The following is a 115343-nucleotide window of genomic DNA, read 5'->3' on the forward strand; positions in this document are numbered from 1 at the left end:
AATGCGTCTGCTAAGGCGAAATAATCAGCGATATCTGCATCAATCCATTGCACAAGGGATGAAGCTATTAATGACTCAGGAATCGACGATGTTGGTCTTTTAGTAGCCAAGACCGCTAAACCCTCGTCAATTAAGAATTTGATTAATGTTGATCCCAGAAATCCTGTGCCGCCTGTTACTAATATCACTTGTTAACTTGTTGTTGAAAACTTATTGTTTCCAAAAATAGCTTAATAAATGCATATTTGCGAAATACTCAGTACATTGTTTCTTATTTTATAATATCATTTTCACAATCATATGTCGTTAGTCGATTTTTTTACGCCGGTATCCGTTCAATCTTTTTACCCCGAAGAAGGTTATTATAGCTCCCAATTCGGGAAGTTTATTTCCGTATATGAACAGGAATTCCCGGAGTTAGAAGATGAACAAACCCGTCCGCAGATAGCACTTTTTGGTGTTGAGGAAGAGCGTGGTGCGGTGGATAATGCCGGCACGAAAAAATCACCTGATGCTATACGGAAACATTTTTATAAATTATATCAAGGAGACTATGCTGTTCGGGTGGCCGATTTAGGCAATATTAAAGCCGGAAATACAATTAACGACACCTATTTTGCGGTGAAGACGGTCACCGAGGAGTTGCTGAAAAAGAATATCATTCCTGTTATTATGGGCGGGGGGCATGATATCACTTACGGACAATATTTAGGTTATCAGGGACTTGAGCAGCGTGTGGAGGTTGCTGTTATCGATTCCAAGTTCGACGTCGACCAAGAGGGAATAGAGGATGCAAGGTTAACCTCCAATACATTTTTGAATAAGATAATTTTGCACGAACCGGATTACTTATTTAACTTAAGCAATATCGCCTATCAAACGTATCTTGTCAGTAAAGAGTCTATTAACATGTATGATAAGATCTACTTTAATACGATGCGCATTGGTGCTATTTCCGGCAAATTGGATCAAGCCGAACCACTCATTCGCGCTGCTGATATGGTGAGTTTCGATATTGGTGCAATTCGTGCGTCTGAAGCGCCAGGAAATGTGAATGCATACCCGAATGGGCTCTACGGTGATGAAGCATGTCAGCTTGCTCGGTATGCTGGTATGTCCGATAAGTGCTCTTCGGTTGGGTTCTATGAACTGAACCCTACTTTTGATCCTATGGGACTAACAGCGAGTTTAGTGGCGCAAATGATTTGGTGTTTTGTTGATGGGTTTTACAACCGGAAACATGATGCCCCCGTTGTTCCCAAATCCGATTATATGATTTATCGTACAACGCTTGTTAATGATGATTATGAGCTTGTTTTTGTAAAAAGCAGGAAATCCGACAGGTGGTGGATGCAAGTGCCCTATTTCGGGTCGAAATCTGTAAATGAGCGCTACTATCTGGTTCCCTGTCGATATGAAGATTATCAACAAGCCGTTGATGGAGATATGCCGGACTTGTGGTGGAAGACACATCAGAAGTTGCAGTAGTCAGCGTCGTTTTCCTTGTAGTTGTTTACCCTTCTCCTATAGATTATACAGTATATGGATGTTTTTCTCTTTATTATCATCGCTATTCTTGTTGTGTTACTTATTGTGACCGTGTGGCTCAATGCCAAAAAAGTCAGTCAGCGGCAATATCAGACACTACTCGAACAGCGCAATTCGACCATGCTAAATTTGGCGAAAATAGAAGAGCGGGAGCAGTTATTAGCGCAGACCAATACGCAGCTTGAGGCCGCCTTGGAGAAGGAACGTCAAGAACGCTCTTCAGTTGAACGTACATTGGAAGCGACCAATGCATTCCTTCAGGCACAGCAGGAGAAGTTTTCTGCCCAACAAGATGATATTAATAAGACAAGAGAGAAGTTTCAGCTAGAGTTTCAACAGATAGCCAACACAATTTTAGAAGAGAAGACTCAGAAATTTACTTCTGTTAATCAACTGCAAATGGATCAAATCCTGAACCCATTGAAGGAGCGAATCAAAACTTTTGAGGAAAAAGTGGAACGTACCTACCAGCACGAATCTGCTGAACGGAATGTGCTTAAAGGAGTTGTAGAGCAAATGATGCAGCAAAGTCTGTTAATTAAAAATGAAGCAAACAGCTTGACGCGTGCGCTGCGTGGGGACAGTAAGAAACAGGGAAATTGGGGAGAGGTGATTCTTGAACGGGTCTTGGAGAGATCCGGATTAGTGAAAAATCAAGAGTACCAATTACAATCCGTTTTTAAAGATGATGAAAGTCGGAAAATTCCAGACGCCATTATTATGCTACCAGAAGATAAGCACCTGATCGTCGATTCTAAAGTTTCGCTCACAGCGTATGAGCGCTGGGTTGATTCCGAGGTGCTAGAAGAACAGCAGCAGTATTTGAAAAAGCACGTACAGTCGATTGAGAATCATGTACGCGAGCTTTCGAGCAAAAACTATCAAGATTTGTACGATGTGCATTCGCCGGATTTTGTTTTATTATTCATGCCTATTGAGTCCGCCCTGAGTGTTGCTGTGAAAGAGAAAGCGGATCTATTTTCAGACGCATGGGATCGAAGGGTCGTTATTGTTAGCCCTTCAACGCTATTAGCAACGCTACGGACCATCGCTAGTATATGGGTGCAAGAGCGTCAAAATAGAAATGTGTTAGAAATAGCTAAAGAAGCCGGGGCGTTATATGATAAATTTGTAGGCTTTCTCGCGGATATGCAGCAGATTGATACTCACCTTCAAAAAGCTGCTGAGAAGCACAATGATGCGATGAAAAAACTCAGCACAGGATCAGGGAATGTAATCCGGAAAGTTGAAAATTTAAAAACTTTAGGAGCTAAAGCAAACAAGCAAATTGACAACCGATTTCTGGATTAACGACGTAGATATTTTCGCGAGAGCCACAATTTGATGGATAATATTTCTATCTCATAGGTTTTACAGCCCTTTCTAATTTTAAAAAGTTTTCGACTTATCGATGCTTTTTGTCGGAGCGGAGCTAGTTAACTCGACCCCTGAGGAAAAATACTTAAACAATAATCCAACAAGAAAAACTACATGGTGCTTACCGCACGTTTTAGCTCGACCTCTTCAAGTATAAATCCTCTGGCTCTTAGCTGTTCAAGAATGCCGCATTTTCGTTTCAAATGAAAATATCCGACAGCAATAAAAATATTTTTCTCTCTCAACAAATCGGGAATAGTCTCCATCCACTTATTATTTCGTTGAAAAAGTAGTACATCACTTTCACATTCTTTTTCAAACTCATATTCTATATCAAATACTCGATACCTATTAGCGCGATCACAAGCATCCAAATCTGGTTTGTCACTTGTCATTTGCCTAATCCAATAACGGATATGTTTCTTTTCTTTTTTCCAGTCTGTATCTTTATATTCTTTCTGAATTAATGTTAACTGTAAACTATCTGTTTCCAGCCCATAAGTCTCTACATTATTTTCTTCCGCCATATGTATTAGATAATTGTCGAGATGATCAAATGTATCCGTTGGTTTGGTCGTTTTACATATAGTCCTTTGAAATTGCTGTTGAAGCTTCCATCGAATCTCTATAGGTTTTAGTTTATGTAAATCTACACGCCAATTTCTGGTAATTTCCTTAAGTTTCTCTAACTCTTTTTTCTTTAACTTCTTTTCAATTTCGAGCGATGATTGTCGCCGTTCAATCATTTGTCTTGTATCGTCCACTTTATCGATCGATTCAAAAACCGCAAGTTCAGAGTTCAATAGAGCCTTTTTAATTTCTGGGATTGAATCAACGAAAGAATTTCCAAATTGATGAAACGTTCCAAGAATGTACGATTCCGTATTATTTGTCGTGTCAGATACCTTCCATAAAATAGTTTCTTGGGCGAATGCGGATTGTTGAACCAAAAAGAATATTATTAAATATAGTCTGTATTTCATTATGTCCAGTTTGTTTGATAGCGAGCCAATTATTCGATTAAAATATAGTAACGGAAAAATATAAACTTAAATCCGAAATGCCTCCCGAACTGTTTAGAATCGGTGGGCTTTCTACAAGTATTACTCTCAATGGTCCTGTGTCGTGGATTTGGTACACATTTAGCTAATTGAATTCAATAATTCCTTAATCCCATTTTTAGCAATTCGGCTATCTGCTCCAAGGCATCCAAACTAAGTTACACCTCATTGCTAGTCCAAGGGCAAATAGTGGTTTCGTTTCTTTGTCCAGTTGTTCAGCAACCTGCGTATTGTTTTTGCCCTGTTCTATGACTGCAACTTTTAATTTATTTTAAAAGGCATACATGGGCTCAGCATTTGTAAATACAATCCTAAAAGTTTCGGCCTTTAGGGCTGAGATATAAGGGGTATTTTAATTTTGGTCGATTTAATTTTTTATATCTAAAATATGACCGGCACGCTTATGATTACAATTTTTAGTCAATGATATTTGTTACCTAGAGTTAAATTTAGGAATTTTTTTTCTCAGCATATTGTAAATGCTCCTTTTAATATACCTAAAGATCTAACGTTTTTCGTGCGCAGCGGCAGTGATCGTGTTTTTAATAACAAAGGAGTCCATTTGGACTCCTTTGTTATTAAAAACCAGCGGCAGTATCGTCGCCGCGAGGATCGGCTCCAGCTTGCCGTTTGCCGTTAGGTAATATAATTATATTTTCCATCCGGCCGATTGATCCGCGTTTATGTATAGTGTATCCATCTTCTATTAAGCTTTTTCGAATATCGTCTGAGAGTGCCCCCGTTTCCACGTCAATGCGATCGGGTTGCCATTGGTGATGAAAACGCGGAGCGCTAACGGACTCCTGTGCGGACATACCGAATTCAAGTGTATTTAGAATACCTTGGAAGACCGATGTAATGATTGTTGACCCGCCCGGAGTTCCAATTACCATTTTGAGTTTTCCGTCCTCTTCGATTATAGTTGGCGTCATTGCGCTGAGCATTCTTTTTCCGGGTTGTATGGAATTAGCTTTTCCTCCTAAAAGGCCGTAAATGTTGGGTGATCCCGGTTTTGCGGAAAAGTCATCCATCTCATTGTTTAAGAGGAATCCGGCACCATCAACCCATACACCTGACCCATAAGATCCATTTAAGGTTGTTGTTAATGATACGGCGTTGCCATCTTTGTCGACAATACTGAAATGCGTAGTTTCCTCAGATTCATAACCGGGGAATTTTGCCGCGCTGACCGCTGAACTTGGGGTTGCTTTTTCTAGGCTTACCTTCGACATGCGCTCCTGGTTAAGCTTCTTGTTGGTTAAATACTCTATTGGGACATCATAAAAATCTGGATCACCAAGATGTGTAGCCCGGTCAGCGTAAATACGGCGTTCTGCTTCCACCATCGCACGTATCGTGCTGTCCGACTGGAAGCCCCATTGGGACAAAGGGTATTGTTCTACGGATTGCAGTAGCGCTAAGAGGGCGGCACCGCCGCTTGAAGAAGGGGGCATGGAGATGATTGTGTAGTTTTTGTAATCACCGACAATCGGTTTACGCCATATGGCTTGGTAGTTTTCGAGATCATCATGCGAAATCAGTCCTTTTCCTCGTTTCATTTCTGCGACAATATCATCGGCAACCGATCCTTTGTAGAAGCCGTCTCGGCCATTCTTAGCAATTAAACCTAACGTATTAGCGAGATGTGTTTGCGTAAACAAATCGCCTTCTTTCCATGGTTGATCGCGGATGATTGCTGCTCCAGGCGTGCTAAATTGCTTGAATCTTTTTTGATAGTTGTTGAATTCTTTTGCTTGGAGTGCAGTGATCTTAAAACCGGTATTTGCTAGTTCGATCGCCGGAGCAAGAAGCTCTTGCCAGCTGAGCGACCCATACTTTTTATGCGCCTCTTGCATTCCGGCAACTGTTCCGGGAACGCCGGTAGCCAGGTGTCCATCTAAACTTAATCTAGTAATAGCATTGCCCGCAGAATCCAGGTACATGTCGCGATGGGCAAGTGCTGGTGCCTTTTCGCGGAAATCTAATGCCGCTTTCTCTCCATCTTTACCGCGATAAATCAAAAAACCTCCACCACCGATATTTCCTGCATTGGGGTAGACGACGGCAAGAGCAAATTTAACGGCGATGGCCGCATCAATAGCATTACCACCCTTTTTTAAAATATCTACCCCTACACTCGAGGCCAGCGGATGCGCCGTTATGACGGCAGCATTATCATACTCCTTGGATGCTTCTGTCTTCTGCACGCGCTGCGTTTGGCAGGAAACGAGCAGAAAAAATACAATTATAATGGATGAGAACCTTTTCATGTGGGTAAATATAAGTTAAATGTTAGTTTTTTCCATTTTGTTAGCCTAAATTTAAGGAATATCAAATATTGGATGGTCGGTGCAGAAATAGCATCGTCAAACCACTTGCGAACATTAAACTTTTTCATAAATGCCTAAGCGGATATTCATAATTTTCAGCCTATTGATTTCAACCTTAACAGCCGCGCTCGCGCAGGAGCGTATACGTGTGCTGTCCTATAACATTCATCACGGTAATCCACCAGGAAAACCGGGGGAAATCGATCTGGAAGCGGTTGCTAAACTCATTTTGGAAACTAACGCGGACATTATTGGTATTCAAGAAGTTGATGTGAAATTGTCTAGATCAAATATGATCGATCAAGCTAAAGCATTGGCTGAATTAACAGGGATGGACTATTTTTTCTCCAAAGGTATTGACATGGAAAATGGTCAATATGGAACCTTAATCCTTTCAAAACATAAGATTGTTGGTCGGCGGCGTTACGACCTACCTATGCCGGTTGCTAGTGAGCAGCGGTCATTAGCGATAGTAGATGTCCAACTTTCCTCAGGGAAAATTATTTCATTTGCGAATACGCATCTGGATCTAAAAAATGAAAATAAACTTGCTCAAGTCGATCATATTCTGGAATTGGCCGATTGGTATAAGCGTCCGCTAATATTGGTAGGTGATTTGAATGCGACGCCCGATAGTGCCCCAATTAAAAAACTTGAAGGATCCTTTGTTCGCAATACATCCAGTAATGGACCCACACATCCAAATGTAGAGCCCAAAAACGAGATCGACTATATTATGGTTGCCGGTCATACTAAATTTACGTGGAAGGATTATAAGCGTCATTCAGAATCGAACCTTTCAGACCATTTGGCTGTAAATGCCGATCTTATTGTCCAGTTTGATTGATAAGAGTAACGTGCGCGTTATATTGCGTCGTATATTCATGAAAAAAGGCAATAACGAGTAATGCTCGCTATTGCCTTTTAATAAAATTACTGTAAATTAATTTAACGGGTTTTGTACTACAACACCCAACGTCCGATCTATCTCACCTTGCGGAATTAGGAATTGCCATCGAGAATCACCAGCTGGAACTTCCATGACTAAAGCAAGGGTCGTGTTATGGTTAGCACCTAATCGAGAGAGAGGGAGGTTGAGGCGTTTTAAATCGTAAAAACGGAAACCTTCTCCCCATAGTTCCAATCGACGTTGTATTAAAATTTCGTCAATTAGACTTTCCCCTCTCAAGTTTGTTTCATATTCAGAGTCTCGAGTTGTAATTAGCTCATTTAAAATTTCTCTCGCTTGTAGGTCTTGACCTAATCTTGCTTTGGACTCTGCTTCGATTAGGTACATTTCTGCTACACGCATAAAACCGAGATCTCCTGCACTATTCGAGGCATCAGCGAGCACGAATTTTTGTGTCATGTAAGGATAGCGAGCCCCACCCGAGGCGATCTTGAAATCGGGATCTTTTCCTGTCGGGTCCCACAAAGTAGCGCGGATGTCTGTCTCGGAAAGATGGCTATATAACAATGAATTTATCGCTTTAGGATTTCCTCTGGTGTTCGTGGAGCTAAAGTTGCCTAAGTAAGCAAAAAAGCCATAAAAATAAGTCGTCTGATCTGCCCGGTGCTGAATTCCCCATATCCACTCTGGATTCTCAATATTTGAAAAACCGGCCGCATATTGTACTTTGTCCATCAAAGAAAATCCTGTACGGGCTTCTTTGGCCAATTGGTCCGCGAGTTCATAGTTTTGCTGTGTTAGAGCAACTCGAGCTTTTATTCCTTTTGCAACATTAATATTTAAATGAGACTTGTGCGGCCGTTCGGTACTCGATGATAAAAGACGAATTGCCTCGTCAATATCTTGATTTATTTGTGTATAGGTTTCTTCAACTGTTGATCGTGGTACGGCAATCTCGCTAGGTTCGACTATTAAAGAAATTCCTAGTCCCGAATTGTTTCCTCCTTTTTCATATCGTTTCCCATACAATTGTACCATTTGATAGTATGCCCACGCACGGTAAGCATATGCCTGTCCCTTTATGAAGTTTCTTTCTTCGTCGGTACCGACAGCATTATCAATATTAGCAATAATTAAATTTGCATTACCTATTACAGCATAATACATACCGTAGTTATCCCTTACTATGTTTGCAGATGCACTTACATGGCTTTGCCATTTATATTCTGAGTTGAACCACCCGTTACCCGCGGCCGTCATCACCAAATCTTCACCTAAGACTTCCATCCAGATCATATTTCCACTTTGACCACCATTGGCTTGGTTTCCGTACCATTGACTGTATAATAGTTTGTGAATTCCATCTACCGCGGCCATAGCATTAGATGTTGTTGCAAAGACCGTCTCTGGAGAAATGATTGACGTTGGTGTAAGTTCTAGCTTTTTATTACAACCAGTTATTCCACTGCTTATTAATGCAGCTCCCAATAGGTAGGTGGATATTTTTTTATTTATAATTTTCATTTTGAATCGCTTTTAATTTATAAACCGAAATTAATACCAAAGTTAATTACACGCGCCGGAGAGTAAGACGACGTGCCTTGAACCCCCGTGATGCTAGAGAATGTATTCATTCCTTTTCTCGCTGTAACAAAAAACACATTTTCTGCACTAGCAAAAATACGCGCACGCTTGATACCTGTGCTCCCTAAGAAAGTCGAAGGTAGGGTGTAGCTCATGTTTATTGAGCTAAGTCCGAAATAATCTGCTCGTGTAAGAAATCTACTTGATGTGGCTCCGTGTTGACTAGTACGACTTAAATCCATACGAGGGACGTCAGTAATATCGCCAGGTTGTTGCCACGCATTTAATAGATCTTTGTGAAGATTGCTGCCGTTAGTGCTTCCAGAGGACATGAATGAAGCGTATTGGCTGTCGTACGCCCAACCGCCGACACTGTAAGTCATCACAAAACCTAAATTAAAACCTTTATACGAAAATTGGTTCACAATGCTACCATAGACTGTGGGAAGAGCAGATTTGCCAATCCAACCTTGTTTTGCATAGTTTTGATTATACGTTAATGTGTCGGTACCAATTATTTTGAAATTATCTGCATAATTGTCTGCATTAGGATCAATGGTTACGCCCTCGTCGATACCACGATAAAGTGCCATTCCGTTTTCCGGATCTACTCCGTAAAAATCGCGCGTATAATAATCATACATGGAGTGCCCGACAGCTCTTTTATACGGACTAGATACGATTTCTGGGCTCTCTTCCGGCATTTTCGTTATTTTGTTTTTTATGGTACTAGCATTTAAAGTCAAATTCCAATTGAAGTTTTCCTTACGGATTATATTACCCGTTATTGAGAATTCAAAGCCTGAATTCCGCATATTACCCACATTTTTATAAATAGAATAGGATCCATCAGTCGTCCCTCCATTGTGATAAGGCTGATTTACTTCATATAGTAAATCTGATCCTAACTTGGTGTAATATTCAAAAGTACCTGTGATACGATTGTTTAAAAAACCAAAATCGACGCCCACATCAAATGGTTTTTGAACTTCCCATTTTAGGTCCGCACTCCCTATATTAGATAAAACAGCTCCTGAATAAGATCCATTATTCGAAATTGAATATCCCTGTTGATACGGATAGTATACGGCATCCCCATCGCTATCTAAAAAGGCATTATTCCCAAGTGCGCCATATGAAGCTCTTAATTTGAATAGGTCGACCCAAGCTAAATCTTTTACGAAATCTTCTTGGTCCAGCCTCCATGCGCCGCCGACAGACCAGAACATACCCCATCGATTGTGTGCAGGTATTTTGGAATCACCATCGTAGCGTAATGAACCGCTAAAGTAATATTTCTTTTGGTAGTCATAGTTTGCACGAACGAAGTAACTTTCTAAGGTTTTTTCAAATAAACTCTCGCCTAAGCCCGTAATGTCAGTAAAGTTTGAGAAAACATAGAAATTTTCAAATCCTTCACCTTGTCTCCGCCCCCAGATGCCCGAGTATTTGTAATAGTTGTATTCGTGCCCTGCTGTTGCTTCGATGCTATGATCACCTATTACTTTGTTTGCCTGTAGCAACTGGTTAAACAAATAATTGTAGGTACGATAAGCGTTGCGATACATTCTACCTGCTGGTGCACCGTCGCCGACAATTGTATTTTCATACTCTGTCGATGTTGTATTATATATGTCGGCGCTTAGGTTAGTCGTGAACGTCAGCCACGGTAATAATTTAACATCGAAAAATGTTCTAGCGGTAATTAAATCACCGCTACTTTTGTCTATGTTCCATAGGTTCTCAGCAATCGAGTGGCGTCCGCTATTAAAAGGTCGAGAAATGCCATACTGTGCAGAAAGATTTCCGTAGTCGAAAACTCTATCTCCTAGTTCATCCAAAATAAATTCTCCTGTTGTTTGATCATGGACATATACCGGATAAATCGGTGCAATTGACCGTGAGAAGTAAAATGGGTTTACTATTCCGGTTCCTGTGTTGGCTGAGTTGCCAGAGTAATGAGATCCTGTCATATTTAGGCCGCCTCGTAACCAGCTGTTAATTTCGGTATTGGCATTTAACCTAGCTCTGTATGTCTGCCTGTCTGAACGCAGCGCCCAGCCTTCTTCATCAAGGAAATTGAATGAGGTGTAAATGTCTGAGTTCTTAAATCCGGTATTATAGGTGATTCCGTATTCGTTCCGCCGACCTGTTTTTGAGCTCTGTTCCAACCAATCTAAATCGTCTCCGTATTTTAAAGTGGCGTTTGGATTTAAACGGCCATCAAGGCCTATTAACTCACTGTTCGGAGTATTGAAAGCGTTATAGTTTCCCGTAAATTCGATCAAATCATCAAAAGTCTGGTCATCATAAATTTGTTTGCCATCTGCATTGCGCCCGTATACTCCAGAAGCCAGTTGCGCAGCTACATCGGAAGGAACTCCATTATTATAATGGTATGAGTTTTTCATTGCTTGCCACATCAACTGATAGTACTCACCGGCATTTACAGTATTGTACCCAGGCAATACGTTCGTGTTAGTCCCTAGTTGTACTTTGACATCGAGACCTGCTTTACCTTCACTTCCTCGTTTGGTAGTTATCATGACAACCCCGTTTGCCCCTCGTGATCCAAACATTGTGGTCGTTGCAGCATCTTTTAGTACCGAAATATTTTCGATGTCATCGGGATTTATATTGGCCATTCCTCCATTGAACTCAATACCATCGACGACGATTAAAGGGCTGTTGCTCGAAGAGTACGAACCTATCCCACGAATACGAATTGTTGGGCTTGAGCCGGGTGTCCCACTCGGGGTACCTGTTTGCACCCCCGGTCCTGATCCCTGTAATGCCGATAAAGGGTTGGACAAAGGTCGTTTATCAAGGTCTTTAGATGATAATGTAACAGCAGAACCTGAAAAGTCCTCTTTTTTTACTGTTCCATAGGCGACAACGATGACCTCGTCTAATGAAGTCTCGGAGTTTACTAATGAGACGTCGATGGTTGTTTGGGAGCCTGAATTGATGTTTTGCTCCAGAAATCCAACCGCGGAAAAAACCAAAACATTTCCATTTTGACTAAGAACAATCGAATAATCTCCATTTTTGTCGGTTTGAGTGGCGAAACCATCTCCTTGAATTTTAATAGTCACTCCAGAGATTGGGCGACCATCGTCTTGGGCCGTTACGCGCCCTTTTACGACTCGATTTTGTGCAAATGATCCCCCAATAAAGAGGATACAAAGCAAAAGAGTACAGAGTAGCTTTTGTTTCATAAAAGTTGTTAGTTAAGTGAATTGTAATCTACAATCTACCCCTGGTGGGTTTAATTGTGATGTTAGTAAGTAGTTAATAATTCGGCGTACGAAATTTTTGTATTTTATACCCTGATAATTGCCCTAAATATATAAAACAAATTTAAAGAATTTAAATTGTGGGTTGGTTTTGAACAAAGTGGAGGTTCGATAGGCGCGCTTTCTGGATATTTTAAATCTCCTTTTGGATTCGTGCCTTAGACTGGCTGCGTAGTACTCTAAAGCGCTATTCCGTTAGTAGAACCACGTGAAAGCATACCGAAACTTATTCTGTAAATCGTCTCCTTTTAATAAAAAACCGCTTACTTTATTGAAAAATATGTTAATTATTTGATAAAATACGTTAACAATAATTTGTGTAACTGAGCGTTGTGAGAATTTGAGTGTATTTTTTTTAAAAAGATTCTCCAATAGGGGTAAAGAAGGGGAAGGTTTCCCCTTAAAGCGTTCACAAGGAAGACATTTTCACTAGTTAGTGCTATTCGGAAGTTTCGCTATACTACTTTAATTTTTCGTTGTTCTTATGACGATCGGAATCACGAATAGATTTCTTTTCTAAGTTTTTTTCAAGAGCCTCCGTTAAATCTATCCCAGTTTGATTTGCTAAGCACATTAAAACAAATAGCACATCAGCCATTTCATCAGCGAGATCGACCTCTTCATCAGATTTTTTAAACGATTGTTCGCCGTATTTTCGTGCCATAATTCGCGCTACTTCACCAACTTCTTCCATGAGGATTGCGGTATTGGTTAATTCATTGAAGTAACGGATCCCCGTCGTGTTGATCCATTTATCGATAAGCCTCTGGGCTTGTTTAATAGTCATGTTGGTAATTTTAAAAGTTGTCTTTGTCATTAGTATCCATGATGATTGTCACAGGCCCATCGTTCTCTAAATCGATCTTCATATCGGCTCCAAAACGGCCAAGCTGAATAGCTTTTTTAAGCAAATTGTTGAGTGTGGTCGCCATCATTTGATATTGTGTTTTAGCGAATTCGGGGTTTGCAGCGCGAATGAAGGAGGGGCGATTTCCTTTTTTCGTGTGGGCGAAAAGGGTGAACTGTGAGATAAGTAGTATTTCGCCATTCCTATCGAGAATCGACTTATTCATCAGTCCCTGCTCATCAGAGAATATTCGCATATTCACGATTTTATTCGCGAGCCAGCTAATGTCCGTATGATCGTCTCGGTCTTCAATCCCTAGAAATATCACAAGGCCATGCTTGATCGTTCCCGTGGCTATTCCCTCTACGGTACATGAAGCATGATTGACACGCTGGATTACTGCTCTCATGCCGCAAAATAGCAGATTTATCTTTGATTAAAAAACCTTGGGAGTTTAAATTACAGCTTGGCTGAAGAATTACCATTGCCCAACAAGGTGGTCGACTCGTTGGGCAACGGCGCTTTTGTATCCGCTTTTAAAACTGGATATTCAATCCTAATAGGAAATTTGTTCCCGCTTGCGGGTAATATGCATTAGCGTATAGGCGCTCGTTCGTGGGTGTAATGCCACCATACGTATATCCGTTCGATTCGTATTTTTCATCCAGAATGTTATTGATCGCAAGGTTTGCATCAATATTCTTGAAGCCCCACATGGAAAAACTATACCTAAGGCGCAAGTTATTAACGAAAAACGGATCGACGCTACGGGCGGTCTGGGCGGTGTTATCCAGATATTGCCGGGAAACGTACTTGCTCAACAAGCTAATATGGAACGGTGTATATGGATTGTACGAAAATTCATTGGATAATACCACAGATGGAGAGAATGATATCGTTGTAGAAGGATATTCTTTAACTACCTGCGGGTCGCCCGTTTCATTCCAATTTTCATCCATTACGGTGAGATATTCCTGATAGTTTTTGATTTTATTATCGCTAAGTCCCGCCGTTGCTTTCCACAAAAATTTAGGTTTAATTTGCCATGCGCCGTCAAATTCGAAACCCAATCGGTAACTCTCAGGGGCATTTTCGCGAATCGATCCGCCGACATCATTAATTTGACCAGTTAATATGAGTTGATCTTTATAAAACATGCCGTATAGGTTTGCACCTATTTGTATGGCGTCAGTTTGCCAACGATATCCCGCTTCGATGTCATGCATTTTCTCGGCCTTAGGACGTGCGTTTGCCACGGATTCTACATAGTCGTCGCGGACCGGCTCTTTGTTCGCAAAAGCATAAGAAAGATAGAGGTTGGAACGCGGCGAAAGAATAAATGTAGTTCCTACTTTAGGGTTGAAAAAATGATGTTTTATATTCACGTCCGTGAGTTCTCGATTGCGGTTGTACCCCTGAAAAGTGTAATCGACGAATCGATACTGTAAATCTGCGAACAGACGTAGCTTCCCAAAATTGCCGTTCCATTTACCATAAATGTTTGCGTCATTTTTTTCGGCGTCATTAAAATAATATTTGTCGTTAATTTTGCTGTCTGAGGCATATTGCGCCCAGATTATTTCACCATAGTGATCACCGCGATATTGATTGATAGCGCCACCGATTATGAGATTGTGTTGCGCATTGAACGTATGGTTCATGGAAAACACGGTCCCGTAGAAATGATTATCCAACCAACGTCTTCTGATCAAATCGGTTGTCGAGATTATTGTTCCATCTATATCGATTGGTTGGAGTCCATATGCCTCGAAGTTCTGCTCGGTTTTGTATTCTTCGTAATACCCGGCTCCTTTGGTGTAATGAAGTGCTGCATTGAATGTGGTATTTTCCGAAGCAAAATAACTGTAATGAAGATGGTGATGTGTTTGGGTGTAATTGTCGGTTTGATTTTCATATTCAAAACCGTTGTACCGGCGGTTTGTTTCGAGCATTTCTTCAGGAACACCGTCCCAAGCTTGGTAAGTTTTTTCCTTACCAGAAAAGATTGTTGCTTTCAATTGATGTTTTGCTCCGTAGTAGCCCGCGTCGACGTAGAATGATTTTAGGTCTGAACTTGCCCGATCGATATAGCCATCAGAGCTGATTCTCGAAAGCCGCGCATTGAGGGCGAATTTATTATTGATAAGTCCGGATCCCACCTTGACGGTGTTTTTCCACGTGTTGTAGGAGCCAAATGTATTGTTCAGTTCGGCATTTGGTAAGGAGTCGAGTTCATCAGACTGTATATTTAATGAAGCGCCGAATGCACCGGCACCATTGGTGGATGTCCCAATACCTCGCTGGATCTGTATGCTTTGTGTGCTTGAGGCAAAATCAGGAAGGTTCACAAAAAACGACCCCATACTCTCTGCATCATTTAGTGGAATGCCATTGAGTGTCACATTGATCCGCTGATTGTTAGAACCGCGCACTGTAATATTCGTGTATCCAATACCAGCTCCGGCATCCGAGCCCACGACGACCGATGGCGTTTGGTCGAGCAGGTAGGGCAGATCTTGTCCAAGGTTGTTTTTTTGTATCTCTTCCTTTGAAATATTTTTATAGGTGCTGGCTGCGTTCTCACCCACACGGGTCGCAAGTACATATACTTCGCCGGTGTGCCGGTTTTCTAATTGAAGCTCGATATCAATTGCTGATAGATTAGCGAGCGTTACTCGCTTGTGGTAGGGCGCGTACCCCAGAAAACGTACGCTGATAAGGCTTGCGATTGTGTCGATTTTATCAAAAATTGCTTTACCATTTGCATTAGTTGCTTTGGTTTGATTTTGTAATTCGACCGTGGCTCCTTGTAATGGTTTTCCATCGTAAGAATGAACGTTTACTTCGAATCGTTGTTGTGCCGAGGCGACGATGTTGATGAGCGCTAAACTAAGCGTCAGGATCCAATACTTAAACATAATTTGAAAAATACATGTGTTAAACTCGCTGGTATTAAGGGGTTCATACCAACTTTTGTGATTTAACTAACCTTCCCTACGCCAGCATTATCTGGATCAGGTGCGTCTCACGTTGTTGTGAAACTGGGTATATTCTCAGCCTTAATTCGTGTTAAAAAAACAAGGCACCCCTAATGATGAGGCAAAGCTAAGGAATTAAACTGGATTGACAAAAACTGGTTGGTTCTCGCATTGATTAAATTTATTAATATGTTATGTGTGGCGGTAGAGCTGTGGTTAAAAAAACAATATAGCCGGGATATTAACCTGGTTATTCGTTCGATATATTATCGTGGCTTAGTTTTTGATATCGTACGCTGTAATTCAGAAAAAATAAGTTTAGTATAACAAAATGAGGTATATATCCGCTAATATTGTCGTTCCCGTTACGGATAATTTTATAAAACGAGGTGTGGTGGCTATTGATGAATCAGGCGTAGTTGTCGGATTATATAAAGACGATGATTTAGCCGTGCAGAACGTCGAAATAGAATTTTACGAAGGTGTATTGATTCCCGGTTTTGTGAATGCACATTGCCATATCGAGTTGTCGCATATGTTAGGTAAAACAGTGCGCGGAGAGGGGCTGCCGAAGTTTTTAGCACAGGTGATGAAGTTCAGGGAAACTTCGCAAGACACGATTTTATCTGAAATTGAACTTGCCGATCAAAAAATGTTTTCCAATGGAATTCAGGCTGTAGGTGACCATGTTAATACCAGGTTATCGGCGGATGTTAAATCACGTAGTCCCATATATTATCATACTTTTGTCGAGGTGATGGCTATGCGTAAAGAGGACATTCAGACCCGCATCGACCTAGCACGAGATAATGAATTTTACTTTGATTCGGATCATACGTCAATAACACCTCATGCTCCTTATTCGTGCTCTAAAGATCTTTTTAAAGCCTTTCGCAATGCGATCCAGGAGGATAATATACTGAGTATTCATAACCAAGAAAGCGAAGAGGAGAATAAACTTTTCCGTTATCGGACTGGTGAGTTTTTAGATTTTTACGATGAAATGGGGTTTGACGCGTCCGCGTTTAAGGCCCAGGCTCGTAATTCTATCCAATCGTATCTGCCACATCTGCCCAAAAGCAATAAGGTTATTTTGGTCCATGACACTTATACATCGCTCAAAGATCTAGACTTTATTAACCGGCAAGGGCAAGATGTTTTTTATTGCATATGTCCGAAAGCGAACTTATATATCGAAGGTAAATTACCCAAGTTACTTAACTTTATTCCGGATCAAGCGCGCATGCTTGTGGGAACCGATAGCCTTGCTTCTAATGATAGCCTAGATGTTCTTAGTGAGCTTAAAGTACTTTTGGCGAATTTCGATCATCTTGATTTCTTGCAAGTTCTGCGCTGGGCAACTATCAACGGGGCGGAGGCATTAGGTTTTGCAGATACGATCGGGTCGATCGAAGTGGGTAAAAAACCCGGCCTAGTTCTCTTGGAGGGCATGAATAATCTCCGGCTCACTGAACGCGTTAGCTTGCGGCGAATCGTCTAATTTGTTCAATTATTCTTTATACATTTGTTTGTGATGAAGCATTATGTTATAACGGTAACGGGGAAGGTACAAGGCGTTTATTTTCGAGATACTTGCAAAGCAGTGGCCGATCAGCTCGGTGTAAAAGGGTTCGTGCGCAATAATACCGATGGAAGTGTTTATATTGAAGCCGAAGGCGATGACTTTGCGTTAGGATCTTTTTTAGAGTTTTGTCACGAAGGGACCGACCGGGCAGAAGTAACATCTGTTGACCACACCGAGAGTGTCCTTCAGCATTTTCAAAACTTCGCCGTCCTAAGAAAGAAAAAATAATAGAGCAACCGTGTCTGTAGTTAAGCGATTTCTGAATGATACTGCCATTTATGGGTTATCAACGATAGTCTCACGGCTATTGAATTTTATCCTCACCCCACTTTTCATAAGAAAGTTCGACACGACAATATATGGCATTTTTACAAATCTATATTCCTGGGCCGCGTTAATAAATGCCTTTTTGGCTTTTGGGATGGAGACGACCTATTTCAGGTACCTCCAAAAAGTAGACGCCAAGGACAAACCAAAAGTATTTAACCACACTTTTCTGATCACAATTTTTACTAGTGGCGTACTCCTTGTGACCCTGCTGGTTTTTCTTGATCCGATTGCCGATTGGTTTGGTCTCCAAGGGATACAGTCCGTGTCGGATTATCGCGTTTATATATTGTGCGTAGGGCTTACGCTAGCCGTGGATGCATTGGCTGTGGTGCCGTTTGCCAAACTACGCTCACAGAATAGACCGATTCGTTATGCGGCATTAAAGACCGTTAATATTTTACTGTTCGTGGGCTTTAATTTATTGTTCTTGGTGATCGTGCCTTGGTTTTTTACACATTTCCCCGAATACCAATCCTCATTCGCTTGGTTTAGACCCAACTGGCTGGGGTATGTTTTTCTATCTAATTTGGTCGCCAGTTTTATTACCCTACTGCTGCTTATTCCCGAGATGCGCTCCTTTACGCTTCAAATTGATAAAGTTCTAATGCAGAAAATGTTTAATTACAGCTTTCCTGTTTTTGTGGCCAATGTGTCGTTTATAGTCAACGAACATCTCGATAAAATATTAATGCCCTCGCTTTTACCCGAAGGGATCGGCGAACGTGATTTGGGGATTTATGGTGCGATCGCGAAAATTGCTGTGTTCTTGAGTATTTTTGTGCAAGCGTTCCGCTTAGGTGCAGAGCCATTCTTCTTTTCCTATGCGAAAAATGGGAATGCACGGGTTGTATATGCGATGATTATGGAGTATTTTGTTATTGCAATGATGCTGGTGATGGTAGGCCTGTCTATGAATATTGAATGGTTAAAATATTTTATAAAAGGGGCGGATGCTGTTGAATCGCAGAAATATTGGTCAGGTTTAAACTATATTCCCATCATTTTATTTAATTACGTGCTTCTGGGGATATACATGAACCTTTCTATTTGGTATAAGCTGACCGATCAAACCAAGTATGGGCTTTATATTTCCGGTATTGGGGCGGTGATAACGATTGTCTTATGTTGCCTATTTATTCCGTCGATGAGCTACGTTGGGGCTATATTGGTTACCAGTATCGCGTATCTCGTGATGGTCGGTCTTTCATATTTCTGGGGACAGCGCTATTATGCCATACCTTACAAGGTCAGCAAGATTGCAACACACATGTTATTAGGTAGTAGCATTATTGCGTTCAATTATATCGTGTTCGATCGAAATTTCTGGTCTGGGAATTTATTAATGCTGGGGTACATTGGATTTATCACGTTTCAAGAGTGGAAATTTCTGCGCAGGATATTGACTGCTCGAAGGAAATAGCTGCCGGGTTTAATAGGCAAAGACTTCCTCGGCGAATTTGTCTTGAATTTCATGCAACACGTCCATAATTTCTTCATAGCGCTGTAAGCTCACCAGCTGCGTTCTGTACTCTTTGAAGTTTGGTATACCTTTAAAGTAATTCGCGTAATGACGGCGCATCTCGAATATCCCAGTTTTGTCGCCTTTCCACTCAATTGATTTGCTTAGATGCGTTTTACAGACCTCTACACGCTCGGCGATTGATGGTCCAGCAAGCCGCTCTCCCGTGTTAAAGAAATGTTTGATTTCCCGAAAAATCCACGGATAGCCAATTGAAGCTCGTCCAATCATTATGCCATCCACCTCATATTCTCGTCTCCAAGCAACCGCCTTTTCTATTGAATCTACATCGCCGTTTCCAAAAATTGGAATCTGAATGCGAGGGTTGCGTTTGATATCACGGATTAGTGTCCAATCTGCGTGTCCTTTATACATCTGGGCGCGCGTTCGGCCATGTATCGATAGCGCCTTGATTCCTATATCTTGCAGCCGTTCCGCAACTTCGTAGACATTTTTCGTGCTGTCATCCCACCCTAAACGCGTCTTTACCGTTACTGGCAGACTAGTGGCATCGACGACTGCTTTGGTCATGGCGACCATTTTGTCGATATCTTGTAGCAAACTTGCCCCAGCACCGCGGCATGCAACGTTTTTTACCGGACAACCGTAGTTGATATCGATTAAATCGGGCTGCGCAGCCGTGCAAATCTCTGCCGATTGACGCATGCTTTCGATATCTGATCCGAAAATTTGGATCCCTATAGGGCGTTCATATGTGAATATATCAAGCTTTTGTCTGGACTTGGCTGCATCACGGATCAGGCCCTCCGAGGATATAAATTCGGTATACATCATGTCGACACCATTTTGTTTACATACGAAACGAAATGGGGGATCGCTAACATCTTCCATTGGAGCTAGCAATAAAGGAAAGTCTCCTAAGTCTATGTTCTCGCCAATTTTTACTGCCATCTTCTGATTTTTTTTACAAAGATACGAAAATTCGAAATGGTAATATATTTACATGAAACGGTGCTAATATCGTTTCGTAATATAAATTTATTGCTGCCGAATTACCCGAGCACCGGGCTAACGACGATGTAGCAATGAATTGCTCGACAAAGGATGCCCGGTTAAATACTTTGGTAAGGTTCTTGTTACCAAAGTAGGCATTGTTATATTTTATGTATTGCTAACAAGAATCTTTAAAAATGAAAAAAACTATTTTTTCTCTACTATTATTTGCAGTTTGTGGTTTGAAATCGGCACAAGCACAGTTTTCTAGACCTGTAAGCGTTGGCGTTGGAGCCGGAACAACAATTAACCTGACAGACTTAGCAAACGTAGAAGCTAATTTTGCTGGACATATAGACGTTGATGGATTAATAACACCTTATACTTCCGTGGGTATCCACGCAGAAAAAGGAAGACTTAGCGGAAATGGGTATGACAGTGATTTTAAGAATGACTATCTGGCTTTTAATTTGAATGCTAAGGTAAGGGTTGGTCAGTTTATGGATACGGGCGACAATCATAGCTACCACAATCTCAAAGCAAGTATGTTTACTAAAATTGTTTCCAATATATACGTTGGAGCGGGTGCCGGGATGATGAAAAATTCAATTACGAATTCAATCTCACCAATCTACGCCCCATCTGTTGAGGAATTCGCCGATGATTTGGATGGCTTTCATTTTGTCGTCCCGATTAATGTTGGGGTTGATATTCCTTTTGGGCGCACACTGTATGGGCCGCAATGGGCAATCAATGTCAATTATCAACACACCATTACTACGAATGACAACCTAGACGGTGTTATTAATAGTAAAAACGATCATTACGGGTATGTTTCTTTAGGAGTTAAATATGCATTATTTAACAGAAATTAAGAACAAACAGTCCAGATTCATAATTAAAACTCAAAAATTTACGCGAAAGATGAAAGGAATATTTCGAAATCGACTAGGTGTAGCAGCCTGTGTGGCATTATTAGTTAGTGTTGCAGGGTGTAATACGTCAAGTAATATGTATAATGCGCCCAAAGTGTCTGCTTTCAAAGATGGAAAATTGCCAGCGCCTCCAGGTATGGTTTATGTACCGTCTGGCACGATTTTATTTAAAGGGTCCCTAGACAGTGGTAATGTGGGGAAAAACATAAGTTTGAGTGCTTTTTTTATTGATGAAACAGAAGTAACCAATAAACAATATCGTGCATTTGTAAACTGGGTAGCAGACTCCGTAGCGGTTACCGATTATCTAAACGATGACCAGTATTTTCTTGATGTCGCCAGCGAAAATGGTGAAGGCAGACGGATTGATTGGAAAAAGGTTAAGAAAATTTCACCTATTTGGAGAAGTTCTGACCCGTCGATTGCCGAAAGGATTGCACCAATGTTGGACATGAAGGGAACGAGTCGTTCTTTGAATGGCGATGCGGTAAAATATCGTTATGCGTACTTAAAAAGCAAAGGAAATCGAAAGAAGGAATTTGTTACCGATACCGTTTCGGTAATTCCTGCAGAGGACATTTGGTCGAAGGACTTTCCCAATGCACAACTGACATCGTTAGATGCCAATTATTTCACGCACCAGTCGTTTGATTATTACCCCGTGATAGGTGTCTCTTGGCTGCAAGCTAGGGCATATGCAGACTGGCGCGGGAAAGAGATGATGGCCAACGTGATGAAAAATTCTTATTTGAGCGGATACCAACTAACATTCAGTCTTCCGACCGAAGCGCAGTGGCAATACGCTGCTGAAGGGAAATTGGATCCTAGAGATACCGTAGCCAGTACACGCTACACGGTTGAAGGTGAAGAAGGAAAAGAAAAACTTGCTGTTAACTATAAACAAGGAGAGGGGACCTATTCGCGAGATGGTGCAACTTTTACGCTGCCGGTAAAATCCTATACCCCTAATAAGTTTGGTTTATACAATATGGCAGGTAACGTGTCCGAGTGGACACTTGACGCGTATAGCCCGTCTGCTGTAGCCTTTGTAAACGATTTAAACCCCGTGCTCCTTTATGATGCTGATCATGATGATGCCGATGCGCTAAAACGCAAAGTGGTTCGTGGTGGATCGTGGAAGGATAATGGCGAGCAGCTGAATAGTGAAACTAGAAATTATTCGGTGGATTACGAACCACATTCCTATATAGGATTCCGGTGTGTAATGTCTGCGTTTGAGTTACCGACGACCCAGAGTAAAACCCGTAAATATTAGGAACTGATTTGTTAAAGAATTAAAGATATTAAAAATGAAAAATTGGATGATGGTAATGGGAATGACGTTTGGAACTCTTCCAATCATGGCCCAAAGTATTGATACAATACCAGCTGCCACAGCGATAGAACAAGACGTATATCAAACGAATTCGGATACCTCAGGAATTTCTCAGCAGATAACTCAGATTAACGCCGACAGCGTGCCTGGGGAAATGTTAATAGACACAATTCCTACTACGGATGGTTTTTACCAGGTTAATAACCTAGAGGATGCTGTTCCATTTGCCTATCCTGAGGTTAATTTGAAAAACATCCGCTTTTACAAGCGCGTTTGGCGGGATATTGACTTAAAGGACCAACGGAATTATATTTATGCAGTGCCTGGTAACTCCTTGATGGAGGTGATTATGAAAGCGATCGGAGAAGGTAAATTAACACCTTATAGTCCAGAAGATGATTCATTCAAAAGTAAACTTTCGGCAAGTGAAGGTATGGCTAGATTTGCAGACTCTGTTTTGATACCTATATTCGATGACGAAGGTAATCAGATTGATTCGCGGATGGCATTGAATGAATTCAATCCTGAAAAGGTTACTAAATTTAGAATCAAGGAAGATATCTTCTTCGATAAACAGCGCGGGCGCTTGGAAACTCGCATCATTGGAGTAGCACCATTAATGGATATCACTACGTCGGCGGAACTGGCACAATCGGTGGGATCTACTCCGGCGTTTTGGCTTTATTTCCCGCAGTTACGCTATGCATTAGTAAAAGTGGATATATCTGATCCTGACCGTGGTCTGTATGACATGACAATGGATGATTTATTTGTTCAACGTAAATTTGCAAGCAAGATTGTTCGGGAATCCTCACCAGGCATGTTGCAACAAGCACAATACGCAGGAGGGGATAGCCTTCAAACAGATAATTCTGCTTCACTTGCAGACAAACTAGATACCTATAAAAAGAAGCTTTGGAAAACGCCTAAAGGTGTCAATGCTGAAAACTTAGAAGGTTATGAACGTGATCAGAAGATTGAGCAAGAGGAGCAGCAGCGTCGAGAGCAGCTTGAACAACAGCATCAAGAAAGCCAGGCCCGTCAACAGCAGCAGTCTGAGGAGCAATTTGAAGAACTTCTCCAACAAACAGAACCGGTAGAAGAAGGTACCGAAGGTATTATTGAGGAAGAAGGAACAAGCGGAGAAGAACCGAGCGGATATTCCCAGGAGCAGTTGTAAAGCTTTTCGGTTCATTTCGATCGAAGAGAACGTTTCGGTCATAAAAATGCCCCCACATGTTTAGCGACATTTTGGGGGCATTTTTGTGCGGTAACGGCGGATGGTGCCACCTTATTAGCGTACGGTGAATCGGTATATAGCACATTAGATATCTTTTTTGCCGTTTACGATTGGATACTTTTTTAGATACAGCATTTGGTATTAGAATAACCGGTAAGTCGTTAGCTGCGGTCCGCATAATAGGCTGAAAATAGGCTCCTGCGTGTTTGAGGTAATAGGTCGAAATATAATGGAGAGATCGTTCTCGTACTTTCAGGATAGAAGGCCGCATGTGGCGTTGCAGCATATTGCGAAAAAAAGGGGGCTACGTCAAGTAGCCCCCTTAGCTTATCGAAAAGTCGTATTGTTTAGTTCGCTGACAACGCAACGGCATTTAACTGTCTCGAAGTTCCGTCTGGACCAACAGCGATGATGTTATCGAAAATTACGCGTGTTCCAGGGGTGATTTTACTAAGTGCGGTTCTCATTGATGCACTCAAATTGTTTCCCGAAGTGGATAGTACAATCGCGTCAGCTCGCGGTTTCGCAATTATCATCGAAAATTTGGTAACCCGAAAGGTGGCGTCGAAGTCGAAGTTGTCTAATTTTGCGAAAAGTGCCTTCTGCGCTTTAAGTGCTACCGTTGCCATCGAGCCGCCGGTTTTTCCCGCAAACTGTGCCACAGGATCCGGAATTCGCTTCACCCGAAATTCGGTGGTACTTAACGTTTGGGTCTTACCCGGGGCAACCTCCGCTGAAACGGATATTTTTGCGGTACCTGGCGAAGTTACTTTTACATTGTATTTACCATTCGACCCGCTGATACTACCGCCAGACATGCTGACTTTAATACCACTTGTAGGTGTTCCGGGGGCCGAAACCGATACAGGGTTATTCACCCCGATATAAAGTACATTCATTTTATCGGGTGAAACAACTGCCGATGGTCGTGCAACTTGATAAGTCTGTTGTGGCGTGCGGTATTCTTTGATTGTACCGTCTGTTTGTTTTACGTTAACGATGCCGGTCCATGTGAACTGGCCCTCTTTGTTTGTAGGGACGCTATAAACCCCTTTACCATCAACGACGTTTAGATTTGCTCCATTTACGCTGATTGCAGTTTCTGATTTCGAGTCATAAGCTGTCAAAAATACTTCAGCTGTATAGGGCTGACCCTGTACTAAGTATGAAGTAGGAGCAACGGCTACTGCAGCAAACTTATCTAAGTTTACCACTGCTTGATCCATTTTACCTAAAATTAGTTTCACCATATCAGATTCCGCATTTTGCGCATCAGTCTGGATCTTGGTAAGGATTGTCATTGCCGCTGTTAAGGGGGTGCCGCCACCGAAATTAATTTCTTCCCAACGGCGTTTGCCGTTTACCGGCTTGCTGGGATCGTTTGCCTCTAGAGAAAATGTTACTGATTTTTGTTCTTCGGGAGTCAAGAGTGCAAGAAGCTTCGCGCGTGTCTCACTAATTTTATTCTTCAGCTCTTCTCCTTTTTTTCCATTCATCATCACATTTTGAACGATGTCCTCATTCTCCCGGCGGACTAGGTCGCCCGTTTTTTCATCATAACCTCCACCTTGTTTTACAAACTCGTCTTTGATTGATCCGATATATTGATCGAGATCCTGAACTATTTTTTGGGCATTTTTTGCCTTGTCATAGATCGGTTTTGCGCGATCCGGTTCGTCTTTTAGTTTCGTGCTTTCAAAAGCAGCGAATAATTGTTGAACGGAATTGTTTACGTTGGATTTTGATGTTTCTAAACTGTTGTTGATATTTTTGAAGGCATCCAATATTGAATCGGGTACATTTAATGCGAGCATAGCAAGCAAAACGAGGTACAATATACCGATCATTCGCTGCCTTGGTGTCTCTCTTCCTAATGCCATAGTTTTTCTTTAAATTTTGTATTGGATGAATTACACTCTTGGCTGGTTCATTGCATTCAGCATATTGCCATATACGGCATTTAATGCATTAAGATTTTTCGCCAATTTATTAACTTCGTCTTTAAATGCTTTGGAATCATCTAAGGATTCATTGAAGTTTTTCATGGTGAAGCTTAGGTTTTCATAGAAATGGTTCATCGACTGAAGGTGCGTGGCCGACTCACGTAACTCGCGCTCGTACATATTGTTCAGTTGACCCAGGTTGCTTGTCAGCTGCTGTACCTGTTGGTGGTACCCAGCAGTGTCGGTATTTGTATTGGACATTTCGACGAGGTTTGCCGACGCTTTTTCGAAAGCTATACCTAAGTTATCAAATTTTGATGATGCAGCACGCAGTTTCTGCGTGAAATCATCTGTTGCCAACGAAATATCACTTATTTTGTTTATCGCTGAAACCTTATCACCGAAATCTTGAAGGCCGCGTCCCAACTTTTCGATAGCCAAGGTATCAATATTTGCATCATTAAACATCTTGTCCAATGCTGCCGTTGCCGACGGTCCACTAGGTACATTTGCCATCTGTACAGAGCGATTAGGTAATTCTCCTCCGTAATTGTCATCTAATTCAGGATAAACTTTTGCCCAGTTCGGTTCTTGTGGTGGTGGGGTAAAGCCCATTAAGAAGAATAACACCGCTTCTACAACCAGACCAAGACCGATCATGTAGTTTGCTGTAGAGCCTCCAATATGTAGGATCTTAAAAAGTACACCAATAATTACGATACTTGCTCCCCATGAAATGGCGACATGAAGCCATCTTGAATTGTCTTTCTTTTTACTCATAATCTCAATTTTGATAGACCCTAGAATAGGGCTTTTAAAAAAGTTTTTTAGTTGAATTACACCGTTTTTAATTAACGCGTACTCTCAATACAAAAATCGCTCCGAATTATTTGAGGGTATTTGATAAATGGAATAATATGATTTTCGTAGCGCAAATAGAATATCATTTTGAGGGAGTTTATCAGCTTTAGCAAAGTAAACATATATTCTGTTTCGCGCTAATTATAACGATATACTAACTATACCCGAAGAACCGGGAAATTATGTTGTTTGATTGTTCTTGAAGCTGCAGAAGTCAAAATGATCGTTAACCATACCAACCGCCTGCATGTAGGCATAACATATTGTGGTGCCAAAAAATTTAAGGCCTCGCTTTTTCAGATCTTTTGAGATTGCGTCCGATTCATCGCTGCGGGTTTTTGCATCCGTTGCTTTTTTTAACTTATTCGTAATTGGAATTGTATGGGGTAAAAATGAATACAAATAGTTGTAAAACGAACCAAATTCCTTTTGGATGTCGATAAATATCTTCGCATTGCTTATCGCGGCAGTTATTTTACCGCGATGTCTAATAATATTGGAATCATTGACAAGACTATTTATTTTTTCCTCGTCGTAAAGCGCAACTTTTTTATAGTCAAAATTTGCGAAAGCAGCCCGGTAGCCCTCTCTTCGCTTTAGTATGGTAATCCAACTTAAGCCTGCTTGCGCAGACTCTAAGACTAAAAATTCAAAAAGCTTGTACTCGTCGGTAACTTGTTGTCCCCATTCCTTGTCATGGTATTCCATATACAATTCGTCGTTTCCACACCACGGACAGCGTACAATTTTAGTGTCTGACATGTTTTCTTTTTTTGCTTGACAATATTATTATAACTTTACGCCAAAGTAATCATTATTATTTGGATGTATTTGTGGATACGAATCTTATTAATCGGCCTATTGTGCAGTATACTTTCTCATGCACAAAGTCAGGAATCTTTACCTCCAAATCGCGTATCGAATGATAGTGTGCAGGTGAGGCCTGTCGATTCATTTAATTATGTGTTTCCCAGTCCGGATCGTGATAACAAACTCTTAAGGCACTTTCTCGATAAAATACAACAAAACAGTATAGACCCAATAAAAGTTATTAATAGCCTTCAGGAATCTAACGGTGAGGTGCAATTATTTCAGGGTAAATTTAAGCACACACGCCCGGCATGGGTACTTGTTTTCGTGTTTTTTCTTTTCGTTGCCATCGGGGTAGTACGTTTGCTTTTTCCCGCAGATTTTGCAATGATTGTAATGGCTTTTTATAATGAGCGGACCTTGCAACACGTAAGTAAGGAGGATAACATGTTAACTTCCTGGCCCTATATATTTTTGTATTTGATATTTAGTTTAGCCCTCGGTTTATTTATACTTTTAATAGAATCTTCTTTTTCACACCTAGAAGTACTTAATGGGGAAAACTACTTACGGACTACGCTTTTAGTAGCAGTATTGTTTGTTTTCAAGATTTTGTTGATTCGTTTTATATCGCTGGTTTTTCAGCTCGAACGTTTGGTCAGAGAATACGTTGCGGTTTTATATCTAGTGTATTTTAATAGTATGCTGGTTCTAATGCCGCTGTTGTTGGTTGTAACTTTTGTACCGGCTAGTTACTTTAAATTTGTGTTAATTTTGTTTAGTGTTATTGCGTCTATCTTGTTTATATATAGGTTTTTAAGAACAGCATTTCGTTTGTTTGGTAATCTGCGGTTTTCAGTTTTTTATTTAATTCTGTATCTTTGCACACTTGAAGTAGCGCCGATCTTGATATTGGTTAAAACATTGAGCACTTAAAAAAACGACGAATATGCAAGTAGATGTAGCAAGAGCCAAGAAGGTAAAAAGCATTTTAGTTACCTTACCAAAACCAGAAAATGATAAGTCACCTTACTTTACTTTGGCCGAGAAGTACAATCTTAAACTAGATTTCAGAGGATTCATTCACGTCGAGGGCGTTGCTGCGAAAGACGTACGAAAGGATAAAATTAATTTCGCGGAATATACAGCAATCATTTTTACAAGTAAGAATGCTGTTGATCATTTTTTTAGAGTATGCGAGGAAATGCGTCATGAGGTGTCCGCAGATATGAAATATTTCTGCATATCGGAAACTATCGCTCTTTATCTGCAAAAATATATACAGTATAGAAAGCGTAAAATATTTTTCGGTAAACAATCCGCTAGAGATCTAGAAGAAGTGCTTAAAAAACATACAAACGAAAAATTTCTATTTCCTTGCTCTGATGTTGCGAATGAGGAAACCCAGAGATGGCTTCAAGATAATGGATATGACTTCACGCCGGCGGTATTGTTTAGGACGGTGATTAGTGATATTACAGATTTAGAGGATGTTTTTTATGATGTCATCGTATTTTTCAGCCCCTCTAGCGTACAATCATTATATGAAAATTTTCCTGATTATACACAAAAACACACCCGTATTGCTGCATTTGGTGCAACAACACAGCAAGAGTTATTGCGGCATGATCTCGTGCTCGATATTCCAGCCCCAACGCCTGAAGCGCCAAGTATGACCATGGCGGTCGAACAATATATAAAACAGGTGAATAAATAATCAACAATAACGGGGAATTTAAATAGTTTTCCCGTTTTTGCTTTCCTTAACCCCGCATATGAGCGGGATCTAAGTCAAATAGTTCTCACCGACCTCATTCTGGAATTTTAGAAAGCGCCTCGTCTCTTATGTTGCTTAATTACCGAGATCAGTCCAAGCTGCTATTAGAAATATTTTTCCGGTGTGTGTTTTGGCATCAATTTGGAATAGATGTAATAATTCTGATCGCTTATAGTAGAATTTCTGTTATATTGCACAAGCGACCAAAGTAAACTCAAAATAGTTTTTTTGTATCGAGTGAGTTGTATTTTTTTTTTAAGTTTGTATATAGTTGTAAAAGCGTAAAAACTTGTGAAGCTAAAACCAATAGATAGTATAACAGGAGTTTCTCCTAAAGAATTTATTCAAGAATATCTCCGGAATGGCCGGCCGGTAGTAATTAAAGATTTCATTAGTAAGGACAGCCCATGCTGGAAAAAATGGAGTTACGATTATTTTAAGGAAATTGCCGGTAATGAGCAGGTGGATATTTATGGACGAGAAGAGGATTCGCAGAATCATGCTGCAAGTCCTCCGGTCGGACGAATGAGCTTTGCCGAGTATTTGGATAAAATTAAATCTGAACCGACGGAGCTACGTTTGTTTCTTTTTAATTTGTTGAAGATTCGCCCTGAGCTAAAAAATGATGTTATTTATAATGATGTGACTGGTGGCAAAGTATTGCAGTGGCTGCCCTATATGTTTTTTGGCGGTGAGGGGTCTGCAACTCGCAATCACTTTGATATCGATATGTCACACGTATTTATATCGCAGTTTCAAGGAGCAAAGCGGATTTGGTTGTTTCCGAATGATCAGTCAGATTTGATGTATAAATTGCCGTATAATTTTCATAGTATAACTAATTTGAAAACCAGCGACCCAGAGGAGTATCCTGCGTTGAAGTTATTGGAAGGTTTTGAGGCTGTTATCCGTCCGGGAGACACATTGTACATGCCTGCAGGTTGGTGGCACTATATCCAGTATGAGACCGAAGGTTATTCGATTTCTGTTCGCGCATTAGCAAATTCATTTAGTGAAAAAGTTAAAGGAGCGCGAAATTTATTTGTTACGCGTTACTTTGACGATACGATGCGTAAGATTTTTAAAAATGGCTGGCTAGACTATAAAGTTGATGTCGCCAAGAAGCGTGCGAACCGGGCACTTAAAAGACGACTTAGAAAATAAACGAAAAATGGAGCATTGTGCTCCATTTTTCGTTTAGCGCATTTCGCGAATAAACTCTTGGATCGCTCGGACGGGGTTCTCGGTCTTCATAAAATTTTCTCCAATAAGGAACCCTTGAAAGCCGGCAGTACTTAGTGCTTTAATTGTTTTTGGGTCCGAAATCCCACTCTCGGAAACCTTAATAACATGCTCGGGTATTTTGTTTACCAAATCATACGAGTGGTTGAGGTCTACAGAAAAGTCCTTTAAATTACGATTATTGACCCCTACGGCATCAACATTTGCCTCGATATTATCGACAAGTTCTTGTTCATTGTGTACTTCTAGAAGCACGTTCAGGCCTAGTGATTTTGCAAATGAAGCGAAACTTTTGATTTCATGTACGGTAAGGCAAGCCGCAATTAAAAGAATAATATCTGCGCCATATGCTTTTGCTTCCGCTATTTGATAGGTGTCGACAATAAACTCTTTGCGTAGCAAGGGGATGTTTAGTGCCTGGCGAGCCGCAGCGAGGTCTTCTAAGTTTCCTTGAAAAAAATCATGATCTGTAAGTACCGAAACCGCAGAAGCTCCTGCTTCTTGATAGCCTTGAACTACGGTTTTCACATCTGCTTGCCCGTTTATGAGTCCTTTTGATGGGGAGGCACGTTTAAATTCCGCAATAACACCTGTTCTTTGTGGATTTAAAATAGATTCCTTCAGGTTGTAGCATGTCCTTAAATATAGCGGGGAGCTGGCGAGCTGCTCGATACTGACGTTCGCTTTAGCTCGCGCTACCTCGAGGTGTTTCTTTTCTATTATTTTATCTAGTATTGTCATAGTGTTTGTCCTGGTCTATGCTTTAATTATTTGATCTGTAACCAATTTTCAATTAAAATTTTTCCGTTTGGTGTGAGTACGGATTCTGGATGAAATTGCATTCCTCGGACGTTATAACTTTTATGCGTTATGGCCATGATTATTCCTGCTGAATCAACGGCCGTAATGCGTAAGTCCTCGGGTAATGTCTCTTTATTCACGGCCCAAGAGTGGTAGCGCCCAATTTTTGCGTCTATGGGGAAACTTTTAAACAAGGGTTCTTCATCGTCTGTAATTATGATGTCTGTTGCCACTCCATGCAGTGGTTTGGGCATATTGTATAGTGTGCCGCCGAAAACCTCGGCAATGGCTTGCTGACCTAAGCAAATTCCTAATATGCTTTTTGTGGCTGCGTATGTACGTATGATGTCCATCAATAGTCCGGCCTCTTCTGGGATACCCGGCCCAGGGGAGAGGAGTATTTTATCATATTCTTCGACTTCCTCCAGTTTGAACTTGTCATTCCTTAATACCGTGTATTTTTGATTCAGTTCTTGTAGCAGGTGAACTAAGTTGTATGTGAATGAATCGTAATTGTCAATTACTAAAATTTTTTCGTTGCCCATGGCCTTAATTATTCGTGTGTTTATTATTATAATACGGAAACCGCCGTTTTTACCTCACCTGATAGGATCATGACCTCTTGCTTGTGATCAGTGAGACTTACTGCATCTATTAAATTCAAAGAATCCTATCATTAGATAGTTTGCGCAATTTCAAGAGCCCGTCGCAATGCTGCTATTTTATTATTTACTTCTTGTAACTCTTTTTCTGGTTCCGAGTCCAGTACAATTCCGGCTCCGGCCTGGTAATGTAAAATGTTTTGCTTGCTTAGGAAGGATCGTATCATTATTGCGTGGTTAAAATCGCCATTGAAACCCATGAATCCTATTGCTCCGGAGTAAAATGAACGCTGTAGACCTTCGTAACGGTCAATTAGTGTTAAAGCCATATGCTTTGGTGCGCCCGATAGTGTGCCTGCAGGATAGGTGTCACCTACCACATCAAAAGGGTTTGTGTTTTTATTTAAGATTCCTGAAACCTTAGAAACTAGATGGATTATGTGCGAATAATACTGTGCTTGTTTGTACGATTTAATTTCCACGTTCGTACAATGACGACTTAAGTCATTACGTGCTAAATCGACTAACATGACATGTTCTGCAGATTCTTTTGGGTCATTCTTAAGGGCCTCGGCCACTTTCTCATCTTCAGCAAGGTCTCCTGTCCGTTTGAATGTTCCAGCGATGGGGTAAATGGTTGCAACATCTTCTTTTATTGTAAGCTGTGCCTCAGGGGAAGACCCGAATAGTTTGAAATCACCGTAATCGAAATAGAATAAGTAAGGAGAAGGGTTTATGGAACGTAACGCACGGTAGACATTGAATTCATCCCCCGAAAATGCGGTTTTAAAAGCTCTTGACGGTACAATCTGAAAGACATCACCGCGTTGAATATGTTCTTTCATCTTGCTTACGAGGGCTTTAAATGATTCATCGCTCATGCTTGATGATTCTTCTCCGCTTACGGCAAATTTATATTCTGGAAAATCCTTGTTTTGTATCAGGTATTCCATACGATCGAGATCGGATTCTTGGCCATCAAAAAGGTTTTCAAAAATAGACAATTGATTTCGAAAGTGGTCGATCGCTATTACATATCGGTATACATGATATTGCATTAGCGGAATATCCCGTTCGGAGTCGGTTGGGGTTACGAGTTTTATATCTTCAAAATGCTCAATCGACTCAAACGTGAAGTAGCCAAATAATCCGGAGGAGTTGACCGTTACATCAGGTAAAGCCTCTTGCGAAAAGCTGTTTCGGAAGGCTGAAACTTCTTGTCGAAGATTGATTGTCGCTGCATCTTTATAGATCACCCGGGAATCTGGGAGTGCAATGCGCAGTTGTTCCTTTGTTAACGAGATTCCTGCAATTGGCTCGCAACAAATATAACTTATGTTGTTGTCACGATTTTGATATTCGGAGCTTTCGAGTAACAAGCTGTTCGGGAAAGTATCTCTTAAACGAAGATAGATGCTCACAGGTGTTGTTGTGTCGGCAAGAATCTTCCTGTAATTTGTCTGAAGTTTATATTGCATATCTATTAATTTCAATGTTTAAAAACCTTTAATAAGTTTATTTAAAAAACCAGTATAAACGAAAGGCCCGGCGATAAAACGTCGGGCCTGCATTCACAAGGGTTTTGGTTGATTATGAATATTTTATAATACACAAAACTAGTTCCCGACGCTATTTGCTTCGAGCCACCACCAGCTTGTATGTAAGTTTGTTATTGTCATTTGTACACTACAAAATTATAATTATTTTTTGTTTATCAAATTGTTTTTGAGAAAAAAACAAAAAATAAGCAAAAGTGTTAGTCATTTAACAAATCTGGGCGCCTCTCTTGCGTGCGTTTTAGTTGCTGATCATCCCGCCAAGCATTTATCTTGGCTTCGTGTCCGCTTAGAAGTATTGGAGGAACAACGTGGCCCCGCCAAATAGCCGGTCTTGTATATATAGGCGCGTCTAGTAGACCATCTTGAAACGAGTCGGAAAGCGCTGAAGTCTCATCTGAAAGGACCCCCGGAAGTAACCGAGCAATAGCGTCAACCAAAATTGCTGCAGGAAGTTCTCCGCCGGAAAGTACATAATCCCCGATGGAAAGCTCTTTTGTAACAAACACGTCCCGAATTCGTTGATCGATTCCTTTATAATGCCCACAAAGAATAATGATGTTTTGGCTTGAGGAAAGTTCGTTGGCGATCTCTTGGTTTAAAGTTACACCGTCAGGGGTCATGTAGATAACCTCATCATACTGCCGCTCGTTCTGAAGTTTTTCGATGCAGCTGGCAAAAGGCTCGATCTGCATTACCATCCCAGATCCTCCGCCGTAAGGATAGTCGTCAACGGATTTATGCTTATTTGTCGAGTAGTCTCTAAGGTTATGCACGTGAACTTCTACTAACTCCTTTTTTTGAGCTCGCTGCAGAATAGAGTGTCCAAAAGGACTTTCTAATAATTGGGGTAATACCGTGATGATGTCGAAACGCATGAGGCAAAGATAGGAACTTGATCGATAAGTTAACATATTGTTGTTTGTAGCGAGGTCGAATAATTTTTTTACTGAAATGTTTAATTTTCCGATGATCGGCTAGATCGGCCCAAAGTTGAATTGTCGTATATCGACGCTTTCCCCTCAAATAATATTCTGTAAATAACCTTTTTAAAATATTAATTATCTTGATATTTAACTTTTGTTAATACAATGATGGTTTTTTGCTGAAATTTCAATTGGAACCAATATTATCTTGTAAAACTTGCAATAACAACTTTATCCCACTACCTTTGCATTCCTTATTCCAACAAGGAATAAAATACTACTACAAGTTATATTTTCTACTTTATCAAAAGTATGTTTGGTATTATCAGTATAATGATGCAGACGAACACGAATATTGTTATGATTAAAAATCGAAGATTGTGTCGTATCTGTCTTTGTACTTGAAGATAATTGAAATAATTAATCGAATTGAATGAATTTGACAATAGAATTTTATGTTATTGTGAACTGTAATCAACAAATTACAAACGGTAATATTTGCCCTGTAGGTATCAAGAAACAGAAAGGTTATTGGACATTATGAACATATAAGTAAAAAAAATGGATATTTATTTGGAGATAATGTGAAAAAATGTTAAAATTGCCTAAGCAATTATATGTGCGCATAGTAAAAGTACATTTTATAGGCTCAGCGAAAACATTAACTATATTAAATAAATTACCAAGAGCAACATGTTGCTCATTATTAATCTTAAATAGGCGTTTTTTATTAAATGTAACGGTTTAATAATTTTCGAAAAACCGTAGCGAAGTTTTAAATCTGATTTGCTGTAGTTATATTCAAATAAATTTTTCTACAGAATTCAAGGAAAAATCGACTCCAACATGTTGATATTGAAACGCCATTTTGTTAGCTTTTAACTAAACAATAATACAAATGAAACAAAAATTACTCAGTATTCTTTTTCTGCTGACGTGCCTAGTGGGGCATTCGTTTGCACAAAATCGGCAGGTGAGTGGTAAAGTTGTATCGCAAAGTGATGGAACACCGATATCGGGAGTTTCTGTTGCATTGGTTGGTACGTCAAACGGTACTCAAACTGACGTTTCTGGAAATTACTCTATCAATGTAAGCGGTAATGACGGTCAGCTCTCGTTCTCCTACATTGGTTACCAATCTCAGCGTATCGCGATCGGTAGTCAATCCGTAATCAACGTACAGCTCGTAATGGATGACGCAACGCTAGAAGAGGTTGTGGTCACAGCCATGGGGATTACCCGTGAGAAAAGAGCATTAGCAACTGCGACACAAGTGGTAAAAGGAGACGATCTAACTCAAGCTGCAAACAGTAATTTAGCAACTGCTATTCAGGGTAAAGTGTCTGGTGTTGAGGTTACTCCGTCGTCAGGCATGCCGGGTGCATCTGCAAAGATTACAATTCGCGGGGCACGCTCATTTACCGGAGATAATACGCCGCTTTATGTCGTTGACGGTATGCCTATTGCTTCTACTGCAGATGTATCAACAGGGAACTCAGTTTCCGGAGCTGATTATTCTTCGAGGGGGTTGGACATCAATCCTGATGATATTGAAAGTATTAATATCTTAAAAGGACAGGCAGCGTCGGCTCTATATGGAATGCGAGCCTCCAATGGTGCTATAATTATTACAACGAAGAGCGGAAAAAGTGCAGGAATCGGTGCCGCTAAGATCTCTTACAATTCAAATGTTTCCTTTGATAAGGTTTCCGTTTTACCGGATTTTCAAGAGAAATATTCGCAAGGTAGCGGAGGCGTATATAGCCCAACTGCATCTACTAGTTGGGGATCTGTGATAGACGAATTACACAAGGATCCAAATTATGGTGGCGAAACAGATAATAAATATACACAAGAGTATGGCCAACAGGAAGGAAAATATTATGTTAGCCAACGTGCTGCAGCCGGGTTGGATCCATGGGTAGTCCCTCAGGCATATAACAATGCGAAAGATTTTTTTGACGTTGGTAAGACCTTTAACAACTCTCTAAATGTGATGCAGGGTTTTGATAAAGGAAGTTACTCAATGACATTAGGTGCAACTAATGCCGAGGGGATCGTGCCGTCGACAGGACTAGATAGATATAACGCTAAGCTCTCGACACAGTTGAATCTCAACGATAAATGGTCGACAGGATTTAGCGGTAATTACGTTAACTCGAAGGTGTCAAAACAAACTGGAGCGAATAACGGTTTAATTGCAACTATCTACGGTGCACCCGCATCTTATGATCTAAGAGGTATACCTAATCACGTAGAAGGAAATCCATACTCTCAAAACAATTACAGAGGAGGGGGGTTTGACCAGCCGTATTGGGCTACTGAGAATAATAGTTTCACGGAAGCAACGCAGAGATTCTTCGGGAATGGTTTTGGACAGTATTCAACTCAACTAGCAGACAACCAAAAATTGATCTTAAAATACCAATTAGGGGTCGATTCATATACTTCAAATTATACCGATCTTTGGGGATATGGTAAAGCCGGTATAACGAGAGGACAGGTTGAAAACTATCATTTTTCAGTAACTGAACTAAATTCGTTAGTTACGGCCTCTTATAATTGGGAGATAAATGAAGATTTAATTTTCGACGCGTTATTGGGTAACGAGGTCGTTGACAGACACAGTAGACAGGATTATGCCTATGGCGGAAACTTTAACTTTGCAGGGTGGAACCATATGAGTAATGCTACGTCATATTCTGCGTCTCAAACTAATCGTCATACTCGGACATTTGGTCTGTTCGGTAATTTGAACTTGGCATATAAAAATATGTTGTATTTAAATCTTACAGGGCGTAACGATGTAGTTTCAAATATGCCTCGAGATAATCGTTCGTTTTTCTACCCATCTATTTCAGGATCTTTTGTGTTTACTGAACTGGATGCGGTTAAAAATGAAGTGTTGACATTTGGTAAATTACGCGCTTCATATGCGGAGGTTGGCCAGGCCGGCAATTACTATGATTCGTTTTATACGACACCAACTTATGGGGGAGGTTTCTCATCGGGTACTCCAATCATTTATCCGATTGGTTCCGTAGTTGCATTTACGCCAAGTTCAACATTGTATGACCCGGCGTTGAAGCCGCAAAACACTCAATCGTATGAAATTGGTACAGATTTGACATTTTTGAATGGGCTTTTTGATTTGAGTTACACTTTTTCTCGTCAAAATGTTAAAGATCAAATCTTCTCCGTGCCATTAGGAGGTTCCAGTGGATACAGCAGTTTACTCACAAACGGAGGTAAAGTACATACTAACGCTCATGAATTGACATTGAACGTTGCACCTTACCGCGAAGGAGATTTTCATTGGGACTTCGCGTTCAACTTTACGAAAATTGATAATTACGTGGACGAATTGGCCGAGGGAGTACAGAGTATTTTCCTAGGTGGATTCGTTGAACCTCAAATTCGTGCAGGTATCGGCGAGAAATTTCCTGTTATTTATGGTAACTCTTACTTGAGAAACGATGCAGGTCAAATTGTTGTTGATGCAGACGGACTACCTCAAGTAGGGCCTCAGGAAGTTATCGGCAAAGTTTCTCCAGACTTTTTGCTAGGGTTTAATACACGTTTAGAATACAAGAAGATTAGAGTTGCTGCTGTTTTAGATTGGAAAAATGGTGGGCAAATCTACCATGGTACTGGTGGTATCCTCGATTTTTATGGTGTTACTCAAAAATCAGCCGACTACAGAGGTGGAGATAAATTCTTATTTGAAGAGGATGCAGTGAAAGAAACGGCAGAAGGTGTGTATGAGAAAAATGACATTTTGATTGACCCGTCGGATGCTTTCGAGTATTTTAATAGAAAAAATAATATTTCAGAGAGTTCTGTGTTCGGTAATTCATTTGTAAAGTTGCGAGAAGTTTCACTAGGCTATCCTGTCTATACAAATTCGAAATTAAGTATTGATGTAAATGCTTTTGCCCGTAATATAATTCTTTGGTCGGAATTAAAAGGTTATGATCCTGAAGCATCTCAAGGTAATACAAATATGTCAGGCGCCTTCGAACGTTTTTCATTACCGGGAGCGTCTAGCTATGGTTTTGGACTAAACATTAAATTTTAATAAAATGAGATTCAAAAATAATTTATATAAACTTTTAGCATTAGGTCTGCTTGTCACACCTATTGCATTTTCATCTTGTTCAGAAGATAGAATGGATGAAATCAATGTGAACCCTGATAATCCGACCGATGTTGAAGCTAAGTTTTTGTTAGCTGATGTTATCACTGGTACTGCTGTTACCAGCGTTGGGGGGGATCTTAATACTTACCTTTCGACGTATGTAGAACATGAAGTTGGGACTCATAACCAACTTTGGAATGCGGAACATCGTGATGGCGAACCACAGAACGCGACTACTTTTAATAACAGCTGGGTGGGTATCTACCAAGTGATTAGAAATGCGCGCATTGTCGTACAGAAAACGTCGGAGGGAGGTCCGCAAGAGGGGAATTATTCGACTCTAGGCGTCGGACAGATTCTGTTAGCCTATAATTTAGCGCTATTGACAGATATGTACGGAGATGTTCCCTATTCGGAAGCGTTTAATCCATTTGAAAACAAAACGCCGAACTTAGATAAACAGTCGGCACTTTATACTGAAGTATTTGCGCTCCTAGATGCAGCAATTGCTAACATACCCAAAGGAGATACCCACGCTACTGGCGGCTACGGAAGTCATGACTTTTTATTTAAGGGTTCAAATGCAAAATGGCTTAAGTTTGCTTACGGGTTGAAGGCTAGGTATACAATGCACTTATTAAACACCTCTGCGAATAAAACACAGACTTTAGAGGATGTTATCGAATTTGCCGACAAGTCATTCGCGAATGCGTCGGAAGAAGCTGCCTTTAACGTTTACGACGAACAAAATTTGAATCCGTTATTCGATTTCCAATGGTCCCGAGATGGCTTAGCTGCGAGTAAAAGTATCGCTGATAAAATGATCGAACGGAATGACCCACGTCGTAGTCGCAATTTTACTGATCCAGATTGGAATCAAGTAGCAGATTTATCGACTGGTAATGATTCATACAGCTTATTGGCGCCTAACGGCGAAAACGAACAAGTTCAATATACTTATTTAACTTCGACGTTCGTGTTTTCTCAAACAGCTTCAACTCAGCTGTTAAGTTTTCATGAGGTGCAGTTTTTAAAAGCTGAGGCGATGCAAAGGTTAGGTAGATCGACATCTTCTATTGAACCGGTGTTAAAATTAGCCATCGAAGCTGCTATTGTTAATGCGGAGAAATCAATTGCTGCGGCGTTCGCAGCACCTACATTAGCTCAGTATGGTGGGGTTACCGAAAAGAGCGACGCAATAACTGCAGAAAAGATTGATGCATATTTTCAGCAAGAAGTTAAGCCGTTGTTTCTGGCTAGTCCGTTAAAGGAGATAGCTGTTCAAAAATATCTTGGTGCTTTTGGTGCATCTGGAGAGTCTACCGAAACGTTTAATGACATCCGTAGATGGAAAGCCTTAGGCGAGAATCTAATAGAGTTAGAAAATCCAAATAAGTTTCCTTTGAGATTACCATATGGTAGCTCTGAGACAACAACTAATCCTAATATTGAATCTGCATACGGCAACGGAGATTACGTCTATTCTGAAAATGTCTGGTGGGCCGGTGGAACACGATAGATGACTCTGTGACTTTTTGCACTCAAAAAGGTGGACAAAGTAAATATAATTATTCAAGTGATGAGCTCGGTGTTTTACCGGGCTCATTTCTTTTAAATCGCGTGTTAGAAAATCAGAAAATTCTTTCCATAAATCCCAACGTTAGAAATGTGCTTTATGGTCCTGGTAAATCGTATTGATAACCTACGAATTTTCGATTATTCGTAGCCAATGTATACGAGGATTGTTGAATCAGATACCATTATTTTAAAGAGTTCTGTCGTCCGCGGTATTATTTCGGTCGGTACGAGCGATGTGATATAGATTTAGGCGAGACCTTCGGTCAAGATGTCTTTGTAAACTTTTTTTCAAAATCGAATGTCCTTTTCTCTTCAAATGTTAGATTTGAGGTCCTATCGCTAGGGGTTGATAGAATTTGGCGCTAATTATTGAAAGCGAAAGTGCTATTTTAAATTTTGGGGTAAGGCGTGTTTTCAAGCGATAGCTAAATCAGAAATAACGCAATATTTTGTTTAAACTGAGCACCTAACACCCGTTCATAAAACGATTTGGTCGCCCAGCGGATAAGCTGTGTTTTTTACATGTCCTTCTTTCCCAAACATAACGACAGAGACCCGAGCGAGAATTTAGATACAATAAAATCGAGAAACGTTGGATACCTAATTCTTTGGGAATTACTCTTATTCTTTACTTGTTGCTTTTGCCTATCTCGTTTCTTGTGGGTTTAAAAATTTAATAGATTGTCGATTTGTTCTTCCAAAGTTATCTGTATTAGTGTAATGTAGGCATTGACGCAAGGTACAGCTAAGGGAACTCCCATCTATTTTTTTACGATTCGTTTTAGTTTATTGCGTGGGCTCTTTTTAATACAATCCGAATCTTATTTATTGTTACTAACGATACTAAGTTCCTGCGCAACACGTCCTGCGATTTCTCTATATGCCAATGCGACGGGCTCATCAGCGTCTAATAATATAGGGAAACCGTTATCTCCTGCATCCGCGACAGCCTTTACCAACGGCACTTCACCTAAAAATGGAACGTTATTACTTTCAGATAATCTTTTCCCGCCGTCTTTACCAAAGATATAGTATTTGTTGTTTGGTAATTCGGCTGGCGTGAAATACGACATGTTTTCTATGATACCTAAGATCGGGACATTGATTCCTTCCATTTTGTACATCGCCATCCCTTTGATTGCGTCAGCTAAAGCAACTTGTTGTGGCGTTGTGACGATGACCGCTCCAGCGATCGGATAGGATTGCGAAACAGTAATATGGATGTCGCCTGTTCCGGGAGGCATATCAACAATAAGGTAGTCCAGATCGCCCCAGTTCGCATCTCCGAAGAGTTGTTTAATGGCAGACGTAGCCATTGGGCCACGCCATGGTATTGGTTGATTGGGATCTGTAAAGAAGCCGATCGAGAGTAGCTTCAGCCCAAATTTCTCTATTGGTAAAATTTTGGTTTTACCATCCGGCGTTTGCATCGACTCGGGACGCGTTCCTTCTAAACCAAACATAATTGGTAGTGAAGGGCCATAAATATCTGCATCGAGCAGCCCAGTTTTTGCACCCGTTTCGGCTAATGCGAGCGCTAAATTTGACGCTATAGTAGATTTACCGACGCCACCTTTACCCGAAGAGACAAGGATTATATTTTTGATGCCCTCAAGCTGTGCAGAATCACTGGCTATTACGCGTGAAGTCATGTTGATTTCAACTTCTACTTCTTTGCTCACAAATAATGTTATCGCATTACGGCAGGCATGTTCAATATGTCCTTTCAAAGGACAAGCGGGAGTCGTTAATATAACGTCGAACTTAATTTTTCCTGGTAATATTTCTATATTTTGGATCATGTTCAGGGTTACCAAATCTTTCTTAAGATCTGGTTCTTCGACATGTCCCAATGCGTGTAATATTTGCTCCTTCGTAATCATGCTAAAAATTGTGATATCACAAATGTAAACAATGGTTTAAAAGAATATGTCATATTGATGTTGATAAAGACTGCAAAAACGAAAGAAAGGTCCACGAGACGTCAATGTCGAAATGGCGAGCCGACGCAACGCGTGGGTAGCGACTCGATTTGTGGTTCAGATTTTCGCTCAGGCAATAGGGGGGACAAACACGCGATGGAAATTATAACCGTCTATTTGAAAAAATTATTCTATTTTTAAACCAAAGTTTAGTTAATGAACATAATTGAAAAACTACCTTCACTAACACTGAAGCAACGTAAGATAGCTATCTGGACCGCTGGTGGGATCCTTGCAGTCATGCTTGTTGGGTTAATTGTTACGCTTTCTGTGCGAGTGAAGATGCTGGATTCCGCTGTACAAAAAGTAAAATCTACTTTACAAGACCAGTATGATATCGATTTTCAAACAAGTGAATATGGCTTTAGTGGGTTGACGACGGTGGCGTTTAAAGACATACTTTTGCTTCCCAGTGATCGAGATACGCTGGCCAGAATAGAAAAAATGTCAGTTTCGGTGCGACTTTGGCCTTTGCTTTTTGGAGATGTAAAACTAGGGCGGCTGGAGCTCGTGAATTCCAAGGTAACTTTCGTGAAAAAAGATAGCCTGAGCAATTATGATTTCCTTTTTAGTAAGGAAAAGGATGTGGCAAAATCGACGAATGAAGAAGGTCCCACAAATTATGCAGCACTGATTGACGGAGTTATAAAACAGGTGTTTTTTAAGATTCCTCGTGATATGGAGCTTACTAATTTTGAAGCTTCCTATCAGGATGATAGCGTGTTCCAAAAAATTCGGTTACCGGTGGCCAGTGTCGATGGTGGAGATTTTCAAGTCGAATTGTATTTGAACAACCATGATGCACAATGGAACTTTGCGGGGTTTGTCAACCCCGATAAACAGCAGTTACAGGTAGAAATCTCTTCGGAAAAGAAAAATGTTGAATTACCGTTGTTACGCAGGAAGCTCGGTCTAGGGATCAGTTTCGATAAAATAATGTTTGACCTCAAAAGTGTAAATAGAGTTTCTGCCGATTCGTTGACACTTGCAGGGAGTTGGAGTTTTGATAACTTATCCATCAATCACCATCGCCTTTCTCAAGAAAATATTGTATTGCCTGAGGCCACTGCGGAAGGGATGATTAATATCGGAAGTAACGCCCTTGAAGTAGATCCAAAAAGTACCATTCGGGTGAAGGAGTTCGTTTTTCAACCTTACATAAAGTATATTCCCAAGCCCGATAAGGAAATAGAATTATCGATACATACGGGGCAATTTAAAGCACAGGATTTTTTCGATGCTATTCCGGCTGGACTGTTTGAATCTGTGGAAGGTATCAAAGTGCAAGGTGAAATTGACTATGACTTAGATTTTAACGTCAATTTAAAACATCCGGATTCACTGTTATTTAGCTCTAAAGTCGATGACCAAGGATTAAAGATTGTTAAATGGGGGAAAGCCGATATAAGTATATTGAACACGCCGTTTACCTATCGCGCCTATGAGGATACCGTTTTGATGCGCGAGATTATTCTTGGACCAGATAATCCGAACTTTACACCGCTGGCGTCCATCGCGCCGATTCTTCGTAAAACCGTGCTTAATACTGAAGATCCGTATTTTTACGAACACAATGGATTTGAGGAGGAAGCATTTAAATTATCGATAATAACGAATATCAATGAGAAAGCGTTCAAACGTGGTGCCAGTACGGTATCTATGCAGTTTGTAAAAAACGTATTTTTGAACCGTAACAAAACAATGATGCGTAAGTTCGAGGAGATTCTTTTAGTTTGGTTGATGGAGTCTTCGAATCAAGTGTCAAAAGATCGGTTGTTTGAAATTTATTTGAATGTGATTGAATGGGGGAAAGATGTGTACGGGATTAAAGAAGCGTCCGCATACTATTTTGGTAAGCTTCCTTCTGAACTAAACTTGGGGGAAAGTTTATACCTATCGAGTATCGTTCCAAGGCCCAAAACTGGCCTAGCATCCTTTGATTATACTGGGCATTTGAAACCGTGGGTACAACGGCATTTTAATACCTATGGAAGTATTATGAATCGGCGCGGCCAATTGACCGATGAGTCGGTCCCCGGTAATTATGGTTTCTACCAGGTCGTACTGGAGCCTAACCTCAGACCTGCAAGACCCAAAGGTGTCGTGGATACTGGTTTTGTTGAACGCGACCCGCAGCATGAGGCGATGATGCGAGAAATGGAACGAGATGAAATAAGGCGTAGAAATCTTCTTGAGCGGCTTTTTGGCAAAGACAGTGTAAGTAACGAAGCACAATAATGACAAATATCACAATAGATAAACTAGAGTTTGAGCCTTTTATCGACTACAGTCAAATTAAGAAGCGTATTCGATTGATGGGGATCGATATGAGTGTGAAATACGCTGATAAAAACCCCGTATTTATAGGCGTGCTTAACGGATGTTTTATGTTTATGGCGGACTTGATGAAGCAAATTCCTATCCCATGTGAACTCTCGTTCGTAAAACTCGCATCGTACTATGGAACCCAACAAGAGCAGATAAAGGAGCTATTAGGCGTGGGGATGGACCTCACTGGTCGAGACGTAATTGTTGTCGAAGATATTATTGATTCAGGGAATTCATTACGCTATACAATAGATGCGTTAGAGCGGCTTCATGTAAATAGTATCGCCGTTTGTACGCTGCTCATGAAACCACTTTGTCTCAAGCATAATTTCGATAATATCATGTACGTTGGCTTTGAGATCGAGAACGAGTTTGTTGTGGGGTACGGACTCGATTATAATGGACAATGTAGGAACTTGCCCGACATTTATAAAAACGTAGGTGAATAAATGATCATTGAATAGTTTTACCTACGCCAGACAGAAAACCTCCTTCGTCTTATCTCGGAATTTGCTCGGTTAGTAAGGGTGTTTGGTAATTCGAATAGATTTGCTCGTTTGTAAGCATCGTTATACCAATTTGCCGTCTGATCCCATAATTCTATTTTCCGATTTGGACAAGGTTGACCGCTCCCAGCTAGTCGAATGTATGTTGCATTTCCTTGTAAACTTCTCCACACGTGAACAGCGATATGTTCCCCCTATACCTTTATGTTACGTTAGGGTTAAATATGTGTCGGGGTTACCTAGATAGTGATTCTTTATTAATAGATTATTCGTTTGAAGAGAACTAATCGAATGCCGATTCATTTGAGATAAATCAAGCAAGCACCAATATGGTGGAATACAAGCCAGGTATTCTTGGTAATGCTCTAGTTTTTTCAACCGAGCAGAGTACATTTGAACCTGTTATACCAGCGATTGGCGGCAATTATACGGTGAGCTTTTGAATCAAGCCTGATGCGAATTCGTCTGAGGAACTATTCAAATCACAAGGGACGGTAATAACCGCAACAGCCAGTCAGATCGCTTACAAGCGTGATGGTTCCCGTTATCAGGGAGGAGGGTTATTCCCTGTCGCATAATGGTCCTTTGTCACCATTACGGCAAACGAACAAGGTATGCAGTTCTATCGCGAGGTCAGTTGTTTAAAGACATCAGTCCCGAGGAAATAACACTCTCATATAATGATCGAGGGGGCAAAGAGATTAAATATACGAAAGTGAAAACTTTGCAGTTTCCTTTACAGTGGATATCTCTGGGAGCAGGTCAGCTTGAAAGCTTTAAAGTGTATAGTACAAAGATGAGCGCGCAACAAGTCGCCCGCGCCTATCAAAGCCAAAAACAACCCTAAGCGGGAGTGGCGTAGAACATGATAACGACTAAAAGATCGTCTCAAATCTACCTGAAGACGGTCTTTTCGATTAATGTCTGTTCTAGCTCGTGCGCTGTTGGCGCTGCGCGCTAAAATATAGATCACATTCCTTGTAGGCGCTAGATAATACCGAACAACATAAAATGCCCGGCGCCGTTAAGTCCCCTAAAAAATTAATCATCGTCTCGCTCAGCAAGCGCATTGCGGTAAAATAGGGTGTATGGATCTGATGGATATATCTTACTTTGCGCATTATGCTTGAACGGGATGGAAGGGTCGAAAAGTTCTTCCAGTGTTTCACGTAGGAAAGAGAGAAAACGTTCCTTGGTAATTGCTAACGCTTCTTTCTCGAGGGCCTCGTTTTTAGAATGGAACAACGTACCCTCCTCTCGCATTTTACGTGAAACATAAAGGTGTGGTTCTAAATCGTGTTTTCCAGTGCTAGTCTCGAGTACATTGGCATAGAATAACGTTTGTACCAGAGCTTTATTTGAGGTGTTCGGTGCGAAAACTTTGTCCAGGTTATCAAAAAAGACGCTGTCTCCACCAGTTTTATAATCGACAATACGTGTTTTTTGATCGCCTGAATGCGTGATGACAATATCGACGCGGTCGATGATCCCAAGAAGGTTTACTGTTGCTGGTTTACCAAGCACGTGAATGGGGAACTCAATCGTGTAATTGCTTTCCAATTCTACAATCTTAAATTTTTTATAATTATCGATGTCATACTGGATAAACATATTCACATATTCGGAGGCTATTTTGTGCATAATACGTTGTAAACTGCTCATCACTGCGCCGTCCCCTTCATTTTGATAGATTTCGTTTATTTCATGAATCACTAGCTCATCGGTCTTGTGCAGGCAAGAAGACAAGCTTTGCGTGTCAATAAACCCGTCAAGATCTTTGAAGGGCGATAGAATTTTTTCCATCACATTGTGGATGACAGTCCCCAACTTGTTCATCTCGAACTCTTGGCTAATTGTTGGAGGTTCCTTTATTTTAGCTACATATTTAAAAAAGAACTGCAAAGGGGAATGCAAATAGGTGGTAAGTGCCGAAGCCGAAATTCTCTCACCCTGCTGCAAGAATGATTGTTGTAATTGCTGCCAGATAGCTCCTTGTTTGGGAATGGTTAATTCCTCATTCTTTTGTGGGAACTGTATGGGTTGCTGCTGATGGTGGGTAACAAATTGAAAATTACTTTCAAACTCAAGTTGCTTGACAAAGCGGCTCTCTTCGCCTGTACTATTCTCGTCGATAAGACTGTTATAGAATATATGAATATCCGTACTAAACTGAAAATGGCGGTAGAACAGATAGGCCGAAAGGGCGTCTTGGTTTTCTATGATCGGCAGGCCATAGGCCTGCCGCAGGCTCGTCGGCAGGAAGGATGGTGTATTACTAGTTTTAGGTAACACCCCTTCGTTCGTACCCAGGATAAATACATGGTCAAAATTTAAACATCTACTTTCTAATAGCCCCATAATCTGCACGCCATCTAAGGGGTCTCCTTCGATAGCGGCACTAACCGGTGCAATTGCTTTACGGATAAGCCCTATTTGAAACGGGATTGACGTTGTCCTCACGCGGTCCAACCCTAATTGGAGTTGGTTGAGTACTTTTTTGGTTTCCACTAGGAGGTTACTGTCGATTTGACTCGCATGATCTTTCAGTGCCATCGCATCGAGCAGATAATTTATCAGCAAGATCATCTCCGATATAAGTTCGCTGGACTCTTGCAAGGGGCGGAAGAACCGGGGCACTGCACTACGCTCTATTTGGATTTCAATTAACGGAATCTCAAATTGCTGTTTTTCAGCGATGCTTTGTAGTTGCGTCATGCGTTCGGTAGACGGTATCTGCGTCATGGGATGGTTCAAAAACCTTTCGAGCTGCTGGAAGGTGATTTTCTTTCGCCGTAAATGTGATATGTCTGCTTGTATTTCAAGCCATAGGTCTAGAAGACCGTAGATTGGTGACTGGTTCAACGGGTAACCGGTCGTGATATTAACTTTAAGGTCCGGGAGACTCTGAAGTAGGGGTACTAACAAGCTTTCGTCAGCAAGGAGGATCGCGGTGGTCTTCGCTGGTGTTGTTTCGCCAATGGTTTCCTGTACTCCGCTGCTCTGTATCGGTATTTTCGATTCGATTCCGACTAACTTTTCATACAAAAGTTTTGTTTGACTGTTTTTTCCTGAGGCAGCGTATAGATGAACCGGTACGTTGCGGTTTGCGATCACGTTTGCTGGATCACCGAGCGCATTAATTAGCTCATGCTGATTAATATTCTGTCTTATAAAACGTCCTGCCTCCTGCTGATTGTCGTATAGATAGTAAGCGTCCGCATCAAAATAAAATAATGCACGATTTTCCTGCTGCCAGCGTTGAAAAAGTTGCGTCTCTGCCTTATTCAATGCATTAAAGCCCACAAACAAGATCTTGTTGTACTTGTCGACGAAGGCTGGCTTAGCCGCCTTGTTTTCTGCTAAATCACGATATAGTGCGGGAAAGGTGAATTGTTTTTGCTCAGCTATCTTTGCTTTAAAAGTACGATATAACGCGGGTAATCGTCTCCATAGACGTAGAAACCTTTCTTGAACTGCATTATGTCCTTCAGCGCTGAAAGACTGCCAGAATTGGCGTATGAATCCTTTCTGTTCATGCGTGAGGTGTTCGAAAGCGATGTCTATTTTAGTACTGTCGTATAATTCGGCATAGATTTCTTCAATCCGTACTAGTTCATAGTCGAGTTGTCCGAAATCCGCGAGAATAATTTCCGCAATGGGGTAGAATTCTTCGAACGTTTCCCCTTCAAGCCCTTCTGCGCTAAGCATCTGGTTATGTAGGTCGTAAAGGTAGAAGAATTGCGTCAGTGGGGAGGCTTCTAGTGCGTTGGTTGACTGTTTAAAAAAATCTTGTATTGTATAAAACTGTGGTGACCATAAGGCCTGTTGATAAATATCGGCTAAATGTTTTTTTAAATAGGTGATCGGTCTTTTATTATTAAAGATGATAGCTACCTGGGACAGGTCGTTTCCGAAACGCGTTTTGATGTCTTCGGCGACAAGCTTCAAAAAAGGTGTGTTCATGTACTGCTTTATTAATTATTTAACTTCAACTAGCTGATTGATCTTGGCGTAATATAAATAGCCTTTGATATTCATGTAGCCTAACTTTTCTAACGCTGCCTTATATTTGTCAATCTGATGTTGATGATCGCTGTAATCGCCCTTGGTAAACTTGAAGTCTAGAACGATCGTTTCGTGCGCGTTGGAAAACACTTTGTCGGGTCGTATCGTTTTACCATCTTCAAGAATGATGTCTGCCTCGTGCCATATTTTATAGTTCCCGTTGAGCCACTTACTAATTTCGGGTTGTTCCCATATCTGCTCGATTTCCCGCTGCAGGAAAGGTCGGTCGGCGGGATTTAACACACCAAGTTCAATATATTCGTCTATCAGTTGGGCAACTTGATCGAGACTTGTGATCTGTGCCATAATCTCATGGGCGAAAATGCCGTGTTGGGCGGCTTGATCAAGCATGAGGATACTATTGACATTCCCGCGAACTACTTTTTCAAATTCCTGCTGCAGGATTGCCGATTGTGGGTATTGTGACAAGAAAATTGTTTCATGACGTACGAGCCTCTTGTTATCAGTCGCCGCTTGCTGCTCAGTTTTTGTGTTTTCATTTTTGTCCTGCAAATCACGCTGTGTGGGGTGATCAATTAAGAGAATGTTATCATCCAGATCGAAGGGCGATTCAGGAGCCGTGAGTACATGACGAAGGATATCGCTAATGTACTGCGTTGGGGAACCAGACTTTTGCGTGTTAGCAAAAGAAGGGGCTAGGATAAAGAGGTGTTTCTTTGCGCGTGTCGCTGCGACATAAAACGTGTTTAGTGCATCCATATAATTAAAAAGCATCTCTTCATAGTATTGCCGGTAGAACGTCGATTTGCCAATACTCGAGGTATATTTAATTGGAATTTTTCCAAGCACCGCAAATGGCGTGTTTTGGGTGTTGATCCAGAAGTCGCCGTTAGCCATACCGTCGAGGTCCCAGGAACAGAAGGGGATCATCACAACATCATAAGCCAGACCTTTTGATTTATGTATCGTAATCACTTCAACGGCATCGACCTTTCCGTTGGCGGGTAGGCTGGCGCGCTCCCCATCTTCCTCCCAGTACTCTATAAACTGCGTAATTCCCCGATCACCGCTGGCGGCAAATCCGCTAATGATATCCTTAAAGGCGAGAAGGTAGGGCAGGTGTGGGGAGCCCTCGACACCGAGCTCATATATTTCGATAAGCTTCTCGACCAGATATACCAAAGGGAGTTGTTGTAACAGCGCCCATTGGTTGATAAGCTCTTCGGGTAATATTGCCCTTAGGTCGGTAATGTCGTTACTCGCGAAATTTAACCACTGTTCATGATCAAAGGCTTTTTTATTTTTGAAAAGCTGGTAGAGGTAAGCCATCTTCGCACTAAATAGGATATGCGTGGGTGTATTGTATACAAGCGCCTTTAGCGTTTCGACAAGAAGCGCGATGCCGTCATTACTTGCTAAAGTAAGCGCATCGCCAGAGATAACTTCGAAATCTAGTTTTTCGCCGTGATTCAAGTTATATTCGTTCTTGTGGGCCATCAGCTTTTCGATTACTGCTCGTGCTTCGCGATTGCTTCGTACGAGAATTCCAATTTGCTTCGGATTATATCGCCCCGAAAGTATCCAGCCGGTAATCTTTTCACTCAGTATGTCCAAAGACTCTTCCTGAACTTTATTTCGTCGATGGGCATTCGACGTGACAGGGACAAAACGAATTTCAACGGACCCTTTTTCTTTTTTTATTTTATGCGGTGGGACTTGTTGTTTACTATCCTGGTAAGCTTTTATTAACAACTGTGAATTTCCGGACGTATCCCACCAGTTTACTCCTGGTCCGTCCAGGCCCTCACGAACTTTGTCCGCAAGCACATTTTGTAACAGGCGCGGTAGATGTTCAAAGATGTAGTTGTTTAGTTCGATAATTTCTGGCGCACTACGGTAGTTTGTCTCGAGTGTTCCATTTTCAATAAATTGGCCGCGATCGGTCGGTTGAAGGTGAAACACTTCACCTATTTGTTCTTCAATTTGCTGCAATAAGATCCGCCAATCGCCATTTCGCCAACGGTAGATGCTTTGTTTGACATCGCCGACAATAAGATGTTCATTTATTTTTTGTTTAGCATTTCCAAGGGCATTGATTAGCAGTGGGCTATAGTTTTTCCATTGAATGCGCGAGGTGTCTTGAAATTCATCGAATAAGAAATAGTTATAACGGTTACCTATCTTTTCCCAAATAAAAGTAGGGTCGCTGTTTTTGTCAAGACCGATTTTATTTAATAACAACTGCGAGTCGGAAATCAACTGTGCTCCATTTTCCTGGCGCCAAACGCGAAGTAATCCACTCATCTCTTTAAGGAGTCGTAAATAGTAGAGATTACTTTGTACGGCACGGTAAGAAATATAGTCTGGGTATAGACGGTATAGGTCACTTATTTTCTCAATAATTGGCGTGAGTGCGACTTTTAAATCGTTTCGTTCCGCTGCGTCACCTCGGCTGTAAGCAGCCTGGTCGTCGAGAATGTTTGTGAAGCGTTGAATTAGTTTTTCTACCTCTAAAAGTGAAAGCTTATTTAAGTTGCCACTGACCTTGCTTGCGATGACAATTTTATTTTTCGATTTCCCTGTCATTTCCTGCTGATCCAAGTTGTATTCTTTGCAGGTCTGCTGGAAAAGTTTTATTAATTCGGCAAGCGCCGAGAGAAAACTGTTCGTTTTTTCCTGGGTTTGCTCATTAAGCAGCATAAATACCTGATGTGCATCCGCTGTTGTCAGGTGCATATCAAACTCTTGAAAATTTTCGGTGAATATCAGTCCAGCCAAACTGATGAGCTGCTGTCGGTAGTTCCAGTTCTCATTGTTCGCTATTTTTTGTTCTGCATACGCGATAATCCAATTTAGCAGTTCAGGTTTCTCGTCCAGTAGTTGATTTAGCCGTATCGTGAGATCCTGTTTCACCTTGTTGATGTTCATCTCGATCTTATAAGCTGCATCGAGCTTCAATTCATAGGTGAAACTTCGGATGACTTTCTGCGAGAATCCGTCGATGGTACTTATGGTAAATCGGCTATAGTCGTGAATGATCTTTCGATAGATGCGGTGTGCATTTTGCTGCAATGAAGGCGCATCCCAGCCCGGGTTGTTCTGCAATAAGAGCACTCGAAAGTCATTGGTGCTCGGGGAGTCGTCCCCTGTAGCGAGTCCTTTTAAACTGTTCAGTACGCGTTCTTTCATCTCGGCTGTCGCTTTGTTGGTGAATGTGACAGCAAGAATTTCGCGATAGCTATTTTCATTATACAACAGTAAGGTGATATAATGAAGCGTCAGGCTGAACGTTTTCCCCGAACCTGCAGACGCCTTTAGTATTTTTAGTGGAGCAATCGTATCCATGTGCGAAATGAATTAAAAATATTGATTCTTTGTTAAGAAACTCGTGAATATTTTTTCTTGGAGAGCAGTTTTCCTAGTGGTTAATCATGGAGGTGCTAGAGCTCGTTAATTTCCCTCCGTATGGAACTCCTGTTCGCTTTGATTAATGGATGCTAGGTTAAGTGCGTATCAAAAATGACGCTCACGTAGTTTCTCAAATATACGGAATTATCAAAACAAAATTCAGAAGCTGGAACCGTGGAGCAAAACATCGCGGGCAGAAACGCGCGTTTCAAAATATATAAATTGATCACAGACCACTTAGAATAGCCGCTAAGACAACATAGATACGAAAAGCTGCTTCTTGAGAAGGTCTCTAGAGCGTTGGTCCATATATCTTTGCATCGTCCACTGTCGTTATTTTATTGGTTCTTACAATTTTTTATTTGTATCTTTGCGTCCCCTCTTGCACGAAGTACGGGGGATATGTTGAATACATAATACAAATAAAACATGGCAACTAAAATCAGATTGCAAAGACAAGGTAAAAAAGGAAAACCTTTTTACCATGTAGTAGTAGCAGATGCACGTGCTCCACGTGATGGAAAATTCATTGAGCGTTTAGGTTCTTACAACCCAAACACGAACCCAGCGACAATCGTTTTGGATTTTGAGAAAGCATTGGACTGGATGATCAAAGGTGCACAGCCTACTGACACAGCGCGTACTATCCTTTCGGATAAAGGTGTACTTTACAAAAAACACTTATTAGGCGGTGTGAAAAAAGGTGCTTTCGACGAAGCAAGAGCTGAAGAGTTATTCGCTGGATGGACGGAATCGAAAAGTGCTAAAGTGGAAGGTGCAAAAACTGGTTTAGCGCAGTCTAAGGAAGAAGCAAAAAAATCTGCTCTTGCTGCTGAAGCTAAAAAGAAAGAAGAAAGAGCTGCTGCAATTGCCGCTAAAAATGCGCCGGTTGCAGAAGAAGTTCCAACTGAAGACGAAGCTCCAGAAGCAACTGACACTGACGCTGCTGCATCAGAAGAAACTGAAGGATAATTACTATTCATACAGATTCAAGAAAGCCGAACCTATTAGCGTTTCGGCTTTTTTAATTTTTAATGAACGATGAAATTAGAAGAAGCTTTTTATATCGGTTATATCACTCGCACGCGTGGGCTAAAGGGTGAAATGCAACTGTTTTTTGAATTTGAAGATTATTTAGATCTCCAATTGGATGTACTTTTCTTAGAAATGAACAAGAAACTAGTGCCTTATTTTATAGATGCCGTAAAACTACATAACAATAGTACAGCCTATATATCTTTTGAAGATGTGGACCATATCGATAAAGCACAACCACTGCTTAAAAAGAAAGTCTATCTTCCGCTGGAGAAAATGCCGGTACGTGACCCCGATGATTTTCGGTATTCAGATTTAATTGGATATATAGTGGTCGATCAGACCGAAGGTGAACTCGGAGAGATTACCAACGTGCAGGAGCTGCCACAACAGTTTATAGCAACAGTAAATGTTGATGGCAAAGAACTTATGTTTCCACTTTCGGATGACCTTATAATAGGTGTCGATGCCGACGAGCACGTGATCGAAGTAAAACTTCCGGACGGATTAGTCGCATTATACCGCGAAGGATAATGTTCAATAAATACGCGCGATAATATTTCCAATCCAATAACTCCAAGGAATACCTAGGTATTTGTTTTTTAATTTTGACATGTTGCTTCTATTACCGATATTAGCAACCGCTTATAGAGAAAGGTAGAGGGAGTAGACCCTGTGAAACCTTAGCAACCTGACGCGCGTCAAGGTGCTACATTCTACTCACACTAAGGTGAGAATGATAAGTGAAGGAACAACAGCTATTGTGCGTTTTCTCTAAGCCTAAAATATCCAGTAAAAATGAAGATAGTAGATCACATTAAAGATGCGAACGGCAAGACATTGTTTTCGTTTGAATTATTGCCACCAGCAAAAGGCCAAGGAATTCAAAGTATTTTTCAAACAATGGACGCATTAATGGAATTCAAGCCCCCGTTCATTGATGTAACCTACCATCGGGAAGATTATATGTATAAGCAGCATGACAGCGGTCTTTTGGAGCGCATAGCCTATAGAAAGCGACCGGGGACTGTAGCCATTTGTGCTGCAATTATGAATAAATATAAAGTTGATGCGGTTCCACATCTAATATGTGGCGGATTCACAAAAGAAGAAACTGAGAACGCGCTGATTGATTTAAATTTTCTCGGAATTGATAATGTCTTGGTTCTTCGCGGCGATGCCCGTAAAGGAGATAGCGACTTTATTCCCTCAACTGGAGGGCATGCCTATGCGACAGATCTGCTGCGGCAGGTGCACGAAATGAATCAGGGGAAATATTTGCATGAAGAGAATGTTATTTCTGAAAAAACAGACTTTTGTATCGGTGTGGCGGGTTACCCAGAGAAACATTTTGAATCGCCAAACTTCAATACAGATTTCAAGTGGTTGAAAAAGAAGGTCGACATGGGAGCAGAATTTATCGTTACCCAGATGTTCTTCAATGTAGAGAAGTATAAAGAGTTCGTCACCAAGTGCCGAGATAACGGAATTCACGTGCCAATTATTCCAGGCTTGAAGCCACTGACGACAAAGAAGCAATTGATTAGTTTGCCGAAAATATTCCACTTAGATATCCCCGAATCACTGAGCGAGGCAGTAGACGAATGTAAAACGAATGCTGACGTACGAAAAGTAGGCGAAGATTGGCTTGTGGAGCAGTGTAAAGAATTGATCAAGTTTGGCGCACCAGTATTGCATTTCTATACGATGAGTAATCCTGGGCCAACGAAGAAAATTGTTGAACGCTTAGCATAAAGTGGACGATCTAATACATAAAGCCGGCTCTAATACTATTTTAGAGCCGGCTTTATTACGATATTAATTTCGAGTAATTAACCTTTATTGACTGTTTTTGCCCAAGAGTCTCTCAGCGTAACGGTCCGATTGAAAATTAATTTGTCGCTACTTGATTTACTATCTAAGCAGAAATAACCGAGCCTAATAAATTGATAGCCCGTCTCTGGCTGTGCGCTCGCTAAATCAGGTTCAATATACGCTGTTTCAATTGTTTTTAAACTTTCTGGGTTGATTGATGACTTGAAATCTTCTGCTGCTGCCGGGTTCTCGTCATTAAACAATCGGTCATAAAGCTTAATTGTAGCTTCTTTAGCATGTGCACAGGACACCCAATGTATTGTCCCTTTCACCTTGATGCCGGATGTGTCTTCGCCGGATTTCGAATCGGGGAAATATTCACAGTGGATCTCCGTGACTTTGCCCGTAGCGTCTTTTATAAAATCGTGGCACTTAACGATGTAAGCATGTTTCAATCGTACGGCGAGCCCAGGCCCCAAACGGAAGAATTTTTTTGGAGCTTCTTCCATAAAATCATCGCGCTCGATCCACAGCTCCCTGCTAAATGGAATAGTACGGGTGCCTCCACCGTTTTCCTCTTCCGGATTATTCTCGCCTTCAAGCTGTTCAACTTGTCCTTCTGGATAGTTGGTGATTATTAATTTAACCGGATCAAGTACTGCCATGCGGCGTAAAGCAGTTTTATTCAGGTCCTCGCGGATGCAGAATTCCAACAAGCTCACGTCGATCATGTTTTCACGCTTTTGAACACCAATTTTGTCGCAAAATGTGCGGATCGAAGATGGCGTGTAACCACGACGCCGGAGGCCAGAAATTGTTGGCATGCGCGGATCATTCCAACTTTCAACAAATCCTTCGTTTACAAGTTGTAAGAGTTTACGTTTACTCATGACCGTGTAAGTCATGTTCAGGCGGGCAAACTCATATTGTTTGGATGGGAATATTTCTAGTTTCTCAATACACCAATCGTATAACGGGCGGTGTGGAATAAATTCAAGCGTGCAAATAGAATGTGTAATATTCTCGATGGAATCGGATTGTCCATGCGCAAAATCATACATGGGATAGATGCACCACTTATCAGCAGTACGGTGATGGTGAGCATGTTTGATCCGGTATAATAGAGGATCCCTAAGGTGCATATTCGGATTTGCTAGATCAATCTTTGCGCGGAGTACTTTCTCGCCATCTTTATATTTACCCGCACGCATCTCTCTGAAAAGCGTAAGGTTTTCCTCGACACTGCGGCTACGATGAGGTGTCGGTGTACCGGGCGTTGTTGGCGTTCCTTTGGCCGCGGCGATCTCCTCAGCTGTGCTGTCATCAACATATGCGAGTTCTTTGCTGATAAGATCCTCCGCAAAGTTATATAGGGTGTCGAAATAATCCGAAGTGTAGCATTCTTCAGCCCATTTGAAACCAAGCCACTGTATATCTTGCTTGATGCTATCAACGTACTCGGTGTCTTCTGTCGCGGGGTTGGTATCATCAAAACGAAGGTTGGTCTTTCCGTTAAACCGCTCGCCTAAACCGAAATTTAGACAAATAGATTTTGCATGACCAATATGGAGATAACCATTAGGTTCCGGAGGGAAACGTGTGAGCACCCGGCCATCATGTTTCCCTGCAAGAAGATCTTCTTCGATGATCTCTTCGATAAAATTCAGTGGTTTTTCTTCATTTAACATCTTACAAAGGTAATTATTTATGGGTGATATATAACCAGCGCGTGCTAAAATTAATAATGTATGTGCGCTGTCAACGAATTTACATAAAGGAGGGCTTTAGTGAAAGATGCGAGGGTAATTTTATGTTTGCAGATAAACCGCGAGAACGTTATCAAAACACTATTTTTGCTGTTGGTTAGGCAATCGTAATTACGGATAAAAAACAAAATCTCCAACAATTTGTTGGAGATTTGTCCTAAAGTTTGACGCTTATCGAGAACGTCTATCAATTGTAATTCCTATTTAAAAGCAAACACTTTACCTAAAGATTCGTTATTGGTAAATGTGTTATTTAAGTCAATTAATTTACCAGATCCAATATCGATAACCATACCATGAACTGCTAGTGGTTGGCCGGATTTCCAAGTGTTTTGTACGATAGAGGTGGTACACAGATTGAATACTTGTTCTTTTACATTTAACTCAACCAACCGGCTGTTTTTTTCTTCCTGGTTTTCAATAGCGTCTATTTCATCCGCATACAACCGGTAGACGTCTTTGATATGGCATAACCAGTTGTCAATAATCCCGAATTGGTTACGGCTTAATGCAGCAGCAACGCCACCGCAACCGTAATGTCCCGCAACGACGATATGTTTTACTTTTAATACAGATACCGCATAATCGAGAACCGATAGCATACTCATGTCAGAATGCACACACATGTTTGCAATATTACGGTGAACGAAAACCTCTCCGGGCTTTGTGCCGGTTAGCTCATTGGCAGGTACGCGGCTATCTGCACACCCGATCCATAGAATTTCAGGGCTCTGGCCCTTCGCCAACTGTTGGAAACGGCCCGTTTTGTCCTCTTTGACAAATTTCACCCAGCTTTTGTTGCCCTCAATGATCTGTTGGAGGCCTAATTCTAGTTCTTTATTTTCCATTTCTTGTATATGTAAGAAGACCCGTTAATTAAAATTGGGTCAATTTAGTTTATTATTTTTCTGTTGTCAACTTATTTTTGTAACTAATTGAATCCAGTTGTATATCAATACCCTTGCTAATGGCGTTCAATTCAAAATCTTTTAATACCTCGATAACGTCTTTATCAATGAATTTACTTTGTCGCCCATTAATGTGGATCGCGCTTGCATTTTTGGGGATACTGTATAATTTTTGTTGGATGGGAACTTTATTGAGGAATGAAACTTCTTCTGCTAAAGTCATAATATACGTGTTCTCTCCCTGATTGTCTTGAATCTCTAGTTTAAAAGCATTTTGCATATTTGCGCGTATGATATAGAAAATGGCTACAACAATACCGACGCCCACGCCCATTAATAGATCCGTAAAGACAATTGCGAGCACGGTAATGACGAAAGGGATGAATTGATCTAAGCCCTTACGCAGCATTTTTTTAAATAGCGCCGGGTTGGCTAGTTTATATCCCGTGTGAAGAAGAATGGCCGCTAGACTCGCTAAAGGAATCAAATTTATAACCTGTGGAATTGCGATCAAGGCCAGCAGTAACCAGACGGCATGTAGCATGGCTGATTGGCGCGTTCGTCCTCCTGCCTGTAAATTCGCTGAGGAGCGGACGATTACCGAAGTAAGCGGGAGGCCGCCAAGGAATCCACTGGTCATGTTTCCAACACCCTGCGCAAGAAGCTCGCGATTGGTTGGCGTATTTCGTTTCAAGGGGTCTAACTTATCGATAGCTTCAATGCTGAGCAACGTTTCTAAACTAGCAATTATGGCGATCGTAAAAGCTATAATCCATACTTCACGATTAAGAATTTGCGTAAAATCGGGGAAAATGAATAATTCTGTGAACCCCTGAAAAGAGCTTACTATTGGGATTGATACGTAGTGATTTGGTAAAAGTTGCGTGCCTGTTCCGCTGAGCAGCGCACTAATGGCGATACCAATGGCCACAACCATCAGAGGGGCAGGTATTTTGTTAAGGCCTTTTATTTTTGGCCAATAGATCAATATAGCCAGCGAGAGCAGGCAAATTACGGCGACACCCCAATTGATGCTCTCCATAATCGTGTTGCTAAACGCGGCAATCCCCCCGCCATTATCAAATTCAAAAGCGTTGTTTTCAGTCATACCGAAAGCCAGCGGAATCTGTTTTAAGATGATGGTTATACCGATTGCAGCAAGCATCCCAAGGATAACCGCTGAGGGGAAGTAGTTGCCGATCATTCCCGCTTTGATTATACCCAGAATTAACTGAATAACACCCGCTATCACGACGGCAAGCAAAAATGTTTCGTAAGCACCGAGCTTTTCAATGGCCCCAAGAACGATGACTGTCAAGCCCGCTGCGGGGCCACTTACGCTTAGTGGTGATTTACTGATTGAAGAGACAACAAGTCCTCCGACAATTCCGGTTATAATTCCGGCAAATAATGGCGCTCCAGAGGCCATAGCAATTCCCAGACAAAGTGGTAGTGCAACAAGAAACACTACAACACTAGCCGGGAAGTCATATTTTAAGTCCCTTTTCGAAAGTTTCAGAAAAGCGGACATACGAGTTCCTAACATAATAATGTTTAACTAATTTGTTCTCTAATAGAAATGAATAAGTACATATATAAATACCCTTGTCACATGCGAGAGCATGCCCATAGACTTATATACGTTCTGGCTGAGAATTAGCCGTTAGGAGGCGGTGTGGGGACTGTTGGATGAAAGGCCGCAATGAGACGTTCATTTTTTAGATAATGCCGCTGTTCTCCAAGATTTTCAATAGCCGGACCGAAAGCGAAAAATTCTGTGTTATTTGCGCCGAAAAATTTAGTTCCGCCTTCATGTAGATCTTCCGAGGGGTAATTACCTTTGGCGGTGTTTTCTATCTCCAGTTGTAATACTACCTGCAGAATGGTACCTTGGTCGAGGATATTGACAAACATAGGTGTTGCTGAAATCACCATCTTTATAAAAAAGACGGCGAAGCATATTTTTGCACCTAATATTTGTGTAATCTTCACGAATTCGCGTTTTAATTTTGTTGCATTCAAAAATACACATTTTTCTTTGGTTTTTTTGAAAGAAAAGTGTGAATTAATGTTATTTTTTTATTAATTGTTTTCGAATAGCTATATTTATTTACATAAATAATATTTTTTTTGATAAATGACCTATGAGTATTAAAACGGAAGATTTTGTTCATAAAATAAAGGCATCCTACAGCCCAAAGAGTGCTTCTATTTATTTCGGCGCAGGTATTTTAGAGGGACAAATTGTCACCGACGCGAAGGTTAATCTTGCACTGAAGATGATGAATCGACATGGGCTGATAGCAGGGGCAACTGGAACAGGTAAAACAAGGACACTGCAGCTCATGTCAGAACAACTGTCCGAGGCCGGTGTTCCTGTGTTTATGCTCGATGTAAAGGGGGATCTTTCGGGACTAGCGCAACCGGGGGGCACTAATGATGCCCTGGTCGAAAGGGGGAATGCGGTAGGGATTCCTTTCCAACCGGCTAGTTTTCCTTTAGAGTTTTTCTCTTTAAGCGGTAAGCTTGGGGTCGATATGCGCATAACCGTCGAGGATTTCGGTCCCATTCTCTTGTCTCGTATTCTTGACCTTAACGAAACGCAAACAGGCGTACTTGCAGCAGTTTTCAAATATGCTGAGGATCAACAATGGGCATTAGTTGATTTAAATGATTTGAAAAAGTTGCTTTCATACTTGGCCGATGGGCCTGGAGCGGAGCAGATAAAGGCCGATTACGGGAAAATAAGCACCGCGACCTCAGGAACAATACTTCGAAAAATTGTCTCCGTGGAGCAGCAGGGCGTCGGACATATTTTTGGCGAGAAGGAGTTCGAAATCGACGACCTATTTTCAAAAGTGGACGGTAAAGGGGTGATTTCCTTATTAAATATTTCCGATATCCAGGATCAACCGCTTCTGTTCTCGACGTTTCTGTTAAGTTTACTAGCCCAGCTGTTTAAACATTTGCCGGAAGTGGGTGACCTGGATCAACCCAAACTCGTGTTCTTTTTTGATGAAGCGCACTTACTTTTTGATGGCGCATCGAAAGCTTTTTTGTCACAAGTCGAACAGATTGTGCGCCTTATCCGTTCGAAAGGGGTAGGGGTATTCTTTTGTTCACAAGCAGCAACTGATATTCCGGAATCCGTTTTGGGCCAGCTTGGAAATCGGATACAACATGCTTTGCGCGCATTCACTCCAAATGATGCCGACAACCTTCGAAAAACCGTAAAAACATATCCTCATACTGAGTTTTATGAAATCGATAAGATTTTGACATCGTTAGGAACCGGTCAAGCGTTAATTACGGTATTAAATGATAAGGGAATTCCAACGGAAGTGGTAGCCACCCACTTGGTTCCCGCACGAGCGGTGATGGGGCCTTGTGAAGCATCACTGTATAATGATATTATCCAAAAGTCCGTGTATTTCGAGAAGTATAAACAGCGTATAGAACGGGAAAGCGCTGCAGAGATTGTGGAAGCGAAGATGATGGAGTTCGAGAATAAAGTAGCAGAAGAGCAAAGTAAGAAGCGAGAGGTTAAAGCACAAACTTCCAGCCGTGCGAGCCGGCGACAAACTCCGCTGGAAGCTGCTCAAAATCAAGCTTCACGGACGCTCGCACGTGAAGGAGTAAAGCTTCTGGGTAAAGTAGCAAACGGTATCATTAATATGCTATTTAAGAAAAAGTGATTTGCCTTGTCGTTTAATGTTTGAAGTGGCTCTCGTAAATTCCGGGTGTCTTTAATGAAAGTTCGATTTTTTAATAAGGGCGCCTTATGTTTGGTTATTTTCATGCGCCTAGATTTCCGTGCAGTACGATCTTCAACGCTACTTTCACGTTCGATATAATTTAAACGCAATAATTTTAATAGCCAATCGATATGAAAAATAAGTTTTTACTGCTATTTTTTTTCGTTGTTATTGGACAACAGGCTTTTGCTCAAAAGGAAGAGAAACCACAAATTCTTGTATTCGGGTCGGGAATAATTGGTTATAGCGCTGCCGTACAAGGCGCGCTTTCCAATGTGCCTACATTATGGGTGGTTGAGGGAAGCGACCTCATACCCGAGTTTACGCGCTCAGCTCGTGGTATGGAGAACCTACTTAATGTGGATGGGGGGATTTGGATGAAGTTGTTGATGAGGATGGGCGCTGTAAAAGACGCAAGTGACTCGTTGGCTCGCCACATTAAACGAGAAATAAACCCTAGATTATTTGAAAATGCGCTTGAAAAAATTATTTCCGAGCAAGCTAATTTGAAAATCGTTTTCGCAAATGACATTATCGCAATAGATAAAAAAAGAAAGCACTGGAGCATTACACTTGAAGACGGCCATAAATATACGGTTGATTGCGTTATTGATGCCTCGGTCAATCAGAAACTGGGGAGGTTTTCCGCAGCAGACACTCAAGCCAATAGAGGCCCGAGCATGCTTAAACTCGACGAGATGTCCTCTGCGGAAATACGGACATTACTCGTCACTGGCGAGATCGATAGGAAGCTATTTGGCGTTCAATTCTCCAATTTAATTCGAGGTGAAAATGATGGTTTTTTTAAATTATCAGCCTTTGTGAAGGGGCTGGATACGTCTGCAGGTACAGCGCCTTTTAGGTCTGCTTTCGGTCAGGCACTGGGCGCAACGGCAGCCTATTTGTCTTATTTTGCAACAGCGTCTGCTGCGATTGACGTGAGAAAGCTACAAACTGAGCTGATGAGTGATGGCGCGCGTATTTTGCCGTTCTCAGATCTCGCGATTGACGACCCAAATTTTGACGCGATTCAACGCGTTGGGTTAGCAGCAATTTTTAATTTCAAATCCCCTCGGGCGGGGTTTATCTTAGATAAAGATCGCTACATCAGTTACGCCGAGCTTGAACCCGTGTTTAATCGCCTGTATTCCCGCAGTCAGTTATGGCCGGTCGAAGACAAGACTCGTGATCTTACGTTATCTACCGCGTTATCGTTAATTAAGTTCGTGGCCTTACGTGGAGATGAAATCGAAAAGGAGGTAAAACGCGATTGGTCCACGTTGTTACATTTTGCAGGTTCCTACCAGGAGGACAAGCCCATTGGACGCTATGAATTTATGGTGCTTTTGGACCGTTATGCAAGTCCCTTTAGTAAAAAGGTAGATCGTCAAGGTTACTTTATTTTTTAATACAGGTGTCGGATTGTGAATGCTGAGGATAGCGAGGTTATTTTGTGAACCATAATTTTTTCACTCGGTCCGAATTCTCGAGAATACGGATAGCGTAGTTTACCGACAATTGGAGACCAAAGACGAACAGTTAGCGTGTGCATAAAAAAGAGATCACAACTATAAAAATTGTGATCTCCGTTAAACTGTATGAATGTTAAAGTTATTTTACTTCTTCGAATTCCACATCTTGTACATCATCTCCACCTTGCTTACCGTCTTGCGAGTCAGTAGGGTTTCCTTGATCTTGTGGAGCTCCTTCTTGAGATGCAGCATACATCTCTTCAGAGGCAGCATTCCATGCTTCTTGTAATTCTGTTGAAGCGGTATCAATATCTTCAAAGTTTTTAGCAGCATATGCAACTTTTAGTTTTTCCAAACCAGCTTCAATAGGTGCTTTTTTGTCCGCGGAAATTTTATCGCCGTATTCTTTCAATTGTTTTTCAGTGGAGAATACTAACGCGTCCGCTGCATTGATTTTGTCAGCTTCGTCTTTTACTTTCTTATCAGCGTCTGCATTTGCTTCCGCTTCTTGTTTCATTTTTTGAATTTCTTCGTCCGATAAACCTGATGAAGCTTCGATGCGAATATTTTGCTCTTTACCCGTGGCTTTATCTTTGGCAGATACCTTGATAATTCCATTTGCATCAATATCGAATGTAACTTCAACTTGAGGAACACCGCGCGGTGCCGCTGGAATTCCGTCTAAATGGAAACGTCCAATTGTGCGGTTTTGCGAAGCCATCGGGCGCTCGCCTTGAAGAATGTGAATTTCTACCGACGGTTGGTTGTCTGACGCTGTAGAGAATACCTCCGATTTTTTACTTGGGATTGTCGTATTCGCTTCAATTAATTTAGTCATCACGCCACCCATTGTTTCGATACCTAATGATAATGGGGTAACATCTAATAATAACACATCTTTTACCTCACCTGTCAAGACGCCACCTTGGATAGCAGCTCCTAATGCAACAACCTCATCTGGGTTAACCCCTTTGGAAGGTTCCTTACCGAAGAAATTTTTCACTGCTTCAACAATTGCAGGAATACGAGTTGAGCCTCCGACAAGGATGATTTCGTCGATATCTGAAGTTGAATAACCTGCATTTTTCAGTGCAGATTTACAAGGATCAATAGTACGTTTGATTAGATCAGCAACCAAAGATTCAAATTTCGCGCGGGATAGTGTGCGTACTAAGTGTTTTGGGCCCGTGGCATCAGCCGTAATATATGGTAGGTTAATTTCTGTTGAAGTTGTGCTTGAAAGTTCGATTTTTGCCTTTTCAGCGGCTTCTTTTAAACGCTGCAATGCCATAGCATCTTTCTTCAAGTCAAAACCATTGTATTCACCTGCAAATTCATCAGCTAACCAGTTGATCACTGCGTTATCGAAGTCATCACCACCTAAGTGCGTGTCGCCGTCGGTAGATTTTACTTCGAATACTCCATCACCGAGTTCTAATACGGAAACGTCATGTGTACCACCACCACAGTCAAAAACAACAATTTTCATGTCCTTGTGTGCTTTGTCTAGTCCGTAGGCTAGGGCAGCAGCAGTTGGCTCATTGATGATACGTTTAACGGTCAATCCTGCGATTTCACCAGCTTCTTTTGTCGCTTGGCGTTGTGCATCATTGAAATATGCAGGTACGGTAATAACCGCTTCGCTAACTTCTTGTCCTAGAAAGTCTTCAGCTGTTTTCTTCATTTTTTGAAGAATCATTGCGGAAATCTCTTGCGGAGTATATTTACGGTCATCGATTTCTACACGAGGTGTATTGTTGTCACCTTTTACAATGTTGTAAGGAACTTTATTCTTTTCCTTTGTAGATTCATCAAACGATAAACCCATGAAACGCTTAATAGAATAAACAGTTTTGTGTGGGTTTGTAATAGCTTGACGTTTTGCCGGATCACCAACTTTACGCTCGCCACCTTCCACAAACCCAACGATTGACGGAGTGGTACGTTTACCTTCGTTGTTAGCAATTACTACGGGCTCGTTACCCTCCATCACAGCAACACATGAGTTCGTAGTCCCTAAGTCGATTCCTATAATTTTTGACATATCTCGATTAAAATTATTAATTTACAAAATTTATTAACACTACATCTTTATCAACTGCTGTGCCAACGTTGGAATCGGCATAAAAAACGGATTTCTGTCTTTTCTCGGTCAAAATTCGCTGACAAACTGTCATTTTTGCTGCCGCAATTAGCCGAAGCCTGACGAGACATTTTTTTTTACCCGGAATAAATTACTAAATTCGTGTTGGCAAGAACACATAAATTTATGACCTTTCAGGAATATTTAGATCATTTTGAACAAATTTTGGAGTCTCCGCAGGACTTCGACCCCTACGGGGATAAAGAATATTTCAATTACACCAAACTCAACTGGTCACGGACAAACCGCTGGTTGAAAAGATTTGAACCCAACGATCAAATAAAAAGTCTTATCGCTTCGATTACCGAGCCACAGCATTGGATTGTAATTACGGAACCTTGGTGCGGCGATGCGGCACACTCGGTAGCGCAGCTCTATCAAATCGTGAAGAATAATCCGAATATAGATTTTGAAATTCAGTTGCGCGATGATGAACCACATCTGATCGAAGACTATTTAACTAACGGAGGAAAATCAATTCCAAAACTTATCATTCGTAATGACGTGGGGCATGATAAAGTGATTTGGGGACCACGCCCGCAGAAGTTGCAAGCGATCTTTGATCAGATGAAACACGCGGACAAGTCGTTCGAAGAAGTGAAAGAGGCGTTGCAACATTGGTATAATGAAGATAAAGGGGAGGAGCTGCAACGCGAACTCTTGCATGAAATGTTATAAGCATGAACATTGAAAGCATCCGTGAATATTGCATCAGTAAAAACAGGGTAACCGAAGAACTCCCTTTTGGCCCCGATACATTGGTGTTTAAACTGCAAGGGAAAATATTTTTGCTTGTAGGCTTGTCACAAGTAGACGAGCTTTGTTTTAATGTAAAGTGTGAGCCATCGTACGCGGTGGAGCTCCGTGAAGATTATCCCAACACGGTGTTTGCAGGTTACCATATGAATAAAAAACACTGGAACACGGTGTATTGTAATCGTAGACTTGATGACGAGCGAATTTGCACATTGATTGATGATAGCTATTCGCTAATATTTCAAAGCTTACCCCGCGCCACGCGCGAAGAGATTCTTCGGTCATAAGAAGCAAAAAGGAGTTCTTTCGAACTCCTTTTTGCTTAAGTATTTTAATTTTTGTAACTAGTGTACCTCTGATACACGAATGGTATTCGTTCTACCTTTTTCGTGTAATGGTGTCGAAGAGGTATTGATCACGATCTGTCCGGATGCAACAAGGTTTTTTTCTTGTAGTAGGCGGTTCACATCTTGAACGGAGCCATCTGTACTTTCGAATTTTTCGTAGATAAACACGCGTACCCCCCACACTAGGCTTAATAGATTTAATAACTTCTTGTTACCGGTAAAGACATAAATGTTCGTATTTGGTCGATAGCTTGAGATTTCAAATGCGGTGTATCCCGAGGAGGTCATTACAGCAATTGCCGAAGCAGCTGTGTCTTTTGCCAGATGAATCGAGGAAGTACAAATTGCATCTGGAATTCGTGTTATTTTCGGATGAACACCATCTTTACGGCTATAGTAAGGATAAGAGGTTTGTTCCACGTGCGTAATGATTTTTGCCATCGTTTCGATTACAATCTCGGGAAATTCACCTACCGAAGTCTCACCACTTAGCATTACCGCATCTGCACCATCCAATACCGAGTTTGCGACATCGTTCACTTCTGCACGCGTAGGACGCGGTGTTGTAATCATACTCTCTAACATTTGCGTAGCAATGATAACGGGTTTTGATAAGTCGCGGCATTTTTGTACGATCATTTTTTGAAGTACGGGAACTTCTTCCATAGGCATCTCCACCCCTAAGTCGCCACGAGCAACCATGATTGCATCTGTTGCTTCAATGATTGCGTCGATGTTATCAATCGCTTCAGGTTTCTCTATTTTGGCGATAACCAGCGCGTGCGATCCTTTTTCTTTAATGATTTTTTTACACTGTATAATTTCTTCCGCTGTACGAACAAATGACATAGCTATCCAATCGGCATCATGCTCTAACGCAAAATTTAAGTTGTCAAGATCTTCTTCCGTTAAGGAAGGAATTGAAACTTTCGTATTCGGTAGGTTAACACCTTTTCTGGACGTTAATATTCCGCCATGAACAACTTCACACTTAACCGTGTCTTTATGGTTTGTCTCTAGAACACGAAGTTGAAGTTTACCGTCGTCTAATAATATAATCTCGTTATCTTGAACGTCATTTGGGAAATTTTCGTAACTGATATAGATTCTTTTTTCGTCGCCGATTAATTCGCTCGTTGTGATCTCAATTTGTGAACCGTTTACTAAAAAAGCACCTCCTTCTTTCATTTTTCCAATACGGATTTTTGGTCCTTGCAAATCTGCGAGGATACCTACGTTGAAAGGATTTTCTCTATTTATTTCCCGAATTGTGTTTATCACTTTTAGATGATCGTCTTGGCTTCCGTGAGAGAAGTTCAAACGACAAACATCCACACCCTTAGCGATCATATTGAGTAATATAGTCTTGTCCGCAGAAGCAGGACCAAGGGTTGCAACGATTTTCGTCTTTTTTTGAATCTTATTCATTTACAGTGTTTTATTTTGTGTTTTTCTTGTGTTGTTCGCTATTGTTTCAAAACAAATGCTACTGCAAAAATAGCAATATGTTCTTTAACTTAGTTTTATCTCTGTGTAAAATTTACACTTTGTTAGAGCTAAGTTACTAAAAAATAAGATTTTCTTTTGATTTTAATGACGTAGGATCTAATTCTTTTGTAAGAATAACCTCCTTGACATCCTTAATTTGGTCCATTAGTTTTTGTAAATCGTCTTTGTCAATATAATGCTTAATAAGCATAAAATAATCAAAATTTGGTAGCTCGGGTATTAAATAGCCGCCGTCAACACTACGATTGTTTAGGAGGTAATATTCGTATTCGAAGTGGGTATCACAGTAACGATAAATGGAGAAATAGTTCTTATCCACTGTTTTTTGCTTCCGCTTTTCAAATACAATATGATAGTCCATCTCCTCCTGGTCTTTTACTTTTACATACCCTTTGTGGTCAAGATAATCTTCTTTACCTCGAACAAAAGCGAGTCCTGTTTGTTTAAAAATGAAATGGCACAATCGGTAGTCCCGCAACGATGAACTAATACCAACTAACACAAAGTCTAGTTCCAGGTCGAAGTCGAGATCTAGGATTAAATGTTTTTTAGTAACGCTCACAGTTTTAGAAATTAAATTCGAAAATAGCAAAAATTCGGGTAATTGACAGATTTTTATCTTTAATTTCAACTAGAGTTGAAAGTTCTTGCTAGATAAAAATAAAATCGTTAATATTGGGTATTTGCATGATGGCCACGGTTTTTTTCGGACGAAGCCAGGGTGAAAACGTTCTTATTTCAAATCTTTAAACTGAAAAGGTTTGATAATTGGGGAAATTTATTTTTCTTTGCACAGATTTATTAAACAATTAAACTATAAAATCATGTCAGATATCGCATCAAGAGTAAAAGCAATTATCGTTGAGAAGTTAGGTGTAGACGAAAACGAGGTGACACCAGAGGCTTCATTCACGAATGATTTAGGTGCAGACTCGCTTGATACAGTTGAGTTGATCATGGAATTCGAAAAAGAATTTAACGTAGCTATTCCAGATGATCAAGCTGAAAACATCAGTACAGTAGGTCAAGCTATCTCTTATTTAGAAAAGAACGTTAATAACTAATTTATTAGGCCAAACATATTTAATGGAGCTTAAAAGAGTAGTTGTAACAGGGTTAGGCGCTCTTACACCGTTGGGTAATACCGTTTCCAGTTATTGGGAAGGATTAATTAACGGTGTGAGTGGCGCTGCTCCTATTACGCATTTCGATGCATCAAAATTTAAGACCCAATTCGCTTGTGAAGTGAAGGGATTTGATCCACATGATTTTATGGATCGTAAGGAGGCTCGCAAAGTCGATCCTTTTGTTCAGTACGCGATCGCTTCAACCGATGAAGCCGTGAAAGATGCTGGACTGGAATTTGAAAAGCTTGATACCAATCGCATCGGAGTGATTTGGGGTTCGGGCATTGGCGGTTTAAAAACATTTTTAGACGAGGTCGTCAATTACGCGAAGGGCGATGGTACGCCGCGTTTTAATCCATTTTTTATTCCGAAGATGCTCGTTGATATCGCGCCTGGACACATTTCGATGCGTCATGGACTACGCGGCCCTAATTTTTCGGCCGTTTCTGCTTGTGCTTCCTCGACCAATGCAATGATCGATGCTTTCAATTATATCCGTATGGGTGTAGCTGATTGTATTATCACTGGTGGTTCTGAAGCTACAATTAATGAAGCCGGTATCGGAGGGTTCAATGCGATGCACGCTCTGTCGACACGGAATGATGACCCTACAACCGCATCTCGACCTTTTGATAAAGATCGGGACGGATTTGTTTCCGGAGAAGGCTCTGGGGCTATCATTTTAGAAAGCTTAGAACATGCCTTAGCACGAGGTGCTAAGATATATGCTGAGGTAGCGGGTGGTGGAATGAGTGCGGATGCGTTTCATGTGACGGCTTCACATCCGGAAGGATTGGGAGCTAAATTAGCAATGAGCAAGGCGATAGGTGATGCCAATATGACATATGCCGACGTCGATTACATCAATGTACACGGTACCTCGACCCCAGTCGGCGATATCAGTGAGAGTCGTGCGATCAGAGATTTATTTGGTGAGGATGCGTACAACTTGAATATAAGTTCTACAAAATCTATGACCGGTCATCTACTTGGAGCTGCCGGCGCTATCGAAGCTATTGCTTCAATTTTATCGGTAAAGAATGATATCGTTCCTCCGACAATCAACCATTTTACGGATGATCAGGAGATTGATAACAAACTTAATTTTACATTTAACACAGCGCAAAAGCGAGTGGTCAATGCAGCCTTAAGCAATACATTTGGTTTTGGTGGGCACAACGCGTCGGTTGTTGTTAAAAAGTATCGTTCTTAAATGTCTATTTTAAGAAGATAATTTAGTTACAATGAAATAAATAGGTAGCTTCGATGAGAAGCTGCCTATTCCTTATTTATATATTTGGAATGCCTTTCTCAAGGATATATTATTTGTACTTTTCTCCGCATAAGGCTTACGTGCGTAAGCTTAAGAATATACTCGGATTTGTGCCCGGTAATCTTAACTTATATAAGTTGGCTTTTCGGCATAAGTCGGTAGCGAAAAATATTAAAGATGGGGCAAAAAATAGTAACGAGCGTTTAGAGTTTCTCGGCGACGCTGTTTTGGGTTCTGTTGTGGCTGAGTTGCTATTTAAGTTATACCCCTATCGCGACGAGGGGTTCTTGACCGAACTGCGTTCAAAAATTGTTAGCCGTGCCAACCTAAATCAACTCTCGCGAAAGTTGGGTTTTAATGAATTTATCGAATACGATGCACGGATGATCAGTTATCCCAACAAGCAAAGCTCGCTGCTCGGTGATGCCTTTGAGGCTGTGGTGGGAGCAGTATACGTCGATCGGGGGTATCGGTTTACAAAAGAGTTCTTATTGACGCGTATTATCAAACCACATGTGGATATACATATGCTGGAGGTTACTGAAACCAATTTTAAGAGCCGGCTGATAGAATGGTGTCAGCATTACGGTAAAGAAGTTCAGTTTGTGCACATCGATAATGCTCCCGATGAGTCTGCCAAACTTTTTACGGTTGAAGTACGCGTGGCAGGCGAGGTTTGTGGGCTTGGTCGGGATTTTAATAAGAAAAGTGCCGAGAAGCTGGCGGCCGAAGAGGCCTGTGGGTTTCTTAAAGTTTTTGATACCGAAGATATCGCTCGTTAAAGCAATCTTATGTTTCTGTTTTCATCAGGATGTCTTACCTTTGCGGTATGGCAAATATTAAACCCTCATTAGCTAAAGGTACGCGTGATTTTTCACCGTTGGAGATGGAAAAACGCAACCATATATTTAATACCTTACGTACTATTTTTGCTAAATTTGGTTATAGCGAAATTCAAACGCCAACTTTTGAGAATTTAAACACCCTGACCGGAAAGTACGGCGAGGAGGGCGATAAGTTAATTTTTAAAATCCTTAATTCAGGAGACTATCTTTTGAAATCTCCATCGGATTTACTAGAACAGAAGCACTCTAATAAACTCGTGCCCTATATTTCGGAAAAAGCCTTACGCTACGATTTGACTGTGCCTTTTGCACGGTACGTGGTAATGCATCAACACGAAATCGCACTCCCTTTTAAACGCTTCCAAATTCAACCCGTATGGCGGGCAGATCGTCCTCAACGCGGGCGATATCGCGAGTTTTACCAGTGTGATGTTGACGTGGTAGGCTCTTCTTCCTTACTCAATGAAGCGGAATTCATACTTATTTATAACGAAGCGTTGTTGGCGCTCGGTTTAACGGATTTTACCATAAAGATAAATAACCGGAAAATTCTTTCCGGAATTGCTGAGGTGATTGGTAAACCCGGGCTTATCGTCGATATGACCGTGGCGATCGATAAATTGGATAAGATAGGCTTGGATGGGGTTAATAAGGAACTTTTGACACGAGGTTTTAACGAACAAGATGTCGCGCTTTTGCAGCCTATTATTTTACTTCAGGGAAATAATAAGGATAAATTAGCGGCCATCAAAGAAATGTTATCAGGATCTCCGACCGGTTTACGGGGCGTAAAGGAAATTGAAGACGTGTTTAGTTTATTAGATTCTTTTGGCAAAGCTGATTTGTTGGAAGGCGTGGTGGAGGTAGATATAACACTTGCACGCGGTTTAAACTATTATACCGGTTGTATTTTTGAAGTAAAAACTAATGAAGTGGCAATGGGTAGCATCGGCGGCGGGGGTCGCTACGATGACTTGACAGGAATGTTCGGACTAAAGGATCTTACTGGTGTGGGCGTTTCCTTCGGAGCGGACCGGATCTACGACGTATTGGACGAGCTTGGGCTATTTCCTGTTGCTGGCGAAGGTACGACAAGCGTACTGATCGTGAATTTTGATGACTCGTACGTTAAACACACACTTCCACTTTTGGCAGCATTACGTGAGCAAGGTATTGCTGCAGAATTATATCCAGCCGCAGCAAAACTGAAAAAGCAAATGAGCTATGCGGACGGTAAAGGCGTTCCGTATGTCGTGCTCGTAGGGGAGGAGGAAATCTCATCTGGCATTTATTCGGTAAAGGACATGGCTAGCGGAGAGCAGCGTAGTCTTACGTTCGCAGATTTAATTAATTTGATTAAAAAATAGAGAAGCGATCCGTTGTTGCTGGTAACGTGATAAAAATGAAATTATATATTATTCTGACAAAAAGCTGAATTCGTGCCGAAATTATATCCAAAATATCGTTATAATTGATTAGATTTGTGCTCGGATAAGTTAAGAAATTCAATTCATTAAAATGAGTTCAACACCTATAACAAAAGAAACATATTTAGAGTGGTATAAATCTATATTGCTCATGCGTAAGTTCGAGGAAAAGTCTGGACAATTATATGGACAGCAAAAAATCCGTGGATTTTGTCATTTGTACATCGGTCAAGAGGCTGTAATGGCCGGAACCATGTCTGTTATTAAGCCTGAAGATTCTATCATTACCGCGTACAGAGACCACGCTCATGCATTAGCAAAAGGGGTGTCTGCAAATGCGTGCATGGCAGAAATGTTTGGGAAATCGACGGGCTGCTCGAAAGGAAAAGGTGGATCAATGCACTTCTTCTCGAAAGAGCACAAGATGATGGGTGGCCATGGTATCGTCGGTGGACAAATACCTTTGGGTGCTGGTATCGCGTTTGCTGAAAAGTACTTGGGTACAAACAACGTTAATATTTGCTATATGGGTGACGGAGCTGTGCGTCAAGGGGCATTTAATGAAACCTTGAACATGGCGATGACTTGGCAGCTTCCTGTTGTTTTCGTTTGTGAAAACAACGGTTATGCGATGGGTACTTCAGTAGAACGTACAACAAATATGCTCGATATCTACAAGATGGGACACGGCTTCGATATGCCGAGTTCTGCTGTTGATGGAATGGATGTTGTTGCCGTGCACAATGCAATGGATGAGGCTGTTCAACGTGCACGTTCAGGAGAGGGACCTACCTTTTTGGAAATTCGTACATACCGCTACAAAGGACACTCGATGTCCGACCCAGCGAAATACCGAACCAAAGACGAATTGCAAGAGTATAAAGGAAGAGATCCATTATTGTCTACCAAAGCGGCAATCGTGGAAAATAATTACGCTGACGAAGCGTGGTTTGCCGAGGCAGATGCAGAAGTCAAAAAGATTGTGGAAGATGCAGTTAAATTTGCTGAAGAATCGCCTTATCCGGATGCTTCTGAAATTTATAAGGATATATATGTCCAAGAGGACTATCCTTTCATAATGGATTAATAACGATTAGCTTACTTTAACTCAAAGATATAATCTACTATACAAATGGCTGAAGTAGTAAGAATGCCGAAAATGAGCGACACCATGACCGAAGGTGTAATAGCTAAATGGCACAAAAAAGTCGGTGACAAGGTAAACTCTGGCGATCTTATCGCTGAAGTCGAGACGGATAAAGCAACCATGGACTTCGAGTCCTACCAAGAAGGTGTATTGCTATATATCGGTCCTAAAGAAGGTGAAGCTGTTGCAATTGACGCGGTTATAGCGGTTCTAGGTGAAGAGGGCGAAGACTATAAAGCGCTCTTAGAAGAAGGCGATTCGGAACCCGAAAAGCCTGCAGATGAGAAAACAGAAGATTCTGCCGAGCAAACGGAAGATGCTCCAGCGGGTGAAGCTGTTACACCTGAAGAACTTGATTGTACGGTTATCACGATGCCTTTGCTTAGTGATACGATGACCGAAGGGGTTATTGCTCAATGGAACTTTAAAGTTGGCGATACAATCAAATCGGATGACGCGATTGCCGATGTAGAGACGGATAAGGCGACAATGGAGGTAACTGCATACGCTGACGGCACGTTGTTATATATAGGGTTGGAAGCGGGTCAAGCGGCTAAAGTAAACGACATTATTGCAATTGTAGGGCCTGCTGGTACAGATGTTACCCCACTTATAAATCAAAAGACAAACACCAGCGCTGCAGATAAACCGAAGGCCGATGCACCGAAAGATGATGCGCCGAAAGCCGAAGCTACAGCTGATATCTCGTCTAACAAATCGACGGATTCCTCGAGTGACGATTCTCGTGTGAAAGCTTCACCTTTAGCTCGTAAAATTGCGAAGGAGAAAGGTATCGATTTGAATGATGTTCAAGGTTCAGCAGATGGTGGGCGTATTATTAAGAAAGACGTAGAAAGTTTTGTGCCTAAAGCTAAAGCGGAATCTTCGCCAGTGGCAGATGCTAGTGCGCCGACGGAAAGCAAATCAATTTCAATTCCGCAATATATAGGGGAAGAGAAATATACCGAGCAAAAAGTTTCGCAAATGCGTAAAACAATTGCTCGTCGCTTAGGTGAGTCGTTGTATACGGCACCACATTTCTATTTGACTATTTCTATTGATATGGATAGTGCAATCGCTGCGCGTGGTCAGATCAATACTGTAGCACCCGTAAAAGTTTCTTTCAACGACCTTGTGATTAAAGCCGTAGCCGTTGCCCTGAAAAAGCACCCAGCAGTGAACTCATCATGGAAGGGTGATATGATTCGTTTTAACGAACATGTCAACGTTGGTGTAGCAATGGCTGTGGAGGATGGCTTACTAGTGCCAGTTGTGCGGTTTGCTGATGGGAAATCACTTTCTCATATCTCTGCAGAAGTTAAAGAATACGGACAGAAAGCGAAAGCGAAGAAATTGCAGCCCGCTGATTGGGAAGGTTCTACCTTCACCGTTTCCAATTTAGGTATGTTTGGTATTGACGAATTCACATCGATCATTAATTCTCCTGATGGAGCGATCTTATCGGTTGGTGCTATTCAACAGGTGCCGGTTGTAAAAGACGGTGCTGTTGTTCCTGGTAATGTTATGAAATTAACACTAGGATGTGACCATCGTGTGGTCGATGGAGCAACTGGGGCTGCATTTTTACAAACATTAAAAGGTTTGTTGGAAGCGCCTATTCGTTTGCTTGCATAATCCTCGTAAAAATATAATATAGACAAGGAAGCCCTTTGGAGAAAATCTAAAGGGCTTTTTTAGTTTATTGTTTGTCAATCGATGAACCTATTGACTCCCAGTTAGGTCGTACATTAACAATGAGTTAACATTTTCGATACTTTACCTTGCACGCACTCCTTAGAAATGTATCCAATATGTTAACTGTGTTTAAGTTGATTTTTCGTGTAATTAATATTATTTTGCCACAATCAACAAGAGTTTTATAGAATATTTGATTCCATATAGTGAGAGTACCTTATCATTTGACAATTATAGTTTTATTTTTAACAGTTTTAGGCTGCTCCTCGCCTGAAGCTAAACAAAAACGGATAGAGAAAGATCGAGCAGAGAAAGATAGTGTTTCTTTAGTTTATGATTCGACCAAGGCAAATAAGGAAATTGATGCTTTTATGCAGAAGCTTCATAAGAAGTCAGCCTTTAATGGTAATGTGCTTATCGCTAAGAAGGGAAAAATTATATACCAAAATACATTTGGTTGGGCGGATTACCTTCATAAAGATAGTTTGAAGATCACCTCGAAATTTGAACTAGCTTCGGTTTCAAAACCGCTCACATCGCTTGGGGTTCTCAAACTAATAGAAGATGGTAAATTGCAATACACACAAACCGTAAACGATTTCTTTCCTGATTTTCCATACCCAGGAGTTACTATCGATATGTTATTGAGCCATCGTAGTGGGTTGCCGAACTATGTTTATTTTTCAGAGGACAAGTGGCCCGATCGTAGTAAAGCAATGTCCAATATGGATGCTATGAATCTGCTGATCGAATTTAAGCCTGCGCGTTATGGTTCGCCCGGTGGCCGTTATCATTATAACAACTCTAATTTCATGGTTTTGGCATCGATAATTGAGAAGATTACAGGAAGCGATTTTGGCGTTTATATGAAGGAGACTATATTTGACCCGGCGGGGATGAAAAATACAGCGGTTCTTTCAAAGGCCGTCTATGAAACCATTCCAACAGATGTCGTGGGGCATGATAAAGTTTGGAGACGTTCTGTTGTACAGAACTACCTCGATGGGCCGGTAGGGGATAAGGGTATTTATAGTACTGTTCAGGATCTTTTCTTGTTAGATGCAGCGTTGAAGGATGAACGTATCGTGAAAAAATCCACGCTCGATTCGGCTTATGTGCCGCGTACAGATTCTAAAAACAGTACATTTGGGTACGGTTACGGGTGGCGAACCTTTTCCCCTAAAGATGCGCAGGTGGTGTATCACACGGGTTGGTGGCATGGTTTTCGAAATTTATATGTTCGGGATTTAACACACGATGTAACGATCGTATTATTATCCAATATGGCGAACGGGAGTTTGCTTAGACTGGACGAATTATACGAAATACTTGAAATACCAGTTTTACGAAAAAGTGCTTATAATGCCAATGGCGATTTTGTTGTCAATTAATTTTGATTAAAATTTATGAAAAAAACATTGATTCTTGGAGCAAGTACCAACCCAGCTCGGTACGCTTATTTGGTGGCAAATAAGTTGGTGCGCAAGGGATATCCTATTGTTAATGTGGGACGGAAAATTGGTAAGGTCGCCGGTGTAGAGATCGAACCTATGGGGACGCCACATCAGGATATTGATACGATCACCTTGTATGTTGGGCCGCAAAATCAGGCGCCCTATTTCGATTATATTCTCAATACACATCCCAAGCGCGTCATTTTTAATCCTGGGACTGAAAACCCCGAGTTATTAGCGAAGTTGGAAGAAAATGGCATTGAGGGGGTTGAAGCCTGTACATTGGTCATGCTAAATACTGGGCAATATTAGGGAAGTGTAGGCCGAATATATTTTGTTCGCCAGCCCGATTTATTAGCGTGAAACGCTTTGGAATGTCCGGGGTGTTTTGGTCGTATACCTGCGCTGTTTTTTGCACGTAAAAGGACGTTTTTCAGCGTGTCTTGTTTGTGTTGTTGCTAATAGATGTTGAAAATGTTTTCCTGTCTTTTTTTTGCGCCCGCAAATAAAGTCGATTTTCTGAATTTTAGATAAAAAATAATCGACTAACTGTTTGATACTTACAAAATTCTTCATACCTTTGCAATCCCTTATTGGGGAAATTGTGTCTTGAACGAAGCCCTACTGCTTCGATGGACTTTTAATTAATTTATTTATAACATGTCAGGAATTATTGGTAAAAAAGTAGGAATGACCAGCCTGTTCGATGCGGAAGGGAAGAATATTCCTTGTACAGTAATTGAGGCTGGGCCGTGCGTGGTAACGCAGATACGTACGGTAGAGAAGGATGGCTACGGAGCTGTTCAACTTGGCTATGACGATGCCAAGGAAAAGAACACTTCATCTCCTTTAAAAGGACACTTTGCAAAAGCAGGAGTGACTCCTAAGCGTAAGCTAGTTGAGTTCAAAACCTTCGAGGATGAGAAGCAACTAGGTGACACCGTGGATGTAACTATCTTCGAAGAGGGCGAGTACGTTGATGTAGTCGGAACTTCTAAAGGTAAGGGATTTCAAGGTGTAATGAAGCGTCACGGATTTGGTGGTGTAGGTGGTGCGACTCACGGTCAGCACAACAGATTACGCGCGCCGGGTTCATTAGGTGCTTCATCTTGGCCTTCACGTGTATTCAAAGGAATGCGCATGGCTGGTCGTACGGGTGGTGAGAAAGTAAAGATTCAAAACTTACAAGTTTTGAAAGTTTATTTAGATCAAAACCTTATTGTTGTTAGTGGTTCCATTCCGGGAGCTAAAGGTTCATATGTAATCGTAGACAAATAGAGATGGAAGTTAATGTATTAAATTTATCAGGTAAAGAAACAGGTGCCAAGGTGCAACTGCCTGAATCAGTATTTGGTGTAGAGCCTAACGACCATGCGATCTATTTGGATGTGAAACAATATCTAGCGAACCAACGCCAAGGAACTCACAAATCCAAACAACGTAATGAAATCGCGGGATCTACTCGTAAATTACACAAGCAAAAAGGGACAGGTGGTGCTCGTGCGGGTTCTATCAAATCTCCATTGTTCAATGGTGGTGGTCGTGTATTCGGTCCTCAACCACGTGACTACAGCTTCAAATTGAATAAGAAATTAAAGCAAGTAGCACGTAAATCAGCGTTAAGTTATAAAGCAAAAGAAAACAATATCGTGGTTATCGATACGGTAGATTTTGACTCGATCAAGACCAAAAACTACATTGCTTTAGTTGACGCATTAAATGTTGCTGATGAGAAAACTTTATTGGTTTTACCAGCATACAATAACAATGTTTATTTATCAAGCAGAAACTTGAAGAAAGCAAAAGTAATCGCAGCTTCAGATTTAAACACATATGATGTGTTGAACGCAACGAAACTTTTGTTGACTGCAGATTCTGTTAAAACTTTGGAGGAGGCATTCGCTAAGTAATATGGAAATTATCAAAAAACCTATTTTAACTGAGAAAGCTTCAATCTTAACGGAAAAATTGAACCGTTACGCTTTCAAGGTAGATCACAGAGCTAATAAAATCCAAATCAAACTAGCTGTTGAGGAAATGTTTGGTGTTACTGTAGTTGCTGTTAATACAGCGGTTGTTGCAGGTAAAACTAAAAGCCGTCACACTAAAGCTGGGTTTGTTTCTGGAAGAAGCCCTAAGTATAAAAAAGCCATCATCACGGTGAAAGATGGCGAAACAATTGACTTTTACACTACACTATAATAAGAAATGGCAGTTAAAAGATTCAAACCGGTCACCCCTGGTACTCGTTTTAGAGTTGATGCTGATTATTCAGACGTTACAACTAACGTTCCTGAGAAATCCTTAGTAACAAGCATCAAAAAGTCAGGCGGTCGTAATAATACCGGTAAAATGACTATGCGTTATCTCGGTGGGGGACATAAAAAATCATACCGATTAATAGATTTCAAACGCGATAAAAAAGATATCCCCGCAAAAGTAGCTACAATTGAGTACGATCCTAACCGTACTGCACGTATTGCTTTATTGCACTACGCTGATGGTGAAAAACGTTACATCATTGCTCCGGCAGGATTAACAGTAGGTCAAACTGTGATCGCAGGTGATCACGTAGCTCCAGAAGTTGGTAATACTTTACCACTAGCAAACATTCCTTTAGGTTCGATCATTCATAACATTGAATTGAACCCAGGCCAAGGAGGTTCAATTGCACGTTCCGCTGGAACATATGCGCAATTGTCTGCACGTGATGGTAAATATGCTATTATCAAATTGCCTTCAAGTGAGACCCGTATGATCTTATTAACTTGTGTTGCAACAATCGGTTCGGTATCGAACTCGCAAAGAGCAAATCAAGTAATGGGTAAAGCAGGTCGCAACCGTTGGGCTGGTCGTCGTCCACGCGTTCGTGGTGTAGCTATGAACCCAGTCGATCACCCTATGGGTGGTGGTGAAGGTCGTACTTCAGGAGGACAGCCTCGTTCACGCACAGGTTTATTAGCTAAAGGCTACAAAACGCGTTACAAGAAGAAAACATCGAATCGTTACATCATTGAGAGAAGGAAAAAATAATGGCTCGTTCAATAAAAAAAGGTCCTTATATCGATCACAACTTAGAGAGAAAAGTTCTTTCTATGAATGAAACAAACAAAAAATCAGTTATCAAAACATGGTCTCGTAGATCTATGATTTCACCTGATTTTGTTGGTCATACCTTCGCGGTGCACAATGGGAATAAATTTATCCCTGTTTATGTAACAGAAAATATGGTTGGTCACAAGCTTGGTGAATTTGCGCCTACGCGTACTTTCAAAGGCCACGCAGAAAAGAAAAAATAATTAGGTAATGGAAGCAACAAAGAAACTTAAAAAGTCTGTCCTTATCAGACAGCGTAAAGAGCAGGAAAAAGCTCAAGTAGGAGGAGCTTCTACGGCCAAGTTATTGAACTGCCCTACATCGCCTCGTAAGATGCGCCTTGTAGTGGATCTTATCCGTGGCGAGAAAGTGGAAAATGCTCTTTACATCCTTAAACACACAGGGAAAGAAGCAGCTATCCGTGTTGAAAAATTGTTATTATCAGCAATTAAAAACTGGGAAGCTAAGAATGAAGGTGCTTCATTAGAAGACAGCTCTTTATATGTAAAAGAGGTTTCTGTTGGTGGCGGTCGTCAATTGAAAAGATTACGTCCGGCTCCGCAAGGCCGTGGTTATAGAATTCGTAAACGTTCTAACCATGTAACTTTGGTAGTAGATACTTTAAACAACGTAACAGTTAATTTATAATTAGAATGGGACAAAAAGCAAATCCAATAGGTAGCAGATTAGGTATCATCAAAGGATGGGATTCTAATTGGTTCGGAGGCAACAACTATTCTGATAAGTTAGTTGAAGACGAAAAAATAAGAAAATACCTTTCTGTTCGTATTGCAAAAGGTGGTGTAGCGAAAGTTGTTATTGAAAGAACTTTAAAACGCATCACGGTAACGATTCACACCGCGCGTCCGGGTATCGTAATCGGTAAAGGTGGTCAAGAAGTTGACAAGATTAAAGAAGAATTGAAGAAACTGACTAAAAAGGATGTTCAAATCAATATTTTCGAAATCAAACGACCTGAGCTCGATGCGAAGTTGGTAGCGGAAGGAATCGCGAAACAATTAGAAGCACGTATTTCATTCCGTCGCGCAATGAAGACCTCTATTGCGTCTACAATGCGTATGGGTGCTGAAGGTATTAAGGTTATGTGTTCTGGCCGTCTTGGTGGTGCTGAGATGGCGCGTACTGAGCAGTATAAAGAAGGAAGAACTCCTTTGCATACTTTACGTGCAGACATTGACTATGCATTAGCAGAAGCTTTGACTACTTACGGTAAAATTGGTGTGAAAGTGTGGATATGTAAAGGTGAAGTTTACGGCAAACGTGATCTATCTCCGAACATTGGTCAAACTTCAAACACTAAATCTCGTGGTGGAAGCGAGGCCGGAGATCGTCGTGGGGACCGTGACAACCGCAAAGGTGGTCGTGGTGGAAACCGTGGTGGAAACCGTGGCGGTGGAGCTAGAAAAGGTTAATTAATTTTTAAGATTGAAATTTATCTGTTTTAAACAGATTTTAATAATACGAACATGTTACAGCCAAAAAGAACGAAGTTCAGAAAGATGCAAAAAGGCCGCATGAAAGGTAACGCTTCTCGTGGAGTGGAGTTAGCTTTCGGTTCTTTCGGTATCAAGTCAATGGAGCCAGCATGGATCACTAGTCGTCAAATCGAGGCGGCACGTATTGCCGTAACTCGTTTTATGAAACGTGAAGGTCAAGTGTGGATCCGTGTTTTCCCTGACAAACCTGTTACCAAAAAACCTGCAGAGGTGCGTATGGGTAAAGGTAAGGGTGCTCCTGAATACTGGGTTGCAGTAGTACGCCCAGGCCGTATGTTATTTGAAGCAGAAGGTGTACCTTTGGAAGTTGCCAAAGAAGCACTACGTTTAGCTGCTCAAAAATTACCGGTACAAACGAAGTTTGTTATACGTAGAGATTACGTAGAAGCATAAAACCGTTGGTAATGTCAATAGTTGAGCCTTGTGGCCGTTACCTACAAGGCTCTGTATAACTTATTTGATAACCCAATACAACACTGAAATAAAATGAAATATTCAGAAATCATCGAATTATCACAAGAGGATTTAACAGCCCGTCTTAAGGAAGAGAAGGCTGCTCTTAACAAATTGAAATTTGCACACGCTGTTTCTGCTATTGAAAACCCTAACGTAATCAAAGCAGCACGCAAATCTATCGCTCGTTTGACTACAGAAGTTACCAAGCGTAGAAATGCTCAAAAATCGGAAACAGCCTCTGAGGCATAAACGCAAAGTCGAAATGGAAAGAAAATTAAGAAAAACAAGAATCGGCTTGGTAGTTAGCAACAAGATGGACAAGTCTATCGTAGTTACGGTTGAACGTAAAGTGAAACACCCGATCTATGGTAAGTTCGTCAAAAAAACTACTAAATTTAAAGCTCATGACGAAACTAATACCTGCGGTATCGGCGATACGGTATTAATTATGGAGACTCGTCCGCTGAGTAAGACAAAGAACTGGAGATTGGTAGAAATTTTAGAAAGGGCTAAATAAGATGTTACAACAGGAATCAAGACTAAATGTAGCCGACAACTCAGGAGCTAAAGAAGTTTTAGTAATCCGCGTGTTAGGCGGTACGCGTAAGCGTTATGCATCTATCGGTGATAAGATCGTTGTTACCGTAAAAAGCGCTTTACCTTCAGGGAATGTAAAAAAAGGTACTGTATCAAAAGCAGTCGTTGTTCGCACGAAGAAAGAGATTCGTCGTAAAGATGGTTCTTATATTCGTTTTGATGACAATGCTGCAGTATTATTAAATAATAACGATGAACCACGTGGAACACGTATTTTTGGGCCAGTGGCTCGTGAGTTACGTGAGAAGCAGTTCATGAAAATCGTATCACTAGCACCGGAGGTTTTATAATTATGGCACAGAAAACAATTACAACTCACAAGATCAAAATAAAAAAAGGTGATTTAGTGAAAGTTATCGCTGGAAACTCGAAAGGTGTTCAAGGAAAAGTATTGCAAGTTTTAGTTGACGCTAATAGAGCAGTCGTTGAAGGCGCTAACATCGTTAAAAAACACACTAAACCAAGTGCAGCTAATCCTAATGGTGGTATCATCGAGAAAGAAGCTGCGATCAACATCTCTAATTTAGCTTTAATCGATGCTAAGACGGGTGATACTACTCGAATTGGTCGTAAAGTTAATGCAGATGGCAAAATAGTTCGTTACGCAAAAAAATCAGGGGAGGAAATTAAATAATGACTTACGTACCAAGATTGAAGGCGAGATATACGGAGGAGATCCGTACAGCGCTTAAAGATAAATTCCAGTATAAAAGCATTATGCAAGTTCCTAAACTGGAGAAAATTGTAGTATCTCAAGGGGTAGGTGCAGCAACGGCTGATAAGAAATTAATTGATAATGCAGTTTCTGAATTAACATTAATTACAGGTCAGCAAGCAGTACCAACGAAATCGAAAAAAGATATCTCTAATTTTAAATTACGTAAAGGAATGCCTATTGGTGCTCGTGTAACTTTACGTGATAACATGATGTATGAATTCTTAGATCGTTTGATTTCCGTTTCTTTGCCGCGTATTCGTGACTTCCGAGGTATTAACGACAAAAGTTTTGACGGTAGAGGTAACTACAACTTAGGTGTTACTGAACAAATTATCTTCCCGGAGATTAATATTGACAAAATCAATAAAATCCAAGGTATGGATATTACTTTTGTAACTACTGCTGGAAACGATGTTGAGGCTTTAGAGTTATTAAAGCAATTCGGTTTACCATTCAAAAATCAAAACCCAAACAACAATGGCTAAAGAAGGAATAAAAGCACGTGAAGTTAAGCGTCAAAAATTAGTCGCTAAATTTGCAGACAAACGTGCAGCGTTAAAAGCAGCAGGTGATTATGCTGCTTTAGATAAATTACCTAAAAATGCTTCTCCAGTACGTTTACACAACCGTTGTAAATTGACTGGTCGTCCTAAAGGATATATGCGTCAATTTGGTATCTCTCGTGTAACTTTTCGTGAGATGGCATTAGATGGCAAAATCCCGGGAGTGACAAAAGCTTCTTGGTAATCGAGAAAAAAATATTACTTTTGCCCGGATAAACCCCACAAGGGTTTATCGGGTTTTTTAGTATATGAATCACTTTTAACAGACAGTAGGTCCAGAACTTAGGTTAGTTTGGGAAACCATTGTCCTAATTTTTATTAATAATGAATACAGATCCAATAGCGGATTACCTTACACGAGTAAGGAATGCCATTAAGGCCAACCACAGGGTTGTTGAAATTCCTGCATCGAACCTTAAAAAAGAGATCACGAGAGTTCTTTTTGACAAAGGTTATATTGCTAATTACAAATTTGAAGAAAATGGTCCTCAGGGGAACATAAAGATTGCTTTGAAATACAATGCAGTTAGCAAAATTCCGGCTATTCGCACTTTGACGCGTGTGAGTAAACCTGGTTTAAGAAAGTATGCAAATATTGACAACATGCCTCGTGTTTTAAATGGTTTAGGTATTGCTATCTTGTCAACTTCTAAAGGAGTTATGACAGATAAAGAAGCTAAACTACAGAACGTAGGTGGTGAGGTTTTATGTTACGTTTATTAATCTAGGTAAAAAACACAGAAGAAATGTCAAGAATTGGAAAAGCCCCTATCGCTATTCCTTCGGGAGTAACGATTGCCGTATCAGATAAAAATCTGGTTACAGTGAAAGGACCAAAGGGCGAGTTAACACAACAAGTAGATCGCGATATCACTGTTAAACAAGAAGACGGTAATATCGTAGTATCACGTTCTACGGAACAAAAGAAACATAAAGCTTTACATGGTTTGTACCGCTCGTTAATCAATAACATGGTTGTTGGTGTAACAGAGGGTTATAAGACTACTCAGGAGCTGGTCGGTGTGGGTTACCGTGCTACAAACACAGGTAATACATTAGAACTTACTTTAGGATTCTCTCACCCGATTGTTTTTGTTTTGCCAAAGGAAATTAAAGTAACAACAACTTCTGAAAAAGGTAAAAGCCCAACGATTATATTGGAGTCAGCTGACAAGCAATTAGTCGGTCAGGTAGCTGCAAAAATCCGTGGCTTCCGTAAACCAGAGCCGTACAAAGGTAAAGGTGTTAAGTTTGCGGGTGAAGTATTGAGAAGAAAAGCAGGTAAATCAGCTAAAAAATAATAGCCATGGCAGGAAATAAAACAAATCGCAGAGAGCGAATCAAAAAAGGAATAAGAAAGAACCTGACTGGATCCGTTGAACGTCCACGGTTATCGGTTTTTAGAAGCAATAAAGGAATTTACGCACAACTTATTGATGATACAACAGGTAAGACTATTGTTTCAGCATCTTCAATTTCGAAAGATTTTGCGGGTTCAGGAAACAAAGTTGAACAATCAAAAGCTGTAGGTAAATTGGTTGCTGAAAAAGCAGTAGCAGCAGGCATTAACAAAGTAGTTTTTGACCGTAATGGGTACTTATACCATGGCCGTGTGAAATCATTGGCTGAAGGTGCTCGCGAGGGCGGTTTAGACTTTTAATCAAGAAAAACATGGCAACAAGCAATATAAAAAGAGTAAAATCAAGCGAAATCGAACTTAAAGATCGCTTAGTAAGCATCCAACGAGTAGCGAAAGTAACTAAAGGTGGTCGTACTTTTAGTTTTTCGGCGATCGTTATCGTTGGTGATGAAAACGGGATTGTAGGTTACGGTTTAGGTAAAGCTAAAGAAGTTACCGAAGCAATTACTAAAGGAATTGATGATGCGAAAAAGAACTTGATTAAAGTTCCTATCATCAATGGTACTGTTCCTCATGAACAACACGGGAAATTCTCCGGTGGTCGTGTTTTAGTTAAACCGGCAGTTGGTGGTACAGGAGTACTTGCAGGTGGTGCAATGCGTGCGGTATTAGAAAGTGCAGGTATTAAGGATGTATTAGCGAAATCACTCGGCTCGTCGAACCCACATAACGTGGTAAAAGCGACTATTGATGCGTTAGTAAAGCTTCGTGACGCCTATACTGTTGCGCAAAACCGCGGAGTCGATTTAAATAAAGTATTTAACGGTTAATTATCATGGCAAAAATTAAAATCACCCAGATAAAGAGCGTTATCGACAGAAGCGAGCGCCAAAAGAAAACTATTGAGGCATTAGGGTTGAAACGTATTAATCACTCAATAGAAGTTGAAGCTACACCTGCCATTATTGGTATGGTAAGAAAAGTGAATCACTTGGTAGCAATCGAGACTATTTAATATTACAATGGAAAGGGTCGTGAGACACTTTCCATTCCCTTTATTATTTATATTTTTAATCGTTACGACCTGTTTAGTGAGAGCGAAGGCGTAACACAATCTTAAAACAAAATGAATTTAAGTAGTTTAAGACCAGCAAAAGGTTCGGTAAAAAACAAGAAACGTATCGGTAGAGGTCAGGGGTCTGGTCGCGGTGGTACTTCCACTCGTGGTCACAAAGGTGCTGGTTCTCGTTCAGGGCATTCTACAAAGATCGGTTTTGAAGGTGGTCAAATGCCTTTACAACGCCGTGTGCCTAAGTTTGGATTCAAAAATATTAACCGTGTGGAGTATGTCGGTGTAAACTTAGATGTACTTTCTGGCTTAATTGAGAAAAACAATCTTACCGCTGTAGATTTTGATACCCTGAAAACTCATGGTTTAGTTTCTAAGAACGATGTAGTTAAGATTCTAGGTCGTGGCGAGTTTTCTGCAAAAGTAGAAGTGAAAGCGCATGCTTTTTCTGCGTCTGCACAAAAGGCTATCGAAGCTGCAGGTGGGTCTATCGTAAAACTTTAAAATTACATGAAGAAACTAATCACAACCTTAACCAATATATGGAAAATTGAAGAGCTACGTAATCGTATTATTACGACTTTACTGCTTCTTCTAATATACCGTATCGGATGTCACGTGGTTTTACCAGGTGTTAATCCAGATGCGTTAGCGGCAGGCAAAAGTACCGAAGGAAATAGCATCGTTGATCTAATTAACATGTTTGCCGGAGGTTCTTTCTCTCGTTCAGCAATTTTTGCTTTAGGAGTTATGCCTTACATTTCTGCATCGATCGTTGTTCAGTTATTGGGGATAGCGGTTCCTGCATTTCAGAAAATGCAAAAAGAAGGCGAATCTGGTCGTAAGAAAATGACCCAGATCACGCGTTATTTGACATTGGCAATTACGTTAGTTCAAGCGGTGGCTTATGTGAAAACACAAGTTCCTGCGGAAGCAAAAACTATCGCTGAGCCTCTGTTTACAGTTCTTTCTGCAATTGTATTGACAGCAGGTACCTTGTTTGTGATGTGGCTTGGTGAAAAAATTACGGATAAAGGTATTGGTAACGGTATTTCGCTTATTATCATGGTAGGTATCATTGCGCAGTTGCCTGCAGGGCTTGTTGCGGAATGGGGATCTCGCATGAGCCCAAGTGGTGGTGGTCCGATTCCATTATTGTTGGAATTTGTTGCTTTATTCTTTGTTGTTATTTTCAGTATTCTTGTCGTACAAGGTATCCGTAAGGTTCCTGTACAATATGCAAAGAAAATTGTGGGCAACAAACAGGTTGGTGGTGTACGACAGTATATCCCCTTAAAAGTGAATGCAGCGGGTGTAATGCCGATCATCTTTGCGCAGGCAATAATGTTCTTGCCAATGGCGTTATCTCAGTTTTTTCCAAATTTACAGTCTGAGTTTTTAGCTTCTTTAAGTAATTATACATCGTTGGCATATAATGTCACATTCGGTGTTCTTATTATTGCCTTTACATTTTTCTACACCGCTATCATGGTGAATCCGCAACAGATGTCGGAGGATATGAAAAAGAACGGTGGATTTATTCCGGGAATTAAACCGGGTTATGATACCAATCTTTTCATTGATAATGTGATTTCACGGATCACTTTCCCAGGAGCTATCTTTATTGCGATTATCGCAATTTTACCTGCTATTGCAAGTATGGCTGGCGTAAACAATCAATTTGCGCATTTCTATGGCGGAACTTCATTATTGATTTTAGTTGGTGTAGTGCTTGACACACTTCAACAAATTGAAAGTCACTTATTGATGCGTCACTATGACGGATTGATGAAGACTGGGCGTGTTAAAGGACGTTCAACAGCGTCTGTAGAAGGTGTTGATCAATCAGTGATTTAATATTAATGTCCAAAGTTTATTATAAAACAGAAGAGCAAATCGAGCAAATACGAGAGTCAGCAGATGTACTCTCGTTGTTGCTCGGTGAGATTGCAAAAGCTATTAAGCCTGGTATTACCACACTTTCGCTCGATAAATTAGCTTATGATTTTATTCATGACCACGGCGGTACGCCAGCGTTTTTGAATTATCATGGTTTCCCATTTTCTTTATGTATTTCTGTAAATGATCAGATCGTCCACGGTTTTCCAAGTGATTACGTTATAAAGGAAGGCGATCTCGTATCGGTTGATGGGGGCGTTGATTTAAAAGGATTTATAAGTGATTCAGCGTACACCTTTGGTGTTGGTGAGATTAGTACCGAAGCGCAACAACTTTTGGATGTCACTAAAGAATCTCTTTTTAAAGGGGTGGAGCAAGCTGTTGCTGGCAAACGAGTAGGTGATATTGCATCTGCCGTTCAGGAACATGTGAGTCCCTTTAATTATGGAATAGTGAGGGAGTTGGTCGGTCATGGTGTTGGTTTATATCTACATGAGAAGCCGGAAGTTCCCAACTATGGGAAACGTGGATCAGGACCTAAACTAGAAGAAGGATTAGTTATTTGTATTGAACCGATGATTAACGCCGGTAAAGCTGGAGTCAAGTTTTGGGACGATGGTTGGACCGTCAGTACGGTTGACGGAAAGTTGTCTGCGCATTTCGAGCAAATGGTGGCAATTCGTAAAGGAAAACCAGATGTACTTTTGACCTTCGAACACGTAGAGAAAGTTTTGAGTAAAAAGTAATTGGATTTCAATGATTTTTATTTATCTTTGCACTCCTGTTTATACAGGCTAAAGACGTAATTTAAGTTAAAATATATGGCTAAACAAGCCTCGATAGAACAAGACGGTATAATTCGGGAAGCGCTTTCAAACGCTATGTTCCGAGTAGAATTAGAGAATGGACACGAGATCATCGCGCACATCTCTGGTAAAATGCGTATGCATTATATTAAGATTCTTCCTGGGGATAAAGTTAAGTTGGAAATGTCTCCCTATGATTTAACAAAGGGTAGGATTACGTATCGTTATAAGTAGGCGAGCCATACTCTTTATTTTAATTAGCTTTTAAAAATATTACTACAATGAAAGTAAGAGCATCAATAAAAAAACGCAGCACGGATTGTAAGATCATCCGTCGCAAAGGAAAGGTTTTTGTTATCAACAAAAAGAACCCTAAGTTTAAACAACGTCAGGGCTAGTATTTAATTCACACAATCGCTAAAGTATTATATGGCAAGGATATCAGGTATAGATTTACCTAAAAACAAAAGAGGCGTAATAGGCCTTACCTATATTTTCGGTGTTGGGCGTTCTACCGCTGCTTATATCTTGGAAAAAGCAGGAATCAGCGAAGACGTTAAAGTATCAGAATGGAACGATGAACAACTAGCTGCTATTCGTACCATTATCAACGACGAAGTAAAAGTAGAAGGCGCTTTACGCTCAGAAGTTCAATTGAACATTAAGCGTTTAATGGACATTGGATGTTACCGTGGTTTACGTCACCGTAAACATTTACCAGTTCGTGGACAACGTACGAAAAACAATTCACGTACACGTAAGGGTAAACGTAAGACAGTTGCAAACAAGAAAAAAGCTACTAAATAATAATTAAGAAATGGCTAAAAGTAAAAAGGTTACTAAAAAGCGTATTGTTGTTATTGAGCCTGTAGGTCAAGCTCATATCAACGCTACCTTTAACAACATCATCGTTACTTTAACGAACAATCAAGGGCAGACTATCTCTTGGTCTTCAGCAGGTAAAATGGGTTTTAGAGGTTCGAAAAAGAACACCCCATACGCGGCTTCTCAAGCAGCGAATGACTGTGGTAAAGTGGCTCATGATTTAGGATTACGTAAAGTTGAGGTTTTTGTAAAAGGACCAGGATCAGGACGTGAATCTGCAATCCGTACATTACAAACAGTTGGGATTGATGTAACGACAATAAAGGATATTACTCCACTTCCGCACAACGGTTGTCGTCCTCCGAAACGCAGAAGAGTTTAATAACAGAATTGTTTTAAGATAAGATTCATCAGCTATAGGTTGATAGATACTTCAAACAGAAAGAAAAAATGGCAAGATATACAGGACCTAAGTCCAAAATAGCTCGTAAATTCAGGGAACCAATTTTTGGCCCAGATAAAGCACTAGAGAAAAAGAATTATCCTCCTGGACAACATGGTCCTTCAAGAAGAAGAGGAAAACAATCTGAATTCGCGATTCAGTTGTTAGAAAAACAAAAAGCAAAATACACGTATGGTGTATTAGAACGTCAATTTCGTATTTTATTCGGAAAGGCATCTGCTAAACAAGGTGTTACTGGTGAGAACTTCTTGAGATTATTAGAAGCTCGTTTAGATAACGTTGTATACCGTTTAGGCATTGCTACAACACGCGCTGCTGCTCGTCAGTTAGTATCACACAAACATATTACTGTTAACGGTAATGTCGTTAACATTCCATCATATAGCCTACGTCCTGGTGACGTAGTTGAAGTACGCGAGCGTTCTAAGTCTCTTGAAGCAATTAGTGCTTCAGTAGAAGGTAGAAGAATCAACAAATTTGGTTGGTTAGAATGGGACGCTAACGAGTTGCGTGGAACGTTTGTTACTTTCCCTGAAAGATCAGATATTCCCGAAAACATTAAAGAGAATTTAATTGTAGAGTTGTACTCTAAATAATAATTAATAGAAGTAAGTATGGTTCTAATCGACCGTACTTACTTTTGTTATATTTTATGTTATTAATAAAAACTTTTAAAAAGAAATAAATGGCAATTTTAGCATTTCAAAGACCGGATAAAGTTATCATGCAAAAATCGACTGATTTTGATGGTACATTCGAATTTCGTCCATTAGAGCCAGGTTTTGGTGTAACTATTGGTAATGCTTTGCGCCGTATTTTATTGTCCTCACTGGAAGGATATGCAATTACGTCGATAAGGTTTTCAGGCGTTTCGCACGAATTCTCCACTATCAAAGGTGTTGTTGAAGATGTTACAGAGATCATTCTTAACTTGAAACAAGTACGTTTCAAGAAAACCGGAGATCAAGGTGATAATGAAAAGATCTTTGTTGTGATCAACGGTCAAGGACAATTCAAAGCAGGTGATATTACTAAGTTCTCTAATAACTTTACTGTGTTGAACCCCGATTTTGTTATTTGTAATATGGATACCTCCGTTACAATTGAGGTTGAATTGGCAGTAGCTAAAGGACGTGGTTATGTTAATGCTGAAGAAAATAAAGTTACTGATGGCCCCGTAGGTTTTATTGCAGTTGATTCAATCTATACGCCGATTAAGAATGTAAAATATAGTATCGAAAATTATCGTGTGGAACAAAAGACTGACTACGAGAAATTGTTGTTAGATATTTCTACAGATGGTTCTATTCACCCTGAAGAAGCACTAAAAGAAGCTGCGAAGATTTTGATACAACATTTCATGTTGTTCTCTGATGAAAATATGTTGCTCGAATCGCAGACAAAAGAAGAAACTAAAGTTGTTGATGAAGAAATTTTACACATGCGTAAGATTTTGAAAACGGAATTAGTTGATCTTGATCTTTCTGTTCGTGCATTGAACTGTTTAAAAGCTGCCGATATCCGTACTTTAGCAGAATTAGTCACATACGATGTAGCTGACATGTTGAAGTTCCGTAACTTCGGGAAGAAGTCGTTGAGCGAGATTCAAGAGCTTGTTAAATCGAAAGGTTTATCATTCGGTATGAATTTGTCTAAATATAAGTTAGACGAAGAATAAAATAGTAAAATTTTAATATATAGCGACCTGTTGCATAATTCCCCGCACAAGAAAATAAACTAATTGCGGACGGTATGCACAAAAACTAAGAACAAAAATGAGACACGGAAAAAAATTTAACCACTTAGGCCGCACTGACAGTCACCGTAAGGCGATGTTAGCTAATATGGCGACTTCATTAATCAAACACAAACGCGTTACGACAACGTTAGCAAAAGCAAAAGCGTTACGTACGTATGTTGAACCTTTGATTACGAAATCAAAAGACGATACAACGCACTCACGTCGTACAGTTTTCGCTTATCTTAAAGATAAAGATGCTGTTTCGATTTTATTTCGTGAAATATCTGAAAAAGTAGCAACTCGTCCGGGTGGTTATACTCGTATCATTAAGCTGGAAAATCGGTTAGGTGATAATGCAGAGATGGCGTTTATCGAGCTAGTAGATTACAACGAAATCTACGGTAAAAAAGCTGAAGTTGAGAAGAAATCAACACGACGTCGCGGTGGCTCGAAAAAGAAAGCTACTGAGACTGTTGCGGCTGAGGCTACAGAAGTGGTGAAAGAAGAGGTAGATGCTCCTGCAGCTGAAGAAACACCAGCTACAGATGCACCTGCAACGGAAGATAAGAAAGAAGATTAATTTTTCTGCTCGCTTAAGAATTATAAACCTCGGCATACTTGCCGAGGTTTTTTTGTGAATTTTCTTCTTGTATATTCCGTATTTAGTTAGTTAATTGAGACATGTCTTGGTTATATTTGTACACAGGGTTTCCCACTAAACTATATTTATTTTAATGGACTTATTTAATGTTTATCCTATAAATCCCATCAATATTGTTAAGGCTCAAGGCTCAACCGTTTGGGATAATGATGGTAATGAGTATCTTGATCTTTATGGCGGTCATGCTGTTATTTCGATAGGTCATACACACCCCCACTATGTGGAGCGGTTAACTGAACAGTTAAACAATATTGGGTTTTATTCGAATTCGATCGAGATTCCTATTCAACATGAGTTTGCGAAGAAATTGGGCGAAGTAACGGGCAAAAGCGCCTATTCTCTGTTTTTATGTAACTCCGGTGCGGAAGCAAATGAAAACGCATTCAAGTTAGCGTCTTTTTACAATAACCGGAAGAAGATTATAGCCTTCACGAAGGCATTTCATGGTCGTACGTCGCTTGCTGTAAGTGCGACCGATAACCCAGGAATCATCGCACCAGTTAATGAAACGAATAATGTGGTGTTTCTTCCCTTCAATGATGAGCAAGCGTTAACAAACGCCTTTAATGAGTTTGGTTCGGAGATTTCATCAGTAATTATCGAGGGCATTCAGGGTGTCGGTGGTATTCGTGAAGCGTCTGTTTCTTTTTTGAAATTAATCCGCTCGTTGTGCGATTCCTCCGGGGCCGTGTTTATTGCCGATTCGGTCCAGTGTGGTTACGGAAGAACAGGAGATTTTTATTCGCATGATTACGCGGGCGTATCGGCCGATATTTATACGATGGCCAAGGGCATGGGAAATGGGTTTCCGGTTGCAGGGATCTCGATTGCACCTAGGTTTGTAGCGACATACGGGATGTTAGGGACAACCTTTGGCGGAAATCACCTTGCTTGCGCCGCTGGTATTGCTGTGCTTGATGTAATCCAGCAAGATAATTTGTTGGATAATGCGCGCACCGTGGGAGCGTATCTGATTTCCGAGTTGCGTAAGTTTGATAAAGTCATAGAAGTGCGTGGTAGGGGATTGATGATTGGTATTGAGCTGCCCGAAGAGCTAACATCTGTTAAGAAAGACCTATTGTTTAAAGACCGGATCTTTACGGGGGAAGCAAAACCAAGTGTGATTCGTATTTTGCCAGCACTGAATATTACCAAGTCAATAGCAGATAGATTTTTAACAGCTTTCGATGGAAGATTGAAGGCTTAACTCGTTTATAAAATGAAGAAATTTTTTTCCGTTTCGGATGTCGACGATTTGACCAGTATTGTTGATGAAGCACTTGCTTTGAAGTCCTCACCCTATGCGCTACAAGCATTAGGTAAAAATAGAACGCTCGGACTCGTGTTTTTGAATCCGAGCCTTCGCACGCGTTTAAGTACACAAAAGGCGGCGCTAAATCTAGGAATGAATGTTATGGTGCTCAATATGGATAAAGAAGGTTGGGCGCTGGAGACCCGGGATGGGGTTATTATGGATGGTACCACGGTTGAACATATTCGTGAAGCTGCGGCCGTGATGGGGGAATATTGTGATATTCTGGGACTGCGCTCTTTTCCAAGTTTGAAGGACAAGCAAGCTGATTATACAGAAGATCTTTTTAATAAATTCGTCAGATTTTGTGGCGTACCTGTTGTTTCGCTTGAGAGCGCAACCCGACATCCACTTCAAAGTTTAACCGATCTTATCACCATCTCCGAACATAAAAATGTTGAAAAGCCTAAGGTTGTACTAGCATGGGCGCCACATGTAAAGGCGCTTCCTCAAGCGGTACCTAATTCGTTTGCGGAGTGGATGTCGAAGGCACAGGAGCAAGGTCTTGTTGACTTTACAATTGCGCACCCTCAGGGTTATGAACTCAGCGAGGAATTTACGAATGGCGCAAACATTACGCATGATTTGGATGGGGCGTTAACTGGTGCTGATTTTGTGTACGTGAAAAATTGGTCTTCTTTTCATGAGTATGGGAAGGTCTATCCGGTGAGTACTAATTGGATGCTCGATAACGAGAAGCTCGGTTTGACAAATAATGCTAAAGTGATGCACTGCTTACCTGTACGTCGTGATTTAGAACTCTCCTCGGAGATACTCGATGGCCCGAATTCCTTAGTCATCAAAGAGGCGAGCAACCGGGTGTGGGCTGCGCAAACTGTATTAAAGCGTATGTTACAGAAATTGGATACATTAAAATAGAAATTCACGAATGAGTAGTGTATTGCATATAATTAAAATTGGTGGAAACGTTATTGACAGTCCCAATAACCTAGATGATTTTTTGGAAAAATTTTCGGCATTACAAGGAAAAAAGATACTCGTGCATGGTGGCGGAAAGATTGCTACGCGTATCGCTTCACGCCTCGGTATTGAAGCACAAATGGTTGAAGGACGACGGGTAACCGATGAGAAAATGCTTGAGGTCGTTACGATGGTGTATGCAGGTCTAACCAATAAGACTGTGGTCGCCAAGCTTCAAATGTTCGGGTGTGACGCGATTGGTTTGAGTGGGGCGGATGCAAATACAATCAAAGCAATTCGGCGACCTGCACGGGAAGTTGATTACGGTTTTGTGGGTGATATTCTTGCCGATTCTGTAAATGTGTTAAGCATAAAGAGGATTTTAGAATCCGGATTGACACCCGTATTTTCTGCTATCACACATAATGGTCTTGGGCAATTGCTTAACACAAATGCCGATACCATCGCTTCCTCTCTAGCCATAGCGTTATCCAAAACCTTCGAAACGAGATTGATATATTGTTTCGAAAAAAATGGTGTGCTGCGAGATGTGGAGGACGATAATTCTGTAATCCGCTCGATCAAACTTGGGGAGTTCGAAGATTTAAAAGGTGCGGGCGTGATATATGAAGGTATGATACCAAAATTGGAAAATGCGTTTTACGCTATTGGTAAAGGTGTTAAAAATGTATATATTGGTAAAGCCGTAAACCTACATAAGTACCAGCAGGGAGAATTTGGCACTTGTTTATTATCAACGTAGAATAGACTCATGAGTAAAATAGCAATAATCGGCAGCGGAAATATTGGTTTATCGCTTGGTAAAGGTTTAGTTAAGTCGGAACAATACGCCGCGCAGGAAATCATCCTGACACGGCGTAATCTTGCTTTGCTTCAGCATGAAGCGAGACTCGGATTTCAAGTTGGTGATAATAATTCGCAAGCCGTTTTGGCATCGGATATTGTTGTTTTAGCGGTGCTCCCCCAGCAACTAAAGCGTGTTTTGGACGAAATCAAAGGGTCTTTGAATGACCAGCAGATAATAGTATCTGTCGTGTCGGGAGTTACTTGTGAAGATATTCGAAATGTAATCGGAGAAGAAATGCAGGTTGTTCGGGCGATGCCGAACACAGCGATCGTCATCGGGCAGTCGATGACCTGTATTGCTACGGACCTAGCGTCAACGGAAGCGGTTTCGAGTGTCGTAAAGCTTTTTGAATCGGTAGGATCAGTAGTTGTTATTCAAGAGGATTTGATGACATCCGCGACGGCACTTTGCGCGTGCGGAATCGCTTTTTTTCTACGGGCAATACGCGCAGCGTCTCAAGGCGGGGTAGAAATCGGATTTCATGCGCATGATGCACTTAAGATGGCGGTACAAACAGCAAAAGGAGCGGCAGATTTACTTTTGCAAACGTCCAGTCATCCTGAGCATGAAATTGATAAAGTAACCTCCCCAAAAGGATGCACCATTGCAGGCTTGAATGAAATGGAACATCACGGCTTTAGCTCTGCGTTCATAAAAGGGATTAAGCTATCCGCTAAAAAGGCTGGAGGGTTGTATGATGAATGATAAACTCGCGGATTTAATTGACGCGGGAACCTCGTTATTACAAGAACTTATTCGAATCCCCTCGTTCAGCCGAGAAGAAAATGGCACCGCAGATTTGTTGTGCCATTTTCTTCAGCAGCGTGGCGTCGAAGTTCATCGTTATGGAAATAACGTTTGGGCATACAATAAATATAAAGATGACCTTAAGCCTTGTGTTCTGCTAAATTCGCATCACGATACGGTAAAGCCGAATGCAGGGTACACGAAGGATCCTTTTGAGCCTATTCTAGAAGACGGTAAATTATTTGGGCTTGGTAGTAATGATGCCGGAGGCTGTTTGGTTGCCCTGATTTCTGCGTTCTTATATTTTTATGACCAGGAGGATTTAGCCTACAATATTTGTTTTTTAGCATCTGCCGAAGAAGAGGTTTCTGGGAAAAATGGAATAGAAGAGGCCTATAAGCACATTGGAGAGATGTCTTTTGCCATTGTAGGCGAACCTACGTTGTTGGATTTGGCGGTGGCGGAAAAGGGATTGATGGTACTTGACTGTACGGTTAGGGGCGTGTCTGGTCATGCTGCGCGCGACGAGGGTGAAAACGCGATCTACAAAGCCATGGAGGCAATTGAATGGTTTAAGACGTTTGAGTTTCCAAAAGAATCAACCCATTTGGGACCAGTCAAAATGTCGGTGACGCTAGTTCAAGCAGGTACGCAACATAATGTTGTTCCTGACGTGTGTACTTTTGTCGTTGATGTAAGAACAACGGATGTGTATAGCAATTTAGAGGTTTTAGAAATGGTAAAAGCGCACGTTGAGGTTCACGTCGATGTCGCTCCGCGCTCTACCAGACTGAATCCGTCGTCTATTGATTTATTGCATCCTATCGTTCTGTCGGGGTTGGCTTTGGGCGCGCGTACCTATGGGAGTCCCACAATGAGCGATCAGGCACTGTTGCCAATTCCTTCCATTAAAGTAGGGCCGGGTGACTCTTCGAGATCACATACCGCGGATGAGTTCATCTATCTGAAGGAAATAGACAAAGGCGTTCGGTTTTATGTTGAATTGCTCAAAAAAATAATATAGAAACTAAAAAAGGACGCTCGAGCGTCCTTTTTTAGTTTCTATAGAGTAATTTGCCGTTTTATACTCTCTTCAAGCGAAATTATCGTCTCGGTGCGCTGAATCCCAGTCAAGGCTTGGATATCTTCGTTTAACACTTTACGTAAATGTGCCGTATCGCGACAGACTATCTTCGCAAACATACTGTATTGTCCCGTGCAATAGTGTAATTCTACCACTTCGTTGATTTTTTGAAGCTGCTTAACCGCATCAATGTATTGAGAGCCCTTCTCTAAATAGATTCCCAAGAACGCTGTAATATCGAAACCTACCTTTTGTGGGTTAATAATAAGCTCCGAACCTTTGATTATACCTAGTTCTTCCATTTTTTTCATGCGAACGTGGATGGTTCCGCCTGAAACTATGAGTTTTTTGGCTATTTCGGTGTATGGAATTGATGCGTTTTCCATTAATGTAGATAAAATCTGAATATCTAGATTGTCTAAGTCGTAATTTGAGTATTTTTTATCCATAAATTTTGTATTTATTAGTTTTTTTTGAGTGTTTGTTTGTAAAATATGTAAAAATGTATAAAAATGTTGTAAAAAAACTGATAATTTGTATATTTGTAGTAGCAAAAAGAGAAAAACGTTTGTTTTTTTTTGCTACTACAAATATGTACTCCCTCAAATAACATAGGTTTATAATTGGTTAGCGTAGAAGTTCCTCTCCCCGGGGAGCTTCTTCCTTTTATACGCATTTTTACAACAAATCATTTTTGTATGTTAATTTTAATTATTTTGTAAAAATACTAAGTATTTTTCGGATAATATTGTGTTTTTTGTAATATCTTGTGTGATTTTTGAAATTGTTGTATTTCGGTTGGTTATTCTGTGCTTTTTTTGCTGCGCAGTTTTTTTGATTCCGTATATTTACGGAAATGGATTTAAAAGAAATAGACGACGTTCGGATTTCGCGTAAAAAGCCGATTTACCCGGTAGCGGCGGGATTAACAAAATACTTACGTATTTATCAACGTGACGCTAAATTACCGATATGTTATTCGGATCTTTTAAATTTTTCCGAAACGGTTCCCGTAATGGATAAGGACGGCAATGATACCTATTGGGAAACACCACTTTATCCACCACATCTTCAGGATAATCTTTACGAAGGGCTCAAGGTAGTCTATGCCGTGCTGAAAGCTTCAGGGAATATACGTGTAGTTGAGCATAAGGTTATTGATCGTATTGAATATTGTGCTTTCGGGAATACTAAGCCCTTCCGTGTGCGTATTATTAATAGGCTTAATGACGTATATGATTATTTTTATATTAAACGGGCAGATGCCTCTCGGATTTACGGTTTAGAGCTCGAGGAAATATTATCGCCCAATCAAGTCAATTATCTGGTTGATCGATCAACCTTGGTCGAGGAACATATCGTCGGTATTCCAGGCGATGTCTTTGTAAAAAATGGTCTTCTAACACCGGAATATAATCACACGCGTGTGGCCAAAGAATTTGTGAAATTTAATGAGCGCTGTATCATCTCATTACTTGGTGACATGAGGGCCTATAATTTTGTTATGCAAATTACACCTGACTTCGATGATTTTCAGTTTCGTATTCGTGCAATTGATTTCGATCAACAATTTTATGAGGGGAATCCCCGTGTGTATATGCCACAATATTTTAAGGAGAATTTTCCACTAGTAAAACTTGCGATGGATCATCTCAATGAAAAAACGGTGCGCCAGTATCAACAAGAAGAACGATCATCTATTGTGCACCGAGTGCGGAGCGAGCGGCACCGGATCAGAGACCTTCGAGATGCGTCCAAGTTACAGGTACTTTCGACCCCGGAGAATATTAAACAACTTCGTGAAGGGTACGGTTCATTTTTTAATGATCAGGCTTATTTAAAATGCGAATCGATGACCGATATTGTGGAGTTGAACGTAAAAAATGTTATTCGCCAAGTGAAACTCTAGCGAATTCTCTTTTCATTGTCCTTGGCGAACGCTTCCCACCCCGAGTACGATTTTGAGGATGTAGTGGCCGTGTTTTGCTGAAACGCGTGACAAACTGCAACAGCAAGTCCGTCGGTTGCATCAAGAAACTCAGGGCTCTCTTTGAAACCTAAAATTGTCTTCAACATCGCGGCGACCTGTTCTTTGCTCGCTGAACCGTTTCCTGTTACCGATTGTTTTATTTTTTTTGGCGAATACTCGAAAATCGGGATATCGTAGTTTAGCGCCGCTGCCATAGCAACACCCTGTGCCCGCCCTAATTTCAGCATAACTTGTATGTTTTTTCCATAAAAGGGCGCTTCTAATGCAACAAAATCTGGATTGTACTCTTGTACGAGTGCGGAAGTTTTTTTGAAAATACGCTGCAATTTAAGACCGTGATCGGTGAGATGCCCCATTTTAACAACGCCTAAAGTTATCAATGAGAGTTTTTGGCCAACTTGCTTGATAATCCCGTAGCCCATAATTACCGTTCCCGGGTCGATACCTAAAATTATTCGTTCTTTCGCCTTTTCTCGTTCCATGGTACAATATTACGATTTTAATTGTACTTGTCTCTGGATTATGCTATTGAAGAAATGCTTGCTTGCGTGCAAAAGATAATCTCGAAATGCAGGCTTATTTTATCGAATGTAATCCGATATAATTTTGCTCGAGTTCGTAGATTAACCGTCGGGATTAGTTTAGGTTTCGTGAAAAATTAGTAACATTGTGTTTTTATCTTCAAGATTGACAAAGCGACAAAAAAAATACTTAAATCTCGGAATTAAACTCACTATCGTGGGTTTGGCAACTTGGTTTATTTTTCAAAAAGTCAATGACCAAGAAAACCTCTTGGAGTTCCAAAATCTCATGACGGGTGTGGAGCCGGCAGTCCTCCATATTACGCTTATTTGCGTGGTCGTGATGATGTTTTTTAATTGGGCGCTAGAGGTCGTGAAATGGAAGTTCCTAAGTAGACGGATCGAGCAAATAAGTTGGGGAAAAGCCGTCAAGTCAGTTTTTTGCGGTTTGACGTGGGCGATTTTTACACCTAATCGAATTGGTGAATACGGCGGGCGTGTGCTAATACTTAAAACTGAAAATCGTGCTGCAGGAGCTGTTGCAATGGGAGTAGGCTTATTCGCTCAGCTTGTGCTCACGAGCGTCTTTGGTGCATTAAGTATTGCATGGTTTGTTGCAACATATCTGCCAACGCCTAGTTCTGTGAAATTTGGTATATGGCTTTTAGGAGTGATCTATGCAGTTGCGTTTGTCGTTCTCTATTTCAACGTACACTGGTTGGATTATTTAGTAGGGAAGTTTAAGTTTTTAAAAAAAATAAAACCATCATTTGCCATTTTAGAGGAGTTCAGTCCGCGTGAACTCCTGTACGTCCTGGCACTTTCGTTAGCCAGATTTATAATATTTACCTCACAATATGTACTTCTTATGGTGATCTTTATTCCTGATCTTCCGTTTGTTTCGTTAGTATTGATGATATTTATCTTATTTTTTGTACAGTCTGCGCTTCCTTCCTTGGATCTATTTGATTTCAGTGTGCGTAGTTTTGTAGCCAGTAATTTATACAGCTATATTACAACCCAGGAAATTGCTGTAATGGCAATTGTATCATTTATTTGGTTTATCAATTTAATATTGCCAGCAGTGGTTGGTTCTGTATTCGTTTTTAATGTGAATTATGTCGGTAATAACAGGTCTTAGTCTATTTCTGATAGCGACGCTTGCCGTCTATATTGTCTTAATGTTGTATATGCGGCGTGGGTGGTCTTTAATAAAACCTTATCGCGGTTCATCGGATCCGATTAGTACCAAAGTATCCATATTGATTGCTGCGCGTAACGAGCAGAACAATATCGGCCGAACAATCGAGGCTATATTGAAACAAGAATTTCCTAAGAAGCTTTTGGAGATTATCGTGGTCGATGACCATTCTACGGACAATACTGCGTCGATCGTGCAATCCTATGCGGACCAGGGCGTACGTCTGCTGCAATTGAATGAAGGAGATAAACTAAATTCGTATAAAAAATTAGCGATTAAGCGCGCGATAGATATCGCAACAGGTGCGGTGATTGTTACCACCGACGCAGATTGTAGGATGGGTACTAAGTGGCTGAAGACAGTAATAAGTTGTTTCGAACGTACCCAGGCGTATATGGTCTCTTCACCAGTTATTTATTCGGAAGAAAAGAGTTATTTTGAACGGCTCCAAACCTTAGAATTCCTTTATTTGATAGGACTCGGCGCGGCTGGGATTGGAAATGGTAGCCCCACAACCTGTAACGGAGCCAATCTAGCTTACCGCAGAGATGTGTTTTATGAAATGGGTGGTTTTACTGGAATCGATAACTTGGCCTCGGGAGACGATGAGCTCTTATTACACAAAGTGGCAGAACAATATGCCGATCGTATTTTTTTCTGTAAGTCTCTGGATGCTGCAATTTATACTGATGCGAAAACGACGCTTGGATCGTTTATTAATCAGCGCCGCAGATGGGCATCAAAAAGTACGAAGTATAAAGATAAACGCGTTGTTGTATTGGGAGTGAGCTTTTGGGCATTTAATTTAGCAATGATAGTTGGATTGACCCAGTTCTTGATTAACCTACCTGAAATTCATACACTATTCTTAGTTGCCCTAGGTATGAAAATCGTGGCCGAACTTGCATTTATCTACCCAATTGCTGGTTTTGCCGGTCGTAAGGAATTAATGTATCAGGTGCCGATACTCACTTTGGTGCACGCGTTCTATCTCGTTTATATCGGTTTAGCAGGTAATATGGGGAAGTACGACTGGAAAGGGAGGAAAGTTAACTAGAGGGAAGCTCGTGTTCGACTTTTTCTTTAATGATAACGTGGGCTTTATTTACAATTTCTTCTATGTTTAATCCTTCGGTGTCGATTGGATCGAGTATTTCCCAACTCATCGATGTGAAGGGGCGGAGGGGAAACGCCCCATGTTTTACCATTTGATAGGAGTTTTTTATTGCAATAGGAACCACTAAAGCAGTGGGGTTTTTCTTCACTAAAGTGGCAATTCCGCCAATCGAAAAAGGCTTCATCTTTCCAGTCTTAGTGCGTGTGCCTTCGGGGAAAATGAACGCGGACCAATTGTTGTTCTTCATGTTTTCGGCCAACTTTAGTATTTCTGCGATTGATTGTTTAGGGTCAGACCGGTCAATGTTTGCGGCCCCACCGTTCCGAAGGTTAAATGATATACTTGGTATTCTAGCTTCGGCTAGTTCAATTTTTGAGATAAACTTTCCGTGAAACCGTCGTAGAAAATATATTAACGGTGGAATGTCGTACGTACTTTGATGGTTTGCAACAAATATAATGGGACGGTCTAAAGGGAGATTCGTGTTATCGATAAACTTCGTCCGATTAAAAAGAATATAATTGCATGCAACGAGTAGACCGTTTAGTATGTCGACGCTCCATTTGTGTGCATTATACCCGCCGAATTTAAGACATAACCATTGAACTGGGTGAAATATGATTAAAGTCAGTGTGAAGCATAAGTAAAAAATAGGCGTAAGTACAAATCCCAATAGTTTTCTCATAGTTTGAAATTTCGAAAAAATATATTTATCAAAATTATGCTTTTTTTCGTTTTCGGCAACACTAAAACGGTGTAATCAAAGATTAATTCATTTATCTGATCAATTTCGATATTGCACTAATACGGGTACAATTCACCAAATTCATATTCGTTATTGTTAACTAGGTACGAGTTTTGTATATATTGTGACGCCTAGGTGCAGGCAGATTTGAAGTGATGACCCGAAATATTTGATAGTGTATGCGATTAGTGTTTTTAATAATATTAGTAGTGCAGTTTTATGGCTGTATGGGCCAAGATATGGAGGGAAACTGGCGTGGTTTTCTAGACGTGCAAAGTGTGAAGTTGCCCGTGGAATTTAGGCTTGAGAAAGATTTAAATGAGGTTTGGACAGCAAGCGTAGTTGGTCCTGCAGAAGCCGCCAGCGCATTGCAGTTCTCGAGCGTTAAAATAAAAGGAGATTCGATCTTTTTGGCCAGTAGCCAGAATATGATTTTCTTTGAGGGCACTCAGGTAAGTTCAACGAAAATCGACGGCGTTTTCAAGCGTGGAGATAAAAGTATTCCATTGGTTCTGCATTCTAATGTGAAGGAAGTAAGGCGTCGACCGCAAACCCCCAGTGCACCTTATCCCTATGATACGGTGAAGGTGAACTTCTATAACGAGTTCGACCAAGTGAAACTGGCAGGCACTTTAACCCTGCCACGCGAACAGGCACAATTAATGCCCGCTGTTGTAATGGTTACCGGTAGCGGTCCACAAGATCGGGATGAAACCGTGGATGGGCATAAGCCGTTTAAAGTTATCGCGGACTATCTTACAAGACGGGGGATCGCAGTTCTTTGTTTTGATGATCGCGGCGTGGGAAAGTCAAAAGGAGATTACCCCAATAGTACGATCGGTGATTTTAGTAAAGATGTCATAGGTGCCCTGGATTATTTGCGGGAGCAAAAGAATGTCGATCCGAATAATATAGGGATTATAGGACATAGTGAAGGCGGGTTAATTGCCATGTTAGTTGCAGGTCAGCGTTCCGCAGAAGTGAATTTTATAGGTTTATTAGCGCCACCAGCGATCGCGATCGACTCCTTGATGGTGTTGCAAGCATATGAAGTGGGTCGCTCCGTAGGGCTTTCCCAAGAGGAGCTCCAGCATGCACGCCTGATAAATCGGAAAAACTTTGCGATTGTTAAAAGTGATCTCTCTGATCAGGACGCTTATTTGCAAATTATGAATAACGTTTCGTCCGTTTTCCCAAACCCAACGCAAGACCAGAAAAATGAATTCAGAATGCTCGTTACGCCACCTTATCGTTATTTTATGCGGATCGATCCTGTACCGTTCATTCGGCAGATCAATGTTCCTGTTTTTGCCGCGTATGGTACCAAAGATGTACAAGTGCCCTACGCCGTGAACCTAGAGAGCCTGACTAAAAATCTACCAAGTGGATTGGAACCTACGTTAAAGGTTTATGAGGGACTTAACCATTTTTTTCAACGTGCAAAAACAGGAAGTATAAGTGAGTACGCTCAATTAGAGGAAACCTTTAGTGATGAGGTAATGGAAGATTTAGTTGAGTGGCTCCACAGCATGTAATGCCACGCAAGAGATAGATCGTAGATTTATACGCTGTTCTTGGACGCTGTTCCTAGGGAGTTGTATTCGCTACAGGGAGTACTTTACCATTGTAGAATTTATGGCCATTTTGTGCAAACTCTGCGATATATCGTCCCATTTCAAAAGCGAGCGTACCGGCCTGCATCGAAGGGAATGCCGCTTCGAACATTTCCGTTTGCGCGGAGCCTAGGGCTAAGCAATTTACGCTAATTTCCTGCTCTTTAAATTCTTCAGCAAGGCATTCGGTAAGAACCGCAATCGCTGCCTTGCTGGCTGAGTAGGCGGCTAATCCGGGAAATTTGACAGATCCTTGATAACCTCCCATACTTCCGATATTTACAATATGGCTTCCTTTTTTCATCAAGGGCACCACATGTTTTATCATTTGGACATGGCCAAACAAGTTTGTTTGAATGACTTGCGTAAAATCCTCGATTGTCGTTTCTAGAAAAGGTTTGTTCACCAGCATGCCTGCGTTATTAATTAGAATGTCGACCGTATCAAATTTTGATTTGATAAACGGTATAAGGCTGCGTTGGTATTCGTCGTACACGATATCAAACTGTGCGGGAAAAAGCTGACCGCCATCGGGGTTTAACGATGTCGCTATTTCATGCAATTTACGCAGCTTGTCAGCGGAACGCGCCAGCGCGATGACTTTGTTGTCCTTGTTTGCCGTTAGGTCCAACACAGCTTCAAATCCGACGCCGCTGCTTGCTCCAGTAATTATAATATTTGCCATAAGTTTATTCTTCTTTTTCGAGTTCCTGTTCTACTTCGGTAGCAGAAGGCATTCTGTCGGTTCCTAACCGACTCGGACGTATAATGTAATAAATACCGGAGGTCGCAATTAATAAGGATATCACGTAAAACACCAAGCTAATTAACACCGCTAAATGACTGTCTAATTGAAAATACTCTGCGCCAAAAGTCATTAACGACTCCCGTAGGCCAACACCGCCTAAAATGGACGGTACGATCGCTACAAGTGAAGATAGTAGAAAAATTAATAAGTAGGGAGAGAATTTCCCTTGGAAGTTCATTGCGTATAAAATAGCTACCGCACTCAAGACTTGAAACCCCTGCACAGCGAGTGCTTTAATATGCGTTTCGATAAATCGCTTAAAAAAGTTCCTGAAAAATAAATGCATAACATACAGGTAAGTTGCACTCCCTAAGACTAGGCACGCGATGGTAACTGTATTCGGGATTTCGAGTCTAGGCATAAACATAACCAGTACCCCCGTTATTATTCCTAACGCCCATAGTCCGCTAAGGCGATCAAAAAAAACAGCACTTAATATTTTTCTACCTCGAATATTATGGTTTTTTTTCAGGAAATAGATTTTGTATCCGTCACCGCCGATCCCTCCAGGGAGGAAGAAGTTGTAAAGCAATCCAAGTTGATATAATCGCATGTTATAGCGTTCACTTACATTTAAGCCTATTGCTTGTAAAAAGGTGTTCAACCTGGAAGATGCAATAATTTGGGATATTGCATAGCTCAATAATCCGAGCAGAAAATAACCGGGACTGCAATTCTCAAATGCTTCTTTTAAGTCGTTAAATGATATTTTTGTGGAGACCCAATACAAGGCTATCAAGGTAATAATGACCTTAAAGATATTATTAGAAACTGTCCATATTCTTTTTTTGTACATGTAGACTATTTTTAATTAAACATGCCCAGAACACGGGTGTAAAATACGATGAGGTACAAGCAGGTGAATATTCCCGCCAGCGCCATTAGCCAATTCAGTTCGATGCGCTCATATTTGTTCTTTAAAACGGCGACTAATAGGGCAATAAAACTTAACAAAAGTAATATTGGTGATATAATGGACCATACCGAGGGGAAACTTACTTTGGATTCCAGTGTATCTGCATCGGTGAAATATACGACAATCGGTGCGGCAATTATAATTACAGTCAACCTAAGTACAGCTTTAGCTACTATTTTGCTTATGGTATGATTTTTGGACTGACTCATCAAGGGTTTTTTATATATTTGCGAATATACTCAAAATTAGAAAACTAAATTTTACATTATGCGAAAACATATCTTATCAGCATTCACTTTGATTGTATGTATGCTGTTGTTGGCTTCTTGTGGAGCACAGAAGAAGTCTAGTAATGGATCAACATCTACGCAGAGTTCCGGCTCCGTTGGTCAGAATGATCCTTCCGCAGGGCAGTGGCGTAGTGGTTTAAAAGGTAAATGGATCTTGAATTCAGTCGATCGTGAAGATATTCCCTCCGCATACACCATTAAGAATATTTTTGACGAAGCGCCAGTGGACTGTTTTGTAGGTTCTACATGGACACTTCCTGGTGGGAATCACAGAGGTTCGATTACGTTCAATGCATCGGGTACATTGTGCGCTGACGGCGCTGTGCGAGCAATAGTTTGGTCGGTATATGATAATAAAAATGATAATGTACAACCCGAGTTTCAATTTAAGAAAATATACGCTGGGGAAACACCGAAGAATGTCACGACAGGCTACAGACTTGATCTTTCTTACACCGATGGGGAATCATTGGTGATGAGAATGCCAATTCCGTTGGATGAAGGCAGTGGTAATCTTGTTTTTAACTTTAGTAGAGTGGAAGACTAGACATCGTTAATATATCGCTCATAAATTGAGTGTACTTTGAAAGCCTGAGGATCATTTCTCAGGCTTTTATATTTTTTGATTTTATTGAACATAAAATTGCTTCTAATCGCCTAAGTATCTTTCTGATTTTAAATTTTCGAACACTACGAAAAAAACGAGGATGATTTCTGCCATTATTCCCGAGCGCATGTTAATAAATTGATAAAAAGTTTTAATAATTGTTATTTTTGTCATATGTCGAAAAGTATGGATAGTCCTAAAATAGCATTTATTACAGGTATAACTGGGCAAGATGGCGCCTATCTCGCGGAATTTCTTTTGAAAAAGGGATATATTGTTCATGGATTAAAACGCCGTTCTTCTATGTTTAATACGGATAGAATCGATCATCTCTACCAGGATCCACATGTGAGTAAACGTAATTTTATTCTGCATTATGGTGACTTGACCGATTCCTCTAATTTGATTAGAATTGTTCAGGAGGTACAACCCGACGAGATATACAATTTAGCCGCGCAATCTCATGTTAAAGTAAGTTTTGATACACCCGAATACACCGCCAACGCAGATGCAATTGGAACACTTCGCATATTAGATGCGGTACGCTTATTAAATTTGGTAAACAAGACACGTATCTACCAAGCTTCCACATCGGAACTGTATGGGCTGGTACAAGAGGTTCCTCAAAATGAGCGTACGCCATTTTACCCACGTAGTCCTTATGCTGTTGCGAAAATGTACGGCTATTGGATCACCGTAAATTACCGTGAGGCTTACAACATGTACGCGTGTAACGGTATACTTTTTAATCATGAGAGTCCCGTACGTGGGGAGACATTTGTAACACGTAAGATTACACGGGGCGTTGCAAAAATTGCGCTTGGCCTTCAAGATAAACTCTATCTTGGTAACCTTTCGGCGGAACGTGATTGGGGCCATGCAAAAGATTATGTGGAGGCGATGTGGTTGATGCTTCAGCAAGATAAACCGGAGGATTATGTTATCGCAACTGGAGTAACCACGTCCGTGCGTGAGTTTGTTCGAATGGCATTTGCTGAAGTTGGCGTGGAAATCGAGTTTAGTGGTAAAAATGAGAATGAAAAAGGGGTAATTATCGACTGCGATATGGAAAAATTGGCCGAACTGAATATTCCTGCTGAAAATATTAAACTTGGTCAAAACGTAGTTAAGGTGGATCCAGCTTATTTTCGTCCGACGGAGGTGGATTTGCTTATTGGCGACCCTCGCAAAGCCAATACCCAATTAGGCTGGACACCTAAATATGACTTGTCAAGTCTTGTGGAGGAGATGGTCGCAAGTGACTTGCAACTGATGCGTAAGGAAGAATATATAAGAAAGGGAGGCTTTGAGGTTATGAATTATTTCGAATAAAAAATCAATCCCTGATAATGTGTTCGTTGGAATAGTTTTTGCTGAGTAACACATTGTTAATATTTAAGTTGCTTTAAAGTAACGGAGAAGAAGATAATAATGCAAGAAATACAAGATTTAGAAGATATAGAAAACGATGCCTCCTTTGATTCGTCTGTAAAGAATATTGAGGAGCCTGCGAAGAAAAATAACTCGAAAATATATTTTTTCATCATTGCAATAGCAGCCTTACTCGCGACGAATGTTTATTTTTATGTTAAATTCAAGTCTTCGGGAGAAAAGCTGTATACGATGGCGATTCAGAAGCAGGACTTACAAATAGAAATCGATCGTATTGAAGCTGAATTAGACAATCTGGTGTCCCTAAAAGGCGATAATCCTGACGATGTTTTAGAAGAGTCCGAAAGTCGGGCGCGTGGAATTATTAAAGGCCTACGTGCTAAACTCGAAAATCAAACGATAACCGAAGACGATATTTTGTCGGCGAGGAAAGAGGTCGCAGCATTGAAAGGAGACGTTTCGAATCTTCGCATCAGCCTCAATGAATTAAAGGTGAAGAATGAACTGCTGAAGCGCGAAAATAGTGTGCTGGCAAACCAAATAACCTATGTTGATCAGCAAGTAAATACGCTTTCGCAGGAAAACACGGTATTGAAAGATCAGGTAGTCGCGGCTTCGGCATTAAAAGTATCCAATATTCAAGTTAACGGTGTCTCAATTTCTAAAAATGGAAATATCGACGTGGAAGCAAAAGCACGTCGAGTCGGCGAACTTCAGATCTTATTTTCCATAGCTGACAATACATTGGCCAAGGCGGGAACCAAAGAGGTTTTTGTACGCATTATCGATCCTGTAGGGAATTTATTTGGCGATGCTGACGACATTTTTTATGTGCATGGTGAGAAATTACAATACACATTTAAAGATCTAATAAAATTCACTAATAAAGGGGAGGAATATCAGTTTATGTGGCCATTGGATAAATTTCAGAAAGGAGCATACACTGTTTTACTTTATAATGAGAATGCGATTATGGGACGGGCGGGACTTGTCCTAAAATAATCGTGTAATAATATATACAAAGAAATTTTTACACATTTTCAGTGCAAAAGAGGGTCCCATAAGGACCCTCTTTTGCATGGCGTATATTATTAGTGGAAACCCGTATGGCTCCCTTTTGGCTTTTAGGGCATTGGGAGTACGCCATTAAATTTGTCGACCGTATACTGCTGTGTAACAGAAGTATTCTCCTCCCCCTTAACGCGCGCAAGTGCTAGCGCCAATAATCGAGTTCTATTCTTCCAGTTTGGGTAACGTGATAAAAAACGTTGTTCCTACGTTAGCTTTGGTAATAAATCTTATTCGACCACCAATCCCGGTTACGGTTTGCTTTACAAAAGCGAGCCCAAGTCCCGTTCCCGAACTTTTGGTGGTGAAATTAGGTTTGAAAATATTGGGAATTACCTCGTCGGGGATTCCGTAGCCGTTGTCATCAATCCGAATAATGATCCATTTGTCATCTTTGTAATGAAGATTAACGTCAATACGTACTCTTTTTCGTCCGATACTAGCTTCGATAGCATTCTTGAACAGGTTATTGAACGATCGCAGTACTTGATCTCTATCACCAAGAATGAAGACTTCGTGGTCATTCGTATTATTTGTCAACAGGATACTCGTATGGGTGGAACTATTGAATAAATTCATCGCTTTTATGATTTCCTCGATCAAGTTTATTTTAGTCAAATTCGTTTCCGGGAGTTTAGCAAATGCAGAGAACTCCGTTGCAATCGTTGATAGGCTATCGATCTGTTCGATGATAGATTCAGAGATTCTTTGTAGCCTTTCGGTAAATCGCGGATCTCCCGCGTTATAGGTGCGTACGAGTTGTTGAATGCCAAGCTTCATCGGTGTAAGCGGGTTTTTTATTTCGTGTGCAACCTGCTTGGCCATATCGCGCCACGCCTTCTCTCGCTCAGCATCGCGAAGTTGTTTAGCACTTTCTTCAAGCTTAACAAGCATATAGTTGTATTCTTTGATCAGCATGCCAATTTCATCGTTGCGCCCCCAATAAAGAGGCTCATTGATCTTACTGGAAAGCTGTGTTTCGGCAAGTTTTTGCCGTACAATATCCAATGGTTGTGTGATTTTTCGCGACAAGGCGACGGCGATAAACCCAAAAAGAATAATAATAAACGTATAAATATTTAATATGGTGTTTAGCAACAGATTTTTGCTCGCCATGGCGTCTTTTTCGGCTGTATAGTAAGGAATGTTAATATAGGCCATGGTCTTATAATTTTCATCCTTTAGCGTGGAGTAAACGGAAGCGAATTTAAAGTTCGAAATGCTTTCCTGTTCGTAAGCTTCCGATTTTCGCAATATGGCAAGCTTATTTAACGCCGAAGGGTTAATGTAATTGGAAATTAATTTCAAATCGAAAATCCGCGGCTGCGAGGAATATAAGAGTTTCCCACTGCGGTTGTAGAGATTGAAGTTTGTCATCGTCGAAGGAGCCATATCTTTAAGCATAGCCACCATTCTGGAATCTAACCCGTTTTTGACGCTACCTAGGTGATTTTCAATGCGCTTTGTGATTTCCGAGATCTCACGCATCCGATTGATCGTCGTCGACTCCTCTATTTGACGATTTATGCTGATAAATGCGATTGCCCCGGAAATGAAAATACCCAATAGTACCGATAGAATCACTAATGCCTGAATCCGTGTACTATATTGCGTATTGTTGAACAGTAAACGGAAATGATAGCGTATGCGTCGCCACTTAAAGGATCTATCTGTGATCGTTTTGATCATGTAGTTGGTGACATTGAATACTCCAAAAAACACAAGTAGAACGATAAATATAATGGAACCCAATGCGAGAAACTCCCAAAGTGTCGTCTTTTGCTTGCTAATGACGATGGACGTATAAGGATCTGGTTTGTACCCTAAGTGGACATAGTTGTCATTCTTTTGAATCTCACTGTATTGTTCGATTTTATTTTCTAAAATCAGATCCGTCTCCGGATAACTGTAGGCGCCATATTGCGTAACAAGGCTACCTCCTTTATACAACGCGTAGGAATTGTCACGAATCGTTTCCGATTGCCAGTTTGGATTTTGGTTGTCCGAGAGTATTTCGGGGTAGGGGAGTGAGGTTCTGTAAGATTGGTTTTTAAGATTAAGATATATATGATACCGTTTATCGGGTTCCTGTTCGTAGGGCACGGATATATGCGTGATATATTCATGTGTACCCAGTTCGCTACGTAAGCGATAGAAGTTGGTGGTTAGCGGAATTTTTATCGCACTTTTAATAACATCTTCCCGAAATTCGGCCGCTTTGTTTACTTCGTAGTTTTGTAAAGGTCTACCGTCATTGTTGTAATAGTATGCCTCAAAATCGAATTTGGAGAGGTACCCACTCAGGTATCTCGTTTTTATGTAATCGGTAATATACGCGACATTATTCGAGTTATCGTTTAAGTTAATTATCTTCTCTAAACGAACATCATCAATAATACTCTTTTCGAATTCAATAAAAAGAGAGACTGCATTCATATCATCCTCGGCGAGCAAGTGCGAAATAGCGAGCTTCATGGTCTCGGATTTTTTAATGCGGTTATAGTGATTATATGTTATGACCGAAATACTGGAGATCAATAATATCGTAATTATAAATACTGATAGTTGATAAGGGGTTGAATCTTTATATGTTCTATAGGTTCGAAGGAAAATGAGTATACCTAAGAAGATACAAAAGAATACGTTTAGACCGATGAAAGTCATGACGATTAGCGATATAATTAGACATATTAGCTCGATATTTAACAAAAGGGTGATGTCGTTCAGTAAATTACGTATCATTTCTAAAACACCGTCGATGTATAATATCAGCGTCGCGATATTGAAGCAGAAAAGTATAAGACAAACCCAGCCATAGAAATTTAGATCAAGGATCCGCGTGAAATCTTGCTCATACAACGGAGAGTGCGTAAGCAATGTCCCAAGAAAATAATACATGAGCTGGGCGGTTGCATATATCGAAAAAACACCAATTATTGAGATTGCTATGGGTGCATAACCTTTGAAAATGAAACTTGGGAGCGTTAATTTTTGTTGGATTATTTTGATAAAACAAATTAACCAAAATATGGATGCAGTAGTTGTTAAATAGGACCATGTATTTGGCAGAAATTCGTTATATGCATAATATTTAGGATCAAAGAGTTCCAAACTCGAGTGTATAGATAACCAATTGGATTTTAGATCAAGGTAGTGAACCATGATTAAAGCTGCCAGCAGCAGCAGTACAGCAAGCCAAGGATACTCATTTTTAACAAGGTGTAAGCAGACGCTGTTAATGAGAACCAAAAAGCAAATCATGGCTGCCACCCAACAGATGAACTGCAGGGTGATGTATATATTGTCCTTCTTGCCTTCGATGAGTTTTACCGAGAATAGATAACTTTTGTCTTTACTGTATATATTCCGAATATTTTTGTCGTCATTGTATTGGGCAATCTCAATATTGTTGACATTTATGTCAGGGAGAAAACTGTTTTTAAGGAGCCTGTTGGTACTTTGGAAATTATCTCGGATAGGAACAAGGGCAAGCACGGATATCCCGTGATTCAACTCTTTTTTACGAACAAGGAAAGATCGATTCTCTGATTGCAGGTACGATGTTTCCCGACGTAGTCCTACATCAGTAACCGGTACATATATGTTGGTTGACCAGTGGATAACTTGGTTGTCACGATAAATATAGAAGTATATGTTTTCTTGGGCGAGTTCATTGCTTATCGTGGATACTTGGATAGGGAAGTTGTCAACATTCTGGAAAGTCTTACTCACGAGTGTGTCATTTAGCACATCTTGAATGCGATCTTCAAACTCATGAATCTTTGAAGTGAGTTTACGCTCGTCTAACGAAAGTATGTCTTCACTAGTGATCGTAAGATGGATCGTTATCGCAGTACCCACCAAGGACAAAGTTAGAATTAAGAGTAGGATCCGAATCTTGGTAAGCATTTAAGTCGCGTTTCGTGAATTGTAAATATAAAAAAAAGTCCCTGCTATTTAATAATAACAAGGACGCTAAATTTATTGAAGTAAATGTACGACTAATGTACGTGTACATCTTCTTCACGGAAGAATTTCGCTGTGAAATATTCACGGTTCATTCTTGCGATATTCGATAATTTAATCCCTTTCGGACATTCCGCTTCACATGCACCCGTATTGGTACAGTTACCAAACCCTTCGGTATCCATTTGATCGACCATTGCCTGAGCACGTTCGTATCTCTCGGTTTGACCTTGTGGTAATAAGGCGAATTGTGAAATTTTAGCAGACACAAACAACATAGCAGATGCATTTTTACACGCAGCCACACACGCTCCACAACCGATACATGTTGCGGATTCAAAAGCTTCGTCAGCGACACGTTTAGGGATTGCGATCTCATTGGCATCTGGTACCCCGCCCGTATTGACATTCACGTAACCTCCGGCTTGTTGGATTCTGTCAAATGCAGTACGATCTACCGCTAGATCTTTTAATACAGGAAAAGCTGCTGCTCTCCATGGTTCAATAACAATAGTTTGACCATCGTGGAAGGAACGCATGTGCAATTGACATGTTGTGATTCCATATTTAGGTCCGTGGGGGCGCCCATTGATCACTAATGAACACATTCCACAGATACCTTCGCGACAGTCGTGATCGAAGTATACAGGATCTTCACCTTTACGGGTTAGTTCCTCATTCACGACGTCAAGCATTTCTAAGAAAGACATATCATCAGCAATGTCGTTCGCTTGAATAGTCACGAATTGACCTTTTGTTTTGTCATTTTTTTGACGCCAAATCTTAAGCGTTAAATTCATATGTTGTGCCATGATAATATTTTTAAGCACGGGAAGGGAGAGGAGTTGTGACGATTCTCCCTTGTCCGACTATTTATAACTTCTTTGTGTTAATTTGACGTTTTCAAAAATCAAGTCCTCTTTATGAAGAGTTTCTTCCTGATTCTCGCCTTTGAATTCCCAAGCTGATACAAAAGTAAAGTTTTCATCATCTCGTTTTGCTTCGCCTTCTTCGGTTTGTGATTCGAGTCGGAAGTGACCTCCACATGACTCTGCACGACCTAAGGCATCATCGACCATTAGCTCGCCCAGTTCGATAAAATCTGCAACACGTCCAGCTTTTTCTAACGACATATTCAGTTCTTCATTTTCGCCGAGAACTTTGGCGTTCGTCCAAAACTCATTCTTTAACTCTTTAATAAGTCCTTTAGCTGTCGTTAATCCTTCAGCCGTACGCGCCATCCCACAATATTCCCACATGATTTTACCCAGTTCTTTGTGGATATCGTCAACTGTTTTTGTACCGTTAAGAGCCAACAATGTGTTAACTTTTCCTTCGACTTCTTTACGTGTTTGTTCGAATGCCGGGTTTGTCTTATCTATAGCTTCAAAGGATCCTAATTTAGCAAGGTAATCTCCCACAGTATAAGGAATCACAAAGTATCCATCTGATAAACCCTGCATCAATGCAGACGCACCAAGACGGTTAGCGCCGTGGTCTGAGAAGTTACACTCGCCCAGGGCATATAATCCCGGAACGGTGGTCATGAGGTTATAGTCAACCCAAATACCGCCCATTGTGTAGTGAACAGCAGGGTAGATACGCATTGGTTGTTCGT

General features: G+C 40.8%; 107 protein-coding genes and 2 riboswitches (2 of these 109 cut by a window edge). Of the genes, 72 read left to right on the plus strand and 35 right to left on the minus strand.

What is annotated here, in order from left to right; genetic code table 11:
* Nucleotides 1-188, minus strand: partial view of an NAD-dependent epimerase/dehydratase family protein gene (locus tag FM107_RS18420; RefSeq protein WP_086949946.1) — the beginning only. Its footprint begins 781 nt before the window's first position; 188 of the gene's 969 nt are visible here — the first part of the coding sequence; its start codon is at nucleotides 186-188; its stop codon lies off the left edge, out of view.
* Nucleotides 189-300: 112 nt separating this feature from the next.
* On the opposite strand from FM107_RS18420, the gene FM107_RS18425 reads away from it, so the two are divergent.
* Nucleotides 301-1488 (plus strand): formimidoylglutamase, encoded by a 1188-nt coding sequence (locus tag FM107_RS18425; RefSeq protein ID WP_086949947.1) that lies wholly within the window; start codon nucleotides 301-303, stop codon nucleotides 1486-1488.
* A gap of 54 nt (nucleotides 1489-1542) precedes the next feature.
* Nucleotides 1543-2859, plus strand: coding sequence for a DNA recombination protein RmuC (gene rmuC / locus FM107_RS18430; protein WP_086949948.1), 1317 nt, complete (start codon nucleotides 1543-1545; stop codon nucleotides 2857-2859).
* 176 nt (nucleotides 2860-3035) lie between these two features.
* Here rmuC and FM107_RS18435 read toward each other — a convergent pair whose 3' ends face one another.
* Together FM107_RS18435 and ggt are read right to left on the minus strand one after the other, a co-directional pair.
* A complete protein-coding gene (locus FM107_RS18435) occupies nucleotides 3036-3875 on the minus strand; it encodes a TraB/GumN family protein (RefSeq protein WP_179204543.1) in 840 nt (279 codons plus the stop codon).
* 689 nt (nucleotides 3876-4564) lie between these two features.
* Nucleotides 4565-6256, minus strand: coding sequence for a gamma-glutamyltransferase (gene ggt, locus FM107_RS18440; protein WP_086949950.1), 1692 nt, complete (start codon nucleotides 6254-6256; stop codon nucleotides 4565-4567).
* Between the two features lie 130 nt (nucleotides 6257-6386).
* Between ggt and FM107_RS18445 the strand changes: the two genes are divergently transcribed.
* Nucleotides 6387-7163: an endonuclease/exonuclease/phosphatase family protein gene (locus FM107_RS18445; RefSeq protein WP_086949951.1), complete on the plus strand. Its 777-nt coding sequence runs from the start codon at nucleotides 6387-6389 to the stop codon at nucleotides 7161-7163.
* A 96-nt stretch (nucleotides 7164-7259) separates the two neighbouring features.
* Here the strand turns inward: FM107_RS18445 and FM107_RS18450 are convergent, their stop codons facing one another.
* From FM107_RS18450 to FM107_RS18470, 5 genes are all read right to left on the minus strand, one after another.
* Entirely contained in the window at nucleotides 7260-8750 is a 1491-nt protein-coding gene (locus tag FM107_RS18450) for a RagB/SusD family nutrient uptake outer membrane protein (RefSeq protein WP_086949952.1), read from the minus strand.
* A gap of 17 nt (nucleotides 8751-8767) precedes the next feature.
* Nucleotides 8768-12028, minus strand: a complete 3261-nt coding sequence (locus FM107_RS18455) for a SusC/RagA family TonB-linked outer membrane protein (protein WP_086949953.1) — start codon at nucleotides 12026-12028, stop codon at nucleotides 8768-8770.
* 538 nt (nucleotides 12029-12566) lie between these two features.
* The gene (locus tag FM107_RS18460; RefSeq protein ID WP_086949954.1) at nucleotides 12567-12893 is read right to left on the minus strand and encodes a nucleotide pyrophosphohydrolase; all 327 of its coding nucleotides are present in this window, start codon (nucleotides 12891-12893) and stop codon (nucleotides 12567-12569) included.
* Between the two features lie 10 nt (nucleotides 12894-12903).
* Nucleotides 12904-13362: a D-aminoacyl-tRNA deacylase gene (gene dtd, locus FM107_RS18465; protein WP_086949955.1), complete on the minus strand. Its 459-nt coding sequence runs from the start codon at nucleotides 13360-13362 to the stop codon at nucleotides 12904-12906.
* A gap of 127 nt (nucleotides 13363-13489) precedes the next feature.
* Complete coding sequence (locus FM107_RS18470; RefSeq protein WP_086949956.1) at nucleotides 13490-15871, minus strand: TonB-dependent receptor; 2382 nt, start codon at nucleotides 15869-15871, stop codon at nucleotides 13490-13492.
* A gap of 55 nt (nucleotides 15872-15926) precedes the next feature.
* Nucleotides 15927-16053: riboswitch (TPP riboswitch) on the minus strand.
* Nucleotides 16054-16262: 209 nt separating this feature from the next.
* Here FM107_RS18470 and FM107_RS18475 point away from each other — a divergent pair.
* The 3 genes from FM107_RS18475 to FM107_RS18485 are packed head-to-tail and all read left to right on the plus strand — an operon-like array spanning nucleotide 16263 to nucleotide 19266.
* Nucleotides 16263-17432, plus strand: coding sequence for an amidohydrolase family protein (locus FM107_RS18475; protein ID WP_086949957.1), 1170 nt, complete (start codon nucleotides 16263-16265; stop codon nucleotides 17430-17432).
* 33 nt (nucleotides 17433-17465) lie between these two features.
* Complete coding sequence (locus FM107_RS18480; protein WP_086949958.1) at nucleotides 17466-17744, plus strand: acylphosphatase; 279 nt, start codon at nucleotides 17466-17468, stop codon at nucleotides 17742-17744.
* A 10-nt stretch (nucleotides 17745-17754) separates the two neighbouring features.
* Nucleotides 17755-19266 (plus strand): lipopolysaccharide biosynthesis protein, encoded by a 1512-nt coding sequence (locus FM107_RS18485; protein WP_086949959.1) that lies wholly within the window; start codon nucleotides 17755-17757, stop codon nucleotides 19264-19266.
* A gap of 9 nt (nucleotides 19267-19275) precedes the next feature.
* Here the strand turns inward: FM107_RS18485 and dusB are convergent, their stop codons facing one another.
* Nucleotides 19276-20277, minus strand: a complete 1002-nt coding sequence (gene dusB / locus FM107_RS18490; protein WP_086949960.1) for a tRNA dihydrouridine synthase DusB — start codon at nucleotides 20275-20277, stop codon at nucleotides 19276-19278.
* Between the two features lie 239 nt (nucleotides 20278-20516).
* Between dusB and FM107_RS18495 the strand changes: the two genes are divergently transcribed.
* Genes FM107_RS18495 through gldN form a run of 3 tightly spaced genes read left to right on the plus strand, consistent with a single transcriptional unit; the run spans nucleotide 20517 to nucleotide 23770 of the window.
* Nucleotides 20517-21194 carry an outer membrane beta-barrel protein gene (locus tag FM107_RS18495; protein WP_086949961.1) on the plus strand — a complete coding sequence of 226 codons (678 nt, stop codon included), beginning with the start codon at nucleotides 20517-20519 and terminating at the stop codon, nucleotides 21192-21194.
* Nucleotides 21195-21243: 49 nt separating this feature from the next.
* Nucleotides 21244-22530, plus strand: coding sequence for an SUMF1/EgtB/PvdO family nonheme iron enzyme (locus FM107_RS18500; protein ID WP_179204544.1), 1287 nt, complete (start codon nucleotides 21244-21246; stop codon nucleotides 22528-22530).
* A 34-nt stretch (nucleotides 22531-22564) separates the two neighbouring features.
* Nucleotides 22565-23770 (plus strand): gliding motility protein GldN, encoded by a 1206-nt coding sequence (gene gldN, locus FM107_RS18505; RefSeq protein WP_086949963.1) that lies wholly within the window; start codon nucleotides 22565-22567, stop codon nucleotides 23768-23770.
* Nucleotides 23771-24177: 407 nt separating this feature from the next.
* Here gldN and gldM read toward each other — a convergent pair whose 3' ends face one another.
* From gldM to FM107_RS18520, 3 genes are all read right to left on the minus strand, one after another.
* Entirely contained in the window at nucleotides 24178-25710 is a 1533-nt protein-coding gene (gene gldM / locus FM107_RS18510) for a gliding motility protein GldM (RefSeq protein WP_086949964.1), read from the minus strand.
* Between the two features lie 30 nt (nucleotides 25711-25740).
* Nucleotides 25741-26553, minus strand: a complete 813-nt coding sequence (gldL, locus tag FM107_RS18515) for a gliding motility protein GldL (protein WP_086949965.1) — start codon at nucleotides 26551-26553, stop codon at nucleotides 25741-25743.
* 261 nt (nucleotides 26554-26814) lie between these two features.
* Nucleotides 26815-27396 (minus strand): DNA-3-methyladenine glycosylase I, encoded by a 582-nt coding sequence (locus FM107_RS18520; RefSeq protein ID WP_086949966.1) that lies wholly within the window; start codon nucleotides 27394-27396, stop codon nucleotides 26815-26817.
* A 63-nt stretch (nucleotides 27397-27459) separates the two neighbouring features.
* On the opposite strand from FM107_RS18520, the gene FM107_RS20320 reads away from it, so the two are divergent.
* The 3 genes from FM107_RS20320 (at nucleotide 27460) to FM107_RS18535 (ending at nucleotide 30385) form a co-directional block, all read left to right on the plus strand.
* Entirely contained in the window at nucleotides 27460-28380 is a 921-nt protein-coding gene (locus tag FM107_RS20320) for a DUF4271 domain-containing protein (RefSeq protein WP_086949967.1), read from the plus strand.
* Between the two features lie 13 nt (nucleotides 28381-28393).
* On the plus strand, nucleotides 28394-29161 hold the full coding sequence (locus FM107_RS18530) for a uroporphyrinogen-III synthase (RefSeq protein ID WP_086949968.1): 768 nt from the start codon (nucleotides 28394-28396) through the stop codon (nucleotides 29159-29161).
* Between the two features lie 351 nt (nucleotides 29162-29512).
* Nucleotides 29513-30385, plus strand: a complete 873-nt coding sequence (locus tag FM107_RS18535; RefSeq protein WP_086949969.1) for a cupin-like domain-containing protein — start codon at nucleotides 29513-29515, stop codon at nucleotides 30383-30385.
* A gap of 33 nt (nucleotides 30386-30418) precedes the next feature.
* Here the strand turns inward: FM107_RS18535 and trpC are convergent, their stop codons facing one another.
* The 4 genes from trpC to trmD form a co-directional block, all read right to left on the minus strand.
* Nucleotides 30419-31204, minus strand: coding sequence for an indole-3-glycerol phosphate synthase TrpC (gene trpC, locus FM107_RS18540; RefSeq protein WP_086949970.1), 786 nt, complete (start codon nucleotides 31202-31204; stop codon nucleotides 30419-30421).
* 26 nt (nucleotides 31205-31230) lie between these two features.
* A complete protein-coding gene (locus FM107_RS18545; protein WP_086949971.1) occupies nucleotides 31231-31809 on the minus strand; it encodes an aminodeoxychorismate/anthranilate synthase component II in 579 nt (192 codons plus the stop codon).
* 131 nt (nucleotides 31810-31940) lie between these two features.
* Nucleotides 31941-33344: an anthranilate synthase component I family protein gene (locus FM107_RS18550; RefSeq protein WP_086949972.1), complete on the minus strand. Its 1404-nt coding sequence runs from the start codon at nucleotides 33342-33344 to the stop codon at nucleotides 31941-31943.
* A 278-nt stretch (nucleotides 33345-33622) separates the two neighbouring features.
* Nucleotides 33623-34300: a tRNA (guanosine(37)-N1)-methyltransferase TrmD gene (gene trmD, locus FM107_RS18555; protein WP_086949973.1), complete on the minus strand. Its 678-nt coding sequence runs from the start codon at nucleotides 34298-34300 to the stop codon at nucleotides 33623-33625.
* A gap of 946 nt (nucleotides 34301-35246) precedes the next feature.
* Here trmD and FM107_RS18560 point away from each other — a divergent pair.
* Complete coding sequence (locus FM107_RS18560; RefSeq protein ID WP_086949974.1) at nucleotides 35247-38426, plus strand: SusC/RagA family TonB-linked outer membrane protein; 3180 nt, start codon at nucleotides 35247-35249, stop codon at nucleotides 38424-38426.
* Nucleotides 38427-38430: 4 nt separating this feature from the next.
* On the plus strand, nucleotides 38431-40005 hold the full coding sequence (locus FM107_RS18565) for a SusD/RagB family nutrient-binding outer membrane lipoprotein (protein ID WP_086949975.1): 1575 nt from the start codon (nucleotides 38431-38433) through the stop codon (nucleotides 40003-40005).
* A gap of 880 nt (nucleotides 40006-40885) precedes the next feature.
* Here the strand turns inward: FM107_RS18565 and FM107_RS18570 are convergent.
* Nucleotides 40886-41947 carry an Mrp/NBP35 family ATP-binding protein gene (locus FM107_RS18570; RefSeq protein ID WP_086949976.1) on the minus strand — a complete coding sequence of 354 codons (1062 nt, stop codon included), beginning with the start codon at nucleotides 41945-41947 and terminating at the stop codon, nucleotides 40886-40888.
* Nucleotides 41948-42202: 255 nt separating this feature from the next.
* On the opposite strand from FM107_RS18570, the gene FM107_RS18575 reads away from it, so the two are divergent.
* Entirely contained in the window at nucleotides 42203-44284 is a 2082-nt protein-coding gene (locus FM107_RS18575; protein ID WP_086949977.1) for a transglycosylase domain-containing protein, read from the plus strand.
* Nucleotides 44284-44823, plus strand: coding sequence for a hypoxanthine phosphoribosyltransferase (gene hpt / locus FM107_RS18580; RefSeq protein ID WP_086949978.1), 540 nt, complete (start codon nucleotides 44284-44286; stop codon nucleotides 44821-44823). Before FM107_RS18575 ends, hpt begins: the two co-directional genes overlap by 1 nt.
* Nucleotides 44824-45921: 1098 nt before the next feature.
* Here hpt and FM107_RS18590 read toward each other — a convergent pair.
* Together FM107_RS18590 and FM107_RS18595 are read right to left on the minus strand one after the other, a co-directional pair.
* The gene (locus FM107_RS18590) at nucleotides 45922-48843 is read right to left on the minus strand and encodes a PD-(D/E)XK nuclease family protein (protein WP_086949980.1); all 2922 of its coding nucleotides are present in this window, start codon (nucleotides 48841-48843) and stop codon (nucleotides 45922-45924) included.
* Between the two features lie 15 nt (nucleotides 48844-48858).
* Nucleotides 48859-52251 carry an exodeoxyribonuclease V subunit beta gene (locus FM107_RS18595; protein WP_086949981.1) on the minus strand — a complete coding sequence of 1131 codons (3393 nt, stop codon included), beginning with the start codon at nucleotides 52249-52251 and terminating at the stop codon, nucleotides 48859-48861.
* Between the two features lie 492 nt (nucleotides 52252-52743).
* On the opposite strand from FM107_RS18595, the gene FM107_RS18600 reads away from it, so the two are divergent.
* From FM107_RS18600 to metF, 3 genes are all read left to right on the plus strand, one after another.
* Entirely contained in the window at nucleotides 52744-53286 is a 543-nt protein-coding gene (locus tag FM107_RS18600; protein ID WP_086949982.1) for a 30S ribosomal protein S16, read from the plus strand.
* A 69-nt stretch (nucleotides 53287-53355) separates the two neighbouring features.
* Nucleotides 53356-53883, plus strand: coding sequence for a ribosome maturation factor RimM (gene rimM / locus FM107_RS18605; RefSeq protein WP_086949983.1), 528 nt, complete (start codon nucleotides 53356-53358; stop codon nucleotides 53881-53883).
* A 108-nt stretch (nucleotides 53884-53991) separates the two neighbouring features.
* Nucleotides 53992-54095, plus strand: a riboswitch (SAM riboswitch).
* Between the two features lie 52 nt (nucleotides 54096-54147).
* Entirely contained in the window at nucleotides 54148-55104 is a 957-nt protein-coding gene (gene metF, locus FM107_RS18610) for a methylenetetrahydrofolate reductase [NAD(P)H] (RefSeq protein ID WP_086949984.1), read from the plus strand.
* Between the two features lie 77 nt (nucleotides 55105-55181).
* Here the strand turns inward: metF and FM107_RS18615 are convergent, their stop codons facing one another.
* The 4 genes from FM107_RS18615 to FM107_RS18630 form a co-directional block, all read right to left on the minus strand.
* Nucleotides 55182-56852 carry a glutamine--tRNA ligase/YqeY domain fusion protein gene (locus FM107_RS18615; RefSeq protein WP_086949985.1) on the minus strand — a complete coding sequence of 557 codons (1671 nt, stop codon included), beginning with the start codon at nucleotides 56850-56852 and terminating at the stop codon, nucleotides 55182-55184.
* Nucleotides 56853-57130: 278 nt separating this feature from the next.
* Nucleotides 57131-57778 (minus strand): carbonic anhydrase, encoded by a 648-nt coding sequence (locus FM107_RS18620; RefSeq protein ID WP_086949986.1) that lies wholly within the window; start codon nucleotides 57776-57778, stop codon nucleotides 57131-57133.
* Between the two features lie 52 nt (nucleotides 57779-57830).
* Nucleotides 57831-59384, minus strand: coding sequence for a SulP family inorganic anion transporter (locus FM107_RS18625; protein WP_086949987.1), 1554 nt, complete (start codon nucleotides 59382-59384; stop codon nucleotides 57831-57833).
* 110 nt (nucleotides 59385-59494) lie between these two features.
* Nucleotides 59495-59830 carry a hypothetical protein gene (locus FM107_RS18630; protein ID WP_256959632.1) on the minus strand — a complete coding sequence of 112 codons (336 nt, stop codon included), beginning with the start codon at nucleotides 59828-59830 and terminating at the stop codon, nucleotides 59495-59497.
* Between the two features lie 152 nt (nucleotides 59831-59982).
* Between FM107_RS18630 and FM107_RS18635 the strand changes: the two genes are divergently transcribed.
* Both FM107_RS18635 and FM107_RS18640 read left to right on the plus strand, forming a co-directional pair.
* Entirely contained in the window at nucleotides 59983-61533 is a 1551-nt protein-coding gene (locus FM107_RS18635; RefSeq protein ID WP_086949988.1) for a helicase HerA-like domain-containing protein, read from the plus strand.
* 191 nt (nucleotides 61534-61724) lie between these two features.
* Nucleotides 61725-63002, plus strand: coding sequence for an FAD-dependent oxidoreductase (locus FM107_RS18640; RefSeq protein ID WP_086949989.1), 1278 nt, complete (start codon nucleotides 61725-61727; stop codon nucleotides 63000-63002).
* 202 nt (nucleotides 63003-63204) lie between these two features.
* On the opposite strand, the gene dnaK is transcribed toward FM107_RS18640, so the two are convergent.
* On the minus strand, nucleotides 63205-65109 hold the full coding sequence (gene dnaK, locus FM107_RS18645) for a molecular chaperone DnaK (protein WP_086949990.1): 1905 nt from the start codon (nucleotides 65107-65109) through the stop codon (nucleotides 63205-63207).
* Between the two features lie 201 nt (nucleotides 65110-65310).
* Here dnaK and FM107_RS18650 point away from each other — a divergent pair, with 201 nt between their 5' ends.
* Both FM107_RS18650 and FM107_RS18655 read left to right on the plus strand, forming a co-directional pair.
* Nucleotides 65311-65886 carry a thioredoxin family protein gene (locus FM107_RS18650; protein WP_256959633.1) on the plus strand — a complete coding sequence of 192 codons (576 nt, stop codon included), beginning with the start codon at nucleotides 65311-65313 and terminating at the stop codon, nucleotides 65884-65886.
* 2 nt (nucleotides 65887-65888) lie between these two features.
* A complete protein-coding gene (locus tag FM107_RS18655; protein WP_086949992.1) occupies nucleotides 65889-66251 on the plus strand; it encodes an MmcQ/YjbR family DNA-binding protein in 363 nt (120 codons plus the stop codon).
* 57 nt (nucleotides 66252-66308) lie between these two features.
* Here FM107_RS18655 and pyk read toward each other — a convergent pair whose 3' ends face one another.
* Together pyk and FM107_RS18665 are read right to left on the minus strand one after the other, a co-directional pair.
* The gene (pyk, locus tag FM107_RS18660) at nucleotides 66309-67739 is read right to left on the minus strand and encodes a pyruvate kinase (RefSeq protein ID WP_086949993.1); all 1431 of its coding nucleotides are present in this window, start codon (nucleotides 67737-67739) and stop codon (nucleotides 66309-66311) included.
* A gap of 136 nt (nucleotides 67740-67875) precedes the next feature.
* Nucleotides 67876-68382, minus strand: a complete 507-nt coding sequence (locus tag FM107_RS18665) for an IPExxxVDY family protein (RefSeq protein WP_179204546.1) — start codon at nucleotides 68380-68382, stop codon at nucleotides 67876-67878.
* A gap of 262 nt (nucleotides 68383-68644) precedes the next feature.
* Here FM107_RS18665 and FM107_RS18670 point away from each other — a divergent pair, with 262 nt between their 5' ends.
* The 42 genes from FM107_RS18670 to FM107_RS18880 all read left to right on the plus strand — a co-directional run bounded on the left by FM107_RS18670 (nucleotide 68645) and on the right by FM107_RS18880 (nucleotide 97431).
* The gene (locus FM107_RS18670) at nucleotides 68645-68884 is read left to right on the plus strand and encodes an acyl carrier protein (RefSeq protein ID WP_037498900.1); all 240 of its coding nucleotides are present in this window, start codon (nucleotides 68645-68647) and stop codon (nucleotides 68882-68884) included.
* 22 nt (nucleotides 68885-68906) lie between these two features.
* Nucleotides 68907-70160 carry a beta-ketoacyl-ACP synthase II gene (gene fabF, locus FM107_RS18675; protein ID WP_086949994.1) on the plus strand — a complete coding sequence of 418 codons (1254 nt, stop codon included), beginning with the start codon at nucleotides 68907-68909 and terminating at the stop codon, nucleotides 70158-70160.
* 89 nt (nucleotides 70161-70249) lie between these two features.
* Nucleotides 70250-71002, plus strand: a complete 753-nt coding sequence (gene rnc, locus FM107_RS18680) for a ribonuclease III (RefSeq protein ID WP_179204547.1) — start codon at nucleotides 70250-70252, stop codon at nucleotides 71000-71002.
* A gap of 47 nt (nucleotides 71003-71049) precedes the next feature.
* Complete coding sequence (gene hisS, locus FM107_RS18685) at nucleotides 71050-72432, plus strand: histidine--tRNA ligase (protein ID WP_086949996.1); 1383 nt, start codon at nucleotides 71050-71052, stop codon at nucleotides 72430-72432.
* A gap of 151 nt (nucleotides 72433-72583) precedes the next feature.
* Nucleotides 72584-73579 (plus strand): pyruvate dehydrogenase (acetyl-transferring) E1 component subunit alpha, encoded by a 996-nt coding sequence (gene pdhA / locus FM107_RS18690; RefSeq protein WP_086949997.1) that lies wholly within the window; start codon nucleotides 72584-72586, stop codon nucleotides 73577-73579.
* Between the two features lie 45 nt (nucleotides 73580-73624).
* Nucleotides 73625-75274 carry a pyruvate dehydrogenase complex dihydrolipoamide acetyltransferase gene (locus FM107_RS18695; protein ID WP_086949998.1) on the plus strand — a complete coding sequence of 550 codons (1650 nt, stop codon included), beginning with the start codon at nucleotides 73625-73627 and terminating at the stop codon, nucleotides 75272-75274.
* A 284-nt stretch (nucleotides 75275-75558) separates the two neighbouring features.
* Complete coding sequence (locus tag FM107_RS18700) at nucleotides 75559-76725, plus strand: serine hydrolase (RefSeq protein ID WP_256959634.1); 1167 nt, start codon at nucleotides 75559-75561, stop codon at nucleotides 76723-76725.
* A gap of 15 nt (nucleotides 76726-76740) precedes the next feature.
* Nucleotides 76741-77100, plus strand: a complete 360-nt coding sequence (locus tag FM107_RS18705; protein ID WP_086950000.1) for a CoA-binding protein — start codon at nucleotides 76741-76743, stop codon at nucleotides 77098-77100.
* Between the two features lie 348 nt (nucleotides 77101-77448).
* The gene (gene rplC, locus FM107_RS18715) at nucleotides 77449-78066 is read left to right on the plus strand and encodes a 50S ribosomal protein L3 (RefSeq protein WP_086950002.1); all 618 of its coding nucleotides are present in this window, start codon (nucleotides 77449-77451) and stop codon (nucleotides 78064-78066) included.
* A 2-nt stretch (nucleotides 78067-78068) separates the two neighbouring features.
* A complete protein-coding gene (gene rplD / locus FM107_RS18720; protein WP_086950003.1) occupies nucleotides 78069-78698 on the plus strand; it encodes a 50S ribosomal protein L4 in 630 nt (209 codons plus the stop codon).
* A 1-nt stretch (nucleotide 78699) separates the two neighbouring features.
* Complete coding sequence (gene rplW / locus FM107_RS18725) at nucleotides 78700-78990, plus strand: 50S ribosomal protein L23 (protein ID WP_086950004.1); 291 nt, start codon at nucleotides 78700-78702, stop codon at nucleotides 78988-78990.
* Nucleotides 78991-78996: 6 nt separating this feature from the next.
* On the plus strand, nucleotides 78997-79821 hold the full coding sequence (rplB, locus tag FM107_RS18730; RefSeq protein WP_086950005.1) for a 50S ribosomal protein L2: 825 nt from the start codon (nucleotides 78997-78999) through the stop codon (nucleotides 79819-79821).
* Nucleotides 79821-80087 carry a 30S ribosomal protein S19 gene (rpsS, locus tag FM107_RS18735; protein ID WP_037498931.1) on the plus strand — a complete coding sequence of 89 codons (267 nt, stop codon included), beginning with the start codon at nucleotides 79821-79823 and terminating at the stop codon, nucleotides 80085-80087. Before rplB ends, rpsS begins: the two co-directional genes overlap by 1 nt.
* Nucleotides 80088-80094: 7 nt before the next feature.
* Complete coding sequence (gene rplV / locus FM107_RS18740) at nucleotides 80095-80532, plus strand: 50S ribosomal protein L22 (RefSeq protein ID WP_086950006.1); 438 nt, start codon at nucleotides 80095-80097, stop codon at nucleotides 80530-80532.
* Nucleotides 80533-80537: 5 nt separating this feature from the next.
* Nucleotides 80538-81317 carry a 30S ribosomal protein S3 gene (rpsC, locus tag FM107_RS18745; protein WP_086950007.1) on the plus strand — a complete coding sequence of 260 codons (780 nt, stop codon included), beginning with the start codon at nucleotides 80538-80540 and terminating at the stop codon, nucleotides 81315-81317.
* 54 nt (nucleotides 81318-81371) lie between these two features.
* On the plus strand, nucleotides 81372-81794 hold the full coding sequence (gene rplP, locus FM107_RS18750) for a 50S ribosomal protein L16 (RefSeq protein WP_086950008.1): 423 nt from the start codon (nucleotides 81372-81374) through the stop codon (nucleotides 81792-81794).
* A gap of 93 nt (nucleotides 81795-81887) precedes the next feature.
* On the plus strand, nucleotides 81888-82106 hold the full coding sequence (gene rpmC / locus FM107_RS18755) for a 50S ribosomal protein L29 (protein ID WP_086950009.1): 219 nt from the start codon (nucleotides 81888-81890) through the stop codon (nucleotides 82104-82106).
* 13 nt (nucleotides 82107-82119) lie between these two features.
* Nucleotides 82120-82374: a 30S ribosomal protein S17 gene (rpsQ, locus tag FM107_RS18760; RefSeq protein ID WP_037498947.1), complete on the plus strand. Its 255-nt coding sequence runs from the start codon at nucleotides 82120-82122 to the stop codon at nucleotides 82372-82374.
* Nucleotide 82375: 1 nt separating this feature from the next.
* Nucleotides 82376-82744, plus strand: coding sequence for a 50S ribosomal protein L14 (gene rplN / locus FM107_RS18765; RefSeq protein WP_086950010.1), 369 nt, complete (start codon nucleotides 82376-82378; stop codon nucleotides 82742-82744).
* A 2-nt stretch (nucleotides 82745-82746) separates the two neighbouring features.
* A complete protein-coding gene (rplX, locus tag FM107_RS18770; protein ID WP_086950011.1) occupies nucleotides 82747-83088 on the plus strand; it encodes a 50S ribosomal protein L24 in 342 nt (113 codons plus the stop codon).
* Complete coding sequence (rplE, locus tag FM107_RS18775; RefSeq protein ID WP_086950012.1) at nucleotides 83088-83657, plus strand: 50S ribosomal protein L5; 570 nt, start codon at nucleotides 83088-83090, stop codon at nucleotides 83655-83657. The genes rplX and rplE overlap by 1 nt, the downstream gene beginning before the upstream one ends.
* The gene (gene rpsN / locus FM107_RS18780; protein WP_086950013.1) at nucleotides 83650-83919 is read left to right on the plus strand and encodes a 30S ribosomal protein S14; all 270 of its coding nucleotides are present in this window, start codon (nucleotides 83650-83652) and stop codon (nucleotides 83917-83919) included. The genes rplE and rpsN overlap by 8 nt, the downstream gene beginning before the upstream one ends.
* Before the next feature lie 137 nt (nucleotides 83920-84056).
* A complete protein-coding gene (gene rpsH, locus FM107_RS18785; protein ID WP_256959643.1) occupies nucleotides 84057-84458 on the plus strand; it encodes a 30S ribosomal protein S8 in 402 nt (133 codons plus the stop codon).
* A 23-nt stretch (nucleotides 84459-84481) separates the two neighbouring features.
* Complete coding sequence (rplF, locus tag FM107_RS18790) at nucleotides 84482-85036, plus strand: 50S ribosomal protein L6 (protein WP_086950015.1); 555 nt, start codon at nucleotides 84482-84484, stop codon at nucleotides 85034-85036.
* 5 nt (nucleotides 85037-85041) lie between these two features.
* Entirely contained in the window at nucleotides 85042-85395 is a 354-nt protein-coding gene (gene rplR, locus FM107_RS18795) for a 50S ribosomal protein L18 (RefSeq protein WP_086950016.1), read from the plus strand.
* Between the two features lie 26 nt (nucleotides 85396-85421).
* Nucleotides 85422-85925: a 30S ribosomal protein S5 gene (rpsE, locus tag FM107_RS18800; protein ID WP_306298673.1), complete on the plus strand. Its 504-nt coding sequence runs from the start codon at nucleotides 85422-85424 to the stop codon at nucleotides 85923-85925.
* 5 nt (nucleotides 85926-85930) lie between these two features.
* Nucleotides 85931-86110 (plus strand): 50S ribosomal protein L30, encoded by a 180-nt coding sequence (rpmD, locus tag FM107_RS18805; RefSeq protein WP_086950018.1) that lies wholly within the window; start codon nucleotides 85931-85933, stop codon nucleotides 86108-86110.
* A gap of 111 nt (nucleotides 86111-86221) precedes the next feature.
* Nucleotides 86222-86668 carry a 50S ribosomal protein L15 gene (gene rplO / locus FM107_RS18810; protein ID WP_086950019.1) on the plus strand — a complete coding sequence of 149 codons (447 nt, stop codon included), beginning with the start codon at nucleotides 86222-86224 and terminating at the stop codon, nucleotides 86666-86668.
* Nucleotides 86669-86674: 6 nt separating this feature from the next.
* Nucleotides 86675-88021 carry a preprotein translocase subunit SecY gene (gene secY, locus FM107_RS18815; RefSeq protein WP_086950020.1) on the plus strand — a complete coding sequence of 449 codons (1347 nt, stop codon included), beginning with the start codon at nucleotides 86675-86677 and terminating at the stop codon, nucleotides 88019-88021.
* A gap of 5 nt (nucleotides 88022-88026) precedes the next feature.
* Complete coding sequence (gene map, locus FM107_RS18820; RefSeq protein ID WP_086950021.1) at nucleotides 88027-88809, plus strand: type I methionyl aminopeptidase; 783 nt, start codon at nucleotides 88027-88029, stop codon at nucleotides 88807-88809.
* Nucleotides 88810-88884: 75 nt separating this feature from the next.
* Nucleotides 88885-89103, plus strand: coding sequence for a translation initiation factor IF-1 (gene infA / locus FM107_RS18825; RefSeq protein WP_002997456.1), 219 nt, complete (start codon nucleotides 88885-88887; stop codon nucleotides 89101-89103).
* A 47-nt stretch (nucleotides 89104-89150) separates the two neighbouring features.
* Nucleotides 89151-89267: a type B 50S ribosomal protein L36 gene (ykgO, locus tag FM107_RS18830; protein ID WP_086950022.1), complete on the plus strand. Its 117-nt coding sequence runs from the start codon at nucleotides 89151-89153 to the stop codon at nucleotides 89265-89267.
* 31 nt (nucleotides 89268-89298) lie between these two features.
* Nucleotides 89299-89676, plus strand: a complete 378-nt coding sequence (rpsM, locus tag FM107_RS18835) for a 30S ribosomal protein S13 (protein WP_086950023.1) — start codon at nucleotides 89299-89301, stop codon at nucleotides 89674-89676.
* A gap of 10 nt (nucleotides 89677-89686) precedes the next feature.
* The gene (gene rpsK, locus FM107_RS18840) at nucleotides 89687-90076 is read left to right on the plus strand and encodes a 30S ribosomal protein S11 (protein WP_086950024.1); all 390 of its coding nucleotides are present in this window, start codon (nucleotides 89687-89689) and stop codon (nucleotides 90074-90076) included.
* A gap of 68 nt (nucleotides 90077-90144) precedes the next feature.
* The gene (rpsD, locus tag FM107_RS18845; protein ID WP_086950025.1) at nucleotides 90145-90753 is read left to right on the plus strand and encodes a 30S ribosomal protein S4; all 609 of its coding nucleotides are present in this window, start codon (nucleotides 90145-90147) and stop codon (nucleotides 90751-90753) included.
* Between the two features lie 89 nt (nucleotides 90754-90842).
* Complete coding sequence (locus FM107_RS18850) at nucleotides 90843-91835, plus strand: DNA-directed RNA polymerase subunit alpha (protein WP_086950026.1); 993 nt, start codon at nucleotides 90843-90845, stop codon at nucleotides 91833-91835.
* Between the two features lie 97 nt (nucleotides 91836-91932).
* Nucleotides 91933-92478: a 50S ribosomal protein L17 gene (rplQ, locus tag FM107_RS18855; RefSeq protein WP_086950027.1), complete on the plus strand. Its 546-nt coding sequence runs from the start codon at nucleotides 91933-91935 to the stop codon at nucleotides 92476-92478.
* A 154-nt stretch (nucleotides 92479-92632) separates the two neighbouring features.
* Nucleotides 92633-93766, plus strand: a complete 1134-nt coding sequence (locus tag FM107_RS18860) for an aspartate aminotransferase family protein (RefSeq protein WP_086950028.1) — start codon at nucleotides 92633-92635, stop codon at nucleotides 93764-93766.
* A 12-nt stretch (nucleotides 93767-93778) separates the two neighbouring features.
* A complete protein-coding gene (locus tag FM107_RS18865; RefSeq protein WP_086950029.1) occupies nucleotides 93779-94750 on the plus strand; it encodes an acetylornithine carbamoyltransferase in 972 nt (323 codons plus the stop codon).
* 10 nt (nucleotides 94751-94760) lie between these two features.
* A complete protein-coding gene (gene argB, locus FM107_RS18870) occupies nucleotides 94761-95555 on the plus strand; it encodes an acetylglutamate kinase (RefSeq protein WP_086950030.1) in 795 nt (264 codons plus the stop codon).
* 9 nt (nucleotides 95556-95564) lie between these two features.
* Entirely contained in the window at nucleotides 95565-96365 is an 801-nt protein-coding gene (proC, locus tag FM107_RS18875; protein ID WP_086950031.1) for a pyrroline-5-carboxylate reductase, read from the plus strand.
* Entirely contained in the window at nucleotides 96355-97431 is a 1077-nt protein-coding gene (locus FM107_RS18880; RefSeq protein ID WP_373408006.1) for a M20 family metallo-hydrolase, read from the plus strand. The genes proC and FM107_RS18880 overlap by 11 nt, the downstream gene beginning before the upstream one ends.
* 38 nt (nucleotides 97432-97469) lie before the next feature.
* On the opposite strand, the gene FM107_RS18885 is transcribed toward FM107_RS18880, so the two are convergent.
* On the minus strand, nucleotides 97470-97940 hold the full coding sequence (locus FM107_RS18885) for an Lrp/AsnC ligand binding domain-containing protein (RefSeq protein WP_086950069.1): 471 nt from the start codon (nucleotides 97938-97940) through the stop codon (nucleotides 97470-97472).
* Nucleotides 97941-98347: 407 nt separating this feature from the next.
* On the opposite strand from FM107_RS18885, the gene FM107_RS18890 reads away from it, so the two are divergent.
* A complete protein-coding gene (locus FM107_RS18890) occupies nucleotides 98348-99400 on the plus strand; it encodes a hypothetical protein (protein WP_086950033.1) in 1053 nt (350 codons plus the stop codon).
* Here FM107_RS18890 and ruvC read toward each other — a convergent pair.
* Nucleotides 99397-99963 (minus strand): crossover junction endodeoxyribonuclease RuvC, encoded by a 567-nt coding sequence (gene ruvC, locus FM107_RS18895; protein ID WP_086950034.1) that lies wholly within the window; start codon nucleotides 99961-99963, stop codon nucleotides 99397-99399. The genes FM107_RS18890 and ruvC overlap by 4 nt on opposite strands.
* Before the next feature lie 187 nt (nucleotides 99964-100150).
* On the opposite strand from ruvC, the gene FM107_RS18900 reads away from it, so the two are divergent.
* Nucleotides 100151-101143, plus strand: a complete 993-nt coding sequence (locus FM107_RS18900) for a flippase-like domain-containing protein (RefSeq protein ID WP_256959636.1) — start codon at nucleotides 100151-100153, stop codon at nucleotides 101141-101143.
* Nucleotides 101121-102260, plus strand: coding sequence for a glycosyltransferase (locus FM107_RS18905; RefSeq protein ID WP_086950036.1), 1140 nt, complete (start codon nucleotides 101121-101123; stop codon nucleotides 102258-102260). Before FM107_RS18900 ends, FM107_RS18905 begins: the two co-directional genes overlap by 23 nt.
* Here FM107_RS18905 and FM107_RS18910 read toward each other — a convergent pair.
* Nucleotides 102253-103005: a lysophospholipid acyltransferase family protein gene (locus FM107_RS18910; RefSeq protein WP_086950037.1), complete on the minus strand. Its 753-nt coding sequence runs from the start codon at nucleotides 103003-103005 to the stop codon at nucleotides 102253-102255. The genes FM107_RS18905 and FM107_RS18910 overlap by 8 nt on opposite strands.
* A 239-nt stretch (nucleotides 103006-103244) precedes the next feature.
* Between FM107_RS18910 and FM107_RS18915 the strand changes: the two genes are divergently transcribed.
* Entirely contained in the window at nucleotides 103245-104600 is a 1356-nt protein-coding gene (locus tag FM107_RS18915; RefSeq protein ID WP_086950038.1) for a S9 family peptidase, read from the plus strand.
* A gap of 52 nt (nucleotides 104601-104652) precedes the next feature.
* Here FM107_RS18915 and FM107_RS18920 read toward each other — a convergent pair whose 3' ends face one another.
* Genes FM107_RS18920 through FM107_RS19440 form a run of 3 tightly spaced genes read right to left on the minus strand, consistent with a single transcriptional unit; the run spans nucleotide 104653 to nucleotide 106611 of the window.
* Nucleotides 104653-105363 (minus strand): SDR family oxidoreductase, encoded by a 711-nt coding sequence (locus FM107_RS18920; protein WP_086950039.1) that lies wholly within the window; start codon nucleotides 105361-105363, stop codon nucleotides 104653-104655.
* Between the two features lie 4 nt (nucleotides 105364-105367).
* The gene (locus tag FM107_RS18925; RefSeq protein ID WP_086950040.1) at nucleotides 105368-106282 is read right to left on the minus strand and encodes a lysylphosphatidylglycerol synthase transmembrane domain-containing protein; all 915 of its coding nucleotides are present in this window, start codon (nucleotides 106280-106282) and stop codon (nucleotides 105368-105370) included.
* An 11-nt stretch (nucleotides 106283-106293) separates the two neighbouring features.
* On the minus strand, nucleotides 106294-106611 hold the full coding sequence (locus FM107_RS19440) for a hypothetical protein (protein WP_143559539.1): 318 nt from the start codon (nucleotides 106609-106611) through the stop codon (nucleotides 106294-106296).
* Between the two features lie 58 nt (nucleotides 106612-106669).
* On the opposite strand from FM107_RS19440, the gene FM107_RS18935 reads away from it, so the two are divergent.
* The 3 genes from FM107_RS18935 to FM107_RS18945 all read left to right on the plus strand — a co-directional run bounded on the left by FM107_RS18935 (nucleotide 106670) and on the right by FM107_RS18945 (nucleotide 109693).
* On the plus strand, nucleotides 106670-107239 hold the full coding sequence (locus FM107_RS18935; RefSeq protein WP_086950042.1) for a lipocalin family protein: 570 nt from the start codon (nucleotides 106670-106672) through the stop codon (nucleotides 107237-107239).
* A gap of 246 nt (nucleotides 107240-107485) precedes the next feature.
* Nucleotides 107486-108631 carry a GDP-mannose 4,6-dehydratase gene (gmd, locus tag FM107_RS18940; protein ID WP_086950070.1) on the plus strand — a complete coding sequence of 382 codons (1146 nt, stop codon included), beginning with the start codon at nucleotides 107486-107488 and terminating at the stop codon, nucleotides 108629-108631.
* A 99-nt stretch (nucleotides 108632-108730) separates the two neighbouring features.
* Entirely contained in the window at nucleotides 108731-109693 is a 963-nt protein-coding gene (locus FM107_RS18945) for a hypothetical protein (RefSeq protein WP_256959637.1), read from the plus strand.
* Nucleotides 109694-109924: 231 nt separating this feature from the next.
* Here the strand turns inward: FM107_RS18945 and FM107_RS18950 are convergent, their stop codons facing one another.
* The 3 genes from FM107_RS18950 to FM107_RS18960 form a co-directional block, all read right to left on the minus strand.
* Entirely contained in the window at nucleotides 109925-113668 is a 3744-nt protein-coding gene (locus FM107_RS18950; RefSeq protein ID WP_086950043.1) for a HAMP domain-containing sensor histidine kinase, read from the minus strand.
* Nucleotides 113669-113760: 92 nt separating this feature from the next.
* Nucleotides 113761-114537, minus strand: a complete 777-nt coding sequence (locus FM107_RS18955; protein ID WP_179204548.1) for a succinate dehydrogenase/fumarate reductase iron-sulfur subunit — start codon at nucleotides 114535-114537, stop codon at nucleotides 113761-113763.
* Nucleotides 114538-114594: 57 nt separating this feature from the next.
* Nucleotides 114595-115343 carry the end of a fumarate reductase/succinate dehydrogenase flavoprotein subunit gene (locus FM107_RS18960; RefSeq protein WP_086950044.1) on the minus strand. It continues 1186 nt past the right edge of the window, so only the last 749 of its 1935 coding nucleotides appear in the window; its start codon lies beyond the right edge, outside the window; the stop codon is at nucleotides 114595-114597.

The sequence above is a fragment of the Sphingobacterium sp. JB170 genome, assembly GCF_900163865.1.
Lineage (GTDB): Bacteria > Bacteroidota > Bacteroidia > Sphingobacteriales > Sphingobacteriaceae > Sphingobacterium.

What these genes read in the sequence shown, in the direction of transcription:
- FM107_RS18425 (WP_086949947.1), top strand. Translation starts at nt 301, where the DNA reads ATGTCGTTAGTCGATTTTTTTACGCCGGTATCCGTTCAATCTTTTTAC.
- rmuC (WP_086949948.1), top strand. Translation starts at nt 1,543, where the DNA reads ATGGATGTTTTTCTCTTTATTATCATCGCTATTCTTGTTGTGTTACTT.
- ggt (WP_086949950.1), bottom strand. Translation starts at nt 6,256, where the DNA reads ATGAAAAGGTTCTCATCCATTATAATTGTATTTTTTCTGCTCGTTTCC.
- FM107_RS18445 (WP_086949951.1), top strand. Translation starts at nt 6,387, where the DNA reads ATGCCTAAGCGGATATTCATAATTTTCAGCCTATTGATTTCAACCTTA.
- FM107_RS18450 (WP_086949952.1), bottom strand. Translation starts at nt 8,750, where the DNA reads ATGAAAATTATAAATAAAAAAATATCCACCTACCTATTGGGAGCTGCA.
- FM107_RS18455 (WP_086949953.1), bottom strand. Translation starts at nt 12,028, where the DNA reads ATGAAACAAAAGCTACTCTGTACTCTTTTGCTTTGTATCCTCTTTATT.
- FM107_RS18460 (WP_086949954.1), bottom strand. Translation starts at nt 12,893, where the DNA reads ATGACTATTAAACAAGCCCAGAGGCTTATCGATAAATGGATCAACACG.
- dtd (WP_086949955.1), bottom strand. Translation starts at nt 13,362, where the DNA reads ATGAGAGCAGTAATCCAGCGTGTCAATCATGCTTCATGTACCGTAGAG.
- FM107_RS18470 (WP_086949956.1), bottom strand. Translation starts at nt 15,871, where the DNA reads ATGTTTAAGTATTGGATCCTGACGCTTAGTTTAGCGCTCATCAACATC.
- FM107_RS18475 (WP_086949957.1), top strand. Translation starts at nt 16,263, where the DNA reads ATGAGGTATATATCCGCTAATATTGTCGTTCCCGTTACGGATAATTTT.
- FM107_RS18480 (WP_086949958.1), top strand. Translation starts at nt 17,466, where the DNA reads ATGAAGCATTATGTTATAACGGTAACGGGGAAGGTACAAGGCGTTTAT.
- dusB (WP_086949960.1), bottom strand. Translation starts at nt 20,277, where the DNA reads ATGGCAGTAAAAATTGGCGAGAACATAGACTTAGGAGACTTTCCTTTA.
- FM107_RS18495 (WP_086949961.1), top strand. Translation starts at nt 20,517, where the DNA reads ATGAAAAAAACTATTTTTTCTCTACTATTATTTGCAGTTTGTGGTTTG.
- FM107_RS18500 (WP_179204544.1), top strand. Translation starts at nt 21,244, where the DNA reads ATGAAAGGAATATTTCGAAATCGACTAGGTGTAGCAGCCTGTGTGGCA.
- gldN (WP_086949963.1), top strand. Translation starts at nt 22,565, where the DNA reads ATGAAAAATTGGATGATGGTAATGGGAATGACGTTTGGAACTCTTCCA.
- gldM (WP_086949964.1), bottom strand. Translation starts at nt 25,710, where the DNA reads ATGGCATTAGGAAGAGAGACACCAAGGCAGCGAATGATCGGTATATTG.
- gldL (WP_086949965.1), bottom strand. Translation starts at nt 26,553, where the DNA reads ATGAGTAAAAAGAAAGACAATTCAAGATGGCTTCATGTCGCCATTTCA.
- FM107_RS18520 (WP_086949966.1), bottom strand. Translation starts at nt 27,396, where the DNA reads ATGTCAGACACTAAAATTGTACGCTGTCCGTGGTGTGGAAACGACGAA.
- FM107_RS20320 (WP_086949967.1), top strand. Translation starts at nt 27,460, where the DNA reads ATGTATTTGTGGATACGAATCTTATTAATCGGCCTATTGTGCAGTATA.
- FM107_RS18530 (WP_086949968.1), top strand. Translation starts at nt 28,394, where the DNA reads ATGCAAGTAGATGTAGCAAGAGCCAAGAAGGTAAAAAGCATTTTAGTT.
- trpC (WP_086949970.1), bottom strand. Translation starts at nt 31,204, where the DNA reads ATGACAATACTAGATAAAATAATAGAAAAGAAACACCTCGAGGTAGCG.
- FM107_RS18545 (WP_086949971.1), bottom strand. Translation starts at nt 31,809, where the DNA reads ATGGGCAACGAAAAAATTTTAGTAATTGACAATTACGATTCATTCACA.
- FM107_RS18550 (WP_086949972.1), bottom strand. Translation starts at nt 33,344, where the DNA reads ATGCAATATAAACTTCAGACAAATTACAGGAAGATTCTTGCCGACACA.
- trmD (WP_086949973.1), bottom strand. Translation starts at nt 34,300, where the DNA reads ATGCGTTTCGACATCATCACGGTATTACCCCAATTATTAGAAAGTCCT.
- FM107_RS18560 (WP_086949974.1), top strand. Translation starts at nt 35,247, where the DNA reads ATGAAACAAAAATTACTCAGTATTCTTTTTCTGCTGACGTGCCTAGTG.
- FM107_RS18565 (WP_086949975.1), top strand. Translation starts at nt 38,431, where the DNA reads ATGAGATTCAAAAATAATTTATATAAACTTTTAGCATTAGGTCTGCTT.
- FM107_RS18570 (WP_086949976.1), bottom strand. Translation starts at nt 41,947, where the DNA reads ATGATTACGAAGGAGCAAATATTACACGCATTGGGACATGTCGAAGAA.
- FM107_RS18575 (WP_086949977.1), top strand. Translation starts at nt 42,203, where the DNA reads ATGAACATAATTGAAAAACTACCTTCACTAACACTGAAGCAACGTAAG.
- hpt (WP_086949978.1), top strand. Translation starts at nt 44,284, where the DNA reads ATGACAAATATCACAATAGATAAACTAGAGTTTGAGCCTTTTATCGAC.
- FM107_RS18590 (WP_086949980.1), bottom strand. Translation starts at nt 48,843, where the DNA reads ATGAACACACCTTTTTTGAAGCTTGTCGCCGAAGACATCAAAACGCGT.
- FM107_RS18595 (WP_086949981.1), bottom strand. Translation starts at nt 52,251, where the DNA reads ATGGATACGATTGCTCCACTAAAAATACTAAAGGCGTCTGCAGGTTCG.
- FM107_RS18600 (WP_086949982.1), top strand. Translation starts at nt 52,744, where the DNA reads ATGGCAACTAAAATCAGATTGCAAAGACAAGGTAAAAAAGGAAAACCT.
- rimM (WP_086949983.1), top strand. Translation starts at nt 53,356, where the DNA reads ATGAAATTAGAAGAAGCTTTTTATATCGGTTATATCACTCGCACGCGT.
- metF (WP_086949984.1), top strand. Translation starts at nt 54,148, where the DNA reads ATGAAGATAGTAGATCACATTAAAGATGCGAACGGCAAGACATTGTTT.
- FM107_RS18615 (WP_086949985.1), bottom strand. Translation starts at nt 56,852, where the DNA reads ATGTTAAATGAAGAAAAACCACTGAATTTTATCGAAGAGATCATCGAA.
- FM107_RS18620 (WP_086949986.1), bottom strand. Translation starts at nt 57,778, where the DNA reads ATGGAAAATAAAGAACTAGAATTAGGCCTCCAACAGATCATTGAGGGC.
- FM107_RS18625 (WP_086949987.1), bottom strand. Translation starts at nt 59,384, where the DNA reads ATGTTAGGAACTCGTATGTCCGCTTTTCTGAAACTTTCGAAAAGGGAC.
- FM107_RS18635 (WP_086949988.1), top strand. Translation starts at nt 59,983, where the DNA reads ATGAGTATTAAAACGGAAGATTTTGTTCATAAAATAAAGGCATCCTAC.
- FM107_RS18640 (WP_086949989.1), top strand. Translation starts at nt 61,725, where the DNA reads ATGAAAAATAAGTTTTTACTGCTATTTTTTTTCGTTGTTATTGGACAA.
- dnaK (WP_086949990.1), bottom strand. Translation starts at nt 65,109, where the DNA reads ATGTCAAAAATTATAGGAATCGACTTAGGGACTACGAACTCATGTGTT.
- FM107_RS18655 (WP_086949992.1), top strand. Translation starts at nt 65,889, where the DNA reads ATGAACATTGAAAGCATCCGTGAATATTGCATCAGTAAAAACAGGGTA.
- pyk (WP_086949993.1), bottom strand. Translation starts at nt 67,739, where the DNA reads ATGAATAAGATTCAAAAAAAGACGAAAATCGTTGCAACCCTTGGTCCT.
- FM107_RS18670 (WP_037498900.1), top strand. Translation starts at nt 68,645, where the DNA reads ATGTCAGATATCGCATCAAGAGTAAAAGCAATTATCGTTGAGAAGTTA.
- fabF (WP_086949994.1), top strand. Translation starts at nt 68,907, where the DNA reads ATGGAGCTTAAAAGAGTAGTTGTAACAGGGTTAGGCGCTCTTACACCG.
- rnc (WP_179204547.1), top strand. Translation starts at nt 70,250, where the DNA reads ATGCCTTTCTCAAGGATATATTATTTGTACTTTTCTCCGCATAAGGCT.
- hisS (WP_086949996.1), top strand. Translation starts at nt 71,050, where the DNA reads ATGGCAAATATTAAACCCTCATTAGCTAAAGGTACGCGTGATTTTTCA.
- pdhA (WP_086949997.1), top strand. Translation starts at nt 72,584, where the DNA reads ATGAGTTCAACACCTATAACAAAAGAAACATATTTAGAGTGGTATAAA.
- FM107_RS18695 (WP_086949998.1), top strand. Translation starts at nt 73,625, where the DNA reads ATGGCTGAAGTAGTAAGAATGCCGAAAATGAGCGACACCATGACCGAA.
- FM107_RS18705 (WP_086950000.1), top strand. Translation starts at nt 76,741, where the DNA reads ATGAAAAAAACATTGATTCTTGGAGCAAGTACCAACCCAGCTCGGTAC.
- rplC (WP_086950002.1), top strand. Translation starts at nt 77,449, where the DNA reads ATGTCAGGAATTATTGGTAAAAAAGTAGGAATGACCAGCCTGTTCGAT.
- rplD (WP_086950003.1), top strand. Translation starts at nt 78,069, where the DNA reads ATGGAAGTTAATGTATTAAATTTATCAGGTAAAGAAACAGGTGCCAAG.
- rplW (WP_086950004.1), top strand. Translation starts at nt 78,700, where the DNA reads ATGGAAATTATCAAAAAACCTATTTTAACTGAGAAAGCTTCAATCTTA.
- rplB (WP_086950005.1), top strand. Translation starts at nt 78,997, where the DNA reads ATGGCAGTTAAAAGATTCAAACCGGTCACCCCTGGTACTCGTTTTAGA.
- rpsS (WP_037498931.1), top strand. Translation starts at nt 79,821, where the DNA reads ATGGCTCGTTCAATAAAAAAAGGTCCTTATATCGATCACAACTTAGAG.
- rplV (WP_086950006.1), top strand. Translation starts at nt 80,095, where the DNA reads ATGGAAGCAACAAAGAAACTTAAAAAGTCTGTCCTTATCAGACAGCGT.
- rpsC (WP_086950007.1), top strand. Translation starts at nt 80,538, where the DNA reads ATGGGACAAAAAGCAAATCCAATAGGTAGCAGATTAGGTATCATCAAA.
- rplP (WP_086950008.1), top strand. Translation starts at nt 81,372, where the DNA reads ATGTTACAGCCAAAAAGAACGAAGTTCAGAAAGATGCAAAAAGGCCGC.
- rpmC (WP_086950009.1), top strand. Translation starts at nt 81,888, where the DNA reads ATGAAATATTCAGAAATCATCGAATTATCACAAGAGGATTTAACAGCC.
- rpsQ (WP_037498947.1), top strand. Translation starts at nt 82,120, where the DNA reads ATGGAAAGAAAATTAAGAAAAACAAGAATCGGCTTGGTAGTTAGCAAC.
- rplN (WP_086950010.1), top strand. Translation starts at nt 82,376, where the DNA reads ATGTTACAACAGGAATCAAGACTAAATGTAGCCGACAACTCAGGAGCT.
- rplX (WP_086950011.1), top strand. Translation starts at nt 82,747, where the DNA reads ATGGCACAGAAAACAATTACAACTCACAAGATCAAAATAAAAAAAGGT.
- rplE (WP_086950012.1), top strand. Translation starts at nt 83,088, where the DNA reads ATGACTTACGTACCAAGATTGAAGGCGAGATATACGGAGGAGATCCGT.
- rpsN (WP_086950013.1), top strand. Translation starts at nt 83,650, where the DNA reads ATGGCTAAAGAAGGAATAAAAGCACGTGAAGTTAAGCGTCAAAAATTA.
- rplF (WP_086950015.1), top strand. Translation starts at nt 84,482, where the DNA reads ATGTCAAGAATTGGAAAAGCCCCTATCGCTATTCCTTCGGGAGTAACG.
- rplR (WP_086950016.1), top strand. Translation starts at nt 85,042, where the DNA reads ATGGCAGGAAATAAAACAAATCGCAGAGAGCGAATCAAAAAAGGAATA.
- rpmD (WP_086950018.1), top strand. Translation starts at nt 85,931, where the DNA reads ATGGCAAAAATTAAAATCACCCAGATAAAGAGCGTTATCGACAGAAGC.
- rplO (WP_086950019.1), top strand. Translation starts at nt 86,222, where the DNA reads ATGAATTTAAGTAGTTTAAGACCAGCAAAAGGTTCGGTAAAAAACAAG.
- secY (WP_086950020.1), top strand. Translation starts at nt 86,675, where the DNA reads ATGAAGAAACTAATCACAACCTTAACCAATATATGGAAAATTGAAGAG.
- map (WP_086950021.1), top strand. Translation starts at nt 88,027, where the DNA reads ATGTCCAAAGTTTATTATAAAACAGAAGAGCAAATCGAGCAAATACGA.
- infA (WP_002997456.1), top strand. Translation starts at nt 88,885, where the DNA reads ATGGCTAAACAAGCCTCGATAGAACAAGACGGTATAATTCGGGAAGCG.
- ykgO (WP_086950022.1), top strand. Translation starts at nt 89,151, where the DNA reads ATGAAAGTAAGAGCATCAATAAAAAAACGCAGCACGGATTGTAAGATC.
- rpsM (WP_086950023.1), top strand. Translation starts at nt 89,299, where the DNA reads ATGGCAAGGATATCAGGTATAGATTTACCTAAAAACAAAAGAGGCGTA.
- rpsK (WP_086950024.1), top strand. Translation starts at nt 89,687, where the DNA reads ATGGCTAAAAGTAAAAAGGTTACTAAAAAGCGTATTGTTGTTATTGAG.
- rpsD (WP_086950025.1), top strand. Translation starts at nt 90,145, where the DNA reads ATGGCAAGATATACAGGACCTAAGTCCAAAATAGCTCGTAAATTCAGG.
- FM107_RS18850 (WP_086950026.1), top strand. Translation starts at nt 90,843, where the DNA reads ATGGCAATTTTAGCATTTCAAAGACCGGATAAAGTTATCATGCAAAAA.
- rplQ (WP_086950027.1), top strand. Translation starts at nt 91,933, where the DNA reads ATGAGACACGGAAAAAAATTTAACCACTTAGGCCGCACTGACAGTCAC.
- FM107_RS18860 (WP_086950028.1), top strand. Translation starts at nt 92,633, where the DNA reads ATGGACTTATTTAATGTTTATCCTATAAATCCCATCAATATTGTTAAG.
- FM107_RS18865 (WP_086950029.1), top strand. Translation starts at nt 93,779, where the DNA reads ATGAAGAAATTTTTTTCCGTTTCGGATGTCGACGATTTGACCAGTATT.
- argB (WP_086950030.1), top strand. Translation starts at nt 94,761, where the DNA reads ATGAGTAGTGTATTGCATATAATTAAAATTGGTGGAAACGTTATTGAC.
- proC (WP_086950031.1), top strand. Translation starts at nt 95,565, where the DNA reads ATGAGTAAAATAGCAATAATCGGCAGCGGAAATATTGGTTTATCGCTT.
- FM107_RS18880 (WP_373408006.1), top strand. Translation starts at nt 96,355, where the DNA reads ATGATGAATGATAAACTCGCGGATTTAATTGACGCGGGAACCTCGTTA.
- FM107_RS18885 (WP_086950069.1), bottom strand. Translation starts at nt 97,940, where the DNA reads ATGGATAAAAAATACTCAAATTACGACTTAGACAATCTAGATATTCAG.
- FM107_RS18890 (WP_086950033.1), top strand. Translation starts at nt 98,348, where the DNA reads ATGGATTTAAAAGAAATAGACGACGTTCGGATTTCGCGTAAAAAGCCG.
- ruvC (WP_086950034.1), bottom strand. Translation starts at nt 99,963, where the DNA reads ATGGAACGAGAAAAGGCGAAAGAACGAATAATTTTAGGTATCGACCCG.
- FM107_RS18905 (WP_086950036.1), top strand. Translation starts at nt 101,121, where the DNA reads ATGTCGGTAATAACAGGTCTTAGTCTATTTCTGATAGCGACGCTTGCC.
- FM107_RS18910 (WP_086950037.1), bottom strand. Translation starts at nt 103,005, where the DNA reads ATGAGAAAACTATTGGGATTTGTACTTACGCCTATTTTTTACTTATGC.
- FM107_RS18915 (WP_086950038.1), top strand. Translation starts at nt 103,245, where the DNA reads ATGCGATTAGTGTTTTTAATAATATTAGTAGTGCAGTTTTATGGCTGT.
- FM107_RS18920 (WP_086950039.1), bottom strand. Translation starts at nt 105,363, where the DNA reads ATGGCAAATATTATAATTACTGGAGCAAGCAGCGGCGTCGGATTTGAA.
- FM107_RS18925 (WP_086950040.1), bottom strand. Translation starts at nt 106,282, where the DNA reads ATGTACAAAAAAAGAATATGGACAGTTTCTAATAATATCTTTAAGGTC.
- FM107_RS19440 (WP_143559539.1), bottom strand. Translation starts at nt 106,611, where the DNA reads ATGAGTCAGTCCAAAAATCATACCATAAGCAAAATAGTAGCTAAAGCT.
- FM107_RS18935 (WP_086950042.1), top strand. Translation starts at nt 106,670, where the DNA reads ATGCGAAAACATATCTTATCAGCATTCACTTTGATTGTATGTATGCTG.
- gmd (WP_086950070.1), top strand. Translation starts at nt 107,486, where the DNA reads ATGGATAGTCCTAAAATAGCATTTATTACAGGTATAACTGGGCAAGAT.
- FM107_RS18945 (WP_256959637.1), top strand. Translation starts at nt 108,731, where the DNA reads ATGCAAGAAATACAAGATTTAGAAGATATAGAAAACGATGCCTCCTTT.
- FM107_RS18950 (WP_086950043.1), bottom strand. Translation starts at nt 113,668, where the DNA reads ATGCTTACCAAGATTCGGATCCTACTCTTAATTCTAACTTTGTCCTTG.
- FM107_RS18955 (WP_179204548.1), bottom strand. Translation starts at nt 114,537, where the DNA reads ATGGCACAACATATGAATTTAACGCTTAAGATTTGGCGTCAAAAAAAT.